The sequence below is a fragment of the Mesorhizobium sp. M7A.F.Ca.MR.245.00.0.0 genome (genome assembly GCF_003997415.1).
In the GTDB taxonomy this organism is placed as follows: domain Bacteria; phylum Pseudomonadota; class Alphaproteobacteria; order Rhizobiales; family Rhizobiaceae; genus Mesorhizobium.
Genome location: NZ_RZTE01000001.1, coordinates 95,504 through 209,826 on the forward strand (window position 1 = coordinate 95,504; position 114,323 = coordinate 209,826).

Below are 114,323 nucleotides of genomic sequence, written 5' to 3' on the forward strand. Positions count from 1 at the left end.
GACCGGATGCGTTTCGTCGCGTGCTGGCCGAGGCGCGGCCGCTGGTCGACCTTTTGTGGATGCGTGAGACGGCGGGCGGCGTCTTCGATACGCCGGAGCGGCGGGCCGAACTCGAGAAGACGCTGCGCGAGCTGACCAGCCGCATCCGCGACGAAAGCCTGCGCTACCACTACCAGCAGGAGATGCGCGAGCGTGTGCTGAGCTTCTTCGGCTCGCAGCGCAGTGGGCGTCAAGGTCGGCAGGACTGGAAACAGGGCCAGGGCAAGACGGCCGCGCCCGGCGGGCAGTTCGCCAAAGGCGGTGGCGGCCGCATTGCGATCACCGAAAGCCTCGGCCAGTCGGCTTTGGTCAAACGCGGCGGCGAGGGGATGTCGGTGCGCGAGGCGACGATCATCGTCGCGTTGATCAACCATCCGGCGCTGATCGACGAGAATTTCGCCCATATCGAGTTCCTCGATCTCGCCAACTCCGACCTGAGGCGGCTGCATGCGGCAATCCTCGATGCAATGGCGCATGACATGGCCAATGACCGGCAGGCGGTGATTGCGATGATCGAACGCGCCGGCTGCGCCGAGATCTGGGAGCGGGCCGTCGGGCTGATCCGGCGGATGCGGCAATGGCCGGCGCTGGAGACCGCCGCCCTTGAAGATGCCCGCGATGCTTTCAGCCAGGCGCTGCACTTGCAGCGCAGCGCGCGCACCTTACATAAGGAACTGAAACAGGCGGAAGCGGCGCTCGCCACCGATCCCACAGACGAAAACTACCGGCATCTGATCGAAATTCAGGCGCAATTCCAGGATGTGCAGGCCACGGAAGCGCTGATCGAAGGGTTTGGCGTCTCCTCGGGCAGGGCTGGGCGAGCTTAGTTGGAAGCGAGTGAATTGAGAAAGCGTCGTTGCGCGTCCAAATGGCGCGTAACGGGCTAAGTCGGGTAATTGATTCGCTTTTTTCATGCGAATCATGCGAGAGGCGCTTGACCTTCTGGCAGATTGGCGGAATCAGGACGATTCGAAACGTTAACCCGAACCCGCGTCGACGGGAAATAAGCGATGTGAGGTACTGGTCACTGGACAGGCAGCCCGCCTGCCACAGATATCAGGGTTAATCTGGACTTAATGCATGTCGCCCAAAAGGGGAAACCCGATTTGGGCAACGACATACACCAAACGAAACGAGTTGATGCAGTTACTGGCCCGGTGAAGCGCGTTTCATAAGCGAGCGCATCCGATTTGACTGGTCCGACAGCTTACGCGGCTTTGAAGTTCGGCCGCTAGGAGAAGATAAAGACTATGGCGACAAAGGAAAAGGAAGAGGTCGAAACCGAACGCGAAGGCGCCACCGATGGCCCTCTGCTCGACCTTTCCGATGATGCTGTCAAGAAGATGATCAAGGCCGCCAAGAAGCGCGGCTATGTCACCATGGACGAGCTGAATTCGGTGCTGCCCTCAGAGGAAGTGACCTCCGAGCAGATCGAGGACACGATGGCGATGCTGTCCGACATGGGCATCAACGTGGTCGAGGACGACGAGCAGGGCGAGGAGCCCGAGGCCGCCGACACCGCGGCCGATGCCGAGGAAGACGCCAACGAGTTGGCTGAGCAGACCGGCACCGCGGTCGCCGCCACCACCACCAAGAAAGAACCGACCGATCGCACCGACGATCCGGTGCGCATGTATCTGCGCGAGATGGGCTCGGTCGAGCTGTTGTCGCGCGAGGGCGAAATTGCCATCGCCAAGCGCATCGAGGCCGGCCGCGAGACGATGATCGCGGGTCTGTGCGAAAGCCCGCTGACCTTCCAGGCCATCATCATCTGGCGCGACGAACTCAACGAATCCAAGATCCTGCTGCGTGAGATCATCGATCTCGAAGCCACCTATGCCGGCCCCGAGGCCAAGCAGGCGCCGGTGGTCGAGCGCGTCGAGGAAGCCAAGGTCGAGGACAAGCCGCGCCGTTCGCGCGACGACGAAGACGACATCACCAATGTCGGCGCCGATACGCGTGGGCTGACGGATGACGACGACGAAGACGAGGACGAAGCGAGCCTGTCGCTGGCCGCGATGGAAGCGGAACTCCGCCCGCAGGTGATGGAGACGCTCGACGTTATCGCCGACACCTACAAAAAGCTGCGCAAGCTGCAGGACCAGCAGGTCGAGAACCGTCTGGCCGCCGCCGGCACGCTGTCGCCCAGCCAGGACCGCCGGCTGAAGGAGCTCAAGGACCAGCTGATCAAGGCGGTGAAGTCGCTGTCGCTCAACACAGCGCGCATCGAGGCGCTGGTCGAGCAGCTCTACGACATCAACAAGCGCCTGGTGCAGAACGAAGGCAAGCTGCTCAGGCTGGCCGAAAGCTACGGCGTGCGCCGCGAAGAGTTCCTGAAGGAATATCAGGGTTCCGAGCTCGACCCGAACTGGACGCGCTCGATCGGCAATCTGACATCGCGCGGCTGGAAGGAATTCACCAAGAACGAGAAGGATGCGATCAAGGACCTGCGCGCCGAGATCCAGAACCTCGCCACCGAAACGGCGATCTCGATCCTGGAATTCCGCAAGATCGTCAACCAGGTGCAGAAGGGCGAGCGCGAAGCGGCGATCGCCAAGAAGGAAATGGTCGAGGCCAATCTGCGCCTCGTCATCTCCATCGCCAAGAAGTACACCAATCGCGGCCTGCAGTTCCTCGACCTGATCCAGGAAGGCAATATCGGCCTGATGAAGGCGGTCGACAAATTCGAATACCGCCGTGGTTACAAGTTCTCGACCTACGCTACGTGGTGGATCCGGCAGGCGATCACGCGTTCGATCGCCGATCAGGCGCGCACCATCCGTATTCCGGTGCACATGATCGAGACGATCAACAAGATCGTGCGCACCTCGCGCCAGATGCTGCACGAGATCGGCCGTGAACCGACGCCGGAAGAACTGGCCGAAAAGCTTGCCATGCCGCTCGAAAAGGTGCGCAAGGTCTTGAAGATCGCCAAGGAGCCGATCTCGCTCGAAACGCCGGTCGGCGACGAGGAGGATTCGCATCTGGGCGATTTCATCGAGGACAAGATGGCGATCCTGCCGATCGACGCGGCGATCCAGGCCAATCTGCGCGAGACCACCACGCGCGTGCTGGCCTCGCTGACGCCGCGCGAGGAGCGCGTGCTCAGAATGCGCTTCGGTATCGGCATGAACACCGACCACACGCTGGAAGAAGTCGGCCAGCAGTTCTCGGTCACCCGCGAGCGTATCCGCCAGATCGAAGCCAAGGCGCTGCGCAAGCTCAAGCACCCGAGCAGGTCGCGCAAGCTGCGCAGCTTCCTGGATAGCTGAGACTTACCGATGCAAAGAGTTCAAGGGCGCCGATGGCGCCCTTTTTTGTTGGGGGACGCACTCTTGCGGGCGAGGCCCTTCGGGAGGATAATTTCGGTGTCGGATGCATTTTCTGGGCGACAACCCGGATGCCCGCCCCGGCGAAGCCGCCGTGCTCCGTGGCCCCGGAGGGAGGTGTGCCATGACAAGCTACATCGTGCTGATGAACTGGACGGAGCAAGGTGCCAGGAACGTACGCGAGTCACCGAAGCGGCTCGACGCCGCCAGGAGGCAACTGGGAGACATGGGCGGATCGTTCAAGGCGTTCTACCTGACCATGGGCGAATACGATATGGTGGCTGTGGTCGAAGCGCCCGACGACGCCGTGCTGGCGCGCTTCTCGCTGATGCTGGCGGCAGCGGGCAATGTCAGGACGCGGACGCTGAAGGCCTTTCCCGAATTAGCCTACCGCGAGATCATCACCTCGCTCGGATAAAGGAATCGGCAGGGTTTCTCGAAGTCGCTGGTTGGTGCCGGCCTGGTGGCGCTTTGCCGCAAGACGGGGCGCTTCGCCGTGATAGAATGCGGCCGGGGAGATCGCGATGAAGAAGGTTTCGATATTGGTCGCGAGCTTTGCCGCTTTGTCGTCGCTGCCGTTTTCCGCCGGCGCCAGTGCGCAAAAACCGGTCGGCATGGCCAATCCGGCATCCGTCCATTGTGGCGATATCGGCGGGCGCCTGGTGATCAGGAAGGACAAGGCCGGTAATGAATATGGATTCTGCGGCTTGCCCAATGGGCGCCTTTGCGAGGAGTGGGCGCTGTTTCGCGACAACAAGTGCGTCGGGCCGAAGGTGGCCATGCGCCGCAAGTGACACACCTGCCATCATAGGGTGAGATCATGTCCGAACCGCATTCCCATTCGCATCTGTGGCCCGGCGTGCCACTCGCGCTTGGCTCGGCCGTCCTGTTCGGGGCGACGCCACCGCTCAGCAAGCTGCTGCTCAATGGCGTCAATCCCTTCATGCTGGCCGGGCTGCTCTATCTCGGTGCCGGTCTTGGGCTGGCTCTGTACCGCCTGCTTCGGGGCAGGCAGGCCGCGGCCGGGGAGGCGCAACTGACCGCTGGGGATATTCCCTGGCTGGCGCTGGCGATCGGCATGGGCGGCGTTATCGCGCCGGTGCTGCTGATGTTCGGCTTGACCCTCAACACGGCTTCCAGTTCGGCGCTGCTGCTCAACCTGGAAGGGCTGGCGACGATGGCGATCGCCTGGCTCGTCTATCGCGAGAATGTCGACCGGCGCCTGCTTTTTGGCGCCTTCGCCATTCTGGCGGGTGCCATTCTTCTGTCGTGGCAAGGTGAGGGCGTCGCCTTCAACCGTGGCGCCCTGATGGTGGCGGGGGCTTGTCTGGCCTGGGGGATCGACAACAATTTCACGCGCAGGATCTCCGCCACCGACCCGGTGGTGATCGCCATGCTCAAAGGGCTGGTGGCGGGTGTCGTCAATGTCGGGCTGGCGCTTGCCGGCGGGGCCTTGTTTCCCCCGACGTCGGTCATTGCAGCGACCGCGGCAGTCGGTTTCTTCGGCATCGGGGTCAGCCTGGTGATGTTCATCGTGGCGCTGCGTCATCTGGGCACCGCCCGGACAGGGGCCTATTACTCGCTCGCTCCCTTCATCGGCGCGTTGCTGGCAATCGCCATCCTGGGTGACGCCGTCACGCTCAAGCTTGCGGCCGCCGGAGTTCTGATGGGCGTTGGCCTATGGCTGCATTTGTCGGAACGCCATGAGCATGAGCACGACCATGAGGAACTGGAACACGAGCACAGCCATGTGCATGACGAGCACCACCAGCACCATCATGACGGGCCGGTGAGCGAGCCGCATTCGCACTGGCACCGGCATGCCCCGATGCGCCACCGGCATCCGCATTATCCCGACCTGCACCACAGGCATGGCCACGGATAGATGCTGACCGTCTGGTACAACACGCGCTGCCCGGTCTGCGATGCCGGTATCAGCAGGCAGAAGCGGCGGCTGATCGAGGCGGTCAAGGCCGGGCGGATCGAGTTCCGAGACATCAATCTTGAACCGGCAGCGCTTGCCGGACATGGCGCGTCGCTTGAGGACATCCGCCGCCGGCTTCACGCCACCGATGCGGCGGGCAGGCTGCTGGTCGGCGCCGACGTTGCCATCGCCGTGTGGAAGGTCACGCCGGGCGAAGGCTGGCTGGCGATGGTGTTCGGCAATCCGGTTGCCTTGCCGGTGACACGCTTTGCCTACGACCGCTTCGCCGATCTTCTCTATGCCTGGAACCGCCGCAAGGGTCGCTGGTAGCGGTTCGTCATTGATGACCGCAGGGCAAAAGGTCCGGAGGACATCTCCGGACCTTTTTCGTGCGCGCTATCGGCTGGCCGGCTTGCACAGCGCGCCGACGATGCGGCGCACTATCGGCAGCACCAGCAGCAGCGTCGGAAACGCCACCAACCACGACAGACCCCAGGCGGTCAGCCAGATGGACGGCAGCTCGGGGTGGAAGCCAAGGCTTTTCAACGTCGAGATGAACGAGACGATGAAGGTCATCAACAGCGACAGCACCAACGGGCTGAGAATAGCGGCATAGCGCGCAGGCAGCTTCGTGCGCCGATATCTTGCAGTCATTTCGGGTGTTTCCCTGAAAGTGTCCGGTCCGTCGCATTGGCATCCATTCGCCGGTGGCCGGCAAAATTGCCCGGAAGACCGGGTTGGATGCGTTGCTTGACGTCAGACGCTTACGGAGCAGCCGAGGCGCTCGCCGGCCTTCTAGCGGCACGTTCCAGTGAAAGCAAGCCTCTGGCGCCGCATTCAGATACATCGTAAGATATATCTTGACTCCATCGATTGACCTGCCTAATTAAGATATATCGTAAGATACAACTCAAGGAGCAATCAATGCACAAACATTTTGGGAACAATCATTTCGGCGAACGCATGTTCATGCACATGGCCGGCAAATTTGGTGGCAGAGGGGGCGGCGGTTTTGGCCCGTTCGGGCAGGGCGGTCGCGGTGGCGGGCGCGGCGGCCCGGGCGACATGTTCCGCGCCGGGCGCATGCTGGCCGACGGCGACCTCAAGCTGATCACGCTGTCGCTGCTGGCCGAGGCGCCGCGCCACGGCTACGACATCATCAAGGCCCTGGAAGAGCGCACCAGCGGCATCTACAGCCCGAGCCCGGGCGTGGTCTACCCGACGCTGACCTTCCTGGAAGAGGCCGGCTATGCCGCCTCCGCCGCCGACGGCAACAAGAAGGTGTTTTCGATCACCGAAGCTGGTCAGGCGCATCTCGCCGACAACCGCGAGATGATCGATGGCGTGCTCGACCATCTCGAGCGCTTCGGCCGCAAAATGGCCAAGGCGCGCGACTGGTTCGGCTGGAACGACGAGAGTGAAGAGGGCGGGCGTCGTGGCGGCCGGGGTAGCCGCGGGGATCGTTCGGAAGCGCGCGACGAATTCCGCGCAGTCCGCCACCGACTGCGCGCGGCTCTGGGTGACTTCGTCGACGCCCCGGCCGACAAGCAGGCCGAGGCGATCGCCATCCTCGAAGGCGCCGCCGAGGCGCTGGAAGCGCTGTCGCACAAGTAAGCTTGTCCAGCCGACCGGACGCAGCCCTTGCCCGCTGGGCCAAGGACCGATAGTGAAATTCATCCCGCGTCACTCTACATGGTGCGGGATGAATGCTGTTGGAGGAAGCCCGATGTCTTTTCTGAAGCGTCTTTTCGGCGGTGGTGGCGGCGGGACCCAGGCGGCTGAGCCGACGAGTGCAGCGCCAGCCAAGCAGGTCGAGCACAAGGGCTTCCTGATCAGCGCCACGCCCTACAAGGCGGATGGCCAGTACCAGACGTGCGGCGTCGTCTCCAAGGAGATCGACGGTGTGGTGAAGGAACACAAATTCATCCGCGCAGACCGTTTCGCCGGGCTCGACGATGCCGTCGACATCTCGATCAAAAAGGGCATCCAACTGGTCGACGAGCAGGGCGACCGGATTTTTGGGTAGATCCCCGCCAGCAGGGCACTGCCTAACCATGCCGGCCTTTGCACCACGATGGGCCTCTCGGTCCGGATTGACCTGACCGCCGGCGAATCAACTCGTCCTGGCGGGATCGATCGTCATCAGGCGGGTCCTGGCCTCGATCAGATGCCTTCTCGCGGCCCTTATCCGGCCGCACAATGCCAGATTAAGAGCGACGCCGCCTTCCTCGTCGAGCAAGTCATTCGCGCGCTTCAGAGAGTGCTCAGCTCTCCTTATGCGCAGTCTGGCGTTGGCCGCTTCGATGCTGTGAATTTCAATCATTGTGCCGCGTCCTTTGCGGTTCCGGTCCCTTCACGGATTAAACCGCCGCTGATCATATTGGTTCCGGTGCTGTGACCATTCTGCGGCCGCCCCTATTTCGTTGTGGTGTTGAATTCACGGTTCGCCGCATAATCGATGACGAAAGTGCCCTCGGGAGCGCGAACGCCCTGCTTCACATTTGATATAGTCACCGTTGTGGTAAGTCCCTTCTCGTCGGTGAGGCTCCATCTGCGCAGATCGAGCGATTTTCTGTCGAACACTATGGAGATGTTCGAGTTGCCGAAAGCCGATCTGTCGGCCAGCTTGACGGTAACTTGGGCGCCGTCGTCTCTGATGCTCTTGAGGCGACTGCCGGAGAGGTCGACCTTGTTGTCGAGCAACAGCTTGAGCGGCGTCTTCGAGAGAGCATAGAGCCGCGATGTCTTCAGTTTCCTGTTGGAAACCACCAGGGATTTACCATCCGCAATCACGCTGATCCCAGATTGGCCTGCATAGTTGAACCGGATCTTGCCCGGGCGTTGGAGAAAAAACCTGCCATGTTTTCTTTCCGCTTTCGGGCCTGACTGAACGAAATCCCCTGACATGGATTTCACCGATGAGAAGTGATCGGCAATGGTCTTCGCATCAACCGGCGCGGCCGAAATCGCAATCGTGGACGCGATATTCACCGCGGCAGCGCCGACAGCGGCAAACAAGAAACCCGGCAGCTTTTTGATCCGATAGGCCATTCGACTACTCCTGGCAGACGCGTGATCGAAGGAGATCACGCGTCTTGAGATCAGTAACCGTCCGGGCACCGTGCAACGTAAACCCGGCCGTACCGATCGCGATATCTGCACTGGCCGGCTTCGCTGGCGTGGCCGATGACGGCCCCTGCTATCGCTCCGACCGCACCGCCAACAACCGCCCCTTCCACAGGGTCTCCGGCCACCGCGGCGCCTACGGCCGCGCCTCCCAAGCCGCCGACGGCGGCGCCTTGTTCGGTACGGGAGCACGCCGAGAGCGGGATGAGCAGGCTCAAAATGAGCAGCGTCTTTTTCATCGTTTCTCTCCTGAGGCTACTATTAGCCAAAGCTTAAATGCTTAAGAGAGCTTTTCGATCCATCGACCGTTGCCTGCCATTCAAGCCTGGCCGTGGCGGAGCCGCGCGCCTTCGGCTCAAAATCGTACCCTCACTGGTGGACGGGTGCGCGAAGTCGTCGCTTGGTGCAAACGTGGCCGTGGACTTCCGCACTCGCACAAGGGGGAACGGATGAAACAGGGGACAGGATCCGCGGCGGACCGAACGGGCCAGGCTGATTGCGCGCCTGGCCAGCAAGGTTTGGAAGTCGACCCGGACTAAGCCGGCTGCAGTTCCCTGCGTGGCAGTGGCGGGAACGCGATGGCGATGCCGACCGCGCCGAGCCCGATAAGAGCAGAGCCGATGAACAGCCAGGAATAGTTGGCGTAGGCATCGAACACCATGCCGCCGGCAAGCGGTCCCAGCGCCATGCCGAGGCTGGACAGCATGGTGGCGGCGCCGAACACGGTGCCGAGGATGCGCTGGCCGAAATATTCGCGCGCCAGCACCGCATAGAGCGGCATGACGCCGCCATAGGTGGCACCGAAGATAACGGCCAGCATGTAGAACTGCTCAAGCTGGCTGATCGACAGATAGGCGGCAATGACGATCGCCTGGATCGCCAGGCCCGCGATCAGCACCGGCTTGACGCCCAGCCGGTCGGCCAGTACGCCGTAGAAGAGCCGGCCGCCAAGGCCTGCCAGGCCTTCGACACTGTAGATCGAGACCGCTGCCATGGGGGCGACGCCGCACAGCATGGCATAGCTGACCATATGGAAGATCGGTCCGGAATGCGCCGCGCAGCAGGCAAAGAAGGTCAGCCCGAGCACGATGAATTGCGGCGAGCGCAGCGCCTGGCCGACTGTCAGGCCGGCACCTTCGGCAACCGGCGCGGAGCCGGTGTCGACCAAGACGGGCTTCGGCGGCTGGCGCACCAGCAGCACCGCCGGCAACAGCAGCACCCAGGCGGCAATGCCGATGTCGAACATGGCGGTGCGCCAGTCATAGGCGGAGATCAACCAGCGGGCGAAGGGCGAGATCGTCATCGGCGCCACGCCCATGCCGGCCGAGACCAGTGAGACGGCAAGGCTGCGGTTGGTGTCGAACCAGCCTGTGGTCAGCGCGATCATCGGCGCAAAAAAGGCGCTTGCCGCGAGACCGACCAGCACGCCATAGGTGATCTGGAAACTCAGCAGCGAACCGGCGCGGCTGGCCAGCACCAGCGCCAACCCGAGCAGCACCGCGCCGATCATCACGACGATGCGGGCGCCAAAACGGTCCGATATCGCGCCCCAGGCGAAGCCACCAAGGCCCATCACCAGGAAGTTGAGCGTCATGGCGCTGGAAATGCCGGCGCGCGACCAGTTGGTGTCGATCGCCATCGGCTCCAGGAATATCGCCAGCGAAAACATCGTCCCGATGGCGACGCAGGACATCAGCGCGCCAGCGGCGACGATGACCCAACGATAGGAAAGGCTCATTCAAATCTCCCATGCCTAAAGGCAGCGCTGCGCGCTGCTTGCACCCGAAGGACGCCGGCACCGGGTTCGATCCTACAATCCGGTTGCATTTTTTATCCAGTTTGACGTGACGCCGTTTTCGGCAGCTCAGATCGGCAGTTCCGACGTGTATTTGATCGTCTGGCTGGGGACGTCGGTTTTGACGTTCTGCACGCCCTTGATGCGGCTCAGATGCTCCGACTGGAAGCGGCGGTAATCGTCGATGCCGGCCGCCACCACGCGCACCATGGCGTCGCAATCGCCGAGCATCAAATAGCACTCCATCACCTGCGGCAGCTTGGCGACTTCGGTGGCGAAATGCTCGATCGTGTCCTCATCCTGCGTTTTCAGCCAGATGCGGGTGAAGAAGGTGAGGCCCTTGCCGATGCTGCCGGGGTTCAGCACTGCGACGTAGCGATCGATGATGCCGGCTTCCTCCAGCAGCTTCACGCGCCGCAGGCAAGGCGAGGGCGACAGGCCGACCTCTTTGGCCAGATCGTTGTTGGCCATGCGGCCGTCGCGCTGCAGCGCCCGCAGGATCCGCTTGTCGATCTCATCCAGCTTCATGGCTCTAGATTCCATCTATTTTGAAATTAATGGCACTCAATGCCGAACCTAGTTGAAGTACAACAATATTCGCAACCATATTGCGGAGAATTGTGGGTATGTTTGCCGCCAGTATCATGAGAGTTCAAACGCAGGGCAGCGGCGGCCGCGAGGCGCGCCAGTGGAGACACATGAGCATTTCACAGGCAGTCGAGGCGGCGGGCAATGGTTCGCGATCCGAATTCCGCCGTGGCGTGGCGTCCTGCGCGCCGGTGCTGTTCGGCACCATACCCTATGCGCTGGTGCTCGGCGCCCGGGCCACGCAAAAAGGGCTGAGCACGGTCGAACTGTCCGCGATGACAGGGCTGAATTTCGCCGGCGGTTCGGAATTCGCGGCGATCCAATTGTGGACGTCGCCGCCGCACATCGTGCTCATCGTCGCCATCACCTTCCTGGTCAACAGCCGTCATTTGCTGATGGGTGCGGCACTGGCGCCGTTCCTGCGCCACCTGCCGCGGCGCAAGGTGTTTCCGGCGCTTTTCTTTATGTGCGACGAGAGCTGGGCGCTGGGCCTGGCCGATGCCAGACAGCGCACTGCTGCCGGCATCATGCCGGCCTTCAGCCCGCGCTACTATATGGGCGCGGCGCTGGCGATGTATCTCACCTGGGTGGTCTTCACCACGCTGGGTGCCTTGCTCGGTCCGATGCTCGGCGACGTCGGGGCCTATGGTTTCGACATGGCGTTCCCGGCTGTCTTCCTGGTGCTGATGCGCGGCATGTGGACGGGGATGGCGGCGGCGCGACCCTGGCTGGTCAGCCTGGTCGTGGCGGCACTGGTCTATCTCTTCGTTCCCGGCGCCTGGTATGTCGCCGCGGGCGCCATGTCGGGTCTGGTCGCGGCCTGGCTGATGGCGAGTGATGCATGATCGATGCAACGACCTTTTTCACCATCGTGCTGATGGCCGGCGTCACTTATCTCACGCGCATCGGCGGCTATGTCGTGCTGCGCAACCGTACGCTCAGCGGGCGTGCCACGGCTGTGATGGAAGCTGCGCCCGGTTGCGTGCTGATTGCGGTCATCGCACCGGCCTTCGTGTCGAAGTCCCCGGCGGATATTCTGGCGCTGGCTGTTACGCTGGTGGCCGCCACGCGGCTTTCCATGCTGCCGACTGTGCTGATCGGAGTCGCTTCGGCGGGGTTGCTCAGGCATTTCATCGGCTAGAAAGGCAGCGGCCAGTTGGCTCAGAGGCTCTTTGGCCACTGTTGGGCGGCATGTATGACGGTAAGTATTTCGACGGCATCTTCGCTTACGCGATAGGGGACGATATATGGGATATCGGCCAAAACGAGTTCTCGCGTCGCCTTGATGCGTCCAACGCGACCCATAGCCGGCTGTTCGGTAAGCAACTCCGCTGCGGACAAGATGCGCCCAATGACACGGGCGGCAGCTTCGGGACTGTCTTTCTCGATATGCGCGCCGATTTCGCCAAGCCGACGCAAAGCCCGCTTGGTCCAACGGATTGTCTTGCGGCTCATGGATCAGCCGGCGGGCTTGACGTATTTCCCGATCACGGCGGCCAACTCTTGTTCGCTGGCGAACTCACCGCGCTCGGCCTCGGCCAATCCGGCCTCTATCTCAGCGAGTTGCCACTCTTGACGAGCTACAAAGTCTTCGATGGCCTTGGCGGCCACATAAGAGCGCGAGCGATCGAGCTTTTCGGCAAGTTGGTCGAGCCTGTTTGTCGTGTCGTCGGGGAGGCGTACGGTGAAAGCCGTCATGGTTTCGATCCACTTGGTTCATTGTGATTGTGAGTGAACCAAGGTGGATCGTCAAGTCACACCCAAAGGACTCTGGTCGCTTCGCGCTGTTTACTGTCAGGAAAACAAGCGGGGAGCGCATCGAAAAGGGCGGGCGCCAAGCGCCTGCCCTCCAATTTAAGTCTTTTCCCTATGCGGCAGCCGCGACACCCTGGCTGGCTGCCACCACGGCATCGACCTTGGCGGTCGCCTTGGCGAGCGCTGCGGTCAACGCGTCAGGACCCATGCCGACGCCTTCGATACGGATGACATCGACATCGGTCATGCCGAGGAAGCCGAGCACGCCGCGCAGGTAGGGAATGGCGTGATCGAACTGCACGGCCGCACCTTCGGAATAGATGCCGCCCGAAGCCAGCACGATATAGACCTTCTTGCCGGTGACGAGACCCTTGGGGCCGTTCTCGCCATAGGAAAAGCTCTTGCCGGAACGAGAGATATGATCGACCCAGGACTTCAGCGTTGAGGAGATGTTGAAGTTGATGAAGCCTGTGGCCAGGATCACGGTGTCGGCGGCAAACAGCTCGTCGAGCACGACATCGGAGACGCCGACGACCTCAGCCTGGCGCGCAGTGCGCGCTTCCGCCGGCACGTAGATGCCGCTCGCGTAGTCGGCGTCGATATGAGGGAGTGGATTGGCGACGAGGTCGCGCACGACGAGCGTGTTCGACGGATCGGCGGCGACGAGCTTTTCAGCGAATTCGGTAGCGATGCGGGTCGAATGGGAGGCGGCGCCGCGCGGGCTCGAAGTGATGAGAAGAATGGACATTTTGGGCTCTCCAGCGGTTGGAATGATTTGTCCCGCCAGATATGGGGCTTTCGACCCATTCAATAAACTGGTATATTTTCTATACGATCCATCTATAAGTTAGATATCACGATGCAGCCCAATCCGACGCTCGATCAACTTCAGATCTTTGTGACAGTCGCCGAAGCCGGCAGCTTCTCGGCCGCCGGCCGCAGGCTCAATCGGGCACAGTCCGTCATCAGCTACGGCATCGCCAATCTCGAGGCGCAGCTGGGGCTGAAACTGTTCGAGCGCGAGGGTACCCGCGAGCCGCAACTGACCGAGATCGGCCGGGCGATGCTGGAGGATGCGCGGCGCATGATCGGTGTGCTGCAGCGCATCCGCTCGCGCGTCGACGGCCATCATCAAGGGCTCGAGGCTGAAGTCGCGCTGTCGGTCGACGCAGCGTTGCCGTCGCCGGTGCTGGTGCGGGTGCTGAAGGCGTTCGAGGCGCAATTTCCGACCGTGATGCTGCGCCTGCATATCGGTACGCTCGGCCTGATCCCCGATCATGTCGTCAGCGGGCAGGCCGACCTTGGCATTGGTGGCCTGCTGGGCGATGTCGATGTGCATCTCGTGCGCATCGGCTTCATGTCGATCGTGCTGGCTGCCGCGCCCAGCCATCCGCTGGCCCTGCTGCCGAAGCCGGTGGCGATCGAGGATGCGCGCGAACACACGCAGCTTGTCGTCACCGACCAGTCGGAGCGCACCAAGGGGCGCGACTTCGGCGTCTTCGCCTACCGCACCTGGCGGCTGACGGATGTGCGCACCAAGCATATGCTGATGCGCGAGGGGCTGGGCTGGGGCGGGCTGCCGCGCTGGCTGATAGCAGACGACCTGGCGAGTGGCCGGCTGGTCGAAATTGACCTCGAATCCTTCAGGGAGGTGAGTTCGCCGCTGTTTGCCATGCACCGCAACGATCGCAGCCCGAAGCCCGCGGCGGCCTGGCTGATCGACCAGTTCAAGCGCCAGCTCGGCTGCTTCAACGAGTTCGAACCGGGCGAGGTGCCTGAGGAAGAGACAGGCCATCGATCAGTGCCATGAGCACGGCGCGGTAGTCCTGAACTGACGCACCGGCCTCAATGGCCAAGGCGGCACGATCGAAGGCGGAGCCGAGCAGTGCGGTCAGCGCGTCGGCCGGCAATCTCGTCATCGTCTGCGCCCGCATCGCCGCGACCAGCCCTTCGCGCAGCGAACGGTTGCCGTGGCGGTTGTCGATCGCGTCCATGGCAGCGCGGCCAAGCACGGCCGGGCCGTCGAGCAGCAGCAGCCGCGTGCGGCCGGGCGCGCGCATGGCGGCGAGGTAGGCGTCGGAACCGGCAATGAGTGCGTCGCGGGCATTGAGCGATGGCGGCGAAGCGCGCTCGATCTCCTCAGCCACCGCCATCGCCTCCTGCTCGACCACGGCGGCAAACAGCGCCTGCTTGTCGGCGAAGTGATGATAGAGCGCGCCGCGCGTGACGCCGGCGGCAGCGACGATCTCCGGCGTGCCGGTCTCGGCATAGGATTTTTCGGTGAACAGCTTTCGTGCCGCGGCAATCAGGTCGGCGCGCGTCGCCTCGGTACGGTCACGGTTGGAACGGCGCGCGGAATGATATTGCATACATGCAGCCTGTATGTTAATTGAAGTTACATGCAGACTGTATGTTAATTGATGGGAGAAGGAAAGATGAAGACGACGAGCTATTACCCGGTGCTGATGACCGGCGACGTCGCCGGCACGGCGGCGTTCTATGTCGAGCATTTTCGCTTCCAGCCGCTATTCGAAAGCGACTGGTATGTGCATCTGCAATCGGTGGAGGACAGAAGAGTCAATCTCGGCATCGTCCAGGGCGATCATGAGACGATCCCGGAAGAGGGGCGGGGCCGCGCGTCGGGCCTGCTGATCAACTTCGAGGTGAGGGACCCGGATGCGGTCTATGAACGGATCGTCGCGGCCGGGCTGCCGATCCTGCGCTCTCTACGCGACGAACCCTTCGGCCAGCGCCATTTCATCACGCGGGATCCCAATGGCGTGCTGGTCGACGTCATCAAGCCGATTCCGCCCAGCGAGGCGTTTCTGGCGCAGTACGCGGAGGGGGCTGTGGGCACCTGAACGATGTTTTCGTGTTGGCTGTTTCCTACGCAATTTATGATCATCCGGTAATGCCAAGCCGAGAAAGGTTTGATTTCTGAGCAGATGTGCGATGCAATCATGCGAGTGCAGGTGGCGAGCGGACCATTGAATGACCGAAGATCTTGTCGATCGAATTTATGAAGCGGCGTTCGTCCCCGATTTATGGCCAGACGTCTTCGACAGGTTGAGCGAACTGTCGAACTCGGCCGGAGGCGGTATGGGTTTATTCGATGATCGGCTGGACCCGATGCTCATCGCGTCGGACCTGGTCCGGCCGATACTGGAGGGCATCTCTGCGGAAGGCGGGTTCAAGAGCAGCAGTGTCTCCCAACTCCTGCTGACGCTGCCCCCACCCTCGGAATTCGTCTACGACGCGGATTACTTCCCCAAGGAGGCGCTCGAGAACAATCGGACGCGGCTCGACCGGACGCTGCCATTGGGAATCGGTGGCGAAGTCGGTACGTTCATATCCCTGCCTACAGGCGAAGTTCTGTTGTTTACGATGGAGCGTTGGCTGACCAATGATCGGCCATCCCGAGACGAATTGGACCAGCTCAACCGCATGAGGCCACATTTGGCGCGCGCCGGCCTGATTGGTGCGCGCCTGCGGCTGGAACGAGCGCGCGCTACGACTACGGCGCTTGCGGCGATCGGCCTGCCGGCCGCGGTGATGACGAGCAGGGGACGCGTTCTGGCGACCAATCAACTGCTTGACGCTCTGCCCCTTGTGTTCGTGCCGACGGCCCGTGATGGGCTCGCCCTTGCCGATGCCAAGGCAAACAAGTTGTTTCAGCAGGCGATTGCAAGCGGGACTGGTGACGCTGCGGCGGGTCGCTCCGTGCCCATAGCGCCAAGCGAGAATAGCGAGGCCATGATCGTTCACCTCATCCCTCTTCGCCGTCTGGCGCACGAACTTCTCTCAGGCGCCGACATACTGATCGCAGCCACGGCTCTCAACCCGACGAATCTGGTGCCTTCGCCGACCATCCTGACGGGCCTTTTCGACCTCTCGCCGGCCGAGGCGCGATTGGCAGCGGCATTGGCATCGGGGGATAGCCTTGGTGTGGCGGCGACAAGCGCCAACATCACCTATCGCACGGCCAGCACGTATCTTGGTCGTATCTTCGACAAGACAGGCACGCATCATCAGGCGCAACTCGTAGCTCTCCTGAAGGGAGCCTATGTCCCCGTTGCTCCCTCGAAGGGGGAGTGAGCAACGGCGGCCTTAAAGTCTTCGTTGTCCCAGAACCGCGGCACACTTCTGGGCGACATGCACTAGCTTCGCGCCACCGGCGTCACCGTCACCTGGCTGACGCCGGTGCGGCGCACCACGGTGCATTGTGTCTCGCGGCCGATGCGCTCGGCGTCGAGCACGCGCACCAGGTCGTCGACGCCGCTGACCGGGCGGCCGTCTATTGCGGCGATGATGTCGCCCTCCTTCAAGCCGGCCTTGGCCGCCGGGCCATCCTTCTCGACGCTGCGCAGCCGCACCGCTGTATTCGTCGACACTTGCGACAGGAGCGCGGCGCGTCGCGGCAGATTGACGGTGTCGGCCGAGACGCCGATGAAGGCGCGGCGCACGCGTCCGAAGCGGATGATCTCCGAAATGACGAAATTGGCGGTGTTGGAGGCGACCGCGAAGGCGATGCCTTGCGCGCCATGGATCATGGCGGTGTTGACGCCGATGACCTCGCCGGCCGACGACACCAGCGGTCCGCCGGAATTGCCGGGATTGAGCGCTGCGTCGGTCTGGATAACGTCGTCGATCAGCCGGCCGGTGGAGGCGCGCATCGAGCGGCCGAGCGCGGAGACGACGCCGGAGGTGACGGTCCATTCGAAACCGAGCGGGTTGCCGATTGCAATGGCGATCTGGCCGCGCCGCAGCCGCTTGGAATCGCCCAGCGGTGCGACGTCGGCAAAGCTGCCGTCGGCGCGCACCAGCGCGATGTCGGTGTCGGGATCGCGGCCAAGAACACGACCCTCTCTCGAGGCGCCGTCCGGCATCGAGACGCGCACTGTCCTGGCATCGCCGACGACATGGAAGTTGGTGACCACCAGCCCGTCCGGCGCAATGACGAAGCCGGAGCCATGGCCGCCCTGACCGCCAACGCGCTCGATGCGGCAGACGGCCGGACCAATGCGGTCGACAGCGTCGGCAACCGTCGTCGAATAGGCGTCGAGCAGCGTATCATCGGTTTGGAATTTGGCGGCGGCGAGGGCCATGGGAGGGCTCCGTGTGTTCAGGCTTGATCGTGACTATATGTGCGGAGCGGCTGGAACCGCAGCGACCTGACCAGATGGCCAGTCAAACCGGCAACTAGCCGTCAGGCGAGTACCCGCGGACGCGCTGTCGAGCGATATCTGGGGCATGGATGAACCCAGGAGACCATTAATGAGCGATTTCAATCTGAGCGCGTTTTCGCAAGCCGTCGCCGATCTCGCCGCCAAGGCCGCGCCGGCAACGGCTGGCTTCGCCACGCATCATCACCGCACGGCAAGCGCCTTCCACTGGCGTGACGGCTATTTCGTCACCGCTGAAGAGGCTGTCGAGGCCGGCGAGGAGATCGATCTGGTGTTGGCCTCGGGGGAAACGGTGAAGGCCGAGCTGGTTGGCCGCGACCCTTCGACCGGTGTTGCCCTGCTGAAGCCGGCGGAGGCCGTCAGCGCCGCGCCGCTGGCCAAGGCCGATGCGGTGCGGCCGGGCAACATCGCCATAGCCATCGGCAGCAGCGACGGTTCGGCTTTGGCTGTTTCGGGCTCGGTGGGCGAAGTCGGCCCGGCCTGGCGCTCGATGCGCGGCGGCACCATCGACCGGCGCATCAATCTTGCCGTCGGCGCCGGCGGCCGTTTCGAGGGCGGCCCGGTTCTCGACGCCAAGGGTGCGCTGATCGGCATGCTGTTGTTTGGACCGCGCCACCGGGCGCTGGTCATGCCTTACGAGACGATCGAGCGGGCGGTCGCGACCTTGCGCGAAAAGGGCCATGTCGCGCGCGGCTATCTCGGCGCCGGCTTGCATCCGGTACGCGACCGCGACGCGCACGGCGCGATGGTGATGAGTCTCGATGACGATGGTCCCGCGAAGGCCGCCGGTCTCTCTCTTGGCGATATCATCGTGGCGTGGAACGGTGAGGCGGTGCACGGCCCGCGGGACCTGATCCGCAGGCTCGGACCCGACAGTGCCGGCGCTTCGGTGACGCTCGGTGTCGTGCGCGGCGGCGAACAGCGCGATGTCGTGCTGACAATCGGCGAAAAGCCGCTGAGCTGAGGGCATCCATGGACACGCTCACCAGCGACAGGATCATGCATGACGGTGCCGTCTCGCGGCGGCTGGTGGTGCTGATTGCGCTTGGCGATGCGTCACGCGCCGAGCGCCTGGCGGCCTCGCTGGCCGCGAGCGATGACCTGCTGCCGGTCGTGGCCGGCGGTGGAAGAGCCGACGTCGCCATCGTTGACGACAGCATTGGTGATGGCGTGCCGGCCCTCATTCCACGGGTGCTGCTGACCGGACGCGCTGGCGGCGAGCGGCCCGCCGGTGAGGTGCTGGCCGTGATGTCCGCTGGCGCGGAGGATTTGTTGATCGCCGCGGCGGCGCGGCTGGCCGCGGCCGGCTATCGCGTCTCGGGCGAGCGCGGAAGCGGACGCCATGAGGATTTCCGTGCCGGCGATGGCGAGCCGTTCGAGGAGGAGGCCTCCGACGAGCATGCCGCCCGCCCAACGCTGTCGCCGCGCGAGGCGGAAGTGTTGGCGCTGCTGGCCGAGGGCGCTCCAAACAAGGTGATTGCGCGGCGGCTGAACATTTCGGTGCACACCGCGAAGTTCCATGTCGCCGCAATCCTGATCAAGCTCGGTGCGGCCAACCGCACCGATGCGATTGCCATTGCGATGCGCCAAGGGTTGGTGCTGGTTTAGTCATAAACCCTACGCTGCGTAACGCGGTGTCCAGCGTGTCGGGTCTTGCGCTGCGGTCGCCCGCCGCGCAAAGGTTTGCGCCTGTTGTGTTGCAAGGGAGGCGCAAGGAAATGTCGCTCAAGGGAAAGACGCTGTTCATCTCCGGCGGGTCGCGCGGCATCGGGCTGGCGATCGCGCTGCGCGCGGCGCGCGACGGCGCCAATGTGACGATCGCGGCCAAGACCGCCGAACCGCATCCGAAGCTGCCGGGCACGATTTATAGCGCTGCCGAAGAGATCGAGCAGGCTGGCGGCAAGGCGCTGCCTGTTTTGTGCGACATCCGCGAGGAGGCGCAGGTGGCCGAGGCGGTCGCCAGGACCGTGGAAAAATTCGGCGGCATCGACATCTGCGTCAACAATGCCAGCGCCATCCAACTCACCGGCACGCTCGAGACCGACATGAAGCGCTACGATCTGATGCATCAGATCAACACGCGCGGTACCTTCCTGGTCTCGAAAATGTGCATTCCTCACCTGAAGTTGGCGCAAAATCCTCACATCCTGAATCTGGCGCCGCCGCTCGACATGAAGGCCAAGTGGTTCAGGAATCACGTCGCCTACACCATGGCCAAGTTCGGCATGTCGATGTGCACGCTGGGCATGAGTGCGGAGTTCGCCAAGGACGGCATCGCCGTCAATTCACTGTGGCCGATCTCGACCATCGACACGGCGGCGGTGCGCAATCTGCTCGGCGGCGCGACGGTGGCGGCGATGAGCCGTTTGCCCGACATCATGGCCGACGCCGCGCATGCCATCTTCATGCGCCCGGCGCGCGAGACAACAGGTAATTTCTACATCGACGAGGAGGTGCTGCGCGCCGAGGGCGTCAGCGACTTTTCAGCCTATGCGCCAGGTGCGACAGGGCCTCTGGCCGGTGACTTTTTTGTCCCTGACGAGGTGTTTGCCCGCACGGACAGCAAGATCAAGAGCATCTACTAGATCCGCGTCATTGTGAGCGTCGAGCTAAGCCGTCCGCCGTGGCTGAGCCACGGCAAAGCCTCGTTCAAACAAAGCGATAGTGCGCCAACCCTGCCGGGGTGATTCAAGGTCCGGCAGGCGCTTGCTTACGCCTCATCCTTCTTGCCTTTGCCGAGGCCCATCAGCCGGTCGATATAGGCGAGCATGAGGGCCGAGACGACGAAGGCGAGATGGATGATGGTCAGCCACATCAGCTGGTCGGTCGTGTAGGTCGACGAGTTCAAAAACACCTGCAAAAGGTGGATGGACGAGATGGCGACGATGGTCGAGGCAACCTTGACCTTCAGCGAGCCGACATCGATGGTGCCCAGCCAGTGCACGCCACCCTCTTGGTCGTCGAAGCGGCTGACGAAGTTCTCGTAGCCCGAGATGATGACCATCACCACCAGCGAGGCAACCAGTGCGGCATCGATCAGGCCGAGCATCTTGAGGATAGTGTCGGTGTCACCGAGCGTGAACGCCAGGGTAATGAACTCATAAAGCTTCTTGCCGAATGACAGCGCATAGACGGCCAATGCCAGGGCCAGGCCGATATAGAAAACGACGAGCAACCAGCGTGAAGCGAGAATGATCGATTCGATGGCGAGTTCGAGACGCTTCATGGGATGATTCCGGCTGGTTATCTCTCAGACAATGGCCGTATTCGGCCAGGCCGCCACCGTTTGCAAGACAAAAAACCCCGCCGAACAAGGTCCGGCGGGGTTCAATGCGTCCCGCTGGAGTCGGGACGGGGCAGGGAACGCCCAGCCCCGAATCTGGGGTGGCTGGGCCCGCGATTCAATGAGCCGTGTCTAATGCCCGTACAATTCTTGTTGAACCCGTCACATCCATCCATCCCCGTCGGTGCCGGGGATGGATGCTTCTCGTGCCGATTCCACAAACCGGGTCATGATTTTGAAATCATGACCTAATTGTTGCTGGCCACAGGTGCCACCAGCGAGGTGATGCGGCGAATGCCGACGCGCCGGTTCTCGCGGTTCGGCGCCGACGTATTGACCTTCAGATACTCCTCGCCATAGCCCTGTGTCGTCAGGTTCTCCGGCGGGATGCCGAAGGCGTTGGTCAGAGCCTCGGCCACCGATTCTGCGCGGCGATCAGAAAGAGCCAGGTTAGCCTCCGGTGTGCCGACGGCGTCGGTGTGACCTTCGATCAGGAAGGTCTCGGCCGGGTTCTTCTTCAACAGCTTCTCCATTGCGGTGGCGACGCCCTCGAGCTTCTGCACCTCGGTGTCGGAGATCGAGGCCGAGCCGAATTCGAAGTTGAGCGTGTCGAGATCGACGCGCCGTGCAATGTCGCGCACGCGTGCCGAACGTTTGACCTCGTCGATCGAGTAGAGGCGCTGGACCTTCTCCACCGGTGGCTGTTCGAGGAAGGTGTAGTAGTCGTCCGGATCTTCGACATCCTCGGAGTCCAGAATGTACTCCTCGCGCGGGATTGTCAGCCGCATCGGCGGCAGATCATCGCCGGGATCGCGCCAGTCGCTGTCGTCCTCATAGTGCCGCTCATCGACATAGCTCAGCACATATTCGCGTCCATCCGGCGCAATGCGCGAACGCTGGATAACGTCGCCATAGCGGTTGCGGATGGTGACGATCTGAACACCGTTGTCACGCTCGACGATTTCCCGGGTGCGGTCGCCCGACAGATCCTCATAGTAGACGTTCCTGGCGCCGCGGGTCATGCGCGGGGCGTCATTGCTCTCGACGAATGTCTGGTTGTTGAACTGCAGGATGACGCGGTCGCCGAGTTCCCTGACGACGTCGACGCCTTTCGGACGCCGGCGGTCACGGACGTTCTCATCGGGCGCACGCTCTACGCGCGTGCCCTTTTCCTCGGTCACCGGCGCGATGTTCTCGGGCTTGATCTCCTGTTGTGCGGCCCTGTCGTCGGTGGGCGGCGGACCTTGGTCGATGGGAGCAGCCACCGGCTTGCGGCCCTGATCGCCACCTTGCTGGGCATTTTGCCCGCCATTCTGCTGCTCGCCATCCTGGGGGACGATCTTGTCGCCCTGCTTGCGGCCACCCCTGCGCTCGGCGTCCTTCTGGCTGTCCAGGATGGGAGCGGCGTTTGGATCGGCCGGTGCTTCGCCTTGCACCGGGTTTTCGCCCTGTGCCGGTGCTGCCGTCTGACCATTGGCCGGTTGTTCGCCGGTGGCTGGCTGTTCGGCTGTGGCCGGCTGCTCGCCAACAGGTTTCCTGACACGCTTCTTCGTCGTGTCCTGGGGCTGCTCGCCCTGGGCCGCGGGCTGTTCGCCGGCAGGGGCCGTCGCCTCTCCAGCGGGAGCCTCTTTCGGTGCCGGGGCGACTTCAGGTTGGGCCTGCTGGTCCTGCCTGTTCTTCTTGCGCGGCTTGGCCTGCTCGCCGGGCTGATTGTCGTTGGCCGGTTCCGCCTGGTTGGCCGGCGCCTGCTCGGTTTGCTGCTGCTGGTCGCGCTTCTTCCTGCGCGGCTGCTGTTCCTCGGCTGGCGCTGCCTGTTCGGCCGGCGCCTGCTCAGCCTGCTGCTGCTGGTCGCGCTTCTTCCGGCGTGGCTGCTGCTCCTCGGCGGGCTGTTCGCTCTGGGCAGGCGCGGCCTGCTGTTCAGGCTCGGCCTTCTTGCGCTCGCGCTTCTGTTCGGGTTCCGCCTGCTGCTGTTGTGCGCAGGCTTCGCCTTCGGCGCATGCTGCTTGCGCCAGGATGAATGGGGCTGCCGTGCGCTGGGCAAGGCCGGACGCGACACTTCCCTGAAGCGGGAACGCGCCCAACGGCGCGGATGCCATAAGCAGGCCGAGTGCCGTGCCTGCCAGAATCCGTGGTTGGCGTTTCATCGAAATTCTCCTTGTGGGGTCCCATCCTTGCCGAAACCGATCTTGTGCCGATTGGTTCCAGTCTGGCACGGATAGAGGCCGTACGGGGCGATTGACCGACCTTTTGAAGGCAACTTCATGTCATTCACCTGGCGATAGCCGCAATTGCGACCATTGCCGCGCTTGACCTTGCCCGCGGCTGGGGCCACATCCCGGAAATGGAAACGCCATTCTGGAAAACCAAGGCGCTGGAGGCGATGAGCCCGGCCGAGTGGGAATCGCTGTGCGACGGCTGCGGTAAATGCTGCCTTTCGAAGCTTGAGGACGAGGGCACCGGCGAGATATACTGGACCAGCGTCGGCTGTCGGCTGTTCGATGCCGAGACCTGCCGCTGTTCGGACTACGTCAACCGGCTGGCGCGCGTTCCCGACTGCGTCGGGCTGACGCCACAGAATGTGCGAACCATCAGTTGGCTGCCCAGCACCTGTGCCTATCGGCTGGTGGCCGAGGGCCGCGACCTCTACTGGTGGCACCGGCTGGTGTCGGGCAGCGCCGAGACCGTGGATGAAGCCGGCATCTCGATGCGCGGCCGGGTCAAGGCGAGCGAAACCGATCTTGCCGAGCCGGAAGACTATTTTGACTATGTGCTGGACGAGGAGCCGTAGGACCAGCGGCGGTGAGCAAGAGCCTCGCGTTTGAAGACATTCGGCCAATCCGCGGGGTCGGAACCGGGGCGCCGGGTCAGGCGTTCTGGCCTTCACTAAGGGCTGGGGACGATGGCGAATGGCCGGAACTTTCCTTTTCCCGCCATATGAACCGGAGATGAACGGCAGGTTCGTAAAGAGTTCAGACAGGCAGGCGCATTCTCCCACCATCGGTTCACGAGGACGGGCGAAGGCCCGCAAAAAGGAGAGAAGACGATGTTCAACACGATCAAGACGGCAGCCCTTTCGGCCCTGGTCGGTCTCGGCACGCTGGCGGCCGTTCCCGCTCACGCCGACAGCCTCTATCTCGGCTTCGGCAACAACAACGACCCGCGTTTCGGCGTCTATACCGGTGACGACGGTTATCGCCATCGCCGTGACGAGCGCCGTGGCAACTGGCGCCGTGGCTGCTCGCCGGACCGCGCCCTCGACAAGGCCGAACGCATGGGCCTCCACCGCGTCCGGATCGTCGACGTCAACCGTCGTACGGTAAAAGTGGCGGGCCGCCAGGATGGCGACCGCGTCGTCGTCGTGTTCGCCAATGAGCGCGGCTGCCCGGTCATCTATCGCTAAGCTTGGTTTGGCCGATCAAGAGGCATGATCCTCTGCAAGGATCAGCCGGCGGCATGATCTTCTACGAAGATCAGCCGGGAGACACAATCTTCTGCGAAGATTGGTCTGGATTAGCCGAGCCCCTTTCCGTTTGAAGGGTGTGGCTCGAAAAAACCCGCGGGAGCAATCCCGCGGGTTTTTCATGCACGCTATTGGTTGATGATTGCCGTGGCCAGGCTCAGCCACAGATCGTCAGAGCCGCTTATTTCAGTTCGAAGGTGACGGTGACCTGCACATTGTAGGCGTTCTCACCGGCCTGTACCGGAGCCGCGCCGGCCGCGGCATCGAAGGCTTTGGCATTGATCGGCATCGGCGCCGGCCTGATGTTCTGGTCTGTGATCTCGAGCACCCGGCCCAGGCTGACGCCGGCGGCTTCGGCCAGCGTCTTGGCCTTGGCCATGGCGTCGGCGACCGCCTTCTTGCGCGCCTCGGTGACCGTGGCTGCCGGGTTGTCATTGGTGAAGGCAATGCCGCCGCCCTGGTTGACGCCTAGCGACACCGCCTTGTCGAGGATCTCGCCTGTCTTGTCGACGTCGCGCACCCGCACCGAAAGCGTATTGGTCACCTGGTAGGCGACGAGTTCGGCTTCCTGACTGCCGTCCGGCTTGTTGGTGTAGTTGTAGCGCGGGTTGATCTGGATGCCAGCGGTCTGCAGATCGCGGTCCTTGATGCCGGCGGACTTCATCGCCGCGATCACGGCGGCCATGGCGTCATTGTTGGCATCGAGCGCGGCGCGCGCGGTTTTGGCCTCGCGCATGACGCTCAGCGTCAGGACCGCCAGATCGGGGGCTACGGTTGCTTCGCCTTCGCCCGACACGATGATGCGGGGCGGCGTCGGCAGATCGGCGGCTCCAGCCATCGCCGGAAAAGCGATTGCAGCGGCGAGCGCGAGAGGCAAAAGATGTCTGGTCATGAAAATCTCCTTGGTCTGCGATCAAGTCGCAAGGGGTCGCGTAGAGCGCGATTATGGGTTGATTTGGGCGATCTGCGGAAGCCCGTCGGGAAAGCCTTGTGCCGCGATGCGAAAAACATTAATCCAGCCCGCGTGGGGCCTGTAGCTCAATGGTTAGAGCCGGCGGCTCATAACCGCTTGGTTGGGGGTTCGAGTCCCTCCGGGCCCACCATCGTCTTATAGACACGTTGCAAATCCTGCAATCTGTTGTTTTCAAATCTCTTTCTGCCCTGTATGGTTCCAACATCGGCTCCAACATTTGGGTGGTTCTAGGTGGCAAAAGTCGCTGGTCTGATACGAAAGAAGAGCGCCTATTTTTACGTGCGCAGGATACCCAAAGAGGTCCGTTCGCTCTTCGACGGCAAGCAACAGATAACCCGGAGCCTCAACACCACGGACTTTCGTGTCGCGTCCGATAGGGCGAGGAGGATGGCAGCCGAAACGGACAAGGTTTTCGCGGATGCGCGTCTGGGCAAAGCGCCAAGCGCGGCGACACGCCGTGGCGTCACGCGCGAACAACTTTTCGAGGCCGCCCGGCTGCACCTTTACAATCTTGAGCGCCGGACCACGGATTGGGGAGACACCAGCGCGGAAGCCGCGAAGGAAATCATCCATGCTGATTTGGCGAACATCGGTTCGCCGCATGAAGAGGTCTGGGCAAGCGCCGTCCAGCCGATAGCGGAGACGGTGACCAAAGAGCTTCGCTTAGAGCTTGGTCGCGGTGACAGTCTTTGGTTCGAGTTCGCGTCACTCATCCGCCGTGCGGAACAGGAACACCTTGAGCGGGAACTAAGCCGCATCAACGGGGTGGTAGGAGCAACGGCGACAGATGCGTTATTCTCCAACACATTCGCACACAACCAGCCGCCGAAATTATCCCTGCCGTCCGGGCAGTCACTCGGCCAAGTCATCACCCGATTTGAGAAGGACCCGACGCGAGGTCATCTTACCGAAAGCGCGGGCAAGAAATACATACTGCCGTTCGCCGTCCTTCGTGAGGTCGTCGGCGACGACAAGCCGATTGGCGAGATTACCCGCGCGGATTGTGCCGCCTGCCATGAACTCCTAGCCGCGCTGCCCCGCAACTACAACAAGCTCACTAAGTTTCGTGGGAAGGGGCTTAAAGAGTTGGCGGAACTGGCGAAATCGAACGGTGCCTCGCTCCTCTCACAAGGCACGATGCAGGTCTACGCCCATCACCTGTCGGCGTTCTTCAACTATGCCGTCCAGAAGGGCATTATCGAACATAATCCGGCCTCTCGCTTGATGGCAGGGCAGCCCAAAGAGGGATCGTCCCGGCTGACCTTCAACGAGGAAGAACTGAAGGGTTTGCTGGCGGAGTTGCCCGGCTGGGCCGGCAATCGACGTGGTGGGAGGTTCTGGGCACCGTTGGTCGGCTTGTTTTCGGGGATGCGACTTGGCGAAGTCCTGTGGCTTCACACAGACGATTTCCAGACCGTTGACGGGGTCGATGCTATCGTCCTGCGCCGGACCAATGACCGAAGCTTGAAAACCCGTGGGGCTGCTCGTGTCGTTCCCATTCATGCCGAGCTAAAGCGGCTCGGGTTCATGAAGCTCGTTGAGGATCGAAAGCGGGCGGGCGGCAGGCTGTTCCTCGATCTGCCGGGCGACAATCAAAAGCATTGCGTTGACATGTTCCAGAAACGGTTCAGCTACATGCTGAAACAAAAAATTGGGGTGCGGGCTGGTGTCTCCTACCACTCTCTTAGGCACAATTTCCGTGACGAACTGAGAAATGAAGGTGTTCCCATGGACGTAGTCCGTGCCCTTGGTGGGTGGGGGCGAGGCGGCGGTATTGAAGAGCGCTACGGGCAAGGCGCGCGGCCTGCGGTTCTCCGTCGATGGATAGACAAGGTGACGTATCCCGGCCTTGATCTCAGCCATTTACACATGCCGAAGGCAGATCAGCCGGAAGCAGCCTGAAACTTTGCAACCGGGTGCAAAATTCTGTGAACCTCGTTGAACCCACTGGTCTTCCAGATTGGAAGTGGCCCCGGATGCCTGCCTACAACGGCTTCATTCACGAGGAGCGAGTTCGCGGCTGGCAGTTAATACAACACTTCACTGACAATGGCTGGCTGGAAAGGCCCGTTCGTTGCTCGATCTCGGGCTCCACACAGAACCTCCAAACCCACTGCGAAAACTACTATTCTCCATGGTTACCGTTTCCGATTAGTAGGCCAATTCACATGGCCTTGCATCGCCGCTTCCGGCAACCCGATCCTTGGAGGCGGATAGTGGATTTATACGCTGTAACCGGTGCGGAGTGGTTTTGCGCCCTAGCGATGCAACCGATTGACTTGGCCGCAACGCTACGCGCTCAGCACGGGGCTCATGTCGTCGATGTGTTCCGGAGAGCCCCTTTCCCTTCGAAGAATATTGCCGCCGTTGAGCGGGGCTAGCACGGCCCGCCGCGACCCTATCGCCACCGTGAGGTCGGTAGGCAAATGGTTTGTACCTGCTGAAAGTCACAAGGGTCGGCGACATTCACCTTTTGCAAGTTGTCTGCTCGCTGGCAGCGTCAATCCGGGCTGCCTTGGAGGTCGCGCACCAGAGCAACAACATCCAAATCGATGATCTTGGCGATATCCATGAGTTCAACAAGATCGACTCGGCGCTCGCCGCTTTCGATGTTTGCAATGAAGGGCTGATGCCTGCCTAGGACTTTGGCGACCTCCGCTTGCGATAGCCCTTTTGCCCGCCGCTGACTTGCCAGCGCCGCTGCAATCATTCTGTGGCGTTCGGAGTGAACCGACTTCGGCATTGAACGGTTGACCAGTGATCAACCCGCCGGTAATCCGATATTCAGATTATCCAAAAACCGGATACCGCTGGGCGGCATCGCTGTCGCCGAGTCTGAGCAAGTTCAGGGAGGAAGAAATGAACCGATCACTCGTCAGCACCCTGTCCGCCATCAATGTAATATTGGTATTTGCGATCATGGCCATCTTCGCTTTTGGCGGGACTGTGCTTTGGGCAATAGCGGAGGGCTGATCGGTCTCCTGCTAGGCTTCATAGTTGCGTCGGTCCTGTGTGGAGGGCTCGCCGCGCTCTGCCTGATTGAAAAGCATCTGCGGGTGATCGCCGACGACGTGCGCAAACGCCAGAAGGGGCCAGTTCCTGCTCGGATTGAGCCATCGGTGAGATAATTCCCGGCAAATCGGCGACGGGGTGCGTCACGGCACAGCGTGAAATTTCTACAGTGGATGATTACGTGCTCTGCTAGCTACCGGAACGATTTTGAAGTAGCTCCTTTTGCCTCACCGGTGTTCATTTCGAAAGCGTCTTCAAATCCCATGTCCGCACAAGCTAAACGGCCCGGCAAGGCCGCGTTCTTCATCCTTGCAATCGTCTTTGGAGCCCTTCTTTATTTTGTCTACCCCGGCCCTCAAATGCGGGCGGAAGCTGAGCAGAAAGCGCAAGCTGTAGCTGCGGCTGCCGAGCGTGCTGCGAGGGAGGAACAAGCCAAGCGGGATAGAGAAATTGCCGATGCTGAAGCGAAGCAAAAGGAGGACTTAAACCACGCAACTCCAAGCCAATTCCGGGACTTGGTATTGGCTTGCCAGACTGCGATCCGGGATAAGCTGAAAGGGCCATTCGATGTGTACTTTGCTCGATATACCGCACATGACCTTGAGCCGCTGGTTGCCTTTGGAGCTTCATCGCGACCTAGTGCAATCTTGGACAAATACGACTTTGATCCCATCGAATTTAATGTCAGGGGTCTCCAAGACCCCGCAAGCCGAGAGTTCTGGGATATCTCGTTCGTTGTAGAAAGTGCGGTTGAGGGCTTTTCCAACCAAAAGTTTGCGGCGGTTTTCGAGTGTCCAGTTGCGGGTCTCAAACCAACTGAGCCACACGAGACTCAACGCCTATTTTTCGATTAAACAGTCCGTAAATATTGAAGTTTGCAACAGGGTGCAAAATCGGGCTGCGTTGACACCGAGTCTAGCACCAAGGACGAGGTGGGATGACCGCAAAGCGCGAGCCTAGTCATGGCCTGCAGTTCAACTGCGAGCATTTGGTTCCTAAGGGACATAGGGCGCTTTCAGCGCCTTCAGGTCTCCGTAACCTGTCTTGAGCTCACCCCTGAGATGGTGGCGTATCGTCATGGGGCCGGGGGGGGGCGGAGTTTTCCTGGACGCGATATATCCATCCGTCCGCACCAATGCGAGGGCTTTGGGCCGTGGCCCAATTTCTTCAACAGCAGTCACTCTTTCCTTTCTCCTCGATGTTTGGCTATCTGACCGCTTCCTTGACTCGTCGGACTAATATTCATGACAATTGATAGTACCGCCCGCCGCCGACCGGCTGGCCGCCATAAGGTAAAACAAGCTGACGGAGTGGTGACAAAGTGCTCGTCTCGCGTCGCCAAAAGCGGAAATCAGGCGCATAGCTTCTATATCGGCAACGACCAGTTCAGCATCTTCACCGACGATCAGCTTTCACCTGTTGCTGTTGGAGATCGAGTGCGCTTCGAGTATGAAATACGACACCTGCGGTCTGGCTACCGAAGGGAGTATTTCTCAGTCATCCCCGAAAGCCTCATCATATATGTGCCGAGCGAACTCGACGTTCCTATCGAGGGGAACGTATATATTCTCAGCAACCCGTCGATGCCGGCGCTTCTCAAGGTCGGTTACACTACTGGCACGGTTGCCAAGCGTGCGTCCGAATTATCGGGTGTTACGAGTGTCCCGACAGGCTTTAGGATCGAGTGGTCGTTGCCTATCCTAGGTGACCCCAAAGCTGTCGAACAAAGGGCCCATGCCCATCTGGCGCCTCACCGCCATGGCAAGGAGTTCTTCAAAGTTTCGCTCGATGAGGCCAAAGGTGCCTGCACGCGGGCATTTGCAGAGCTTTATCCCGACCATGCTTTGACGATGGACGACGCTTTCGCCAAGAGAGCGGAGGCCGAAATACAGCGCCGCAAGGACTTAGAAGAGCGTGCAGTGGAACAGCAGAAGGAGCGGCAAAAATTAGCCCAAGAGAGAGCCTTCGACGCTTCCAGAGAAGGTCAGTGGCGCAAAGAAGGGGCATGTGAAGTCGTTCTGTTCGACTATCAATATAAGCCGAACTTCGACCGTCCTTCATTTTTCGCGAAGCTTTTCGGCGCAAAATTCCAGGACTTCATCGTTTTCAAAATCGAGGTCCGTCAGCACGCCGAAGCCATTCACTGGACCCTCATGGTATCCGGCCGACTGCAGGAAAAGTCTGTCTGGAAACCGCAGACCTTTTCGACACGACAGGAATGCATGGAGCAACTCGCGATGGCGATGGAGGAGTATTCCGTCTCCAATCGGCGAGCAACAATCCATATCCCCAACGCTTTGATCGAAAATCCACCGATATTACCGGACGAGTATCGCAATCCGAGGGTCACTCTGTCGCTGAGCTCTCTTGATGGATTGGCTATCAGGCCGGCCCCGGCGAAACAGAGACACTCCAGATACTCCTGACGAGAAGCATACGTTCCAAGGGTGGAGTGTTGGCCGCTTGAAGTGGCCAGATTTAGCTTTCATCGAAAGCATTTGGGTATGCCTTTAGCGGACCGCACTTACGGTGGTTCGATAATAATGTTTGACGACCCTAATCGTACCAGACAATGTGAGACCACTCATATCGAACCGGGGTCTCATAAATGTTCGTACGCGCATATCTCAGAGCCTCAACGAAAGAGCAGGACGCAAACCGCGCCAAGGGTGATCTCCTCGCATTTGCTAAAGAACGCGGTCTGCAAATCGCAGCTACTTATTTGGAAAATGAAAGTGGGGCCTCGCTCGCGCGACCAGAACTCTTCCGGCTCCTCTCGGATTGCCAACCCGGTGACATTCTGCTCATCGAGCAGGTGGACCGGCTCAGCAGGCTGAATGGGACAGACTGGAACAAACTGAAGGATGAAATCAGGGGGCGCCGCATTAAGGTTGTCGCTCTCGATCTACCGACATCTTGGGGCATGGCATCAGAGAATGCCGACGAGTTTACATCTCGGATGGCTGATGCAATCAACAGCATGATGCTCGACATGATCGCGGCGATTGCACGGAAAGACTATGAGGATAGACGGCGAAGGCAAAGACAGGGTATCGCAAAGGCCAAGGGCGAGGGCAAATACCGAGGTCGTCCGGAGGACAAGACGCGCAACAAAGCGATCCAACTTATGCTAAACGGCGGCCAAAGCTGGAACACCATCATTTCGGCAACGAGATGCTCGCGCTCAACACTCGCCAGATTGGCGAAGCGTCCTCTCGGAAAAGAATGATTTTGTAACCTGGTACAAATCCTCGCAGCCAAACCGCAATTGTTGTCCTGACGTTTTTTCTATGCTCCGAGGCATATGTAAGGTGGGTTCGAGGCCTCCCAGCTTTTGATCTTCTTGTATAAGTCACTCACTCGGAAATCATCTATTCCAAATGCCAAGCGCAGTCTGCTTTCAATACCTTCAGCATCGACATCCTTCGCATTCTTTGTGCCCCAAAGTGACTGAAACGCCAAGCCGAGAACGGCTGACACATCATGCCCGCAGCACATCTGCAAGCGATCATGCTCAATTTTTTTCCAACTCTCTAATTCCTGTAAAAAACCTTCGAAGGGAACACCGAGTTTTTGCGAGTGATTGATTATCTCCTGAAACATGTCTTTCACGGCAAAGGTAAGCTTTTTATCTACATAGCGAAACTTCAGGCCGTCAAACTTCAACGAATGACCCTCCTTGATAGAGTGAAGTCGCGCTACACCGAGAACATATGCCACCGCAACCACGTCTGAACGAATATCGAAACCGGCCTCGCGGCGGGTTTTCGACTTTTCAGCGGAGCCTAGTTCTATCACTAATTTCTCAACGGCGGGTGACTTGAACATGGTAATTTCAATGTCGTGATCATCCGTCACTATCACATTCTGAACGTCCACTTCATTGCCTAAGAATAAATCGAAGTCACGGTCAATAATACACAGAACTCCAGAGACGGGAATAGCATTGAGGATGGTCATTGCTGTTAGTGAATTTTCGCGGCCCCATCCTATTACTATCTCGCAATTTCCGTCGGATATGTACGTCGCAAAAAATTTGAAATCAGACGGCCCCTCCACCAAGAGAGATAACTTGTCGGAGGCCGCCTTGAGCATAACAACCTCGGCGGCGACGGACGCGCCGTCCTGTTCATTTTGAATGGAGTAGATCATTAGCCGGTGGCTGCAACTGCACTGTGAGGTTTAGGTCCCGACCAATCAATTGTGGAGAATGCGTAGAGACAACGGCGTCAACTTGCGTCAATTCGATGATGCGGCGCAGGTCACTGAGAAATCGCTTTTGCCATGCGATATGCAAAGAAATTTCAGGTTCATCAATAAGTATCAATGTGTCTTTCTTGCTTTGGAATATTAGATCGTAGATTAATATTAACTCGTGCTGCTCTCCCGAGGAAAGATTTTCTGGCTTCAGCCCTTTCCCTCGTATGTCTTTAAAAACAAAACCGTCAGATCGGCTGATAGAGATAGATTTAAATTGAAAGCGGCTATTTATAATCTCCAGAAATAATTCAATTTTCTGTAATGTGTCCTCGTATATGGACAGTTTTGCTGTGGTGTCCTCAACGTATGTCGTTAGTATTCGTAGTGTTGCGTCATCAAATCGCGCGTCAGAAACGATGGTGCTGTCTTTCGCGCTGTCAAGTAAGCCCACTTTGGCCAGTCTAAGGCGTTGCTCTTCCAAGTCCGACAGTCTTTCACGTAAATCGTGCTCTGAGGGGAGTGCCCCCGACTTCTGCATACGTTGCAGCAATCGGTTTGGGAAAGTTTGGTCTAGCGCCTGAGAAAGCGTGGCACTTTCAGCAAGAAGTCGCTCAATCGATGACTGCAACTCTGTGGAGTACCTATGCACTGCCGGGGTGATGGCCGGCTCGCTCTGGCCATAGGACGTAGATTTCTTTTCGTAAGTGACCAACCGTTGGGTCTCGATCAAGCGACAACGCAGTGACGCTCTTACACTCTCCAGCCATTCGGGCAGTGGTGCGCGCCGCCGCATGCTCGGTGGCAGGCGGTCAGCATATCTAGCCATCATCTCTGACTGGCCGATTGTGTCTCCTATACGAGTGTCTAGCCATTCTCGGGTTGAAACTCGCCTAACGAAGGGGAGGTAGCGTTCCCAGTTGGCAGGTGAAACTTCCCATCGGCCCTCCGTTTCCCTCTTTTCATCGGGGTCCCAGACCATTGGCTCGCTGCCCCCGATGAGTTCGATCCTGTATCGGCGAAGGTCCCTTCGGGGAGCATCTGCGAAGAGTTCGGGTTGCAGTTCCGTCTGCTCAACGCGGAGCACCGATCCGCTCTCGAATTGATACTCTATCGTCGCAAACTCAATGTCCCGAAAGATGGAAAGACTGCCGCCAAACATTCCACTTATCAACTTGAGGACGACCGTTTTCCCGAAGCCGTTTGGGGCGTGCAGGATTGTTATCCGCTCGGATAGATTGAGTGGAATGACGTGGTCAAACAGGCCAAAAAGCCCGTAGACGCGAACCTCGCTCAAGCGCATGTAGCTCCCCTTTCAAGGAGGAATAAGCTGATAAAAACGGATTTGTCCATCCGTCGGCCTCGTGCCCTCTTCCGAGAAATATCTCCTAGTCTGAGTGAAAGCAGGCGCTCCAGACTATGTTCAATGGCGGTCGAAGTTGCAGCATCATCGTTTCGGCAACCGGATATCCTGGTACATGACCGGAACTGCCAAATCAAAGCGTCAAGTCGAGTCGAAGGTTGGATACTCTCATACGCCGAGGAATGTGCCAACCAAGAGGCCGTTAAACAGCCTTATCGAGACGATGGTTGAATAAATCTGCAATAACGATCGAATAATTTTGCACCCTGTTGCAAAAAAATTGGAGCCTCGCCGATAGTTGCGATCTAGGGCGAGGCTCCTCGGGTGCTTCTGTGGACACGTTGTCATGTCACGGGAACCCGACTATACTACACCCGCGATCTAGAAATTCAATGGGTGCTCCGCAATGCCTGACATAATATTGCCGGCCAACGACAATCCGTGCCTGTCATCAAGCGGTTCTCATCGATTATCTTCGTTCGGCGCAATTCCAAATTCCAGAGCGCTCTCTGAGGTCAGCGGTTGGTCGAACAGAGCGGACTCTCACGCGGCTGCCATCTGCGCTCCTATTAGGGGAACACAGTTTACATCACAGGGATCAAGGACATGTTGGCCACACGATCAACGAGTCCGATATCGATCACGTACAGGAATGAAGCCGTTCGACCCTGCTATGCCGGCTTGGTTCCTGTTTCCCCATCAGGAAAGCCAGTTCGACCGTATGCAGGTGACCGTCAGTTTCTCAGGTCGGAGTCCAGACTTGGATACGTTCCGACAGATGATGGAAGACGTTGGAGACTGGAATGGTTCCACACCGGATCAGGGGCGGCGTCCCGGCGGAAAGCGGTATCGCCTCGGGATCGTCAAGGGATGGCTTTTGGAGATAGCGGGTAGCCGTGAGGCTGGAACGGTCACTTGGCAACCTAATGGTCGGGTTTCCTTCAACCTAACTCTCGTGATCAACCTGACGCGCTTCCTAGCCCGCCACCACGGGAAGTCTTTGGATCAAATCGCCTTGATGACGCAAAACGAAGCGCTTCATCCTGTTGCCCAGCGGGCATCGCTCGTTTCCTTGGACGGCAAAGACAACGTCCTAGCAAGACAGGAAATGGGTGGGACTAGTTTCGAGCGGCGATCCGAGCGGTGGGAAGCCGCATTGAGAATTTACCTCGCGCACGTCCGTGCTCTGTTTGAAAATGAAATCGCCGAACTGTCGCCTGACGTTTTTCAAAATGCCTCGCCAATACGCTTCGAAGCTGTTCAGCAGGCCGAGGTGTATTGGGAGTTGTCGAGCGACGATGCCATCAGTGCGGTCGCCACGCTGCGCTCTGCACTGATGACCACCGCTTCGGAGGTACGAGCCACTTTTCCGCTGTCGTGCGGAATGGTGCGCGACGCGTGCTACGTGACACTGGAAGTGACCAAGGGCATCTTCGTTACGATATACGCTAAGGCTCATGATCGCCTCCGCTTCGAGGTGAAATACACTCGACCCATCCGCCAGATCGCAGATCGCGCCGGAGCTACGAACGGCAATGCAGCCAATGACCTGCTGGCACTTCGCAGCGATGCCGCTGATCGGATGCTCCGGCTGTGGATCGCTATTGCTCCCCTGCTGGGTGACGAAAGCGGCCCCGGCGATCTCTTCGACTTCATCCGCCTGTTTGCTCATGCAAATCCTCGGGAGGAGCACCGCATGTTGATTTCCCTACTCGGCAATAACCGCAGCGTAACCGACAGCGGCATTTCACCAGCAACCATCAAATCGCTTATCCGTGTCGGCGTATTAGGGCCAAGAGCGAGCGTTCGACACGGCGGCGTTAAGCGGTATCCACTAGCGCGGCGGTGGTCGCTGTTGTTTGATCAGAGGCTGGGTCGAAGCGACTGCCCATCGACCCAGCGGGCCGATTGACTAATCGCTGCGCTCGAAGAGGGCAACCGGCGCGTCGGAGAGGAGAATGGACAATGACGCTCGCAATTTGGATTTTCGTTTATGTGGCAGTCGGACTTGGCTTCCTGCTCCACCTCGTTGCACGACACCAGAACGCCGGCTTGATTGAGATGAAAGCCGCAGCAAGGCGCTATGAGGCAGCCGCGCTGTTTTCGATTTTGTTGTTCACGCTAATTTGGCCGGCAGTTTTTGTTCTCGCGAACTTCAATGCACGTCGTCAGTGACGGTCTACGTCCTTATTCCCGGCAAGTTTAGCTGGAATTGAGATCGCCTTGGCCTATGCTGATGGCACGATAAATTACTTCCCCGATGAGACGACGGTGGCCATTCTCATGAGCCAGCTTGATAGGCTTCAATATGATGTCCGCATGCTGGGAACGAATGCCGCACATTTAGAGGGTGCATCGTGCATAGCGGCCAGCCGTTCGTACGCGAACTGACTATCGACAACTTCCGCTGTTTTTCGGCGGAAACCGTCAAACTGGCGGTGCCAGACGGACAGCCGGGAAGCGGTCTGACGCTGTTTGTTGGCAACAATGGGACAGGGAAAACGGCTGTTCTTGAGGCGTTGGACTATCTATTCGGGGGCCGTTACAAAGCCGAAAGTAGGTTGAGCATCAGGGACTTCAACGACTTCGTGAAGCCCATATCGGTCACAGGCACGACCGACAGATTTAGCGTCAAATCGGAATTGGAGTTCTACAAGGGGAAATACTTCAATTGCATAGGACTGAAGTTTTCTGCGGCTCCCCGCGACAAAAAACAGGCAGGCAAATTGTTGTCATCTCCGATCTCGGCGAAGAGCGTTTTTACGCTGGACGAGAACGCTTACTACAACGAGAGTGACGGACAGCCGCATGTCCAAAGTCGGTCAGGCGATACCAAGACCGTAGACCCCCGAGAGTTGACGCTCGACACCGGAAAGGCTGGTACGAACGGGGTCAACGTCTTCTACTTCGACAAGAACCGCGCGCGTCATCTGGTCAGCGGCACGTACCGCACAACCTTTGATGCGATATGCGACGATCTCAACTGGAGATATCAGAAGAAGCTCCGCGAAGATGGTGCCCACGCGGATCATGCTTCCAAGGTTACGAAAGACCTGTTCATATGGGCGCTGGAATTGGCTCAAAAAGGGACGGGAGCGAAGTTAGGCGATCAGTTTAGTGAGTTCTTCGACAACGCCCATTTCAAAAATCTGCGATTTGAGTTGCTGTCGTTGCTAGAGCCGTTTTCGTCCGCGTTCCTTGCAGTTCGTGCCGAAGATCAAATCCAACAAGTGACGACAAAAAGCCTCGGCTCCGGGGTCGAACTGGTCTTAGCCCTTCTTCTGCAGCGGCTCCTTTCCGACACGGCCAAGGGCGAAAAAATACTGTTGATCGATGAGCCGGAAATGCACCTGCATCCCACCGCTCAACGGAAGCTGGCCGACTTGCTTCTTGAAGAAGCTAAGACCAGTCAGGTCATCGTAAGCAGCCATTCCCCGTATCTTTTGCAAAGGTTGGTCAAGTTCGGGACAACGAACGTCTTCAGTTCATCGGCAACCGGCAAGATCGAAATCGAGGCGCAAGATGCTCCCACGGGTTACTTCCCATGGAGCCCGTCTTTTGGTGAGGTCAACTTCAAGGCGTTCGCCATGCCGACAGTGGAGTTTCACAACGAATTGTACGGCTTCATTCAGGAGAAGAACGGCCTAACGAACCTCAATCAGGCCGACAGTTTTATTGCTTCAAAGGGTATTCCGACCGATCACACGTGGACGCACAGCGTGACGGGAGCTTCGCAGTCGGTCACTGAATGTACATATGTCCGTAACTGCATCCATCACCCCGAGAACCCAATCAACCCAACGTACGACGAGGCCAAGCTACACGCTTCGATGTTGAAGCTGATCAGTGCCCTTTAAGCATCTCAGCGGCTAAGAAACTCAAATTTTGCAACCGGTTTCAAAATGTACGCTAGTTGGTTCCAACATTGGCTCCAACATTTAGTCTTTATACCTTTGATTTTATTGCGAAATTTGTCCTATGGTTAGTTTCCCTCCGGGCCCACCATTGGCTTTCGATGCCATTGATTTAATTGGGTTTTTTGTACTTTTTTGTCCCACTTTCTTCCACCCCCTCCAAAAGTGGGACATTTTCGTTCTCGTTTCGATCGAATACCAGAAGCGTCCGGGCCGACTGCGCCACTATCCGGCGGCGTGCCTTGCGGATGTAATGATCGGGCTGCTGATACGTCGTCCAGCCGTAAATCGCCTTCAGCTGTTCATGCGTGGCACCGTTTTCTGCGGCAACGGTGGCGCCTGCCTTGCGGACCCCGTGGGCGCTGCAGCCCGGGAGCGCCGCTTCGTCGCACCATTGGCGCATCTTGTTACCAAGGCCGTTTTCCGAGAAAGGCCGACCGTACTCGGTGACGAGGAACGTCAGGTTGCCGGCCGGGGCGAAGGAAAGCTCATCCTCGAGTTCTGGGAGCAGAGGCAGTTCGACGACAATCGCTTCCTTGCGCACCTTGCTCTTGTCGGTCTTGCCAGGCTTGATCCTGATCCACTTCTCCCAGGTCCCGGTATCTTTGTTGCGAACCTGGGTAATGTGTTGTCTGCCGAAGATTGCTGCATCGGACAGTCGCAAACCTGTGAACATGAAAATCGCCAGCGCCATGCGAGCCATGGTGCCGCGCGCATGCCGTTTCTCATACTGGACGATCTCCGACACTTCCCAGGTGTGGAAACCTTCGCCATTGCCCGAAGTCAGGCGCTTTGCTCCGTTTGCCGGATTGACCTCGACCATCTCGGCATCCTTGGCCCAAGCGAACATTGCCTAATGGCTTTTGTAATATTGTTGGCTGCCCCCGGAGCGTCTGACCGGGTATCACGGAGCTCCTTGACGTGAGACCGCTTCATGGCCCCGAATGGTAATGAACCCTTCGTCGAGAAGTCCGGATTGACTGGCCCGCTCAGTGGGTGAGGCAGTTTGCAAACGCCTTCGAGTATTGTTCGACGTCGAAGCATCGTGTCTTCGCCGACCTCTGCGCCACCGCGCCGGAAATACTCTTGGCAAAGCCACATCAGGCTGCCCCGAGGGGCCACTGGCCTCACTACAGGCCTGACCACATTCTGAGCCGAAGCATAAGGAACGCCATCTCGCGCGCAGCGCACTTCTTCGTGGAACTCGGCTGAACCTGGCTTTTCTCGCAGACGGATCTTTTTTCTACCCGGTGCGCGGAAGTACAGCCGGATATTGCCGTGCCGATCCCTGTCTTCGACAACGCCTTTCAGATTGAATTTCACCATGGTGCTCGCCACGTCCATCATCTGCGATCCCAAGGATTATCGCTGGAGGACACGCCGTCAAGTTTGCTGTTGCGGTGTGGAAGCCGCCGGAATGCCTCTGCCAGTTCCTCCACGTCCCAGACATAGCGCTCTTTGCTGGGCATCCGCGGTTGTGGCATACGGCCATCCGCGACCATCTGGTCGAACGTCGTTGAACTGACGCCGATAGCTACCGCTGCCTGTTCTCGATTAATGCCGAACAGCAGGAGCCCGCCAAGTGAGCGTTTCATTGCTTTTCTCGCTGCACATCGCCTCGCGGGCTGAATTCCGCGACAGCGGAGCATTCACCTAAGAAGCAATCACGCTACCCTTTCCTTGCAATGCCTGGAATGGATCTGTCCGGCCAATGCGGCAAACGGCGGTAGCGGCGTGAAAATAGGATAGCAGACGGCGGCTGCGGGGGTTCGAGTCGGGAGAGCGCTACATCGCAACACCCACTATCAAAGAGGCGTTCTTCTGCTATCGGAGGCACGCGGCTTAGTCCAAAACTTTCCAATTTGGGGACAGAGGTTAGCCGATGCCGTCCGAAGGCAGATGTCACAGGTTCGAATCCTTTCGGATGCGCTCGACGGGTTCGGGACAACGGAAGCCTACAAATAGATTGCGACCGACCGAGTAGGCACCAATGCGCGTCGTTTCCACATGTTTATTCTTTCATGAGGATCTCGCCAAGATCGGCCAGGCTCTCGATCACGTGGTCCGGTCTGAATGGAAACCGCTCCATGTCAGCCCGCGTGCTCACCCCAGTAAGAACAAGGGCTGTCTTCAGACCCGATTCCAATCCAGCGACAACGTCCGTATCCATTCTGTCTCCGACCATGATCGTATCGGCTGCGCTCGGAAAGCGGTGATTTTGAAAGCGATGTTGTACGCCCACGTGTCGATGCTCCGCTGACCAGGAGAGCGTCATTGTGACTGGAGCGGCGAGTTGAGAAAGCCAAGGGCCAGACATTGGGATTGTGACAAATCCTGGGTATGATTTAAATGAGACCCAGGATTTGTCACGGAGCGACAATGTGACATATCCTGGGTATGATCGAAACGAGACCCAGGATATGTCACGTCATGGACCGGACTCAAACAACCCAACGCCAACAACTGGCTGCCCTCCTGGACACCCAGCCAATCATGCGCGCATATGAACTCCGCAAGGCCGGGATTGCGCCCGAGACGATCTCGCGCGCTGTCCACAATGGCCAACTCATCCGCATCTCCCGCGGCCTCTATCAACGCGCCGACAGTGAAGTCGAAACCGAGCAGGCGCTCGCAGAAGCTGCAAAGAGGGTCCCCAAAGGCGTCATTGCCATGGTTTCGGCGCTCGCCTTTCACGGGCTGACCGACCAGATGCCTCGCAAGATATGGGTCGCAATCAGCGCGAGGGACTGGGCACCGGTTCCTTCATATCCGCCGATCCGCATCGTCGAACTTCGTGACAGGTACATGGACCAGGGAATCGAGCATCATCGAATTTCGGGAGTCGACGTTCCGATCTTCTCGGTTCCGAAGACGCTCGCCGATATCTTCCGCAACCGCAAGCTGGTCGACCGCTCGGTTGCAGTGGAGGGGCTGCGAGCTGCCCTCGACCAGCGTAAGGCCACACCTGGTACTATCGCGGAGGCGGCAATCGCAGGCGACTCCTGGAAGATCATGCGCCCTTATCTCGAGGCTCTGACCTCGAATGGCTAGAGGCACTACAAATCAGGCTGCCTCGATCAAGCAGCGATTACTGAACCTCGCGCGCAAGGAAGGCCGGATCTATGAGGTCGTGCTGGTGCGCTACGCGCTAGAACGGATGCTCTACCGCCTGTCTGTCTCGGACCAGCGCGATCGTTTCATTCTGAAGGGAGGGATGCTCGTTACCCTATGGATCGACGGTGGCAATCGCGGGACGCGAGACGCTGACTTTCTTGGGCACGGCGATGCCAACCAGGAAAAGCTCAAAGCTACATTTGCCGAAATCATGGCAATCGCTACCGACGATGGGCTTGTATTCGATACCCAAGGCCTGACTGCAACTACGATCCGCGAAGAGATGGAATATGGCGGGGTGCGCCTACGCACGACGGCCTTTTTGGAGCGGTCCAGGATCCCAGTTACGATCGACATAGGGTTTGGCGACGCTCTAGCTGCAGCGGCGCAACCGCTCGCCTATCCATCGTTGCTTGGCATGGTGGCTGCCGCTGAGCACAAGGGCTGGCTGGTGGATGGCGCGCAGAGTGGCGTGCTCGGGATCAGGAGTGGCGCACCAGGTAATCAGCGCCTTGGCCTGCGGATCGGTCACCGTGCTGCCGTTATTGGTATCACGATCTTCCTTACGCACCTTCGCCCGCTTCAGAAACGCCAGGCCGGCCTGCTGGCTGGGGGACGACTTCGTGAAGAATAGCGGCAGGCGGGGGTCCGGCGCGTCGGTTTGGGAAAACGCGTCCTGCAGAACCGCCAACAGATGCTCCTCACCGCCTTTCGGAGCCGTGCCGACGAGGATGAGCTTGCGGACCAGAGTTGCGTGGTCGGCGGCGATCTGCTGCGCGATGAAGCCGCCGAGGGAAAAGCCCAGCAAGTCGACTTCGGAGAGGCCAAGCAGATTGATAAAGGCGACCGCGTCTCGGGCCATCGCCTCGATATTGTCGGGCGTTTAGCCTGTCGAGCGGCCGACCCCGGCGTTATCGAAAGCGATCACCGGTCGATCGGCGGCAAGGGCATTCACGACGGCGGGGTCCCAGGCGTCGATGTTGCCCGAGAAATGCTGCAGGAGAACCAGCGGCGTTCCGATCGATGGGCCGAGGCGGCGATAGGCAAAGCGGATTCCGCCGCCTTCGATGTAACGGGTGGGCGCCGTTTCTAGCGTGGCGGCGTCCTGAGTCGCGGTGTCGAGTTCAGTCATGTCATCCTCCGGATGCTTGGCATAAATAATCGAGTGGGAGTAGCTGGTGCGGTTTTGGCTAGGTTTGAGCCGCTCGTGGCCCAAGGCATTCCGTAGCCCGCCGACCAGACGTGGTGCTCCCGGCACGAAAGTGCCGGGAGCGGTATCGTCACTTCACGAGTGCGGCCTTTTCTATGACTGCGGCGACTTCCTTCGCATGGACGACGAGGGAGGCATGGCTGCCGGCGACCTCCGTCGTGTGGGCCTTCATCCTGTTGGCGAACATCTTCTGGACCTCAGGGGCGATGACCTTGTCCTTCGTGCTGATCACATAGAACGTCGGCTTATCGTGCCAGGCTGCCGTATCGACCGGAGCCTCGAATGCGGTGTGGTTCAACGGCAGCTGATGGTTTGCCAGGGATTCGGCGATCTCTGGAGGAAGGTCAGCCGCGACTGCCGAAGGAAACACTTTGGGATCGATGTAGAGATCGCCCTTCTCATCGGGATGAATTGCCGCGCCGCCTTCGGTGGCCGGACCGCTCTTGGCCAGGGTGGCCAGGGATTGTCCTACGTCGGGCGCGAATGCGGAGACATAGACGAGCGCCGAGACCTTCGGATCGTCACCCGCTTGCGTGATGACAACGCCGCCCCAGGAGTGGCCAACGAGAACGGTCTTGCCGTTCTGTTTCGCGAGCGCCTGTTTGGTGGCATCGACGTCAGCTTCGAGGGAGGTGAGCGGGTTTTCGACGAGCGTTACGTTGTAGCCCTTCTTCGTGAGGATATCGGCAACCGGCTTCCAGCTCGTCTGGTCGACGAAAGCGCCGTGGACGAGCACGATATTATGAGCCGCCCCCTTAGGCAGTTGAGCTGATTGGGCGGGGGCGGCAATTGCTGTTCCGGCCATGAGGACTGTGGCGACGGAAAGTAGAAGATTTCGCATTGGATTGCTCCGGTTGGATGGCGGACGACGCGCGTCCGGGAATGGGCAGCCGTCTGTGCGAAGCCACGGTCCATCCATCTGCCGGTTAGCGAATGAATGACCTCGCGATGCATCGGGCCGCTGCGACATGAGATCGTCCGCGAAGGTCGCGGACGCTAGGGCACAATCGTCCGAATGTTGTGTCGGATCGTCCGAAGGGCTAACGTCAGTGACATGGACATCCTCGCTGAAGTGCTTGATCGCATTCGCCTTGGCGGAACCTTGCTGTTCCACTTCGAGCTCGGCCACCCCTGGAATCTTGCGTTGCCAAAGCGCCCTTACGCCCTGTTCCACTATCTCAGCCGTGGTTCGGCTACCCTCGCGCTTGAACAGGGACGAGAGCTCCACATGACCGAGGGCGACTTTGTTGTCGTCACGCGGGGCGAGCCCCATGTGATCTACTCGGATAGCCAGGCGGAGCCGGTACCGATTGTCGACATCGATCGATTAGCCGGGCGTCTTGGCCTCGTTCGTCATGGAGGCGGCGAGCAGCCGCACGCGATGATGATCTGTGGTAATTTCACTGTGGCAACCCCCTCGCGCGGTAGCGTTTTGGAATTGCTTCCGCCCGTGCTTCTCCTGAAACCCACGGAAGACGGAGTATGGCTCGCGGCGATTCTGCAACGCATGATGAGCGAGGCGGCGTTCGAGCGTCCCGGACAAGGCGTTGCGCTCTCACGTCTGACTGAAGTGCTCTTCGTCGAGGTGTTGCGAAGCTGGATCAAGTCGCTCGGCCCCGGAGAAGGCGGATGGCTGGGGGCCATGGCAGACCCACACATTGGGCCGGCACTTCAGTTGATCCACGAACGGCCGGATCGGCCCTGGACGCTTGGCGACCTCGGGCAAAGCGTGGGACTTGGTCGTTCTGCGTTTTCGGCCCGCTTCACCAAGCTGGTCGGCGAGTCCATGTACCGTTATCTAATCGCACGCCGGATGTCGGAGGCCGCTTTTCTGCTCGAAACAAGCGACGAGGGAATTGCACGGATTGCGACCCGTGTCGGCTACGAGACTTCGGCCGCGTTTTCGAAGCTGTTCCTTCGACATCATGGCCTCTCGCCTGGCCGTTATCGAGCAGTTCGCCGGTCTGACGGTGGCCTAAGGCAAGGGCGCGCTCTGGAAGCAGAAGTCGCCGATTGACCTCGACCGAGCTGGCTTCAGGGAAGTCTGGCGGTGGGCGGCGGAGCAGCTCCGGGAGGAGTGCCAGGTTTGTTCACAAATGGCGCGCCCTGAGATATCCCAACTGTCGTCTAGTTTTGGCTTGATCACAGCCGCGACCACTGTTTTTTCGCGAGGTTGCCATTTTTTGCTTGCGGCCCGCGACTGCCATTTCTGAACACCGCACTCTGGATTTTCCAGGGAAATGGCCAATGTTCCGAGTCTTGCTCGAAAAGTCGCATCAACACAGGAGAGTTTTCTGGCTGCGGGTAGGGTCTCCGATCCTAAGTCCGAGTTCACCAACGGCCAAATTCTGGATTTGCGCTAAGCGATTGCATTTGCTAGTATAAACCCGCGCTTGTTGGTCAACCCGACCACCGTCGACAATGGATTGCTCAACCTGGGACGGACGGGATTGTAAACCGGTCACCGGAAATTTTGCTCGCTCAGCAGACCTGCAACCCGGTTGTGTTGAGATAGACGGCATAGAGCGAGCTGCTGGCGGCGATGAACAGGCGATTTCGATGAGGTCCGCCAAAGCAGACATTGGCGACAGTCTCAGGAACAAGAATCTTGCCAAGAAGCGTACCGTCCGACGCAAAGCAGTGCACGCCGTCGCCAGCTGACACCCACAAATTGCCGTCCACATCGATCCGAAAGCCATCGGGGATGCCGGGATCGATCTCGGCAAAAATGCGACCATTCGAAAGGCGGCCGTCTTCGCCCACATCAAAGCAACGCATATGGTGCGGTTTATCTTGGCCGTGGGAACGGCCGCTGTCGGCGATATAGAGATGTGCCTCGTCCGGGGAGAAGGCAAGGCCGTTTGGCTTGTCGAAGTCGCCGGCAGCCACCGATAGCGTACCTGACCTTGGATCAAGGCGGAGGACGTTGCAGGCTCCGATCTCACTGGGAGCTTTGTAGCCCTCATAGTTGCTCAGGATGCCGTAGGGCGGATCGGTGAACCAGACAGTATCGTCGGATTTGACCACGACATCGTTGGGAGAATTGAGACGTTTGCCCTCGAGCCGATCGGCCAAGATGGTGATGCTGCCGTCATACTCAGTGCGCGTGACGCGCCGCTGCCCATGTTCGCAGCTGACCAGGCGTCCCTGCCGGTCGCGCGTATTGCCGTTGGAGAAATTCGAAGGATAGCGGAAAACGGAAACATTCTCCGTCACTTCATCCCACTTCAGCATCCTGTTGCTGGGAATGTCGCTGAAGAGCAGAAAGCGGCCATCGGCGAAGTACACGGGCCCTTCAGCCCAGCGCATTCCAGTATGGAGTTTTTCAAGTTTGCACAGAGAGATAATGAAATCTTGGAAGCGATCATCCAGAACCTCGTAGTATGCCATTTTGACATGCCTTGCTTGCTGGGGTTGCCTTGCCAGCCGACCGGCCCGTTTGGGCTTGCACTCGGCCTGATGGAACATTTCAATGTCGCGAGAATGCCTGCGCAACTCGCGCTCGGCGCCATCGGTATCACAGCCTTGACTGCCTCATGGACGTGGACACGGCATCCACGTTGGATCGCTGACCGCCATTGGCTTTCAGATGCCTTCCTTCTTGTTGGTGAGCCCGTGCACCAGCAGCATGACCAGGATGATCGCACCGAAGATTATCTGGCGCGCAGCGGGGGGCATTTGCATAACCGACAGGATCGACGACAGAAGCGTGATGAAGATCGCACCGGCGAACGTGCCGATATAGTTCCCTCGGCCGCCCTGAATCGAGGTCCCCCCAATCACCACGGCCGAGATCACCGGCATGAGATAAGGGTCCCCCATGCCCTGATAGGCCTGATTGGTGTAGCCGAGCAGGAGGATGGCGCCGAAACTGGAAAACACCCCGGCAAGGACGAAAGTTGCCACCATAACCATACGAACCCGCGCCCCAGCGAGAAACACGGCACGTCGCGAATTGCCCAGTGCGTAGAGATAGTTTCCATAAACGGTCCGTTTGAGAACCCAGATGGTGATCGCGGCGACCACCAGCCAAACGAGAAAAGCATTGGGGATGCCGAAGGTCCGGCCGGTCGCCGCCTGCGTGGCCGGCCAGGGAACCTCACCGTTGGGACGGCTGTTGCCGGTGTAGAAGACCGCAGCGCCAAACAGCATGGCGTTGACGGCCAGCGTCCACACCATCGCAGGCACGCGAAAGACGGCAACACCGATGGCGTTCAAGAGGCCGACTGCAATGCCAAGGCATAGGCCCAGGGGAATTGCCAGGCTGGCAACCAGGGGATTGGAGCTGCCAGAGGCCGAGATGACTACGATCGCCGTGCCAGTAATGGTCCACGGTACCGAAAGGTCGATCTCGCCGAGCAGGATCACCAGCATCGCGCCGGTGGCGACGATGCCAAGAAAGGCGGCGATCTGAAGCTGTTGCAGGATGTAGCCGGGCTTCAGGAAGCCGGGATACAACAGGGAACCACCCAACAGCAGAGCCACGCAGCCCAGCGCGATCAGCAGCACCGATACACGGTCTCGGTTGAGCCAGCGGGAGGTAACGGTTCGCTCAGTTGCACCGGTCATCAGCGGTACAACTCAAGCCGGCTGCGCACCCGGAAAACGCCGAGCGCGCCGAGTGCAATTGCAGTTGCGAGGATCAATCCCTCGAAGAACGGTTGCGCCAATGGCGGCAGGCCGGAGAAGAACATCAGCGACGAGATGGTCTTTAGGATCAAAGCGCCGATCACTGCGCCGATGGGGCTGCCAACACCACCGCTTAGCGCAACACCGCCCAACACGACGGCGGCGATCGAGTTCAGCGTGTAGGACGGCGCAATATTCGGATCGCCAGTCAGCGTAACCATACTGACATAGGTGCCGGCAAGAGCTGCGACAAAGCCGCTGCTGCCGTAGGCGACGAGCTTCAGCCGGTTCACGCGAAGGCCGGTCATATAAGCCGACTGTTCGGACGACCCGATAGCATAGAGGCCGAGGCCGATGGCCGTGCGGCGCAGAAGCACCAGCAATACGACGAGAACGATGACAAGAATGACCGCCGAGACCGGGATGCCCGCTACTGCATAGGTGAGCGCGTCCGACATCGTCTCATCGATGCTGCCTCCAGGCGTTGGCCTCAGAAGCAGGGCGATGCCGCCGAATATGCCACCCGTCGCCAGGGTCGTGACGATTGGCTGCACCCCTCCGTAGACGACCGCAATCCCGTTCACCAGTCCGCAGGCCACCCCGACGGTGAGCACCACCACCATGCCAAGGGCGATCGACGTGGGAGATCCGTGGAGGAGGAAGGATCCCATCACGTTGGTCAGCGCAATGATCGACCCTACCGAAAGGTCTATGCCCTTGACCAAAACGACAAAAAACTGGGCGATCGCGGCGAGCCCAAGCAGCGTCCCCTGGTTTGACCAGATGGTAACCACATAGGTCGAAAAGCCGCGCGGATGAATGGCGATATAGCCAGCGAAAAGTATCACCAGCCCGAGCGCGGCGATCGTTTCCCTGGCATTTTGGCGAAGCCAAGTCATCATGCTTGGACCCCAGCGTGAAGGTGCACGTTCATCGAGGCGGCGATGAGGGCATCGGCGGACAGGTGATCCCCCGTCAGTTCCTTGGCCACACTGCCCCGGTAGAAGACGTACACCCGGTCGCACAAGTGAATGAGTTCTTCATAGTCGGTCGATTGCAGGATCACGGCCATTCCTTCGGCCGCCAGATCCGTGAGCAGCCTGTAGATCTGCGCCTTGGTCGGCAGGTCAATGCCGCGGGTAGGGTCCATCAGCAGCAGACATTTGGGCGACAGCACAAGCCATTTGGCCAGTACCACCTTCTGCTGGTTGCCGCCCGACAGCGTCGCGATGGGATCGTCCAGCGAACCGTAGGTCAGGGCCAGACGTTCGATCAGCTCCTGCAGCCGGGCCTCGCTGGTGCCGTCCAGGTCAAGCAGGCCGAAGGGGGCCCGCCCAAGGGCCGCCAAGCGCATGTTTTGCGCAACAGACATGCTGGGGATCAGCCCCTCGGTCTTGCGATCCTCAGGCACGAGCGCCAGACCGATATCGGATTGTTTCACCCTCGGCGGCTGCAGACCATTCAGCCGCTTGCCATTCAACGTGATGCGGCCCGTCACTCCGCGCAGCACACCGAAGACCGCATGCATGATCTGCTGCTGGCCCTGGGCATCCAAACCGCCGAGCCCGACAATTTCGCCGGCGCGAGCGGCGATCGACACGTCGACAAGCTGGTTTTGCCAACTGACGTTGGACACATCCAGAACGATCGGCGCCGCGTCGGGCACGGGCGGGCGGCGCGGCGGAAACAGCTCCTCCAGCGAGCGGCCAATCATCAGGCCCACGATCTCATCGGTCGTGCGCGCGCCAACGTCGAAGGTCTCGATATGTCTGCCATTGCGGAAGACCGATATGCGGTCGGCGATGGCGTCGACCTCGTGCATGCGATGCGAAATGAAGAGGATCGCGACACCTTGCTCCTTCAGCATTCTCAGGACACCGAACACCGTTTCGACGAGCTCGCTGGTCAACGCCGACGTCGCCTCGTCAAGGATAAGAAGCTTGGGCTTGCGGAACACGGCCTTGGCGATTTCCACGAGCTGGCGTTCGGACAGCGATAGGCCAGAGACTCGGGCGCTGAGCGGGATCGACTTGGCCCCGACAAGATCCAGGGCCTCGCGCGCTTCACGATAAACGCTGCGCTCTATCATCCCCATCCGGGTGCGCGGGGCCGCGAGCACGATATTGTCGCCAACCGAAAGATGCGGCATCAGCGACAGCTCTTGGAACATGCAGACAGTGCCCTGTTCGGCCGCCTCCCGCGGGGAGGAGAAGCGCACCGTCTGCCCGCCGATGGAGATCGTTCCCGCGTCCGGCTGGATGACACCGGCCAACAATTTCATCAGAGTCGATTTGCCCGCGCCATTCTCGCCGAGAATGGCGTGCACCCGTCCCGGCTCGCAGCGGAAATCCACTGCGGTCAGCGCTGGAACGCCGCCGTAGGATTTTGACACCGATTTCAGTTCAACATAGCGATCGGCCATGCGTGCTCCGTTGCTGCCGACCTGGCCGGCCTAACGCCGGCCAGGTCGCGTCATAGCTCAATTGGCGTTGTCGGCCGTCTGGCCTTTCAGCTCATCGGGCGTGAACACGGGGAAACACTGCGGAAAGCCGGTGGCCGTGTAGAAGGTCTTTGGCAGATCGGGGAAAAAATCCTTGCCTTTCGCCAGATCCGCATTGTTCTTCTGGGGGATTGGCAGGAACACCTTCTGCGGCAGCGCATTGCCCTCCAGCAACACGACCGAGGCCTCCAGCGCCATAGCGGCCAGGGCCGGCGCCTGTGCCGCCGTGATGCCAGGATACTTGCCCTTGTTGACCAGCATGCGCGTGCCATTGCCGGCATCGAACCCGACCGGGACGACCGGGTGCTTCGCGGCGGCCATCGCCTCGAGTGCGCCAACCGAGCCCTCTTGAACGACAATGCCATCAAAATTGCCGCTGGTGGCAATGGCGTCGGATGTCACTTTCGAGGCGGTGCCCACATCCCAGTCGCCCTCGACCTTGACCACCTTTAGCTCGGGATATTTGGAGAAGACCTCGCTGAATCCCGCTTGGTTGTCACGATCGACGCTGTTGCCCGGGACACCGTCGATTTCGAGAACCTGGCCCGAGACATTGCCCTTCTTGGCCTTGATGCCATCAACCACGGCCTGCGCCTTGATCCGGCCAAGTTCGACCTGGTCTTCGTTGATCTGCACGACCTGGTCGGAGTCGAGCACATTGTCATAGGTGACCAGCACCACACCGGCTTGCTTGGCGCGCCTGACCACTGCATCGAAGGCGGTGGGATTGACGGCATTGATAATCACGGCGTCGTAGCCGGCGGCGATGAAGTTGTCGATCGCCGAGATCTGTGCGGTGGAATCGTTGCCAACCGAAACGATCTTCAGCTCGGACAGCTTGGATTTGATTTCGGGACGGGCGCCCCAGGCTTTGGCGGTCTGAATGGAATTCGCACGCCAATCGTTGCCGACATATCCGTTGACCAGGGCAATTTTGTAGGGTCCGGCCTTCTTCGGATAGGAGATCACCGAGGCACTGTTTGGCGCAGCAGCATAGCAGCCGGGCTTGTAGGTGTCTTGCGCCCAGGCACTGGTGAACATTGCGGTGGATGCAACCAGAGCACCCAACATCAGAAGCGTCATACGTCTGGTCATTTCACTTTCCTCCCTGTTTCTCCAGCGACGCTGGTTTTCAAACTGAAACTGAACTTTCCTGCGCCACGGCTACCGCCGCGGAGGCCAAATTCTGGAATGCGCGCCTGTGGTCCGATCATTGGGTCTGTTCCTCAACGCCGATTCAACGAGACGGCAATGATGATGATGGCACCCTTGATGACCTCCTGAATGCTGGTCGAAAGACCGAGCACGAGAAGACCAAACCCGAGAATACCTATGAAGATCGCGCCGACGACGGAGCCGACGATTGATCCATAGCCGCCAAAGAGACTTGTCCCGCCTATGATCACGGCCGCGATCACATCCAGTTCCAGACCCGCTCCCAGGCTGGGATTGCCAGCCGTGGAGCGGGCTGCGAGCATTAGTCCCGCAAGGGATGCGGTCATGCCGGATAGTACAAAGGCGAAAATCTTGACGCCGTCCGTGCGCACACCGGAAAAGCGCGCGGCAACAGCATTTCCACCGGTTGCATAGACACGTCTGCCGTAGGGCATCTGATGCAGCAGGTAGTAGCCGGCGGCCGTAAGGACGATCGTCCACCAGATCGGTGCCTGTACGCCCAGAAAACTACCGTTCCAGAACAGATCCGAAAAATCATCGTCGACGATCGACACTGGCCGGGTTCCGGTGATGGTCAGCGCCAGTCCGGAGAAGATAGACAACATGCCAAGCGTCACAAGAAACGATGGAATACGCAGTTTCGTAACAAGCACGCCCGACACCGCTCCGATCGCGGCCCCGGCGCCCAACACCAGAAGGGCGGCGAGATAGGTGGGGACACTTTGATCGAGCAGCAACGCTCCGATCATACCTGAAAAGCTGGCAACCGACCCGACCGACAGGTCGATTTCGCCGCAGATGATGACGAACGTCATGCCGATCGCCATCACGGAGACGATGGCTGTGATGCGCAGAACGGCGCTTGCGGTTGAGACCGACGCAAAGTGGGGGGCGAACAAGACGAAATAGAGGGTGATCGCCAGGAAGATCACATAGGTGATGTGATCGCGGAAAAAATTCATCGCACTTGCGCGCATCGGCATCGAGGACGGTTTCATGCTGCAACTCCCTGAGCGCGTACGCTGGTCTGTCTGGCGGCCTCGGCCTGCAGCAACGCGCGAAGCCCGGTCTCGTCGTGCGCGCTGCCCATGCTGCGCGTTATCCGCCCCTGCGCCATCACCAGAATGCGATCGGACAAATCCAAAAGTTCTTCGAGTTCCGAAGAAATGAGCAGCACGGCGACGCCATCGCCTGCCGTGCGGCGCACAAGCTCGCGCATATCGCGCTTGGCGTTGACATCGACGCCGGAAGTTGGCTCATCGAGGATCAACAGCTTCGGTTTCATTGCCAGCCATTTTGCAAAGACGATCTTCTGCTGATTGCCGCCTGAAAGCTCCTGGGCTTTTTGTAAGGGACCGCGGCACAGGATATTAAGGTCGTCGCGGTATTGTCTGAACAGAGCCGCTATTCGCGCCTTCGCCATCGGTCCAAAGGGACCCGCGAGCGAGAAATCGGAAAGACGGGGAAGCGCAAGATTCTCCTCGATTGAGCGCCCGCCAACAAGCCCCTCGAGCCGGCGGTCTTCTGGAACAAGCGCGACCCCAGCAGTGATGGCCCCGCTGACGCTGCCCAGCCGAACGGGTTCGCCTGCGACACTGATGTGGCCGGATACGTCTGGAAGGATGCCGAACAAAGCCTTGCCCAAGGTCGAGCGGCCGCTGCCGACGAGCCCGGCAAGTCCGACGATCTCGCCTGGATCGATCGAGAACGATATGTCGGACAGCTTGCGCGACGTGGCTAGATCGCGGACCTCAAGAGCCGGCGCCCCGACCGACGTTGCCGGGCGGCGTTTTGTGCGCGCCGCTGCGGTCGGCAAAGGCGCGTCGCCCCTCGGCCGCGACATCATCGCAGCGATATCCTCGATGGATGTCTTGCTCGGATCAAGTGGGCCAACCAGTCGGCCATCCTTGATGATCGAGATGCGATCCGAAAGCCGCAGCACATCGGCCATGCGATGGCTGATGTAGACGATACCGATCCCGTTTTGCTTCAGCTGACCTATGGTGCGAAAAAGCGTTTCTTCCTCGTGGATGGTCAGAGATGAAATCGGCTCATCCATGACGAGCAGCTTGGCGCCCCGCGAGATCGCCTTGAGGATCTCGACCATCTGCCGTTGGGCGAAGGCCAGATCGCCCACGCGCGCGGAAGCGTCAAGCGAGAAGGCGTACCGCTCGATCAGAGCCTGGGCATCACGAACCATTTTTCTGCTGTTGATACGCCGGCCAAAGGAGAGGGGCTCGCGAAGGACGAAGAGGTTTTCGGCAACCGATCGGTTAGGCAAGACGCTCAGTTCCTGGAAGATCATTGCAATACCGCGATCGATCCTCTCGCGAAGCGACAAGCTGGTGACGTCCTCTCCGGCGAACAGAATGCGGCCTTCATCCGTTCGATAGGCTCCCATGAGAATCTTCATGAGCGTCGATTTGCCCGCACCGTTCTCGCCGAGCAGCGCGTGCGTTTCACCGGCCATGACCTCGAACGAAATATCAGACAGCACGCGGTTCGCGCCAAACGACTTGCTGATGCGTTGCATCGCTACGATCGCGTTCTGAGACGTTGAAGTTTTCGCTTCGGCCATGACGATTTTCTCGATCGCTGGGGGGCGTCGGCGGACTGCTGGAGCCCGCCGACGAAAAGTGGGCTAGAAGCACTCGCCGTTGCAGATTTTTACCACCGAGGCGGGAGCATCTTCCTTGGTGACCTGCTTGAGGGCACTGAGAAGGTCGAGCTTCTTGACGCGCAACGTCGGCACCGAAATGTATGGCGGGACGTCATGTCCAAGCAACGCAAGCGCGGCCGCCTTGGCCTCGGCGACGCCCTGGTCGTAGGGACGCTGCGCGCCAACGGCCAGAAACTCGCCACGTGCAACGTTCAGTGCGCTGTCAGCGGCAATGTCATTCGTGGTGACGACAATATCGCGGCCGAGTGTCTTTGCCGCAGCCACGACTTGCTGGGCGGGCGTGTCCCAGGCAACGAAAATACCCTTCATGTCGGGATGCGCCGTCAACATTGCGGTGGCAACCTCGTAGGCCTTCTCTGGCGCCGTGAAGGTGCCGACATCCGCGACCTTGATGTCGGGATGTTCACCGAATGCCTTCAAGGCACCGACCTTGCGGGCCGCGACGGAGTAGTAATAGTCATAAACCAGCGTGATGATGCCGACCTCACCCTTGCCACCAATCGCCCCGACAAGTTCCTGCGCGGCGAAATAGGCGTTCTTCTCATTGTCGGAGGCGACAACGGTCACATAGTCCTTGCCCGGCGCCATATCGACCGGGACGTTGTCCATGAAAACCAGCTTGATGCCGGCTGCCGCCGCCTTCTTGTAGGCTTCGGACTCAGATTTCGGATCGATCGGAATCGAGAAGATCACGTCCGGCTTGCGGGCGGTCATCTGCTCCAGATCGCTGATTTGCTGGCCGGGCTGGAACTTGGCGTCGGTGGTTCCGACGACTTCGATACCGAGGTCCTTGAGCGTGTTGCTGATTCCGGCGACCTGCAACTGAGGCCAACCGGCATCCATGGTGTGCATCACCAGTCCAGCGGTAAACTTTCCAGCCTTGAGCTTGGCAAGGTCCTCATCGGAGAATTTCAGCACGTCCGGCGACACCGCCGGCGGACCGTCCGGGAAGCCTGGGACGGGTTGACCCCTCGGCGATAGGGGCAGCGGCTCGAGCAGAGCTTTTGCTTCCGGTGGGATGGTGTCATCGGCGAGAGCCGACGATGCGGCCAGTCCCGATAGCGCCAAGGCCAAGGCGGCCGCCATAAATCCACGATAGTGCATTTCATTCCTCCCGATCATATGAAACGGCCGTAGCGGCCGGGTGGCGACCTGGCTGGTCGTACTGGTTGGGCGCTGTTCAGCGTCCGTAAGGCATCAATGCCGCCGTGGCGGCACCCGAATAATTCACGTAGACTGTCTTCTTGCGCATGTAGCTCTCGAGCCCATGCACGCCGTCGTCACCGCCCAGTCCGCTTTCGCGGAAGCCGACATGGAAACCCTGCAGCATTTCCGGCCCAATCCGGTTCACGTAGATCTCACCGAACGAAACCTCGTTGACGGCGTTCATGACGCGGCCCAGATCATTGGTGAAAAGATAGGCCGACAGGCCATAGTTAGTGGCATTGGTGATGCTGACGGCCTCCTCGAAGGTGTCGAAGGGCATGATCGGCACGACTGGGCCGAAGATTTCGCGCGTCATTATCGGCATGTCAGCCGTCACGTCGGTCAGTACGGTCGGATTGAGCCAGTAGCCGCCATCGATGGGCGCCTTGGTCGGGCGTCCGCCGGCGAGAGCAAGCCTCGCGCCGCCCGCTACGGCTTCCGCAAGGACCGCCTCGACTTTTTCCAACTCTTCACGACTGACTTTCGGGCCGATATCGGTATTTGCCTGCATCGGATCACCGACGACGAGCGACTTGGAGAATTCCACAAAGCGTGTGACGAATTGGTCGTAAATCGAACGGTGAACGAGCGTCCGTTCGTTGCATATGCAGACCTGTCCGCAATTCATGTATCGCGACGTTGCTGCGGAACGAACCGCCAGGTCGAGATCGGCATCAGCCAGGACGATGAATGGCGCCTTGCCGCCAAGCTCCAGCGAAACAGGCGTCAGGTTGCGCGAAGCATTCGCCATGATGCGCTTACCGGTCGGTACGCTTCCAGTCATGGTGATGAGGTCGACGCCGGGTTCTGTGCAGAGCACTTCGCCTATGGTTTCACCTCGTCCCGTTATGATGTTCACGACGCCGGCCGGCACGCCCGCTTCGACAAAGATGCGAGCCATTTCGAGCGCCGAAAGTGGCGTGTCTTCATGCGGTTTGAGGACGATGGTGTCGCCGGCGATCATGGCGGGCGCCACCTTTCGACTGACCAGGGCGCTCGGGTAATTCCACGGAATAATGGCGGCGACCACGCCTACCGGCACACGCTGTATCCAGACCTGCTCTCCCGCGTAGTCGGATGGCAGGATTTCACCTTGAATGCGACGGGCAAACTCGGCGTAGTAATCGAAGAACTCGGCCGCGCCGCCGACTTCACCTATTGCTTCATTGATGGGTTTGCCTTGTTCCCTGACCACCACCTCGGCCAGATGTCGAGCGTTCTGCCGGATCAAGACCGCGATCCGCTTCATGATCGCCGCACGGGCAAGAGGCGCTTTGAGCCCCCAAGCCTTCTGCGCCTTACGCGCGGCCTCTATCGCCTGGCGAGCCTGATCCGGGCTTGCCTCGGGCACGTCGACAAAGGCCTTGCCATTGGCCGGATTGATCACCGAACGCGTGCCGGCTTCGCCGGTGACAAACTTCCCGTCGATCAACATGAGATAGGATTTCTTGTCTTCTACTTCCATGGTTCAATCCGCTTCCGCGTGCGTTGCAGGCGTGCCGACGCCTAAGGGTTGGATTTCGCCGCAGCCATCTGGACCGCGAACTCGATCGCTTCGACCAGACTGTCCTCATTCGCGATGCCCCTGCCGGCGATATCGAAGGCCGTGCCGTGGTCGACGGAGGTGCGGATGATTGGAAGGCCGAGCGTGACATTGACGCCAGAGAGCGCTTTCCACTCACCGGTCACGGGATCGACGTTGAAGCCGAGCAGCTTCACCGGGACATGGCCCTGATCATGATACATCGCGACTACGGCGTCATACTGGCGGGCACGCAGCTTGACGAAAACCGTATCTCCCGGAACAGGCCCGAATACAGTAAAATCGGTGGATTTGTAGGAGGCGACGACCGGGGTCGTGATGTCGATATCCTCACGACCGAAAATGCCGCCTTCACCGGCGTGCGGGTTGAGCGCGGCGATCGCAATGCGGGGATGGGCAATGCCGAGGCCGCGCAACGCCTCGACCGTCAACTGGATAACCCGCCGCAGCCGAGGTTCGGTCAGTTTCGACGGAACCTGGGCCAGCGCCACATGGGTCGAGACATGGCTGACGCGAAAATCGCCATGGGCGAGCATCATCACGGAATCGCGGGCGCCTGTCAGTTCTGCCAGCATGTCGGTGTGACCGGCATAATGATAGCCGGCCAGATTGAGCGCCTCCTTGTTGAGGGGAGCCGTAACGATGCCCGCAATTGAACCGGCCTGCGCCAGGCGAACGGCTTTTTCGATCGCCAGATAGGCGAGGCGCCCGCCTTCCGCCGACAAGACGCCTGTCTCAATAGGTGTGCGTTCGGGGCCGGCTTCGAGAATGGCTAGCGGCGGAAAAACCCCGGTGGCCGAAGCCGACGGCTGTTCCTCCTCGATGCGCCCGGAAATCGACTCCATCGCACGCATCGCGTTGACGCTGCCGATTATGAGGAGGGACAACGATCCGTCGGCAAGGCGCGGTTTCAGCCGTGCGCATGCCTTTGCGATGATCTCGGGGCCGATGCCCGCAGGATCACCCATTGTGATGCCGAGTCTTGGACCAGACATGAACGCCTCTATTCGGTCAATTGTGATCATCTTCTAATCCTTATCACCATCAATGCGCAATAGTTTTCTTTCGCGGTCATTCGTGATCAACGGTGGGGTGAAGATCGGCATGTTTTTCAGCCCCTCCGAGGGGAGGCGAGCCCATATCCCCGGGCTGCTGAACCGTCGTTTGACGTGATTTGACCGGCGGAAATGACCCGGCCCCATGCCTTTGGCCGGCGACGGTCTTGATCAGCGATGGGCTGGAGTCGCGAGCCTGCAGAAGAGGGCGCTGTCGCCGAATGCGCCAGATTTCGAGATTGTGGCCAGCCCCTTGAAAACACCGCCTTCGATCCTGGAAATCGGAAGCCCCGGCTCGATCTCGCTCTCGACCGTGAGTTCGACGACGCCGAGGCTGGAGCACACCGATCGCAATGTTTCACCGCCGGTGACGAGCAGCGTTCCGGGCTTTGGCAAGCCGTCGAGAAGCGAGGCAAACACCTTGCCGATATGATCTGCCACCGCGTGGCGATCTCCCGATGCAACGACGGTGACAACCGACGGCGCACCTCGCATGATCCGTTTCGCCAAATCCCTTTTCGCTTTGTCGATGTCGCGTTCCACGACGATATGCGCATCCGCATTCTCGGCGGCAAAAAAGGCCACCTGTCCCGCTGTGACTTCGTGATTTGTGCCGACAAGGCCCAGGAATGGGGCGGGCAGTGCCGGAACAGGCTTGTGTGGTATGCTTAGGTGTCGTGCCAGCGCTGCAGCGAGGCCGCCCGTACCAACCCAGAGCGTCCGCGGCGCGCTCGCCGTTGCAACGATTTCGTCCAGGTCCTTGTCCGTTTCGGCGTCGTAGAGGGTGATGAAATGAACTGGCCGCGCCCCCGGTATCGAACGTCCAGGCGAAAAGCGCTGACCCAGGCCGGCGACGATGTCGGGACCTACCATTTCGGACCGGTCGAGCCGCCATTGACGCCCAAGACGTGTAACGCGGCCCTGAAAGGGGAACGCGGGTGCCAGAACAACGCGCTGGTACCCACCCTCGACGATGCAGGCTTCTATTTCGGCGATGACGTGACCGCGCAGAAGGCTGTCGATCTTCTTGAAACTCAGTTGTCCGGCGGCAAGCCACGGCGCGTACCTCGAATGTCTCGCGACGGCCGTTGCCTCGGCACCCTCACGTGTGGCGATATCGACAGCCAAACGCCCCGAGAGCGCACGATCCAGTTGCCAGCTCACGCCGACACCGCGGCCTGGCGAGGCGAAGCAAACCGCGCTGTCCAGGGCGCCGGTCAGGTCGTCCGCGATGATCCGGATATCGACAGTCTCAAGAGCGCTCAACTGAAGAACCCGGACGGCTGACGCGCACGACGCGGACGTTCACATCGAGCGTCCGAAGATTGGTGAGGTTGGTCTGATCGATGCCGTCATCGGTAATGATCTGGTGGATGTCGGCCAGGCGGCAGATGGTGCAGAAATTGGGAGTGGTGAATTTGGAATTGTCGGCAAGCACGACCACCCGGCGTGCCGCGGCGATCATCGCCTGCTTCATCGCCGCGACCTCGAGCGAGGTCTCCGTGAGCATGTCCCCGGTGATGGCATGCGTGCCCAGAATTGCCACATCGGCGTGGATGGTGCGCAGGAAATTCTCGCCCGGCTGGCCAACCAGAGTTAGGGAACCCGGCTTGCAGGTGCCTCCAAGCATGACGAGGCGTACTCCCGGCACGGTTGCGAGTATCTGCGCGATCGCCAGACTGTTGGTGACGGCAGTAAGCGCAATGGGTGCAGCCGCGATGGCGCGGGCGACTTCCAGAACAGTCGTGCTTGCGTCGAAAATGACACTCTGGCCGGGGCGAAGTTCCGACATCATGGCCGCACCTATGGCCTCCTTCTCAGCCCTGGCGAAGTGTGCGGCAGTGGCGAGATCCGGCTCGAAGGTGGCGAGTTCCGTGCGTTGAAGCATTGCTCCGCCATGCGTTCGCTCCAATGCTCCCTGCCGTTCCAGTGTCTCGAGGTCGCGCCGGATGGTCGAAGGTGACGCGCCGATGAGATCGATGAGTTCCTGAACGCCAACGGTTCCTTCCCGTTTAAGGCATTCGAGAATGAAAGCATGGCGCTTGGCTGGGATCAGATCGACCCGTCCACGCCCGCCATCGTCTTCCCATGACCCGGCGGACGCTGACGGCGCCATATCTTCCACCGTTGATTTTCGAACATTCCTTGCCACGTTCCTATCTCCGCACAGTGCAGCAACACGCTCGCCGGAATCATGGCGAGCCCAGCATCGCGAATATCACGAATCCATTCGGCGAGCCCACTGGTTTGTCATGGCGATGAGCGAATTCCAATCGCTTTTGGCCTTATTAGAATTATTTTGACTGATTTTGACCATATGTGATAAGCGATGATCGTCAATCGTCGTCAATTGGCGCTGACAAGTGCGCAGTTCTTGTCAAAAAATGGGAATTAAGTCAGCGATTCAGAGCGCTTGGCTCTGTTGCGAACCGGGTTGGAGGAACCATGTCTTTCTTGTCGAAGCTGAAATCGGCGCTTGTCGGCGCCGCTGCCGCGGCCTTCTTGTCAACGGCGGCTGTCGCTGCCAATGAACCCACGGTCGGCGTTGTCGTGCCGACCCTGGATGCGCAATTCTGGAACAGCTATGTCGCCTTCATGAAGAAGGGAGCGGATGAGCTTGGGGTAAAGCTCGTCGTGCTCAATGCCGACAACAAGCCCGACCAGATGGTCAAGTCGCTAGAGGACTTGGTGGCCCAGAAAGTTGACGGCATTGTTTTCACACCCTATTGGGCCACTGCCGCTCGCGGGCTTACCTTGGCGAAGGAAGCCGAGATACCGGTCATCCTCACCGACAGCTACCCGGATTTTTCGCCTCAAACCGAGCGTTTCCCCAATTACATCGCCTTTATCGGGCCGAGCGATGAAGACGCCGGATACCAAATGGCCAAGGCGCTGTTCGCCGCGATCAAGCCGGGGTCGGATGGCAAGAAAGTGATCGGCGTGGTGAACGGCACCGCCGGCACCTCGGTCGCCATTGATCGTCGCAAGGGGCTGGAAGACGCTCTCAAGGAAGCGCCCGATGTGCGCGTCGCCGGCGAAGTGGATGGCAATTTCGTCCGTGATACGTCACAGACCGCGTTTGAATCGCTCTTCCAGGGCAATCCGGACATCACCGGCGTCTGGGCTGCGAACGGCGGCACTGCGACCGGCGTGATGGCTGCTCTCGAGAATCACGGGAAGGCGCCCGGCAAGGACGTTATGGTCGTCGGAATGGATCTCAACCCTGAGAATGTCGATGCGGTAAAGTCCGGCGACCTGCTTTTCGATATTGGCGGCCATTGGCTTCAGGGCGGCTTCGCCCTTGTCGCCCTTTTCGATCAGATCAAGGGTATGCCGGTTCCTGCGGGCGCCGACAATGTCAAGCTGAAGCTGCTGCCGCTGACCAAGGATCGCGTCGCGCAGTTCGAGAAGGACTTTCCTGGCGGCGTGCCGACATATGATTTCAGACAGCACTCCCGCTTCTACAACAAGGACGCCAAGCCAGCCGTTTTCGAGATGCAATATAGCAACTGAACGTACGGTTGGACCTGCCTGCAATCCTCCGGTTGCGGGCAGGACCTGCCTGGCATTTGGGCGTATTCAATTCATGACACTGACTGCGAGCGAGCTGCGCAAGAGCTACGGCCAGACACGCGCCGTAGATGGCGTATCGGTGGTGCTTCGGCCCGGTATGGTTCACGCCATCGTGGGCGAAAACGGAGCCGGCAAATCGACGACCTTGCGTATGCTTGCTGGCGCGGAACGGCCTGACAGTGGCGTCATGACCTTGGATGAAGCAAGCTATGCGCCACCAAGTGTCATCGGTGCGGCGGCCCTTGGCGTCTCGCTTGTATACCAGGAAATCACGATCAACCGTTCGCTGACCGTTGCCGAAAACATCTTCATCGATCGCCTGCGGCAGTTCGCCGGCCCTCTCGGTTTTATCGACCGCAGACGTATGGAAGCCGCGTCGCAAACGATCCTCGAACGGATCGGCGCGCAAATATCGGTCTCTGCCGACACAGGCCGCCTCAATCTCGGCGAGCTGAAATGCATCGAGATCGCCCGAGCGCTGTCTACAAGTCCGAAAATCCTCCTTCTCGACGAATCCACCGCCTATCTCGATCATCGAGAGGTTCAGGCCGTCCTTCGCGTCATCAGCGAACTCAAGGGGCAGGGGATGACTGTAGCCTTCGTTTCTCATCATCTCGACGAGGTGCTCGCCGTCGCCGATGAATTGACGATCCTGAAAGACGGGCAGTATGTCGGAACCTATCGCACGACCGAGATCGAGCCCAATGAAATTCATCGCCGCATGGTGGGGCGCGAGCTCGCGAGAAGCATCTATCCGCCGCGGCCGCCGAGAGATCCAAGCAAGCCTGTTGTCTTCGAAGCCTGCGAGGTCGCCGTTGGACGCGAACTCGGCGGCGTCAGCCTGAATGTGCATGCCGGCGAAATCCTCGGCCTTGCCGGATTGAAGGGCGCTGGCGCCGAGGCGCTGTTCGCAGCCATTTGCGGCGACTTGCCCTTGCGTGGTGGCTCGATGAAGCTTGCGGGTGGTTCTTATGCGCCGTCGAGTCCGACTTTCGCCTGGGGACAGGGCGTCGCCTACCTGCCGGGTGACCGTCACAATGAGGGCCTGATCGCCGACTTCAGTATCCTCGACAATCTGGTGATGGCCCGCCCGCCGCATCATGGGCCGTTCTTTGATCGCGCCGCTGCCACTGCCATCGCGGGTGACCTGATCGCCCAGATCGGCATCAAGACACAAAGCGTCGATTCGTCCTGCCGTTCGCTCTCGGGCGGCAATTTGCAAAAGGTGGTGATCGGCAAATGCCTGGCTGTCCAGCCGCGCTTGCTCCTGCTCAACAATCCTACACGCGGGGTCGATATCGGCGCCCGAACGGAAATCTATCGCCTCGTCAGGCAGAAGGCGGCGCAGGGCCTCGCCGTGATCCTGTCATCAGAAGACATGCCCGAACTGATCGGTATGTCGGACCGCTTGCTGGTGCTCCGGCAAGGACAAATTACGCATCGCATCGAGACGGCAGCCGATGCCACCGAGCATGACATCATTGGACATATGGCCTGACCATGGAAACGAACGTGACCTCGATCGCCACCAAGACACCGAACGCAACCAGGGAACCCGGCGTCAATGCCAAGTTCGAAGTCGTCAAACGCGGCGTTCCGCTTGCCATGCTCGTCCTGCTCATTGTGATCTTCTCGATAGCCTCGCCACGCTTCCTGACCTTCAGCAACCTTCTCATCGTGCTTCAACAGGGCACGGTGCTGCTGGTTGCTGCGCTCGGCATGACCTTCGTCATCATGGCCGGTTCAATCGATCTTTCGGTCGGTTCAATTGTTGCACTCGCGGCATTGGCAGCCGCATTGACAGCTGACAGCCTTGGCGCCGCGGCGATCATTCCCGCCATTGCCGTCGGTGCTGTTGCCGGATTGATCAACGGCGTTCTCCTAGCCAAAGGCAAGGTGCCGTCCTTCATCGCAACCATGGGAGCGATGGTGGTCTATCGCGGCATCGTGCTGCTTTTTACACGTGGCGCTCCTGTCTCGATCGAGGATGAGCAATTCCTTGATGTCTATACCAATCGGACTTTGGGCATTCCGCACTCCGTGATCATTGGCCTGGTGCTGATGGTTGTCGCGTATGGCATCATCAACAGGACGGTGTTCGGGCGCGAGGTTCGCGCCATAGGCGGTGGGGAACGTGTCGCCATTCTAACGGGCATTCAGGTCGCGCGCGTGAAAATCTATATGTATGTGCTTCTCGGTGCCTTGTGCGGCATTGCCGGCTTGCTACAAGCCGCGCGCGCCATGGCCGCCACCGCCCAACTCGGGGAGGGGCTTGAACTGGACGTCATAGCCGCGGTGGTCGTCGGCGGAACACCATTGACTGGAGGCGTAGGCAGTGTTGTCGGTACCATGCTGGGCGTTTTGATCATCACTCTGCTTTCCAACGGCATGAACATGGCCGGTGTCGATCCGTACCTTCAGAATATCGTCAAGGGTACGGTTTTGGTCTGCGCCGTATTCGTGACCATTGATCGCAAGAAGATCGGCATCATCAAGTAAGCGTCGAACTGCGGTTGGGCGAGATCTCGCGCCTTTCTGATCTTCGTGCACTCGACGTTGTATCTCCAGTCTGCTGGCGAACTCGCTGCTGGTCGCCGTCCGTCGCTCTTCCAGCCACGTACGCCATGGTGCGGTTGAAGGGTGGCGGTCGCTTCCTGCCGGCTTTCACGCAGCCGACCTACGTGGCGTAAGCGGTTCGCCCAATTTGACTCAAGAAGCTGATACAGCATTTGCTGATCATATTTATTTTGAAACGAATGGCAGCTTTGCGCCTCCGTCCGCTAGTTCGGGATGCCTTTGCCACTACCCAAAGGCAGACGTCACCCGAAAGCCGTTCCCTCTGGGTAAAAAAGCCGCGTTACCTCTTTGGCCAGCTCATGGGTTCCGACAGCGCCTGCATAACGTGGAGCTCAAAAGCGCCGGGCGCGTGGCTGGCCTCAGCCAACTGCCGGGCATCCCACTCTCGGACAATGCTGCCCTCGGCCAGAAGCACCGCGCGGTTGCAAAGGGCCGGGAACGGCTTCCACGATATGGGTGGAGATGATGACCGCGTGGCTGCCCCTCAGTGCGATGGCACGGATGATGCGCTTGACCTCAAAGGCGGCGAGCGGATCGAGGCCATTCAGGGATTCGTCGAAGATGAGCAGCGGTGGCGCGCCGAGCAATGCGGCGGCAATGGCAATCTTGGCCTGCGTGCCAAGCGAATATTCGGCAATCGGCCGTTCGATCCAGCGCCTCAGCCCCAATCTCTCGACAACATCGACGCCAGGCCAGTCATTCTCCGTACAGCCACGGACCGACGCGACGAACTGGAGATATTGCCGTCCGGTGAGCGCTGCCGGCAGTTCAGGCGGATCGATGGCCAGACCGAAGCCGGCCTTGGCGGGCTCCGGCGCGCTGGCGAGATCGAGGCCGTCGATCGCCACACTTCCCTGGAGCAGCCGGATCTGACCGGTGATCGCCTTCAGCAAGGTGGATTTTCCTGAGCCGTTTGCGCCGAGCAGGCCAAGGATGTCACCCCGATCGAGCGTCATCCCGATGCCGGCGACAACTGGTCGGCCCCCATAGCCGGCGCCGAGCCCGCGAACCGCGAGTATCTCGACAGATCGACACTGCTATCCATGGCGATATCTCCGTTGCGCCCGGTGCCACAGGAACAGGACAAGGGCGGCAAAGCCGATCAGCACCGTGCGCCCATATTCGAGCGACTCGTAGCTGGTGTAGGCGATGCTGCCGAGGAAGCTCAGCGCGGCGACGAATGGCGAGGTCATGAAATAGGCGGCAAACACCGCATAGGCGCCGTTCAGCGCCAGCAGCCAGAAGCCGCTAGCGAGCGGCAACGCCCAGGCCGACGGCTCAGCCGCCAGGGCAGCAACTGCCGGCAGGAGAAAGTAGGCGACCGACAATTGCAGGGGCAGCCGCGCCAGGCGCAGCCAGGCCCTGGTGAAGCCGAGCGGAGCCGTGCGCAGCACTGGCGAGTCGAGCGGATGGAAGCGCGCGCTCAGCATGAAGACGAGAAGGCCGCCGGTCAGGCCGGCCATGGCCGCCGGCACGGCATCGTGACGAACGAAGCTGATGGAGGCAGCAACAACCGTCGCGAAACCAAACAGGATGGCTGCTCCCACCAGCCGCCATGAAAGTACTATGCGGCCGGCGGGTAGATCCCAGGCCCAGCTGGAGAGCCAGGCCGGCGTCGAACGATCGACGGCACCTAGCAAGGGGCGGCGCCCGTCCGGATCCCTTGCGAGATCGGCAGTGTCGGCGTCGACCAGGTCGCGCGCGCTCCGCAGGCACAGGACGGCTGTCGCACAGAAGCCGGCGCCAAACAGGATCGCGGCGCCGAGACCCCAGGTCGCCGCCAGTGGTTTTGCAATGACGAGACAGCCAAGGCCTACTGCTGCTGCGACGATGAAAACAATGGGGACGCCCAGCGCACACGCCGCCACCGCCGCCATGCGCCGGCGCTCCCGAAGCGACAGCGGCAAAGCCTTCAGGAAAGGCGCGAAGGCGCGCGACAGGCAAAGCCTGGCGAGCGCGTTGCCAGCGAAGCCGCCAAGAATGAGAAGCGCGCTCGGCAAACCAAGCAGCCACAGCGCCTGCTCCTGCCGCAGCGTGGCCGCCCGGCCTGCAACGCGACAACGACGTCGGCCATGGCGTAGGCAAAAAGGGCCCAGCCACCAAGCCCGATCCAGGCAAGGTCGCGGCGGCGCATCGAGCGCAAGCCAGCCGAGAGTTCGCGCCGGAGCAAGGTCAGGACAAGCCCGTCGTGCCGCATTGTTCCATCTTCGTGATCGGGCCTCAAAGCCGGTTGGATATCGACATAGGTCGGTGACGATTGTGCCGCCAGTAGGGCCGTAGCGGCTCAGCCTCCCACAGGGGTTTGGCGGTTACATTCTTCAGCGCCATCAGGAGATAGCCCTGCATCGTCGCCTGAAGGCTGGTCGTGGCGGTGCGCACCCCGCCGTCGCGTCCTTCACCGCCGCTTGGTCAAAGGGTTTGGCTGTTTGTGCCGCCGCCACAATGGTGCGCGCGGCACGCAGTTCGCGCAGTGCCTGGAAGGTGCGAGCGCCGTTGTCGCGCAGCACGCCACGGAACTCCTTCCTTACCTCGGGCGGATAAGTGCTGGCAATCTCCGACAACAGCACGCGCGCCGCCGCGCCCTTGCGCAGGCCGTGCAAGGCATAGCCGAGCAGGAAGAAGTTGACCCCGAGCGAAAGGGCGAGCACCACCAGCGTCGCCGTCCATATCCGGGAACGCTTCAAAGCGAGCCCTCCTCTGCCGGATCATCCGGGACACGCCATAAGCCAGCGACGATCCCGACGCCAGCGCCAGAAGCTCCATATCGGACGGATCGTCCTGCAGCCGCGCCGCCTGGTAGCCTGCCAGCGTCGCCGCTATGAGCGCGGCAGCAGCGCAGGCGGCAAACCCGGCCCGACTCAAGAGCAGGCGCGGCAGGAAGGACGGCCGGCTCGAACCGGCTTCGATGCGGGCTAGCACCTTGCGCGCCAGCGCCTGATCGTCTGCCTCGGCCAGCGCCGCCTCGAGCACGAGACGGTCGAGCGCGGCATCCGGATCGTCATTCCGCTCCGCCGCCATCAAGGCCAGCGCCTGCTGGCGGAAAGGCGCCGGCCATGTTTCGACGGTATCGAGGTCGACTTGCCGCAGCCGGACGGTCCGACGAGGATGACGAACTCACCGGACGCGATGTCGAAAGATACGTCGAGGATAACCTTCGCCTTGCCAAGGGCTCTCTCGACGCCCGATATGGTGACCGCACTCATTAGTGTTGTCCTCAGAAAGAGACCTTGTCGCCACCCTTGAGCTGCAAAATCTGCCGCGCCTCGTCAGGGGTGGCCACCGAGGCACCGAGCCCCTCAATGATCTGGCGGACCTTCTTCACCTGCTCGGCGTTGGATTTCGCCAGCTGGCCCTTGCCGATCCACAGCGAGTCCTCCAGCCCGACGCGCACATTGCCTCCAAGCGCAATCGCCTGGGTGGCGATCGGCAGTTGGCTTCGGCCTGCGCCCAGCACCGACCAGTGGTAGTCCTGCCCAAACAGGCGGTCGGCGGTGCGCTTCATATGCGCGACATCCTCCGGATGGGTGCCGATGCCGCCAAGGATACCGAACACGCTCTGGACAAAGAACGGCGCCTTGACCAGGCCGCGCTCGACGAAATGGGCGAGCGTGTAGAGATGGCCGATGTCGTAACACTCGATTTCGAAACGGGTGCCGTTCTCCGCACAGGTGCGCAATATGTGCTCGATATCGCCAAAGGTGTTGCGGAAGATGCGGTCGCGCGAGCCTTCGAGATATGGACGCTCCCAATCATGTTCGAAGGTCTTGAAGCGCTCCAGCATCGGATAGAGGCCGAAATTCATCGAGCCCATGTTGAGCGAGGCGACTTCCGGCGCAAAGGTCGCCCCTGGCTTGACCCGCTCCTCGACGCTCATCGTCGCGGCGCCGCCGGTGGTGATGTTGATCACGCAGTCCGAGCGCTGCTTGATCACCCTGAGGAAGGGCGCGAAGGCCTCGGTCGACTGGTCGGGACGGCCATCGACGGGGTTGCGCGCATGCAGATGGACGATGGCAGCGCCGGCCTCCGCCGCGCCGATCGCGGCCTCGGCGATGTCTTGTGCGCTCACCGGCAGATGCGGCGACATTGACGGCGTGTGGATCGAGCCGGTGACCGCGCAGGTGATGATGATCTTGTTCTGGTTCGCCACTTGAAACAATCCTCGTTACTGACAGTGCCTTATTTCACCGCACCCTGAGTGATGCCGGAGATGAACTGCTTCGACAGAACGATGTAGAGCAGCGTGATCGGCAACGCCGCCAGCGTCAGCCCGGTGAATAGCACGCCCCAGTCGGTGGTGAATTCGCCGACGAAGACGGTGAGGCCCTGCGGCAGCGTCTTGAGATTGTCGGAGGTGATCAGCACCAGCGGGAAGAAGAAGTCGTTCCAGATGGGCACGGCGTTCTGGATTGCGACGATGACGAGCGCCGGGCGCGCCAGCGGCAGCATGATCGATCGCATGATGCGAAATTCGCTGGCGCCGTCCATGCGCGCCGACTCTTCCAGTTCGCGCGGCAAGGTCCGGAGGAAGCCGGTCATGATGAACACGGCTGAGGGAATGCCCATGGCGACATAGACCAGCACCAGGCCGGCATAGCTGTCGACCAGGCCCAGTGAATCCAGCTGGATGAACAGCGGAATGATCGCCAGTTTCAGCGGCACGGTCATGCCGCTGAGGAAAAACATCAGCACCAGAGCGCTCAGCCTGAACTGGTAGCGGGCAATCGCATAGGCGGCCATGGTGCTGAACACAAGGATCAGCGCGACCGCGGCCATGGTGATGCCGACAGAATTGGCGAGGTAGCGGATGAAGTTGGTTTCGTTCCACACACGCTCGGCATTGGCCAGCGAAAAGTGAGCCGGCAGGGCGAAGGGCGAGCTGAATATCTCGGCATTGGTCTTGAAGGACGACATCACCATGACGAACAGCGGATAGATCATGATGACGGCATTGACCGCCAGCATCAGCTGGATGGCGCCGTTCTTCAACAGCTCGCCGGGTTCCCTGGTGCCGTTTGTTTCGCTCACAGTTCGATCTCACGACGGCGCAGGTAGCGAAGCGCGATTGCAGTGACGCCTGCAACGATGATGAACATCATCACGGCCAGCGCGCTACCCTGGCCGAAATCCTGGATGCCGGTCGTCGTGGAGCCGAAGGCGGTGCGGTAGAAATAGAGGCCGAGCACGTCGGTGGCGCCGCCGGGCGAACCGGTAAGGCCGGCCATCACATAAGGGATTTCGAACCAGTTGAAGCTGCCGATGAAGGTCAGGATAGTGACGATGGTGACGCTGGGCGCTATCAGCGGCCACACGATCTTGGTCATCAGTACATAGTCGCCCGCTCCGTCGAGACGGGCGGCCTCGATCACGTCCTTGCTGATGCGCTGCATGCCGGCCAAAAGCACCAGAGTCGGGAAGCCGAGCCAGTGCCAGACATTGGCGAACAGGACGCTGCCTAGTGCGGTGTGTTCGTTGCCGAGCCACGGGATGGCGCTGATGCCGACCAGCGCCAATGTCTGGTTCACCAATCCGAACAGCGGATGCAGGAACAGTTTCCACAGGAAGCCGACGATGACCGCCGACAGCACGACCGGAAGAAAGACGATGACCTGGTGGATACGGTGGCCGGGCAGCGCCTTCAGCAAGGCATAGGCGAGCAGGAAGGCGGTGCCGTTCTCGAACACCATCAGCGCCACGAAGGCGATGATGTTGTGCTTCAGCGCATTGTAGGTCCAGTCGCTGTAAGGCTGTTCAAACAACACCTTGCGGAAGTTTTCAAAGCCGATGAATCCGGTCGGCTGCAAGCCGTTGAACTCATAGAAGGCAAGGCGGAAGGCCGACAGCAGCGGCCAGAGCACGAACAACACCATGACCATCAGGGCCGGTGTCAGCAGGGACGCGATCCAGAGTGACCGGCGCCACGGAAAGGCTTTTGTGGTGTGGCGTCGGCCGATGTTCATGTCACTTGCCCTGGAAAGGCTTGTACCATTTGGCGAGGCCGCTGGTCAGGTCGGCGGCCAGCTGGTCCGGGGTGATCGAACCCGACATCATCTTGGTGATGTCGCCCTGCAGCAGCTCCGATCCCGTCGGCTTCTCGAAACGGAAGTAGACGACATTGATATGCGGCATGGCGGTTTCGTTCAACTTGGCGACGTGGGCGAGAAGCTCGTCCTTGATGACGACGCCCTTGATCGGCGAGATGTTGCCGAGCAGCGCGGAGAACTTGTCGCCGAACTCCTTTGTGCCCATCCAGTTGACGAGCTTGAGCGCCGCCTCCTTGTTGGCCGACTTGGCGTTGACGGCATAGCCGCCGTCGAAGAACTTGGTCACCTGCGGGGTGTCGCCGGCCTTGGCCATGGGCGGGGCGACGAAGTCCATGTTGATGGCCGGGTTCTGGGTGCGGTAGCTGGCGATGTCGAAGCTGCCGCCGGCCAGCATCGCCGCCTTGCCGCTGATGAACAGCTGGCCGGCGGTGTCATAGTCGATGCCTTCGAAGCCGGGCGGCATGTAGTCGCGCAGTTCGAGTAGCTTGCCGAGCGCCGCGACATAACGCGGGTCCTTGAAGGTGGTCTTGCCCGACGTCAGGTCGCTGACAAAGTCCTGACCGAGGAACGGGTTGGTGAAGATGGCGACGAACATCTCGTTGAACCAACTGGTGCCCATGCCGTTGGCTAGGGGGTAAATACCCTTGTCCTTGAGCGCCTTGCTGACAGTTATGAACTCATCCCATGTGGTCGGCGGGGTCAGCCCGGCCTTGGCGAAGACGTCCTTGTTGATGAACAGGCCGAGCGTCTGCGAAGCGAAGGGTAGGGAATAGACCTTCTTGTCGGCGCGGTAGGTGCCGGCCACCAGCGCATCGGCCGGCTGGTTGGCGAGCGAAGGCACCGTGGTCAGATCCTGCGGTTCGAAATAGCCGGCCTTTACGAACTGCTCCAGCCAACCGTAAGCATGGGTGTGGATGACGTCGCCGCCCTTGCCGGCGGCCAGCGCCGTCGAGACGATGGTCGGATAGTTCTCGTCCGGGAAGGACTCGAACTTCACATGGATGTCCGGGTTGGCCTTGGTGAAATCGGCGAAAAGTTCATTGTAGGCAGCCTTGTCTTCCTGGCGCCAGGTCCAGAACGAGATGTCGGTGGCATGCGCCACGCTGGCCGCCATTCCCCATGCGAAAGACGCGGCCGCGAGGGCCAGCCCAATCCTTCTCCTGCTCATGTTGCAATCTCCCAATGCGCTTGATGCGCTTTTTACGACCACTATCAAATCATAGTCCTTGCCGTCTGGAAAGATAGTTTGTAAAGTTTCCTAACTAACGAGGATTTGGACGCGGCAACCCGCTTCGTCCGGCGTGCGCGGTGGATGTCGGTGACCCAGAAAATCATTGCAGGCGTGGATATAGGCGGAACCAAGACGCGTATCATGGCGTGCCAGGGCGAGCGCATGATCGCCGACGAGGTGCTGGTGACGGAGGCCTGGCGCATCCGCCAGATGGAGACCGATGCCGAGACGCTGGCCGGGATCGTGGGCAGATTGTGCGGCGGCGTCGCGCCCGCTGCCCTGGCTGTCGGCGCGCATGGCTGCGATACGGATGAACAGTGTCTTCGTTTCCAGGCTTTGCTGGCCAACAGGACTGGCGCTGCGGTGCAGGTCGTCAACGATGCCGAACTGATGGTGCCAGCCGCCGGGCATGTCGATGGCATCGGCGTCGTCTCCGGCACAGGCTCCATCGCGGTGGCACGCACGGTCGATGGCAAGATGCTGGCGGCGGGCGGCTGGGGCTGGATCCTTGGCGACGAGGGCAGCGCACCGGCATTGGTGCGCGAAGCCGCGAAGGCGATCCGCCACAGCCTCGATCGGGGCCAGGATGGCGACCCGCTGATCGCCGCGCTGATGCGAGAACTCGATACCGACGACCAGACCAAGCTTGGCATTCTGCTCAATGAAACGCGTGGTGCTGCGGTCTGGGGCCGTTATGCCAATGCCGTGTTCGATGCGGCGGTCGTCGGCTCAGTTCTCGCCATCCGCGTTATCAGGGAAGGTGGGGCAGGGTTGGCCGCATTGGTCGAGCTCTTGATCGAGCGCGGCGCCAATCCCGCCCTTGTCGTGGCTGGCGGCGGTGTCATTTCGGAGCAGCCGATGCTGATGACGGCATTCGTCGAGGCTATGGCAAAGGTGTCGCCGTCGAGCCAGGTGTTGCTGCTGCGGGAGCCGCCGGTGCTTGGCGGTGTCGCCTTGGCTAGGCGACTGCTCGTGGGCCAGGATCTGTCCCCATCGATGGAGCCATTTGAATGATGAAGCGTATCGGCTACCGCCCGGCGGTGGCGCGCCAGACGGAGAGTCTCGAAATTGGCAGGCGTTCGGTGGCCTTGTCGCTGGACAAGCTGGATCTCAGCACCTTTGCCGGCAAGACGATCGGGCTTGCCGGCATCGGCGCCAGCTACCAGGCGGCGCTAGCCGGTGCGTTCTACCTCCGCGCCTCCGGCATCAGGGCTTTTGCCTATACGCCAACCGATCTTTACGGCCGCACGGATGCGGCTGCAGATGCCTTCATCGCACTGTCCGCCTCCGGGCAGAGCCGCGAGATCGCCGACGTCATGCACGAGGCATCGGGCTCGCCGCGCCTGGCGGTCTGCCGTGGCAGCGACAATCCGCTGGCTGATCTCACCGGCGCGGTGCTGGCAACGGATTCGGGTGCCGACAATGGGGCCAGTTCGACCGGCTATACCGGGACCTTGCTGGCGCTCGGCATGTTGATCGACAAGCTCGCCGGCAACAGCTTCGACTGGGCGCGTTTGCCCAGCGCGGTGGCGACTGTTCTCTCTGGTGCTCAAAGCGCTGCCGGGCAGGCGGCACACCTGTTGCAGGGCAGAACATCCATCGACATCGTCGGTGCCGGCGTCGGCTTCGCCAATGCCGGCGAGGCGGCGATGCTGATCCGCGAGGCGGTTCGGGTGCCGGCCTCGGGCTGGGACACGCTGAACTACCTGCACGGGCCGATGGAATCGCAGGATGCACCAACAGGACTGATCGCCATCGGCGATGGCCGCGAGGTGAAGATCGCGCAAGATGTCGCCGGCTTCGGCTGCCCCTCTTTGCTGGTGACGCGGCGCAGCGATGTCGCTGCAGCCGACAGGCTGGTGCTGATCTCGATTCCGGCGCTCGGCAACGCCATGGCCGATGCCATACTGGAAATCGTCGCCATCCAGCTGGTTGTCGGCGACATGCAGGACGCGGCTGGCCTTACCGATATCGTGTTTCGCTACCGCCAGACCGATACCAAGCTGAAGCCGTGGTCGCCGACAGAAGTCTAGGGAGTCCGTGCATCTTCGATCGCGTTTGACCTTCGCTTTCAGATGATGCTCCTGGAAATTGCCAAACCGCAGAGCAATAGGGCATTCAGGGGTACATACGCGCACTTTTGAGTCGTGCCGGTGATTTCGTGCGCGACCATTGGCAACAGGATTTCAGGCAAAGGTCGAACGGCTGAGATGGCTGCGGAAATCCCCAATCTGACCGACAGCGCCCGCGCTGTGCTGCGCATGCTCGCCGCGCAGGGGCCGGTGACGCGGCCGAAGCTCGGCGCCATGCTCGACCTGTCGAAGCCGACCATGTCGGCGGCGGTATCGGAGTTGAGTGCGCTCGGCCTCGTTGCCTCGCGTGGGATTGAGCGCGGCGCCATTGGCCGCACGGCGACGATCTACGGCATCGGCCCGGGTGCGGGCTACGCAATCGGCATCGATGTCGGCGCCGCCCAGGTGCGCGCCGTCGCCTATTCGATAGATGCGCAGAAGCTGGCATCGATCGAAGAACCCATCCCGGAAGCGATAGCCGGCGATGCCGACGCGGTCGGCGCCGTCGTAGAGTCGGTGGCGCGTGCCACCATGGCCAGGGTCGCCAAGAGTTTTCGCGCGCTGCGCGCCATTGCGGTGGCGGTGCCGCGCATCGTCTCCAACAATCGTTTTGACCGGCCCGGCGGGCCGTCCGCCGTGCTTGGCCTGCTGCGGCGCAGTATCAAAGTGCCGATCATCCTGGAAAACAACGTCAATTGCGCGGCCATCGGCGAGATGCATTTTGGCGCCGCGCAAGGCCACCAGACCTTCGCCTTCCTGCAGGTTGGCGTGCGGGTCGGCCTCGGCTTCATCACCGAGGGACGTTTGTTTCGCGGCGCCGGCGGTGCTGCCGGCGAAATCGGCCGCATGCCGTTTCCATGGTCGGCCAGCGAGTCGCCCCATCGTGAAGGGCTCGAACATTATCTCGGCTCGCGGGCGTTGATCGAGCGCTGCCGTGTCGACTGGCCCGCAGGAGAAGGCGTGCCGCCCGACTCGGCCAAGGATCTTTTTGCACGCGCGCTCGAGGGCTCGCCGCCGGCGGTAGCGGCCGTCGCGCGCCATGGCGCCGATATCGGCAGGCTGGCGGCCGGCTGCATCGGCATGCTCGACCCCGGCCTGATCGTGCTTGGCGGCGGTGTCGGCAGAAACCCGCTGATGACGGAAAACGTCGAACGCGTCGCAGCAGAGCTTGCATGGTCAACACCCATCGCTGTCAGTTCCCTGGGGGATGACGGGACCGCGCTCGGTGCCGTGAAGCTGGCGGTTGATTACACTCTCGGGCTGATGCTGCGCGAAGGGCGTCACCCGGCTGTGGTGCTGCCGCCATTGTCAGAGCTGGAGCGCTAGTAGTGGTCTGATTTGGAAGATACCGCGTGACCAGATCGCTTCTGGAGAACTGTTTGCGACTGCGACTACTACCGTTGCAGAGCGCGTGTCTCGACTCTGGGGGCGAAAAAGTGCCCACGTAATGTTTTGACCTGTTCGTCGGCCAACGTCCCTTGCTGCAGCCCTTGCCCGCGGTCTCCGGGCAGTCGGCCTTAGGTCTTACTAGGTCAGCCCGCCATCCAGCCGCCGTCCACCATCAGGTTGATGCCTGTAACGTAGCTTGCCATGTCGCTGGCGAGAAACAAGGCGGCTCCGGCCACGTCGTTCGGATGACCAAGCCGCGGCCATGGCGTGCGCCTTCGCGAATAATCGAGCGCGTCGGGATCGTTGGCGACACCCGGCTTTCCGGTGACGATTTTGCCTGGCGCAATCGCGTTGCAGACGATCAAATCGCCGGCGTGGTCGACCGCAATCTGCCGTGTCATCTGCACGATGCCGCCCTTGCTCACCGAGTAGGGGAAGTCGCCGGGGCAGGCGACCATGCCGTGCTGCGAGGAAATGTTGATGACACGGCCGCGCACGTCGTTGACCGGTGCCTGGCCGAGCATCTGCATCACCGCCCGTTTCGAGCAGTAGAAGAAGCCGGTCAGGTTGACGCCGATGACGCGCTGCCATTGTTCTGGCGTGGTGTCGATCAGATTGGTGCTGGTGTAAATCGCGGCGTTGTTGACCATCACGTCGAGCCGTCCGAACTGCGTGACCGTCGCATTGACCAGCGCATCGACGGCGCTCCAGTCAGAGATGTCGGTCCGGATGTAAACTGCACCTCCGCCGGCCGAGCGGATCAACTTCACGGTGCTCTTACCGCCTTCGATCGGCTGCTCGACCGTGTCGGCGATGACGACGCTCGCGCCCTCGGCCGCGAATTTCAGCGCGATGGCGCGGCCGATGCCGGAACTGCCTCCGGTGACGACGGCGATCTTGTTGGCGAGCAGGGGCATGGTCCTCAGCTTTCCCGGATGACGATGGTTCCAATTTTCGGGCCGATCAGTTTTCCCTCGCGCGCGATTTCGCGACCGCGCAGGAAGACGCTTGTCAGCCGCGCCTGGACGGTCCAGCCATCGAATGGCGTATAGCCCGCTCGCGACACCTGATCGGCATTGGCGATCGTGCTGGACTGGCGCGGATCGAGGATGAGGATATCGGCATCGTAGCCGGTGGCGATCCGTCCCTTGCGCCGGCCAAGCCCGAAGCGCTCGGCCGGATTGCGGGCGCACAGGCGCACCAGATCGGACAATGCGATCAAGCCTTCATCGACCAGTTTCAGCATCGCCTGCAACAATGTCTGCAGTCCTGGCATGCCACCCGGTATGTCGGCGAAAACCTCGTAGGACGCGGCCTTCTCGGCCGGTGTGTGCGGCGCGTGGTCGGTGGCGACGATGTCGATCAGTCCTGCGCTTAGCGCGGCGCGCAGTGCATCCACATCATGCGGCGAGCGCAACGGTGGCGAGGCCTTCAGTTTGGGGCCTTGTGTCTCGTAATCCGCGGCAGTGAAGAAGAGGTTCTGCGGGGTGGTTTCGACGCTGGCATCGGCCATGCCGCGCAGCCGGCTCCACGTCTCGACGCCGAGTTCGGAATTGATCTGGCGGACATGAATTCTGGTCTCGGCCGAGGCGGCGGCGATGAGCGCCCGGGCGATGCCGTTGGCTTCGGCCAGCGGCGGCCGGCTGGCCTGAAAGGCGGCGACGGTACCGGAGGGGTCGAGCGCTGTGCTGCCGGTCAGGATCGATTGATCGCCAGGCGAGATGCCGATCAAAGTGTCGCTGCCGGCGAAAGCCTTCAACGCCTCGGCCACGGCGTCGGGCGTTGCAAAGAGGAAGTCATCGGGCACATCGGCGGTGAACAGCTCGAACGAGACCGGCGCGAGATCGAGCAGGCCAGGGATCAGCGACAGGTTGCGGCTAACCACGGCCTGCAAGCCGACATCGACATGGATGCGGGCCTCAGTCATCGCCATCTTGTCGGCAAGCTGTTCGGCCGTGGCCGTCCACGGCTCGTCGGTCGGCATGTCGAGCACCGTCGTCACGCCGCCAAGGGCCGCGGCATGCGTGCCGGAGGAAAAGTCCTCCTTGTGCGTCAGTCCAGGCTCGCGCAGATGCGCGTGCGCGTCGACCAGGCCGGGCAGCAGATAGGCACCGGAAGCATCGAAAACGGAACTGGCCGAAGCCGTCTCGCCAGGCTGGACCAGCGCCGCGATACGGCCATCGGTAATACCCACATCGCGCCGCTCGAACCCTTCGGCGTTGACGATGGTGGCTCCCCGGATCAGGGTTTCGAACATGCCGTCTTGCTTCCGTTAGCCGCGCCGCTCGAAGCCGGCATGATTGTCCAGCCAGAACCGGGCAATGTCTTGGCGGCGCATGAAGGCAGCGGCTGGCTTTTTCTTCACGTGCTCGATCACCTCGCGCAGCCCGGATGCTCGGTTGGGTTGGCCCATCCAGCGCGCATGGATGCCGATCGTCAGCATGCGGCCGCCGGTCTCATCGGCCTCGTCGAGCATGTAGTCGATCGCCGAGCGGCAGTCCTCGGCGAAATCGCGCGGATTGCTGTAGCCCGGCGCCACCAGATAGCGGCTGTCGTTGAGCGTCTTGGAATAGGGCACGACCAGGATCTCAGTGCCTTGATGGTCGAGGAAATAAGGCAGGTCATCGTTGCAGGGATCGGAGTGGTAGAGGAAGCCCCCTTCCTCGACGAGCAGATCGCGCGTGTTGACGCTAGGCAGCGAGCGGCAGTTCCAGCCGAGGGGCCGCCTCCCCAGCAGTTTCTCGTAGAGCGCGATCGCTTCATGCAGCTGGCGCCTTTCCTCGCTGCGCTCCATGGTCGTATAATCGATCCAACGCAGGCCGTGGCCGAGCAGATCGTGCCGTCGCGTCTTCATCCATTCGACGAAGGGCGGGTTGCGCTCCAGCGCCACCGCGCAAGCGGAGATGGTGATCGGGATGTCGTAGCGATCGAAGAGTCGTGCCAGGCGCCAGACACCGGCGCGGCTGCCATATTCGAAATGCGTCTCGGTGCCGAGGTCGCGCACCGGCGGGCTCGAGGTGAGATTGTATTCGCCCCAATTGTCGTTGCGGCCGTCTTCGGGCCAGGAATATTCCGAGCCCTCCTCGTAGTTGAGCACGAGGTTGATGGCGAGCTTGACGCCGCCGGGCCAGGTCATGAAGGGTGGGCGCGGACCATAGCCGACGAAGTCGCGCGGCTGGGCCGGTTGCGAGGCAGCGCTCGGCGTCATGGCAAATTCCTCTCAGCTCGTTTCGTTGGCGGCGATCCAGTCCATGTAGGCATGGAACGCTTCCTTGCCGGGACGCGGCCGCCATGCGGTGTCGCGCAGGATGCGGGCGATGTCATAGGCGCCCCACATGCCGCCTTTCAGTCTCACGTCCTGGACGATGTTGGCGTCATCTCCCGATGTCACCTCGACTTTCAGTCCGGGCACGCGTTCCCTTGCCCAGCCGATGATCTCGCCGATGGTCTGGCTGGAGCCGGAGCCGATGTTGTAGTGGCGGTAATTGAGGCGCGGTGCATCGATCAGCGCGAGGATCGCGGCGGCAACGTCGGACGAGGCGGTGTAGTCGCCGACCGGCTCAAGACTGTTCGGCCTGATCGTCTCGCCAGCCAGGGCCATATGCGCGACGCGGTTGGGAACATGACGAAAGTTGCGGCTCTCGGTGGCGCGGTCCATCGGGCCGTAGACCGAAGCAAGCCGCACCGAGACCGCCGACAGGCCGAACAGGTCGGCATAGCGGTTGGTGACTATCTCGGAGGCGAATTTCGAGATGCCGTAGAGCGTCAGCGGCGCGACATAGCCGTCTTCAGGCAACGGCTCGCTGCTCCAGTCGGGGCCATTGTGGCGGTAGACGGATCCGGAGCTGACATAGACGAAGCGCTTGAGACCCGGTCGCGCGCGCGCCCAGTCAAGCATCCGTACGGTGCCCATGAGATTGACGTCGACGATGCGGGCCGGGTCTTCAGCCTCCGGCTGGCGTTTTGCCTCCGAAACGCTGCCGCGCGAAATCGGCGTGATCGTCGCGCCATGCACGATTGCCGTGATGCCTTGCCTGTCGAGAGTAACCGACCAAGCCTTCGGGTCGAGGACATCGGCGGCGATCACCGTGAGCCGGTCGCGCACCGGGGCAAAATGCTTTTCGGCCGCCGCGTCGAGGCCGGACCGGTCGAGGATCACGGCACGGGCTTGCGGATCACGATCCAGCCATGCGCGTGCGACCACGCTCATGACAAAGCCGGTGCCTCCGGTGACGAGCAGTGTCATGCGAACTCCTTTGAAGTTGAGCGAACAGGGTCAGCGCGTTGCATAGCCGCCGTCCACGAGCATGTCGGATCCGGTGACGAAGGATGCGTCCGATGACAAAAGGAAAGCGGCCGCCGCGGCGATCTCATCCGGCTCTGCGATGCGGCCGAGCAGATGGGCGGGGCCAAGGCCCGCATTGGCGGCCTCGAAGTCCGGAAATCTGCGCAGCAGGCGCGCTGTCGCCACCGCGCCCGGCGACAGGCTGTTGACGCGCACCTTGTCCGGCGCGTGGTCGACCGCCATCGCCTTGGCGAGATGGATCAGCCCCGCCTTGGCGGCGCAATAGGCGACGGCATTGGCGGTGGCGACGCGTCCAAACTGCGAGCCGATGAACACCACCGAGCCGCCGCCACCCGCCGCGATCAACGGCACCGCGAACTTGCTCATCAGGAACGCACCGGTCAGGCTGACGTCGAGTTCGCGGCGCCAGGACCGTTCGTCGAGCTCGACGACGGTGGCATTGGTCGATGGCGCGGCGGCGTTGTGCACCAGTCCGTCCAGCCGGCCGAAGCGCTGCCTTGCGATGTCGACGGCGCTGCGTGCCTGCTCCGCATCGGTCACATCGCAGCCGCAGGCGGAAGCGGCGGCGCCGAGCTCATCGGCAAGGGCTTGCGCCGCCTCCAGCTCATAATCGGCGCAGATCACGCCGGCGCCTTCCGCGACGCAGCGCCGGGCAATGGCCGCGCCAATGCCGCTTGCGGCGCCTGCTATGAGGACAGCGCTGCCTTCGAGACGGTTCATCGCGGCCTCCTCAAACCCGTTCCTCGATACGTTGCATGACCGGCGCCGTGACCGGCCGGCGCAGAAGATTGTAGCAGGCGGCCAACGTGACCAGGGCAGCGCCACCGCCGAGCAGCAGGAACATGGCGGGAGGTCCAAGATGCGCCATCAACCCCGCGGCGACGCCCGGCGTTGCCACATTGCCGATCGAGTAGAGCAGGAGCAGCGTGCCGGAGGCGGCGACCATGTGCCGGCTATGAAGCTGCGATGCGCCGAAGGCCATCGCCACCGGATAGATCGTCAGCGCCGTGGCGCCATAGATGAAGAACAGCACGAAGAGCAGAGGCACCGACAAAGTGCCGAGCCAGGCGATCAAGGCGCAGGCCGTCACCGACACCAGCCCTTGCACCAGCAGTATCAGGCGGCGGTCGAAACGGTCAGAAAGCCAGCCGACCGGGGCCTGCGCCACCATTCCGGCAATGCTTATCGTGGTCACCAGCCAGACCGTGGCCGCCGCCGACAGGCCGATCTGCGTTCCGTAAAGAGGCGTCAGCACGAAGACGTTCATGTTGGTAATGCCGCCCTGGAAAATCGCCACGACCGTCACCGGCGCCAGCCTGAAGAGCGCCAGCGGCCCCAGCCGCCTGTCTGCCTTGGCTCCAGGCGCGGGCGCCGGATCGCTTGGCACCGAAGGCAGCGCCGGCCAGCGCAGCCCGGCGAAGTTGGGCGCAAAGGCCACAAGCACCGTCGCCATCGCGACCAGAAACAGATGCGGCGATTGCGGACCGACCATCGCCACCAGGACCTGGCCAAGCAGCACGGCAATCGCCGTCGTCAGCATGTAGAGCGCGAACAGCGAGCCGCGATTGTGCTGTTCGGCATAGAGATTTATCCAGCTCTCGCAGACGACGAACATCGAGGCCATCGACATGCCGCCGAGCAGCCGCAAGCAGAACCATGCCGGCATGAAGTCGGTCACGACGAAGCCCAGGGCCGACAGCAGCGCGGTTGCCAGGACCAGCAGGAATGTCCGCTCATGGCCGTAGCGGGTGACCAATGGACGCGTCATCAGGCATCCAATCAGGAAACCGGCCGGATAGGCGGTCAGCACGATCTGCACGGTTCCGGGATCAACGCCGGCTTTGCCGAGGCGGAACGACACCGCTGTCGTCAGCATGGCGCTGCCGATACAGGCGAGACAGACGCTTGCCATCATCGGCAGCGTTGCGCGGGAGCGCTCGGCGTTCTGCCAAAAGCGCATCGCGGATTGACCGATCGATCCCATGAATGCCGCGCCTGGCCGGCTAGGACGGACGCCGGAGATCGCAAGCAGGATCGACAAGCGGCGCCGGATTCTTGTGCATTGCGACGGCTCCCCTTGGCAGTCACGCTGGCCGGCGTCTGCTCTCCCAGACAGAAGCTACACCCAGTCATGCCTGCTGCAAGCGAAGATTGACACGGCTATGGCGTCATTTTTTTTGGCCATCCCGGCGGCGGAAAACGGCGTTGCGCCCTGCGAAAGGCTTTACAGTCCTTTTGTGCGCTCCCTACGATAGGTCGCCTGCCAAAGATCGAGAGGGGACCCGCAGATGACGATCGAACGTCTTGAGAACGGACAACGCTTTTGCCGGGTGCTGCGCCATAACGGCACCGTTTATGTCTCCGGCCTGACGGCGGACGACCTTTCAAGCGACACCGCCGCGCAGACCAAGCAGATATTCGCCAAGATCGATGCGCTTCTGGCCAAGGCCGGCAGCGACAAGTCGAAACTCCTGAGCGCCCAGATCTGGCTGCGCGACATCGCCGACTTCGACATGATGAATACGGCTTGGGATGCCTGGATCGACCGCAGCGCCATGCCGGTGCGCGCGACGGTGGAGGCGCGGCTTGCCGGCGACCAGTATCGCGTCGAGATCATGGTGACGGCGGCGGTCGGCTGACGCCGATTGGGGTGGGCAAACCGAATGCATGAGCTGGTGATCAAAGGCGGACGCGTGGCCCTCGACGACGGTTGGGCCGAATGCGATATCGCCATCGACGACGGCCGCATCGCCGCCATCGGGACGGGCCTGGCCGGCAAATCCTTGATCGGCGCCGGCGGTCGTTGGGTCATGCCGGGCGGCATCGATGCCCATTGCCATCTCGACCAGCCGGTCTGGGGCGGGGCCGGCAATGCGGATGATTTCGAATCCGGCACCATCTCGGCTGCCTTCGGTGGCACGACATGCATCGTCCCGTTCGGCATGCCGGGTCCAGAGATGAGCACCGTCGCCGCCATCGATCGAGCGCTCGACCGTGCCACAGGGCGCGCGGTGATCGATTACGGGCTGCACGCGGTGGTGACCATGGGCACCGGCCCGGATGTCGAGCAACAGCTCTCGCTGCTCGCCGGCCGCGGTATCGCGTCGGTCAAGCTGTTCATGACCTATCAGGGCTTTGCCGTCGACGACGATCTGTTCTTCAGGGTGCTCGATGCTGCCCATAGGCTTGGCTGGATCGTCATGGTCCATGCCGAGAACGACGCCGCCATAAGGCGCACGCGGCAGCGCCTGATCGATCTCGGCCGCACCGATATCCGCTACCATGTCGTTGCCCATAGCGAGACGATGGAGCGGGAGGCAACGCATCGTGCGTTGGCCTTCGCCGAAATGACCGGCGCGCGCATGACCATCGTCCACGTCTCCTCCTGGCAGTCGGCCGAGGAGGTGGCGCGGGCGCGAGCTCGTGGTGTGGATGCGATCGCCGAGACCTGCCCGCAATATCTGTTCATCGGCGCCGCCGACCTCGACCGGCCGGCCCTTGATGCGGCGCGCTTCGTCTTTTCGCCGCCGCCGCGTTCGCCGCGCAGCCATCGGCATCTGTGGCAGGCGCTGATCGATGGCGGCATCGACCTGTGGTCGTCGGACCATTCGCCCTATTTCTTCGCCGACAAGATCGCTCGGTCGCAGACACCCGACTTCACCACCACGCTGAGCGGCATTCCCGGCATCGAGACTCGTCTGCCGCTGCTCTTCTCGGAGGGACTGCTGAGCGGCCGCCTGACGCTCGAGCGCTATCTCGATCTCACCTCGCGCAACGCGGCCGCGATCTATGGCCTGGCCCATGCCAAGGGGCGCATAGCGGTCGGCCTCGATGCCGATCTGGCGCTGTGGGATCCGACAGTGACCTGGACGCTCGGGCACCGGGCGCTGCATTCGCGTGTCGACTTCACGCCCTATGAGGGCAGGAGCGTGACGGGCAAGCCGACCACTGTGCTGGTGCGCGGCGTGCCGGTTGTCGCCGACGGCGAACTCCAGGTGCAGCCGGGGTTCGGACAGTTCGTGGAGCGCAGCGCCGCCGATCCGGCCCGCTCGGGAAAACCAGTCGAGGAGACGATGCCGTGGCTCGATGCCTGACTATCGCGGTCGCCCAGACCGGGCCAATCCAGCGCAGTGCGACGCGGAGCGAGACGGTCGATCGCCTCATCCACTTGCTGGAACAGTCCGCTGCCGCCGGGGCGGAGATTGCCGTGTTCCCCGAGATGGCGCTGACCACTTTCTTCCCGCGCTGGCGCATCGACGATCAGGCGGAGATCGACGCCTTTTTCGAAAGCGCAATGCCGGGGCCCGAAACGCGACGCCTCTATGATGCCGCCGCCCGCCTCAAGATCGGCTTCGCGGTCGGCTATTGCGAGATCGCAAGGGAAGACGGCCGCACGCGCCATTTCAACACCATGGACCTTGTCGGCCCGGACGGGCGGTTCATCGGCCGCTACCGCAAGATGCATGTGCCGGGGTCGAGCGAGCCGGAGGAAGGCATCACCACGCATCTCGAACGTCGCTATTTCGAACCGGGCAATCTCGGCTTTCCGGTCTTCGACTATCGCGGCGTGCGTGTCGGCATGGCGATCTGCAACGATCGCCGCTGGCCGGAAACCTACCGCATGCTTTGCCTCAATGGCGCCGAGGTGGCCCTGCTCGGCTACAACACGCCGCTGCTGCTCGACGAGGCGCCGGCGCTGGCGCATCTCAGAATGTTCCACAACCATCTGCCGATGCAGGCCGGTGCCTACCAGAACACGCTGTGGGTGGCGGCGGCCGCCAAGGCGGGGCTCGAAGACGGCCAGGCACTGATCGGCGGGTCCTGCATCATCGCGCCGACCGGCGAGATCGCCGCGCAGGCGATGTCGCTCGACGACGAGGCCATCGTCCACCGCGCCGATCTCGACCTGATCGAGACCTGCCGGAAGGTGAATTTCAACTTCGCGCTCTATCGCCGCCCCGACCAGTACCGGCGCATTTCGGAACCGGCCTGAGATCGAAACGTGATGGCCCCCAGCGAAACCAGCCAGGACACGGCGCCGCCCGCGACCGAGCCGCTGTCGCTCGGCGAGATCGTCGAAAACGGTCTCTGCATCGGTTGCGGGCTCTGCCGTTCGATCGCCGGTCCCGGCAAGGTCGAGATGGTGATGACGCCGGAAGGGCGCGAGCGGCCGGTGGCGATGCAGGCGCTGGACAGACCGACGCTGCAGCGGATCAACGCCGTCTGCCCGGGAACGCGCATCGCCGGTCCGCCGCTGGCGCATATGAGGGAAGCCACTTTGACGGATACCGTTTGGGGGCCTGCCGAACAGCTCGTGCTTGGCCGCGCGAAAAACCCGACCGTGCGGTTTATCGGTTCCGGCGGCGGGGTGCTGACGGCGCTCGGCCAGTTCCTGCTGAGCTCCGGGCGCGTCAAATTCGTGCTGCATGTCGCGGCATCGCAGTCCCAGCCGATGCGCAGCGAAAGGCGACTGAGCTTCGATGCCGCTTCGATGCTTGAGGGCGCCGGCTCTCGCTATGGGCCGGCTGCGACCTTGGTGGATTTCGGCGAAATCCTCGATCGCGGCGAACCCTTCGCGCTGATCGCCAAGCCTTGCGACATCAGCGCCGTGCGCAATTTGGCGCGGATCGATCCCCGCGTCGACCGGTACATGCGCTATGCTTTGGCCTTCGTCTGCGGCGGCGCATCGGACCTGACGAAGTCCGAACAGGTGCTGCAGCGTTTTGGCCTCAGCGAGGACGAGCTCGCGCTGTTTCGCTATCGCGGCCATGGCAATCCCGGCCTCAACCGGATTGAAACCAGGGACGGCCGCACCTTCGAACTCACCTATCGGCAGCTGTGGGAGGACGAGGACAAATGGATGATCCAGCCGCGCTGCAAGATCTGTCCGGACGCGATCGGCCAGGTGGCGGACATTGCCGTGTCTGATGCCTGGCTGAATGGCGGACCGGCCGTCGAGGACGAACCACTCAACGGGGTCGTCGTGCGCACCAGGCGCGGCCTCGAGCTGTTCGACGCGGCGGTCGAAGCCGGTGCGCTGGAGATCAAGCGCGAGACCGGCTTTGCCGAGATCAGTGAGTTGCAGTCGCATCACGTGCGCAAGCGGCGCGCCGTCTGGGCGCGGCTGAAAGGCATGGCGATCGCCGGCAGGCCGGTGCCCTTTGTCACCGATCTCGCGCTTGCAGATTGCGCCGCGCAAAATTCGCTGGCGGAGAATCTGGCCGAGGGGCGCGGCGCTCGCGACCGCGCGCGGCGCGGACGCCTGGGTGAGCCGCCTGCCGTGCCGCGCGAAGGCCGGGCAATCATGTTGATGGATGGGTCGAGATGAATGCCGCCGAGGAAACGGACGTCATCATTATCGGCGGCGGCATGGCCGGTGCCGGTGCGGCCTTCGAGATATCCCGCTCCGCAAAGGTGGTGCTGCTCGAGCGGGAAAGCCATTGCGGCTACCACACGACCGGGCGCTCGGCCGCGAGCTTTACCGAAAACTACGGCAACGGCATCATCCGCCGGATCGTGCTTGCCAGCCGGTCTTTCCTGACCGAGCCGCCGGCTGGCTTCACCGATTACCCGCTGCTTGGCAAGCGCGGCATGATCACCGTGGCCCGCGCCGATCAGATCGATCTCCTGCGGGAGGATCTGGCGGTCGCGCAGGCGCTTGTGCCCTCCATCGTCGCCATGACGTCGGCCGAAGCGATCGCCCGCGTACCGGTGCTGCGCGCGGACTATCTCGCCGGCGCCTATATCGAACCGCATTCGATGGACATCGACGTCAACGGCCTGCACCAAGGTTATCTGCGCGGCGCCCGCGCGCGCGGCGCGCGCATCGTCACCAATGCCGGCGTGACGGCGATCGACCGGCAGGGCGGCCAGTGGCGGGTCGAGACGCCGGCGGGGACCTTTCGCGCGCCAATGCTCGTCAATGCCGCCGGCGCCTGGGGCGACGAGGTCGCCATCATGGCAGGGGTGCGCCCGGTCGGCCTGCAGCCGAAGCGCCGCACCGCCTTCAACATTCCGGCGCCCGCCGGTATCGACATATCAGATTGGCCGCTGGTCAACGATGTCGGTGCCGAGTTCTACTTCAAACCCGATGCAGGGCAGCTGTTCGTCTCGCCGGCCGATGCGACGCCCTCAGCGCCGATGGACGCCTATGCCGAAGACATCGACGTCGCCATCGGCGCCGAGCGTCTCGAAAGGGCGACCACGATCGAGGTGCAGCGTGTATCGCGCTCATGGGCGGGCTTGCGGACCTTCGTCGCCGACGGATCGCCGGTGGTCGGGCCGGATGACGAGGTGCCGGGTTTCGTCTGGCTCGTCGGGCAGGGCGGTTACGGCATCAAGACCTCACCGGCGCTGTCGCGGGTCTGTGCCAGCCTGATCGCCGGCAAGGGTTTTCCGGACGATGTCGCTAGGCAGGGCGTTTCGATGGACGATCTCACGCCGCACCGGCTGCGCGGCGTCGAGTCCCAAGCCAGGCAGGTAGCTTCATGAGCAATGCCACACTCACGGCCGGCGGCAGCCTGGCCGGGCATCTGCTGGAGAGGCTTGCGCAAGCCACGGCCGACCCACCGGGCGTAACCCGCGCGGCTTATGGGCCCGGCGAGCGTTTTGCCCACGCCCTCATTCGCGACGAAGCCGAGCAGCTCGGCGCCACGACGCGCGTCGATGCCGCCGGCAATCTCTATTTGACGCTGAAAGGCCGCGACCCAGACCTGCCGGCGATCGTCATCGGCTCGCATCTCGACAGCGTGCCGCATGGCGGCAATTTCGACGGCGCTGCGGGTGTGGTGGCAGGGCTGGCCGTGATGGCCGAACTGGTCGGGCAAGGCATCCAAGTGCCGCGCGACCTGATCGTGCTGGCGACCCGCGCCGAGGAAGCGGTCTGGTTTCCGCTGTCCTACCCCGGCAGCCAGGCAGCACTTGGCCTGCTGGAACCGATAGCGCTGGAGGCGAAGCGGTCGGACAGTGGACGCACGCTTGCGGATCACATACGTGACGAAGGTTTCGACCCTGATGCCGTGCGGCGCGGCGTGCCGGGCATCGACGCCGGACGGATCGCGGCTTTCGTCGAAGTGCATATCGAGCAGGGACCACGCCTTGTGGCATCCGGCGCGCCGGTCGGTATCGTCACCGGGATCGCCGGCGGGTTTCGCTATGTCGACGCGACCTGCCTCGGCGCCTACGCGCATTCCGGCGCCGAGCCGCGCTTCGCCCGGCATGACAGCGTGCTCGGCTTTGCCGATCTGGTCGCCGGCGTTGAAGCGGAATGGGACGCGCTCGAGCGCGACGGCCATGAAGCCACCATCACCTTCGGCCGCGTGCAGTCGGATCCTGCGCAACACGGCGGCAGCCGCGTCCTGGGCGAGCTTCGCTTCACACTCGATGCGCGTAGCGCGGAGGCCGCCGTGCTGGACCGGATCGAGGCAAGGCTGCACGCGCTTTTCACAGAAGTAGGCAAGAAGCGCGGCGTCAGCTTCGAGGCCGGACCGCGCTTCACCTGGGAGCCGGCGACGATGTCGCCGGCGTTGATCGCGAGGCTGGACCGCGCCGCCGCCGAGCTGCAAATGCCGGCGCCGCATGTGCCGAGCGGAGCGGGGCATGACGCGGCCAGCTTTGCCGGCGCCGGTATTGCGACCGCCATGATCTTCGTGCGCAACGAGAACGGCAGCCACAACCCGCATGAAGCGATGGAAATCGCCGATCTCGATCAGGCGATCCGTCTGCTTTTGCATTTCGTCACCGACTTCGACAACCCCCCGGGACAGCCATGAACCTTGCCGCGACCGCCTTGCTCGTCATCGACCTGCAGAACGAATACCGCCCTGGTGCCGCCTGGCCGGTCATCGGCTATGACGCGGTGCTCGCCAATGCTGCCGCGCTGATCGAAGCCGCCCGCGCAGCCGGCGTGCCCGTCATCCATGCGCAAGCCTGGGTGAAGCCGGAGGAACGCGACGGCTATGCAAGGCAGGAAGAGATCCTGACCGAGGAATTCCGCTCCGCCGTGGCCGGCAGCGATGGCGCCGCGATCTGCGCCGAGGTGGCGGCGCTGCCCGGCGACATCGTCGTCCACAAGCACTGGCCGAGCGCCTTTCGCCGCACCGACCTTTCAAGACGGCTTGCCGAGCTCCAGGTCGAGAACCTGATCGTGACCGGCGTGCTGACCGACAGCTGCGTGACCGAGAGCGTGTTCGATGCGGTCTATCAGGGGTTCAGGGTCTGGCTGGTCAAGGAGGCCTGCGGTAGCATGAGCGAGGCCATGCACCGCACCGGCATGCTCGACATGGCCAACCGGCTCTATGGCGGCGGCATCCTGCGCCTTCCCGAGGCGCTGAAGGCGCTCGCGGGCCAGCCCTTCGGCGGCTGGGGCTGCACACGGCCGGTGGAGTTCGTCTACACGCTTGAGACGGTCGACCGGATTTACGAGGCTCTGTGATCGGCGCCGCAGCCGCACGCGCCTCTGACAACCGTTTTCGAAGCCGAGGGTTTCAGAACCATGCCAGGCAGTGCTCCGGTCGCCCTGCCGCCGCGCCACACAGATACGCCATTGACCAAGACCTGCTCGATGCCGGCGGCTGGCCGGCGCGGCTGCTCGAAGGTGGCGGTGTCGATGATCGTCTCGGGATCGAAGATGACGAGGTCTGCGAAATTGCCTTCCGCCAGCAGGCCACGTTGCTGGATGCCGAATTCCCGCGCGGGCAGGCCGGTCATGCGGAACACAGCCTCCTCCAGACTGAAAAGGCCGACATCCCTGGCATAGTGCCCGAGCACACGCGGAAACGTCCCCCACAGCCGCGGATGCGGATGGATGTCGTGCGGCAGGCCATCCGAGCCGATCATGGTGCGCGGATGCGCGATGATGTTGCGGACGTCCGTTTCGTCGAGCTGGAAATAGACGGCACCTGCCGGCAGCAGGCGCTGGCCCGCCTCGCGTTCCGAACAATTCCATTCGCGCGCGATGTCGGCGATCTCACGCCGGGCCAACTCCGGATGCGGATCGGACCAGGTGACGAGGATCTTGAGGCCTGTATCGCACCGCTCCAGCCGCAGCACCGTGGAGCTCGCGGCATAGGGATAGACATCCATGCCGATGTCCATCGTTTCGCGCGCTTGGTCGATCCTTTCCAGGGACGGACGGCTCTTGCCGAAATTGGCGTGGCCCGTGCATTGGTGGTGTGAGATGAACAGCTTGCCGCCGGCATGGTCGGCGATGTCGATGGCTTCCTCGATCGCCTCTTCCATCGTCTCGAAATAGTTGCGCGTATGCGTGACATACGGGCCGCCGAGGCTTGCCGCCGTCGCGGCGAGCGCCTTGACCTCTTCGGTCGAGGAGTTGACCGCCGGTGGATAGTCGAGGCCGGTGCTGAGCCCGAAAGCACCCTCGGCCATCGCCCGCTCCACGGCTTCCTGCATCGCCGCCGTCTCCGCCTCGTTGGCCGGACGGTCGGTCACCGGCATGCAGCGTTGGCGCAAAGTGGTGTGGCCGACCAACAAGGCCGCGTTGGTCGCGATGCCGCGCTTTTTCAACTCAGCGACATAGTCGGCAAAACGAGCGAAACGGAAACTCTCCCGGCCGCCCACCAGCGTGAAGGGCGGTGGCGGTGTCCTGTCGAGAAGCAGGGGCGCCAGGCTGACGCCGCAATTGCCGGCGATCACCGTCGTCACGCCCTGGCTGATCTTCGGGTCCATGCCGCGTGGCGCCAAAAGCGCGCCGTCGTCATGGGTGTGGACGTCGATGAAGCCCGGCGCCACCACCTTGCCCCTGGCATCGATTTCCTCGCTGCCAGTCGCGTCGTCCAGCCGACCGATGGCGGTGATCCTGTCGCCGGTGACGGCGATGTCGGCCTCGAAGGGTTTCGCGCCGTCGCCGGCGATCAGCGTCGCGTGGCGGATGACGAGATCATAGGGCATCGGAGTCCTAACCTTCCGGGTTGGCGGCGATCTCCTCGCGGCGGCGCGCGACATAGGCGTCGAGCTCTTCGCGGATCGCGGGGTCCATCACCGGTTCTTCGTAGTCGTGCAGGGCCTGCTGCCAGAGTTCGGTGGCCCGTTCGAGGGCATCCTTGCCGCCGGCTTCCTCCCAGGCGCCGTGGTTTTGCCAGTTGGAGAGCATCGGCTGGTAGAAGGCGGTCGTGTAGCGCGACATGGTGTGCTCAGCGCCGAAGAAATGGCCGCCTGCCGGTACCGACTTGATGGCCTCGAAGCCCAGATCGTCCTCCTGGAACGGCAGCGGGCGCAGGAACTCCATCATGTTCTGCAGGATCTCGACGTCGAGGACGAGTTTTTCATAGGAAGCCGTCAGGCCGCCCTCCAGCCAGCCGGCCGCATGGTAGATCAAATTGGCGCCGCCGAGCACCGCGCCCCACGTCGCCATTTCCGTCTCGTAGGCGGCCTGCAGATCGACCACGTTGGAGGCATTCGCATTTGAGGTGCGGTAGGGGAGATTATAGCGCCGCGCCAATTGCCCGGCGATGATGTTGGCCTTGGCGTTCTCAGGTGTGCCGAAGGCCGGCGCGCCCGACTTCATGTCGACGTTCGAGGTGAAGGCGCCGTACATCACCGGCGTGCCGGGATTGACGAGTTGGGTCAGCACCACGCCGAACAGCGCCTCGGCATTCTGCTGGCAGAGCGCTGCGGCCAGCGTCACCGGCGTCATCGCGCCCATCAGCGTGAAAGGCGTGACGGTCACCGGCTGGCCATGTTCGGCCATCGCGATCAGGCCCTCGGCCATGGCGTCGTCGAACAGGCGTGGTGAGTTGATCGAGATGATCGTGGTCACGCCAGGCGAGGCGCGCATCGCCTCGACGCTGATGCCGCGTGCGATCGCCATCATGTTGATCCCGTCCATGGCCCGGACGCGGCCGATCGCCGTGCAGTGGAAGGAGAGATCGCTCAGCGTCAGGTTTGCGTAGTAGGTGTCGAGATGGCGGGAATTGGCCGGCAGCTCCATCGGCGCCACCACCTGGTTGCCGATGATGTGGATGGCATTGAAGTGGTGCGCCAGCCGGATGAAATTCTGGTAGTCGGGCAGGTTGCCCTGGCGGCGGCCGTTGATGCGGTCATGCACATTGGGCGGCCCGGCGACCAGTCCGAAGACCAGCGAATTGCCGCCCAGATGCACCTGTTTTTCCGGATTGCGGCTGGTCAGCGTGAAGGATGACGGGACCGCCCGCAGCGCCTCGCGCACCAGGCTTTCGTCGATGCGGATGATCTTCTCCTCGCGATCGACGATGGCACCGGCGGAAGCGAACAGGTCCATCACCCGCTCGCTCATGACGCGGATGCCGAGTTCCGACAGGATGCGCATCGACGTGTCATGCAGCCGCTCCATCCGCTCTTCGTCGAGCAGCTGCATCGGTGGGTAGGGGTTCTCCACATGTTGCCAGGGCAGTTGCGCGATACCGCCGCCGCCGCGTTCCAGCCTCGACCTGCGGCCACCGCCGCGCCTGTCCTGCGTCATCAAACTCTTCCCTCTCGGCTCAATAGCCGCGCTCTGGGTTCACAACGTTCTGCAGCGGCACGCCGCTGCGGTAGCGCTTCAGATTGTCGGCGAACATGCCCACCGACTTGACGTCCCAGCCTTCGTAGACCGCCGCGCAATGCGGCGTGATGGCGACATTGTCGTAGCCCCACAGCGGATGCTCCGCCGGCAGCGGCTCGGTCGCAAAGACATCCAGCGCGGCGCCCTTGATCGTCTTGCCGTGGAGAGCTTGGAGCAGCGCGGTCTCATCGACCACACCGCCGCGCGAAATGTCGATGAGGACGGCGGACGTCTTCATCGCTGCGAAGGCTGCCTCACCAAGCAGGCCGCGCGTGGTCGGCAGCAAAGGCACGCAGCAGACGATGAAATCGGCGCGGCCGATGAGTGGCAGAAGCGCGTCCGGACCATGCACCTCGTCGAGACGAGGCATCGGCTTGGGGCGTGCGCGGATACCCAGCGTGCGCATACCCACCGCCTGCGCCCTTTTGGCGACGGCCTCGCCGGTCTTGCCAAGGCCGATAATCAACACAGTCTTGCCTTCGATCGGCTCGACGCGGCCGCCGCCCCATTGCCGCACCTGCTGGCGGCGCGCAAAGCCGCGCAGGTCGAGCGAGAAGGACAGCATGGCGCCGAGTGCGTACTCAGCCAGCATGCCGGCAGCAACGCCTGCGGAATTGGTCACCGTGACGCGCGTCGGATCCCAACGTCCCAGATGATCCGTGCCGGAGCCGCCGATGGACACCCATTTCACGGTCGGGCTTTCGACGAGGGCCTGGCGTGGGTAGCGCGGCGTACCATCAAAGCGGATGGAATAGACCACTTCCGCCGCCACGCGCTCGATGAGCTCGGGAAGCGCAGCGTAGCTGTCGCAGGGGTGGACCGGGAGGTCCGGGTGCGTCTCCATCAGCACGGCCAACGCGCCGGCCGGCTTGTCGGTGTGCAGAATGACGGTTGGGCGTGCCGACATGGCGCGGCCTCAGCCGTGACCGATGTGATCGGCGGCACTGCCCAGCGCGGCAAGCAGCGCTTGTCCGCTTTCCAGCGCTGCATTCTCGTGTGGCGCGCGCAGGTTCAGCCAGCGCTGGTCGCCGGAGCGCACCGCCAGAACGGCCTTCATCGCCGGGATGAGGCCGGCATCCTGGATGATCTTGCGGAACGCCTTAATTGCGGCATCCGCTTCGGCAACGTCCTGTCCTGCGATCGTTGCGTCGTAAAGGGCCCGGATGGCGGCGGCGTTGAGGTTGACGGTCGCCGAGATGCAGCCTGCCGCTCCGCTGGCAAGGCCCTTGGTCAGTTGCGCTTCCGAACTCGGGAAGACCGCGACCTTCGGCGCCGCGGCAATCACCGCCGCCGTGTTGTTCCAGTCGCCGGCACTGTCCTTGTAGGCGACGACGGTTTCGGGAAACGCCTCGCTCAGCCGTGCGGTCAAAGCGGGGCTCACCGGCACACCGGAATTCTGCGGGATGTGGTAGAGGATCATCCGCATCGCAGGGTTTGCCACGCGCTCGATCAGTTCGCTGTAGTAGCGCGCCTGGCCGTTGTCGCCGACGGCGGTGTAGAAGAACGACGGCAACACCATCACGCCGGCACAGCCGAGCTCGACCGCATGCTTCGACAGTTCGACGGTTTCGGGCAGCGCGGTGACGCCGGTGCCGGGCATCAACCGGCTCGGCGAGATGCCGGCCTCGATCAGCCATTCCAACGCCTGCATGCGCTCGCGCAAGGACAGCGACAGCGCCTCGCCGGTGGTGCCGAACGGCGACAGGAAATGCGCGCCCTGGCCCAGCACCCATTTGGCATGCGATATCCAGAGATCGCGCGCGATGCGGCCGTCGTTTTCGAACGGCGTCAGGATCGGTGCGATGGTTCCTTGCGGGCGGGTCATGTGTGTCCTTCCGTATCGGTCAGAAAATCCGTGCAGTGTCTGGCCACCGCCGCTGCCGTCCTGGCGAAGTAGGCCGACGCGGTGACGTCGAACAGTACATCGAAACCTGCTTGCGAGCGGAATGTGACGGCCTCGATGTGACCGACGCGTGTTTGCGTTATGTCTTCGACACCGAATTGGTCGGCCCGGAGATCAAGCGCGCATAGCCGTTCCATCGCTTGCGGCGCGTGCGGGCCAGAGAGGCGCATCCACGCCCAGCCTTCCTCGCGCCAGGATGAATAGGCTTTCGCCCCGGCATCGTTCGCCCAGGCGGCTTTGAGTTCGGCCAGCGCCTCGGCCGCACCTTCGGCCAGCAGCAGGATGTCCTCGTTGCCGAGGCGCAGGATCCGCATGCCGTGATGCGCGCCGATGCGATTGACTGCAGGCAGCGCGATGCCGTGCGCCGTGAGCCAGGCGGCGCCGCCGCCGCCTTTCAGGCCAAAGCGCGGAGTGGCCGTCAGGTCGCTCAGCGTTACCGCGCCGATGGGCAGCTTGGTGCCGTGCGCCGCGCCGCCGGCCATGAAGGGAAAAACCGCGCTTGGCGCCATCTACATCTCCTGCCGTGCATTGGCGGGATCGAAGAAGGCGTGAGCAACCACGGGCGCGTCGACCACATTGCCGTTCCGGCACTTCACCGTCACCAGGCTGCCTTCCGTGGAGTCGTCAACATGGACAAAGGCCAGCGCGATGCTACAGCCGAGTGTCGGCGAGAACCCGATTGAGGTGATCTGACCGACAGGATCATTTCCGCGCAGCACGAGGCAGCTGTCGCCGGGTATATCTTTGGCATCGGCCGGAAATCGCAGGCCCACGAGCTTGCGTGACTGTCCCAGCCTTGCGCGCATCTCAATCGACCGTTTGCCGATAAAGAAAGGCTTCTTATTCGAGACCGCCCAGCCAAAGCCGAGTTCGTCAGGCGTCGTGATCGCGTCGGTGTCCTGGCCGATCAGAATGTGCCCCTTCTCCAGGCGAAGGACGCGCGAGGCTTCGAGACCGTAAGGCTTCAAGCCGTAAGGTTCGCCGGCAGTCATCACCGCGTCCCAAAGGGCGGGCGCGAGGCTGGATGGACAATGCAGTTCGTAGCTCAGCTCGCCGGTGAAACCAATCCGCATGACGCGCACCGGCACGCCGGCGACAACGCCTTCGCGACCGCTGAGATAGGGGAAAGCCTCGCGGTCGAAATCGATGTCGCTGTCCAGCGCCTGAAGCACGGCCCTCGCTTTCGGTCCGGTGACGTTCAGGCCGCAGAACGCGCCGGTGAGGTTGAGGACATCGACTCGCAAGCGCCATTGCGCGTTCCAGAACAGCATGTCGGCATAGACGCGCGCCACCGCACCCGTGGTGGCGGTCACATAGAACCGGTCGTCCGCCATCCGGTAAGCGACGCCATCGTCGACCACCGAGCCCATCTCGTTGAGCATCAGGCAATAGCGCACACGCCCGACAGGCTGGTTGGCATGCGCCATTGTGTAGAGGCGGTCGAGGAACTCGCCAGCATCCGGCCCGCGCAGCTCCAGCTTGCCGAGCGTCGAGACGTCGAGCAGGCCGACCCCTTGCCGCACCGCCATGATCTCGTCGCGGATCGTCTTTTCGGCCGCGCCGCCATCGCCATAGAAATACGGCCGCCACCATGCGCCCACCGGCTTCATCACGGCGTTGAGCGCCAGGTGCCTGGCATGCAGTGCGGTGCGCCGCTCAAAGGGTTCGTGGTCGCCGGCAAGCACGCCAAGCGTCTCCGGTCCGACCGGCGGGCGGGCAGTGGTGATGCCGACTTCGGCGACCGCGCGGTTGGTCGCCTCGGCAACGATCCTGGCTGTTGCGAGCGCGGAATGGCGACCCTGGCTCGGGCCCATGCCGACGGTGCTGAAGCGTTTGACCAGCTCGATCTCGCGATAACCCTCCTTGACCGCGTTTTGCAGATCCTTGACCTGCAGATCTTCGTCGAAATCGACGAAGTCGCGGCCCTTCCGATCGGCGACGATCGGCAGCACATGGACCGGGCTGGTGGCCATCGGCCTGGTGAATATTTTGTCCTCTGCAACAGCGTGGCCGAGCCCCAAACGTGCGGCCACGGCCGCGCGATGCCCGCCGGCAATCGCGTCCTGCAGATCGCTGTCTCCAGCGACAGAGCCGGCAAGGTGGACCGCTGCTTTCGGCAGGCTGAGCGTCATTGATCCGGTGGTGGCGTCGTAGCCGACCTTTGCGCCGGCCTGGCAAGGCAGCTGCCAGGCAGGCACCTTGCCAGCCGAGACAGCCAGCAGGTCGCACTCGATCCAGTGCCCGCCGATGCGAACCCGCGCAAGGTGACGATTTCCCGCGGTCCCCTCGGCGGCTTCGATCGCCGCGGCCTTCCGGATGGCCACGCCCTTGCCGTGCAATTCGGCTTCGAAGGCGCCCGTCTCGCCGCTGGATCTCGGATCAACGACTTGCATCACCGAGACGCCGGCCTCGACCAGATCGAGCGCGACACAATAGCCTTCGTCGCCGGTGGCCAGCACCACGGCCTTTTGTCCGGGGCGCACGCCGTAATGGCGGATCAGCCGCTGCACAGCGCCGCCGAACATGATTCCCGGCAGGTCGTTGTTGCGGAAGATGGCGGGCTGTTCGATCGAGCCGGTGGCCAGGATCACGGCGCGGGCGCGGGTGCGATAGAGCCGGTCGCCCTGGATCAGCGGCAGCCAGTTGTCCTCGTACCATCCGTTGCAGAGGGTCCCGGTCAGCAGGCGCAGATTGGGCAATGCCCGCAGCCTGGAGGACAGGTCGGCAAGCATGGCCGGATCATGCCGGCCATAGGTCAGCGACCCGCCGATCTCCGGGTTCTCGTCGCAGAGCACGACATCCGCGCCCGCCTCGGCGGCAGCGATGGCGGCGTTCAGTCCTGCCGGACCAGCGCCGACCACGAGAATGTCGCAGTGCAGGTGCGTCTTGTCGAAATGCCGGCGCGGAGCGGTGGTGTCGACCACGCCCAGTCCGGCCTTGCGGCGGATCATCGGCTCCCAGAATTTCTGCCAGCTGTCGCGGCGCGGCCCCATGAAGGTGCGGTAGTAGAAGCCGACCGGCATAAACCGTCCCAGCCTGTCGATGATCGCGTCGCGGTCGCGCTCGAGCGTGCCGTTGACGTTCTGCGCGCTGATCCGCAACCCCTCGCTGATCGGCGTGCGGTCTGCGGCGACGTTCGGCTCGAACGGCAGTTGCACCAGCGTGTTGGCATCCGCCCCGGTCATCGAAAGGATGCCGCGCGGCCGATGATATTTGAAGGACCGCGACAGCACCCATTGTCCGGAGGCAGCGAGCGCGCTGGCGATGCTGTCACCGGCATAGCCCTCGAAGTTCTTGCCTTCGAATGTGAAGCGGATGGGGCGGCTTCGGTCGATCCTGCTGCCCCAGGGCTCAGCCAGCCGGTTCATGGTTGAGCTCGGGGTTCGGAAGCATCGAAGGTGCGGATGATCTCGTTGGTGACGAGGTCGCGCTCGGCCAGGAAGAAGTAATTGCTGGGCACGTGCCGCCACCACTCGACCACGACGCCCTTGCGATTTTCGGCGCGGAACAGGTGTCGCGACCAGTCGGCATCGGCGGCCCGGTCCGGATCCAGCTCGGCGCGGACGGGCCCGAACGACTGGAACTCGTCTATATTGCGCTGGCCGTTCATCGGGCAGGTCAGGATCTTCATGGTCAGCGGCGTTTCATGGTCAGTGACTGGCCGCCGTAGCGCCCATTTCGTTGAGCAGCCGGAACGTCTCGAAACGTTCCAGCGCGAACGGCTTCAATATGTCGGGCACGCGGCCCTTGGCGATCGTCTCCGCCATGCGTTTGCCGGCGACCGGTGTTGCCTTGAACCCCCACGTCCCCCAACCGCAATCGAGCCAAAGATTTTCGAGTGGACTGGCACCCATGATCGGGCTGTAGTCGGGCGTCATGTCGGTAATCCCGGCCCATTGCCTCAGCAGCCGCACGCCCTGCAGGAACGGGAAGAGATGCACGGCGCCCTCGGCGAGGTGTTCCTTCATGTCGAGCGTCGAGCGCGTCGAGTAGAGCTGGTAGGGATCGGAGCCGCCGCCGATGACGACCTCGCCGCGCGAGGACTGCACCAGGTAGGTGTGCAGCGAGACGGAGGAAACCAGCGTATCCAGCCAGGGCTTCAGCGGCTGCGTCACCATCGCCTGCAGCGGATAGCAGCGGATGGGAAGTTCGACGCCGGCCATCAGCGCCACGTCGTAATTCATCCCGCCGGTCGCGATCAGCACCTGGCCGCAGGCAATGCGGCCGCGGTTGGTCTTGACGGCCTGGACCCGGTCGCCGACGACCTCGAAACCTTCCACTTCGGTCCGCTGGTGTATCTCGACGCCGCGCCGCGACGCCTGCGCGGCATAGCCCCAGGCAACCGCATCATGCCGCGCGGTTCCGCCATCGGCATGCCAGAGCCCGCCAAGGATCTCAAGCGTGCCGCCATAGTCCATGTTGAGGGACGGTGCGAGCTCTTCGACCGCTTTCTGGTCGACGACTTCGGTGCGCGTGCCCAGATGCTTGCCCATCTCGGCGCGCGCATGAAAGCTGCGCAGGGTCGCTTCCGTGTGCGCCAGCGTCAGCTGGCCGCGCTGCGAGAACATGACGTTGAAGTCGAGTTCCTGCGACAGGCCCTCGAACAGCTCGACCGCTTCCTTGTAGAAGGCGATGCCTTCCGGTGTGATGTAGTTCGAGCGGATCGTGGTCGTGTTGCGCGCCGTGTTGCCGCCCGCAAGGTAACCCTTCTCGATGACCGCGACACTGCTTATGCCATGGTATTTCGCAAGGTGATGCGCGCATGACAGTCCGTGGCCGCCGCCGCCGACGATGACCACGTCGTAGGAGGGCTTGAGATCCGGCGTCGCGGGAATGTCGCCGCTGACCGGGTAGTCCCTGCTGAGACCGTATTTCAGAAGCCTGAGCGGCATCTCAGCCTACCATGCTGGCCGTTGGAGGATCATGCTGACGAGGGGGGGATCGTAGAGCAATACCGAAAGATCGGAGAACCGGCTGTCAGGATCGGCAAGCGAAAGGACAGCGTCGCGGATCGCCATGGCGCGGCCCTGTCCCAGAACCGGTGTTGCGAACTCCATATATTTTGCCTCGATCTCAGCCGGTATCAGCGGCGCCTCCGGTCCGCCGCGCGCATGGACGTCGCCGGAAGCCAGCACGCGCCCATCTGTGGTCGAGATCGTCACGTCGGCCCAGCGGCCTGCAGGGAAGCGAACGCTGTGGCGCTCCGATTCCACGACCCTGACGCGGCTCAGCATGTCGGCGACTGCGGCATCCTCGAGCCCGCTGCCGGAAATGTGCTCCAGGCCGATGCGGCCATGCATGATGAAGGTCGCAACGGCGAAGCGCAGGCTGTATTGCGCCTTCGACGTCGTGTCCGGCATGCCGTCGAACAGCGTGGCGGCGTAGTGGAAACTGTTGACCTCGACGAGGCTGATCTCTGACGGCGCCAAGTGATGCGCCAGGACGAGCCCACGCGTTGCATCAATCGCGGCATGCGCCCAGCGGCAGATCGGATACGGCTTCACATATTGGTGCAGCACCTGCCAGAACGCGCCGAGATCTTGCCAATGATCAGCGACTTCGGGCTCCTCTACCGTGATCGCCGGCGCGCCGGTGAAGCCGCGCTCAGCCAGCACGGCGGCGGACAGGCCAATCAGCGCGCCAATGCCCGAGCCGTCGTGCAGCATCGTCGGCGTAGCGATCTCGCGCATCATCTGGCTGCGCGGGCCATGATATTCGGCAATGCCAAGCGCCTCTCGGAATTGCTCATCGCTAAGCCGCCGCAGCCTTGCCGCAAGCGCGGCCACGCCCAGAGCATTCCAGGCGCCTGACGTGTGGTAATCCGACACCGTCGCATGCAGTGCGATGCCGGCCCGGCCGGCGACTTCGTAGCCGACGACCAGGGAGGCCAGCGCTTCCGCACCACTGAGGTCGGGGAGCGCCTCGGCAAGCGCGGCCAGTGCCGGCACGACGGCAACGCCGATATGGCCCTTGGTCGGGCTGTAACCGTCGTGGCCATCGAGATTGTCGATCTGCGTTGCGGTGGCATAAGCGGCTCCGGCCATGCTAGCGCGGCGGCCGTCGAAAAGCATACGCGCCGAATGCAGCGGATCGGCGGAGCCGTAGAGAAGGGTGGCGGTGTCGCGGGCGATCCGGCCAGCTTCCATAGGGCCCGCCGCAATGGCGATTCCGAGCGTGTCGAGCAGAAGATATCGCGCCTGTTCCAGGACAGGGACAGGGAATACAGCCGCCGGCCGCCGCAACACGAAATCGGCCAAGCGAACGGCAACGCTGGTACTCGCGTCAGGCCCTTCACGCCGATGCGACGGCACAGCCAATGGCATTACTCCCTCTGCGTCACGCCATCATTAATTTGGGTTCATCGCCCTTTCACGCAATTAGTTCGGCGGCTTTGACCAAAAATATCTATGTCTTGTCGCTTGCCTGCAATTGAACGCCGCCGCTTCCATGGTCTACCTATCCTTGCACAGCGCAGGAGCCGGAGATGAAGCCACCACCCCCTTTGAACTACATCAGGTCGTTCGAGAGTTCGGCCCGGCACCTCTCCTTCACCATGGCCGCCAAGGAGCTTGGATACACGCAGGCGGCCGTCAGTACGCATGTCCGCGCGCTTGAACATTACATCGGCCGGCAATTGTTCATCCGCTATCCCCGCAGCCTCAAGCTCACCGAAATGGGTGAGGCATTCCTGCCGACCTTGCGCCAGGCGCTCGACCAGATCGATCAGGCGACGGAGGCGATCGTGACCTCGTCGCGCAACCGCACGGTCGTAGTCTCCTGCCCGATGAGCCTGGCGGAGAACTGGCTGGCGGGCTGCATGGCCGCCTTTCGCAAGAAACATCCCGAAATCGAGATCGTGCTGCATGGCACGATCTGGGAGGACCTCAGCGAGCAGATCGCCGACATCACCATTTCGACGCGTCGTTTCGACGACCGTCCGCCCGCGGGCATTCCATTGTGGAACGACGAGTTGGTTCTGCTGTGCGCGCCGACGCTGCTGGATGGCGAGAGCGCCCTGAAGCTGCCTCAGGATATACTCGGGGTCGATTGGATCTTCGTGCATGGCCGTCAGGAATATTGGCAGGTCGTCACGTCGGCACTGGGCGTCGACATGGACGATCACGACAAGGGCCTGACGACCAACGCTTCCAACATCGCGCTTGAGCTGGCCGCCATGGGGGCAGGGCTCGTCGCGACCCAGCGCTCGCTTGCCCACGCGTATCTGCGGCGGGGACTGCTTGTCGAACCGTTCCCGGTCCGGCCGGCCAGTCCGTGGAACTACTACCTCACCGAAAACCAGCTTTCGAAGGGGACCATCGCGCGCACGGTGCGGGAATGGATTCTGCTGCGGGCGCAGGAGGATGGCGCCTAGCGCTGTTCGTCCTAGCCCATGGGAATTCTCCAACTCAAAAATTGACACGCCAATGGCTTCGTTTTTTTAGGTCTTATTGGCTGGTTTTCGGCCGTTTGCCGGGGCTCAAGCCCTTCCGGGATTTTTGCATCGCCTCTAACATCTTCCACGCAAGGGGAATGTAACGGGCGGAAAGCCCAAACCGGAGAATCACAATGACGATTTTCAAGAGCAACGGTGACCGCGTCCCGGCCGTCATCGAAAGCTACGCAGACGAAGTCAGGAAGGGCGGCATGGATCGCCGCGAGTTTCTTGCCATGGCGAGCGCGATGGGCGCTTCCACGGCGTTCGCCTATTCAATGATCGGCTCGTCGCCTGCGCAGGCCGCAGCACTGGAGCCGGGCAAGAAGGGCGGCATCCTGAAGATGCAGATGATCATCAAGGAAATGAAGGATCCGCGCTCCTGGGACTGGTCCGAGATCGCCAATGTCATGCGCCAGTGCAACGACTACATGATCCGCTACACCACCGACTTCACCTTCGAGGGCCACCTGGTCGAAAGCTGGGAGGTGAGCGACGACGCTGTCGAATATACGCTGCATCTGCGCAAGGGCGTGAAGTGGTCGAATGGCGACGACTTCAACGCCGACGACATCGTCCACAATATCGAGCGCTGGTGCGACAAAGCGGCCGAAGGCAATTCGATGGCCGGGCGCATGAACTCCCTCATCGATCCCGCGACCAAGAAAGCGGCGACCGGCGCCATCACCAAGGTCGACGACCACACAGTGAAGCTGAAATGCCAACAGTCCGACGTCACGATCATTCCGGGCTTTGCCGATTATCCGGCGATCATCGTTCATCGCGACTTCGAGAAGAACGGCGGCGACATGCTCAAGACGCCCGGCACCGGTCCCTATGAGCTGATCTCCTACAAAGTAGGCGAATCGGCCACGGTGCGGCGGCGCAAGGACTTCATCTGGTTCGGCGGCGACCCCTATCTCGATGGCGTCGACTGGACCGACTACGGATCCGACGCCTCCAACCCCGCCATCGCCAGCGCCTTCGAGGCCGGTGAGATCGATTGCAACTACCAGACGGTCGGCGGCACGGTCGACCTCTATGACAGTATGGGACTGGTCAAGGAGCCGGTCGTCACGGCCGGAACCATCGTGCTGCGCACCAATGTGACCAACAAGCCTTATGACGACAAGCGGGTGCGCAACGCCATCCAGCTCGCGGTCGACAATGAGACCGTGCTGAAGCTCGGCTACAGCGGCCTTGGACAGGTCGCCGAAAACCACCATGTCTGCCCGATCCATCCGGAATATTACGCTTTGCCGAAAGTCCCACGCGATCTCGCCAAGGCCAAGGCGCTAATGGCCGAGGCCGGCCAGGCGGATCACGAGTTCGAGCTGATCTCTTACGATGCGGACTATGTGAAGGACCCCGCCGACGTCGTCGCCGCGCAGATGCGCGAGGCCGGCTTCAAGGTCAAGCGGACCATCATTCCGGGCTCGTCGTTCTGGAACGACTGGACGAAATATCCGTGGTCGACCACCGATTGGGGCATGCGGCCACTCGGTGTCCAGGTGCTGGCGATCGCCTATCGCAGCGGCGAGGCTTGGAACGAGTCGGGCTACGCCAACCCGGAATTCGACAAGAAGCTCAACGCGGCATTGGCTATGCCGGATGTCGACAAGCGCAAGGAACTGATGAAGGACGTGGAATTCATCCTGCAGGAGTCCGGCATCCTGGTCCAGGCGTTCTGGCGTTCGCTTTACCGGCACCATGCGACCTATGTGAAGAACCTCGGCATGCATCAGACATTCGAACTGCAGCTGGACAAGGTCTGGCTCGACAAGGCGTAGGCCGGACGGTCACGGCAAATATCTCAGGGGCGCATGTTGCGCCCCTGAACTCGCCGGGCGACTGCGATTGACCCATCAGCCAAATCAAACGCCAAGATAAAGTCGCCGAACAAAGGGAAGAAACATGCGTACTCATGCACAAGCCGTCGTCATCGGCGGTGGCCTGATCGGCTGCTCGATCCTCTATCATCTTGCCAAGTTCGGCTGGACGGATGTCGTCCTTCTGGAGCGCAGCGAACTGACCTCCGGCTCCACCTGGCACGCGGCGGCCAACATCCACGGCCTGCATGATTCCACCAATATCAGCCGCCTCCAGCACTACACGATGGCGCTCTACAAGGAACTGGAAGCCGAGACCGGCCAAGGCTGCGGCATCTTCCAGCCGGGCTCGCTGTACCTCGCCCAGACGGAGGCGCGCGAGCATCAGCTGAGGCTCCAGGAGGCCAAGGCGCGGCGCTACAAGATGAATTTCTACGAAGTCGCGCGCGACGAGGCGGAGCGGCTGCATCCGCTGGTCGACTTCGACGGCATACGCTGCATCATGTACGAGCCGGAAGGCGGCAATGTCGACCCGTCCGGCGTCACCGCCGCCTACGCCGCGGGCGCGCGTCAGCGCGGTGCCGAGATCCATCGCTTCACGCCGGTCACCGCCACCGAGGCGCAGCCCGACGGCAGCTGGATCGTACGCACGCCAAAGGGCGACATCCACACGCAATGGGTTGTCAACGCCGCCGGCCTGTGGGGCAGGGAGGTCGCCGCGATGGCTGGACTGCAACTGCCTTTGATCCCGACCGAGCACCAGTATTTCGTCACCGAGACCATCCCGGAAATCGCCGCGATGGGCCGCCGCCTGCCCTCGGTCGCCGATCGCGACGGCGAGTATTATCTGCGCCAGGAAGGGCTCGGCCTGCTCATCGGCGCCTATGAGCGCAATATGAAATTCTGGGCTGAGGAGGGAACACCGCTGGATTTCGGCCATGAACTGTTTCCCGACGATCTCGACCGTATCGAAGAGAACATGCTGCGCGCGATCGCGCGCGTCCCGGCCGTCGGCACCGCCGGCGTCAAAAAGGTGATCAACGGACCGATGATCTGGTCGCCGGACAGTGCCGTGCTGTTCGGACCGGTGCCCGAACTGAGCAACTATTTCTGTTGCAACGGCATCATTCCCGGCTTCTCGCAGTCGGGCGGCATGGGGAAGCTGGCGGCCGAGTGGATGATCGAGGGTGAACCTTCGCTCGACATGTTCGCCTGGGACATGGCGCGCTTCGGCCACTGGGCCGGCAAGGCCTTCACCAAGGCCCGCGTCCAGGATCAGTACAGCCATCGCTTCAAGATCCACTTCCCCAACGAGGAACGCGCCGCCGGGCGGCCGGTGCGGACCCGGCCTGCCTACGACATGCAAAAGGGAATGAACGCTGTTTTCGGTCTCAATTTCGGTTGGGAGCACCCGCTGTGGTACGCCGCCGAGGGCGAGCCGCGCGAGGAGACGATCGGCTTCACGCGCCAGAACTGGTGGGGACCGGTGGGCCGCGAGGCGCGCATGCTGCGCGAACGCGCCGGCATCATCGACATCTCCAATTTCGCCAAATACGAGGTCAAGGGCGCTGGTGCCGAGGCCTGGCTCAATGCGCTGTTCGCCAACCGCATGCCGACAAAGATCGGCCGCTCCTGCCTCACGCCGCTAATCGGCAAACGCGGCGGCATCGCCGGCGACTTCACCGTGACCAGGCTCGCGGACGACGAATTCATGGTCATCGGCTCCGGCATGGCCGAGCGCTTCCATCTACGGTTCTTCAAGGCCGTCCCCTTGCCCGAGGGCACGACGTTCCGCTCGCGCACCGAGGACCTCTGCGGCTTCAACGTAGCGGGACCGAGTTCGCGCGACCTGCTGCAGCGCCTGACCAATGAGGATCTGTCGAACGAGGCATTCCCCTTCATGCAGTCGCGCCGGACCACCGTCGCCGGCATCGATGTGGTGGCGCTCAGAGTGTCCTTCACCGGCGACCTTGGCTGGGAACTGCATTGTGAAGCCACTGACCAGGTCGAGCTTTACTGCGCGCTACTCAAGGCCGGCAAGGAAGTCGGCGCCGGACCGGTCGGCTCGCGCGCGCTGATGTCGCTGCGCGTCGAGAAGGGCTATGGCAGCTGGAGCCGCGAATATTCGCCCGAATATTGGCCGCAGGAGGTCAAGTTCGATCGCCTTGTCAAACTGGACAAGGGCGCGTTCCTCAACCGCGATGCCTACGCTGCCATCGCCGGCAAGCCGGTACGCGATGAGCTCATCATGCTGTCGATCGACGCCAGGGATGCCGACGCGACCGGCGGCGAGCCGATCTTCCTCACCGACGGCACGCCGATCGGCCAGGTATCTTCAGGCGCCTACGGCTATTTCGTCGAGCAGTCGCTGGCGCTTGGCTATGTCAAAGCGGGCTCCGCCAAGGCCGGCGACAAGGTCTCGGTCGCCATACTGGGAAGGCCGCATGAGGCAATCCTGCTGCCGCATCCGCCATTCGACCCCGAGGGCAAGCGGCTGCGCTCGTAGAAGCTCGGCCACCCGTTCGCCCAGTGAGCCAACTGACGAAAACCGAAGCCGGCCGGAGACGCCGGCGGAGCTGAACGAGGAAGATTTTCGACCACCTGAAAACAAAGGGGGATCGCATGATCAAACGGCATCTGCTGGGCACCATGTTTGCCCTCATTCTCACGTCCTTCACGCACGCGGCGAACGTCAAAGCGATCAATGACGATGCGTGGCTTGCCGAAGGTCTGATCTGGTATCAGGACAAGCTCTTCTACGTTGAACACGGCCGCGGCTCCGTGGACGTGTGGGACGGCAAGAAGAACGCGATCTTCTGGAAGATGGACGGCTGCGGCCCTTCGGCTGTACTGCCGACAACGACCGGCGAGTTCCTCGTTACTTGTTATGACAACAACACGATCGGCCGCATCTTCGCCGACGGCAAGTCGCTGCCGGCCTATGACAAGGACACGGACGGCAATCCGTTCAGCGGACCGAATGATTTCGCGCCCGACAAGGATGGTGGCATCTATTTCACCGGCTCCGGCAAGGGCGGGCCGTTGATCGATGCCGCGACCTGCACAACGCCAATGGTCTCGTCATCTCGAACGACGGCAAGATGCTCTATCTGGTCGAGACCGAGGACAACCGGATCATCATCGAGTTCGATGTCCAGCCCGATCACGCCCCTGAACAACCGCCGCGTCTTCCTGCGCCTCGATGATCTGTTCCCGAACCAGCCGCACATCTGGCCTGACGGCATCAAGATGGACAAGGCCGGCGAGATGTATATCGGCCAGAGCCCACGCTCGCTCGGTGCGCCAGGCAAGATCCTCGTCGTCGATGAGGGCGGCAAGCTGCGGCGCACGCTTTCAGTGCCGTCGCCATCCGTGCCGAACTTTGCCTTCTAACCCGACGAGAATGTGCTCTACGTCATGGCGCTCGATCAAATCGATGCCGTGCCCTGGTACGGCAAGGTCTACGAGATTCCAAACAAATAGCGCGTTCACTGACGGACGGGTGAAGGCTTCGCCCGACCGGTCCGGTTGATGGCGTCAGCCGCCGAACCGATCCAGCCAATGTTGGGCAAGGTCCGAGCGGCGGCAAATCCAGATGTCTGGATTGGCCTTGATCTTGTCGAGGAAGCGGGCGAGCCCGATCATGCGGCCCGGCCGTGCTGCCAGCCGGCAGTGCAGCGACACTGTCATCATGCGTGGCGTCCGTTCCGCTTCGGCCAGCAGCCAGTCCACACCATCGCTGACATATTCGAAGAACTGGCTGCCTGTCTCCAGGCCGGAGCCGCGCGAGAACCGGCTGTCATTGTTGTCGAAACTATGCGGCACCACCAGATGCCGCTTGGCATCGACGTCGACGAAATAGGGCAGGTCGTCATTGTAGTCGTCGCAATCGTAGAGGAAGCCGCCATGTTCGGCCACCAGCCGCCTTGTGTTGAGGCTGGGCCGGCCGGTGTACCAGCCGAGCGGGCGAATGCCGGTCAGGCTCTCGACGGTATCCACGGTCATCGCGATGTGATTGCGCTCCTCGGCCTCGCTCAACGGCGCGTAATCGATCCAGCGCCAGCCATGGCAGACGATGTCACTGCCAAGTGCTGCGATCGCCTTGCCGGCCGCCGGATTGAGCTCGAGCGCGCGCCCCACCACGTAGAATGTCGGGATGACGTCCTTGTCCTGAAACAGCGAGGCGAGCCGCCAGATGCCGACGCGTGAGCCATATTCGTAGAGCGATTCCATATTGCGGTTGCGCAGACCCGGCACCGCCGGAGACACGGCAAGATCCGACAGGATTGCCTCGGAGACGCCGTCGCCCTCGTCGATGCTGTATTCGGCGCCTTCCTCATAGTTGACGACGATGTTGAGCGCCAGCTTGGCGCCGCCGGGCCACTGCGCGGCAGGCGGCTTGTCGCCATAGCCGACAAAGTCACGGGCAGGCAAATACGGCATCTCTCAAGTCTCCCGAGGCTTCTGTCGCAAAACATGCGGTAGCCAACACTATCCGCCGTGCATGTCGATCAGTATGCGCAGTGCCCGATCCATTATCTCTTGCGGGCCGACCGTCGCGCGCAAACAGTCCGTGAGGCCGTAGCCGCCCAGGCCGCGCACAATGATATCGGCGCCCCATAAGGCCTTCTCTGCGGCCTCCGCGGCGGCTTCGTCGGAGAAGCGGATCAGCACGAAGTTCGTCCGGCTCTCCGGGACGTCATATCCTTTAGCCCTCAGATCATGCGCGAACTGGTCGCGAATCCTCGCTGTGCGGGCCACGGTTTCTCGCATATAGGCTTGGTCCTCCACGGCCGCGACGGCCATTGCTAGGCTTGTCATTGTGACCTGGTTGGAGTTCTGCATCTTGCGCACTCCGGCCGCGACCGAAGGCGGAAACACCCCCCAGCCAACGCGCGCGCCGGCCAGGCCATAGGCTTTGGAAAGCGTGCGCAGCACGACCGTATCGCCACGCGCGACCAGCGCAAAGATCGGTTCGGGGTCTTGGTCGTCGAACTCGCCATAGGCCTGGTCGATCACCAGAAGCACATCCTGCGGCAAGGCGGCGCGCAAGCGCAGCAGCTCGGCGTTGCGGATGCGGGTGCCGGTCGGATTGCCGGGATTGCAGACGAACGCGACCCGCGTTGCCGGCGTGATGGCAGCCAGGATGCTGCCGGTCGAAACGGTGAAATCGTGCTCTGCCGCCTTGATGTAGGCCGCACCAACACGCGCGGCGGCGGAGGCTGCGAAATTATAGGCATAGGCCGTGCCCAGCACCTCGTCGCCTCGTCCCGCAAAGGCCGCGATGGTGCAGCTGATCAGGTCCATCGAACCGGCGCCGCACAAGATCAGATTGGGATCGATCCCATAGGCCTGCGCGATCGCCTTGCGCAGTGCAGTCCAGTCCGGATCAGGATAGAGATGGCTGCGGGCAATCGCGTCCTGGCCGGCGGTGATCGCCCTGGGGCTGGGTGGGAAAGCGCTCTCGTTCTGGGCAAGGGTTGTCCGGTCGCAGCCGCCGAAACTTGCCAAGGCAAAGGCGGACATGGCCTCGACATGAGCGGCAGCTTTCAGAGGCATGGGTGGTCCATGGGAATGTTCCTGTCGGCCATCTTGTGAACCACCGTTGCCGGACCGGCTCGTGGGACAAGTTACAAATCGCCTGCGCGTTCACAAGCAAAAACTAATCGTGCATAGGGCCCGAAATTCTGGCCCACTTTAGGACGCAAAACGCCCGGTCAGCACGAGAGCGGAAGAAAAGATGACGGTATGCTTGCACCTCGAAAAGGCGTTGCCGAAAGCCGTCAGACAACTGACCGAAATCTGGTCGCAAGAAGATCGGCATCATCAAGTGACGGGAAGCGTCGACATGCGGTTGGGGGAGATTTCGCGCTTTTTTTCGGATCTTCGCGCACTCGACGTCGTATCTCCAGTCTGCGGCAGTTCGTTTCACGGCCTCTCAATGGACGCTGACCGGGCCTGAGAATAGACTGCTACTGCGATCAGCGTCAGCAAGCCGATGAACCAATATTGCCAGGCTTGCGACAGGCCCAGGAAAACCATCGACGAATTGACTTCCTGGATCAGGACGGCGCCAAGCAGCACGCCGATGAAGCTGCCGCGTCCGCCAAAGAGACTGGCTCCGCCGAGGACCACTGCGGCAATGCTGCCCAGCGTGTATTCGATGCCCTGATTGGGATCGCCGATGCCGAGTTGCGCCACCACCATCATGCCCCCAAGCGCTGTGAGCAAGCTGCAGGCGATGAACGCGCCGACGACGGTCCAGCCTGTGCGCACACCAATATGCGCCGCCGCCTTCTCGTTAGAGCCAACGGCGCGCAAGCTCATCCCCCAACGGCTGTAGCGCAAACCGACTTCGAGGATGATTGCCAGGACCAACGCGACGATGAACACGACCGGAATGCTGCCGATAGTGGCTTTGATGGTATCCATGACGGTGGCGCTGATGGCTCCATCGGGATAGGGCCGCAGCAACACCGAGATGCCCTGAATGATGATGTAGACCCCTAGCGTCGCGGCAACGGAGGTGAAGTTCCCGAACCGAACCAAGGTCCCGTTGGTCAGGCCGACGAGGGCTGCGGCGCCAAAAACGGCCAACACGCCAACGATTATCGTTCCCATGCCGGCACCTTCATTCAGGAAGAATGACGCGATGACGAGGCTCAAGCCGATCAACGGACCGACCGACAGATCGATCCTGCCGGTGAACACCGCGCACATCTGGCCAAAGGAGACGAACGCCAGTGCTGCGGAAAGGAACAGGATCTTCTCGATGTTGAAGCCTGAGACGAAACGAATGTTGTGGCCAGACGCTACCAGGCCCAGCAACACGATTAGCCCGGCAAGCACGAAGCTTGGAACATAGTCGCCGGCGGCAACCATTCGCAGCCAGGAGCGCGTAGTGCCGGATCTGTGTCGTCCTTGCTGGTCGGTCTTGCGATGGGTGGTGGCCGTTATCATGGTCCGGCCGATATTGGCCTCATTGACGTCTTGGCCTGAGAGTTCGCCCACGACGTGCCCGCGGGAGAAGACCAGCACGCGGTCGCATACGCCCTCAAGCTCAACAATATCGGATGAGACGATCACCACCAATGTCCCGCGCGAAGCGACGTCACGCAGGATGCGATAGATTTCGGCGCGGGCACCCACGTCAACCCCGGCTGTCGGCTCCTCTGCCAGCACGAGTGAAGCCTCTGCCAGGAGAGCTCGTGACAGGATCGTCTTTTGCTGGTTCCCGCCAGACAGCGTGGCGACATTCTGCTCGATCGATGCCGCGCGAATGTTCAAGTCCACTCGCTGGGCTTCCATTTGCCGCCGTTCGAGCGGACGGTCCACGACGCCAAAGTTCGCGAAACGTGACAGGGCCGAGATGGTACCGTTTTCGCGCACGGAAAGACTGGGAAAAAGGCCTTCATGCTGGCGGTCGGGAGACAGATAGATAATGCCGGCACTACGAGCGGCACCCGGGTTGCCGAGCGGCACGGTCTTCCCGTCCAGAGTGACGGCTCCACGGGCATTTCCAAGACCTGCCAGCGAACGCAGGAAGTCGCTCTGGCCGTTTCCGGTAATGCCGGCGATACCAACGATCTCGCCGCCACGCGCCGACATATTGATGTCTACGAAATCAGCGCCCGAAAGCCCTTTGACCTCAAGAATACTTGCGCCATTCAAGACACCGGCTGATTTGAGCGGAAATTGCTTGGTGACGGTGCGTCCGACAATGAGGTTGAGGATTTGGTCATCACTGACATCGCGCACCGGTGCCGATCCCTTCACTTCACCGTCACGCATGACGGTGACCGTGTCTGCGATCTGCCTGATTTCCTGCAGCCGATGCGAAATGTAGATGACCGCCGCGCCGCGAGCCGCGGCTTGGCGCACGTTGCGAAACAGGATATCGACAAGGTCGGCTGTCAAAGCCGCGGTGGGTTCGTCAAGAATGAGGATCTTCGGGTCGATCGCAAGCGCCTTGGCAAGTTCTATCAGTTGACTCTGTGCTATGTCGACATCACACAGCCGGGTCTTGGGATGAACGGCAGAGCCAACACGATGGAGTTGGGCGACTACCCAGTCATTGGCATTCGCATAATCCGTTCGAAGCGCTGCTGGAACTGCAAGCAGCAGGTTTTCAGCCACCGTCAGATCAGGAAGCACTGCCGGGTGCTGATGCACGATGGCGAGCCCGAGCCGTTGCGCCTGTGCCGCGCTCAAGCGATCTACAGTTTGTCCGCATATTTCGATCGAACCCTGATCGAAGCTCAAATTCCCGGAGGCAATGCCCATCAATGTCGACTTGCCTGCGCCATTTTCTCCCAGAAGCGCATGAACCTCGCCGCATCGGGCCACAAACGAAATGTCCTTCACGGCGACGACATGGCCGAAACGCTTCCACACGCCTTGCATGCGCAATCCCAACGGGCTGTCCAACGCAGTACTGGTCGGCGTTGCTATGTCAGACTGAAGCTGCTCGACGGTGGCCATGGGTCGATCCTCCTAAGTGACTTCCATCATCCTCCTTGAGGAGATGAAGGGGCGGACAGAAGCCCGCCCCGTTTGGCTCGAGATCAGAGACCGCCCTTGAGGGCTGCCAGGACCTGTTCGTCAGTCAGGCTGGTGCCGTTTGAAGCGGATTCCGGAAGCTTCGGATTGCAGAAAACAGTTCCGGCAAGCGAATCCTCAAGCTGGAAGTTCGTCACTTCCTTCACACCGGCCTCAGCCACCGTATGTTTGGTGCCGTTGGGGTCGGTTATGACGAGCGGCTGATCCATCTTGCCGCCGGCTGCCTCAGCGATCGCCCAGCGTACGGCCAGACGCACGTTCCACTGCTCGGCGCTGTTTGTCGTGTACTGGAAGGCGGACTTGGCGTCGGCATCGTGCAGCTTCTTCCAGGTGCAGCCGAACACGTTGGCGTCTTCACCGGCGATCAGCGGAAGTGGCCGACCAGCCCGTTCGAAAACGCCCGAGGCGACAACGCCCATGCTGAGGTCCGCGATCACACCGTCGATCTGCGGATACTGGGCAATTAGCGCGCCCAGCGATTTGGCGACCATGCTGGAATCCCAATTCGTCACTTCGAACGGCTTCTGTCCGATCTGGACGATGCCCGGATAGTCCTTGAAGGCTTCGAGGATGCCATCAGCGCGCTCACGGCTCTGACTGGTTCCGGCAGGCCCGCCGAGGTAGGCGACATTTCCCTTGCCGTTGAGGGCCTTGGCCATCCATTTGCCCCAGTCGACGCCGTCCTGGTGGAAGTTCGTGCCGACGAAAACGCTGTAATCCTTGCCTTCCTCGCCGCCGACACGGGCCCGGTAGGGGACGACGGTGCTGCCTTGCTTGAAGGCATCGCGGATCGCCGGCAACATGGCTGGTCCGGCATCGGGGAACACGACAATGGCATTGACGCCGCGTGCCGCGAGACCGCTGAGGTCGGAGATTGCCTTCTGGGTGTTACCCTGTCCGTCGGTATGATCCCAGCCGGTGACATTCGGGCACTGGCTGGCCTCGTTGATCGCAGCGGCCGTCGTCATCTGCCGCCAGGGGTTCTGGGCGAAGCCATCCGCCAGCGCGACGGAGATTTCCTTCGTTCCGCAGAAGCTCGGCGGCGTCGCCGCTGGTTCGGCGCAGAAGACACCACCGGCGATGCCCTTGCACCAATCCGCGGCGCCGGCTTGTGTGACCGACAGCGGTGAGACAGTTGCAAAGGCCGACAGGGCGAGCGCGGCGCCCGATATCGCGTTTAATCCAAGATAAGACTTCATCATTTCCTCCCAACGAAGTTTGGTTGCTGTTCTCCAACCTGCCCGTGATGGACAGCGTTGAAACTGTTTATTCCCTTGGCCGCCGACATCATGCGGTCGACCTGTTCCTCAAGCTGATTGCCCGCCTGAGATTGCGAAAATTCAGACCATAGATGCCGACCCCAACCAGGATCGCGGCACCTTGGAAAAGGTATTGAACGCCGATGCTGGCGCCCGTCGTCAGCACCAATTGTTGCAGCTGTGTGAGAAAGAGGGCGGCGATCACGGTTGCCGCCAAATTGCCCTTGCCGCCAAACAGCGAGGTTCCACCCAGAACCGTCGCGGCGATCGACGGCATCAGGTAGTTGTCGCCCTGCTGCGGACTTGGCAGCTGCATAAGGCCGCCGAGCAGAATGCCGCCTGCCGCATAAAACAGGCTCGCACCCACATACGCGGCGATCTGGTAGCGGTCAGCGACGATACCTGCCGCGCGTGCGGCCCTGATGTTTGCGCCGACAGCCTCGAAATTGCGCCCGAAGGTCGTCGCCTTGACGACGAAAATGACGACGATAGCCATCGCTACTGCCAAATAGGCGAGCTGCGTGATGCCAAAGATCTTACCGTTGGCGAACGCTGCTATCGACCCGGGCACAGACACCGGTGTGCCGCCTGAAATCTTGACGTTCAGGCCGTAGAGCAGCGCGTTCATGCCGATCGTGGCAACGATGGGCGCAACACGAACCTTGCTGACGAGCAGGCCGCTGATCAGCCCCGCTACCGCCGCAGCGGCGAAAGCGTAGAAGAGGGCCAGGGCAACACTGCCCTCGGCATCGGGTTGGCTCTCCGCGAAGTAGCAGACGATGACAGCGCTGAGCGAAACCATCCCCGGCACGGACAGATCGATGCCGCCCTGCTGGATGACCATCGTTTGGCCCAGGCTGATGAGGGCCAGGATGGCGGCAAAGGGCAGCATTCCGCTCATCGCGCCGGTGCCAAGACTTTGCGGGGCGATCAGGCCGCCGAAGACGAACAGGACCAGCGTTGCCGCCGCGATACCCGCGGTCGGCCCGCCAGCTGAGGCAAACCAACTGCTCGGTCCGGATGCACCTTCTCCTAAGGCCGTGACCGGCTTCGGCTTGTCTGAAAGCTTTTCCACGTGTCTTGTCCTTCTGCGGATTCGCGGCATCGAACTTGTCCGTTAAAGCAGTGCGGATCTTGCTCCGCTGGCCAGACAGATTTCGCTGATCCGCAGCTTCTGGCTGGAGAGCCGGGACGGGAATGTCTGTTCGAGCCGCGACTCGTGAACGGGTATGACCCGTCGAGACTCATGGCCGACCTGTTTCATCATGGCTTCGGTGGCCATGATCAGATTGATCTGGCTGCCGGTGGCCAGGCCGACCGGGAGATACATGTCGTCGATCTTGAGCTGTTCGGAGGCGCCGTTCAGGTTCTCGAACTGGTAAACAAGATCACCGGCAAGCACCCAGGTGTCCTGGGAATCCGTCTTGCCATCATTGCGCACCGTCACCCACATGCATGCGAAGGTATGGCTGTCATAGGCGACGTGAAGATCGATGCCGGGGAAGACGTTTTCCATGGCACCATCGACCGCGATCAGGCGTTTGTCGCGCGCCAGCTGCACACCACGCAGGATATCCGCCGTATCGATGCCGGACAGGATCCAGCGCATGCGGTCCGGCAGCGACATCGCCCAGATCCATTCCTGCAGCTCCTTCTTCTGGACGTAGAAGGTGGCATTGGGAAATGCATCAACATTGCCGAAATGATCGAAATGCGCGTGCGTGATAAAGACCGCGTTGATGTCTTCCGGCGTCAATCCGATTTCGGCAAGAACCTCGCGCGGTCCGCGCCAGTTCTGGACATTGAACAGCGTGCCAAGATAGTTCCCATAGTCGCGGTCGTTGTAACCGACGTCGACCATCGCGGCCCAACCGTCTCCCTTGATGACGGCGTAGCAGTAGGGCAGCTTCACATAGCCTTCATTGTGGGCGCCGTAGATGACGCCACTCTTGTGATATTCGGGCACGTAGCCGTACTCGAGGACGTAGATCGAATAGAGTGACACCGGTTTCCTCCCTTGATCCAGCCGGTTAATTTTTCGCGGGTCGGCAGTTGCAGCAGGCCGCCCTGAAATCCACGGGCGTCAGTCCGGCGGAAGGTTCCGAAACCATCCGCAGCGACCGCTGCGCGAAAAAAAGCGCGTCAACGACGGCATCGAGATCGGGACTTGCCGGATCAATGAGATCGGCAAGACGATCAAGCCGCGAGAGTATCCGGCCGAGAAGCACAAGCAGATCGGCTAGCGCGGCTTGGTGGCGGGCCGCTGTCGGCGGCGCCTTCACCGCACCCAGCCGGTCGGTTGCCTCGCGCAACTGCCTTGTCACCGACGCCAGCAAGAGATCGTTGCGGTTGCGGTCGAGGCTGTCGGTCTGGAGCAGAAGCAGGATTCCCGAAAGCTGGCCAACGCAACGCTTGGCGGCGTCATAGAGCGGGCGGGTGTCTGACAGGTAGGAGGCAACCGCTTCATCCTTGATCCCTGACTTCAACAAGGCATCTGGCTGGAACTCGCGGGGGGTGTCCCATATCGAACAGGCGGGACGATGCACGCCTTCGATCGCTG

At 61.7% G+C, this 114,323-nt stretch carries 106 protein-coding genes, 1 tRNA gene and 3 pseudogenes; 47 read left to right on the forward strand and 63 right to left on the reverse strand.

Going from position 1 to position 114,323, the window contains the following annotated elements:
- From EOB80_RS34960 to EOB80_RS00475, 6 genes and pseudogenes are all read left to right on the forward strand, one after another.
- Positions 1–866, forward strand: a pseudogene (locus EOB80_RS34960) (DNA primase); the annotation flags it as partial.
- Between the two features lie 423 nt (positions 867–1,289).
- Positions 1,290–3,311, forward strand: a complete 2,022-nt coding sequence (gene rpoD, locus EOB80_RS00455) for an RNA polymerase sigma factor RpoD (RefSeq protein WP_013530149.1) — start codon at positions 1,290–1,292, stop codon at positions 3,309–3,311.
- Between the two features lie 181 nt (positions 3,312–3,492).
- The gene (locus EOB80_RS00460; RefSeq protein WP_027039270.1) at positions 3,493–3,786 is read left to right on the forward strand and encodes a GYD domain-containing protein; all 294 of its coding nucleotides are present in this window, start codon (positions 3,493–3,495) and stop codon (positions 3,784–3,786) included.
- Between the two features lie 106 nt (positions 3,787–3,892).
- Positions 3,893–4,162: a DUF333 domain-containing protein gene (locus tag EOB80_RS00465; protein ID WP_127326289.1), complete on the forward strand. Its 270-nt coding sequence runs from the start codon at positions 3,893–3,895 to the stop codon at positions 4,160–4,162.
- A 26-nt stretch (positions 4,163–4,188) separates the two neighbouring features.
- Positions 4,189–5,253: a DMT family transporter gene (locus EOB80_RS00470; protein WP_127326290.1), complete on the forward strand. Its 1,065-nt coding sequence runs from the start codon at positions 4,189–4,191 to the stop codon at positions 5,251–5,253.
- A complete protein-coding gene (locus EOB80_RS00475) occupies positions 5,254–5,622 on the forward strand; it encodes a DCC1-like thiol-disulfide oxidoreductase family protein (protein WP_127326291.1) in 369 nt (122 codons plus the stop codon).
- Positions 5,623–5,688: 66 nt separating this feature from the next.
- Here the strand turns inward: EOB80_RS00475 and EOB80_RS00480 are convergent, their stop codons facing one another.
- Positions 5,689–5,946 carry a DUF2798 domain-containing protein gene (locus EOB80_RS00480; RefSeq protein ID WP_127326292.1) on the reverse strand — a complete coding sequence of 86 codons (258 nt, stop codon included), beginning with the start codon at positions 5,944–5,946 and terminating at the stop codon, positions 5,689–5,691.
- A 270-nt stretch (positions 5,947–6,216) separates the two neighbouring features.
- On the opposite strand from EOB80_RS00480, the gene EOB80_RS00485 reads away from it, so the two are divergent.
- The 3 genes from EOB80_RS00485 to EOB80_RS34410 all read left to right on the forward strand — a co-directional run bounded on the left by EOB80_RS00485 (position 6,217) and on the right by EOB80_RS34410 (position 7,690).
- Positions 6,217–6,906 (forward strand): PadR family transcriptional regulator, encoded by a 690-nt coding sequence (locus EOB80_RS00485; RefSeq protein ID WP_127326293.1) that lies wholly within the window; start codon positions 6,217–6,219, stop codon positions 6,904–6,906.
- A 112-nt stretch (positions 6,907–7,018) separates the two neighbouring features.
- Positions 7,019–7,318, forward strand: coding sequence for an HlyU family transcriptional regulator (locus EOB80_RS00490; RefSeq protein WP_127326294.1), 300 nt, complete (start codon positions 7,019–7,021; stop codon positions 7,316–7,318).
- Between the two features lie 48 nt (positions 7,319–7,366).
- The gene (locus EOB80_RS34410; protein ID WP_164762472.1) at positions 7,367–7,690 is read left to right on the forward strand and encodes a hypothetical protein; all 324 of its coding nucleotides are present in this window, start codon (positions 7,367–7,369) and stop codon (positions 7,688–7,690) included.
- A 17-nt stretch (positions 7,691–7,707) separates the two neighbouring features.
- On the opposite strand, the gene EOB80_RS00500 is transcribed toward EOB80_RS34410, so the two are convergent.
- From EOB80_RS00500 to EOB80_RS00515, 4 genes are all read right to left on the reverse strand, one after another.
- Positions 7,708–8,343, reverse strand: a complete 636-nt coding sequence (locus EOB80_RS00500) for an outer membrane lipoprotein carrier protein LolA (RefSeq protein WP_127326296.1) — start codon at positions 8,341–8,343, stop codon at positions 7,708–7,710.
- Positions 8,344–8,393: 50 nt separating this feature from the next.
- Complete coding sequence (locus EOB80_RS00505) at positions 8,394–8,657, reverse strand: YMGG-like glycine zipper-containing protein (protein ID WP_127268100.1); 264 nt, start codon at positions 8,655–8,657, stop codon at positions 8,394–8,396.
- 296 nt (positions 8,658–8,953) lie between these two features.
- Positions 8,954–10,156, reverse strand: a complete 1,203-nt coding sequence (locus tag EOB80_RS00510; protein ID WP_127326297.1) for an MFS transporter — start codon at positions 10,154–10,156, stop codon at positions 8,954–8,956.
- Positions 10,157–10,282: 126 nt separating this feature from the next.
- Positions 10,283–10,741: an Lrp/AsnC family transcriptional regulator gene (locus tag EOB80_RS00515; protein ID WP_127268102.1), complete on the reverse strand. Its 459-nt coding sequence runs from the start codon at positions 10,739–10,741 to the stop codon at positions 10,283–10,285.
- Positions 10,742–10,911: 170 nt separating this feature from the next.
- Between EOB80_RS00515 and EOB80_RS00520 the strand changes: the two genes are divergently transcribed.
- Positions 10,912–11,646, forward strand: a complete 735-nt coding sequence (locus EOB80_RS00520) for an AzlC family ABC transporter permease (RefSeq protein ID WP_127326298.1) — start codon at positions 10,912–10,914, stop codon at positions 11,644–11,646.
- Positions 11,643–11,942: an AzlD family protein gene (locus EOB80_RS00525; protein WP_127326299.1), complete on the forward strand. Its 300-nt coding sequence runs from the start codon at positions 11,643–11,645 to the stop codon at positions 11,940–11,942. Before EOB80_RS00520 ends, EOB80_RS00525 begins: the two co-directional genes overlap by 4 nt.
- A gap of 20 nt (positions 11,943–11,962) precedes the next feature.
- Here EOB80_RS00525 and EOB80_RS00530 read toward each other — a convergent pair whose 3' ends face one another.
- From EOB80_RS00530 to EOB80_RS00540, 3 genes are all read right to left on the reverse strand, one after another.
- Positions 11,963–12,256 (reverse strand): type II toxin-antitoxin system RelE/ParE family toxin, encoded by a 294-nt coding sequence (locus EOB80_RS00530; protein WP_127268105.1) that lies wholly within the window; start codon positions 12,254–12,256, stop codon positions 11,963–11,965.
- Positions 12,257–12,259: 3 nt separating this feature from the next.
- Positions 12,260–12,499 (reverse strand): CopG family ribbon-helix-helix protein, encoded by a 240-nt coding sequence (locus tag EOB80_RS00535; protein WP_127256140.1) that lies wholly within the window; start codon positions 12,497–12,499, stop codon positions 12,260–12,262.
- 169 nt (positions 12,500–12,668) lie between these two features.
- Complete coding sequence (locus EOB80_RS00540) at positions 12,669–13,304, reverse strand: FMN-dependent NADH-azoreductase (RefSeq protein ID WP_127326300.1); 636 nt, start codon at positions 13,302–13,304, stop codon at positions 12,669–12,671.
- A 111-nt stretch (positions 13,305–13,415) separates the two neighbouring features.
- Between EOB80_RS00540 and EOB80_RS00545 the strand changes: the two genes are divergently transcribed.
- Positions 13,416–14,366: a LysR family transcriptional regulator gene (locus EOB80_RS00545; RefSeq protein WP_127326301.1), complete on the forward strand. Its 951-nt coding sequence runs from the start codon at positions 13,416–13,418 to the stop codon at positions 14,364–14,366.
- On the opposite strand, the gene EOB80_RS00550 is transcribed toward EOB80_RS00545, so the two are convergent.
- Positions 14,305–14,925 (reverse strand): TetR/AcrR family transcriptional regulator, encoded by a 621-nt coding sequence (locus EOB80_RS00550; protein ID WP_127326302.1) that lies wholly within the window; start codon positions 14,923–14,925, stop codon positions 14,305–14,307. The two genes, EOB80_RS00545 and EOB80_RS00550, sit on opposite strands and share 62 nt — an antisense overlap.
- 66 nt (positions 14,926–14,991) lie before the next feature.
- Here EOB80_RS00550 and EOB80_RS00555 point away from each other — a divergent pair, with 66 nt between their 5' ends.
- Both EOB80_RS00555 and EOB80_RS00560 read left to right on the forward strand, forming a co-directional pair.
- Positions 14,992–15,417, forward strand: a complete 426-nt coding sequence (locus EOB80_RS00555; RefSeq protein ID WP_127326303.1) for a VOC family protein — start codon at positions 14,992–14,994, stop codon at positions 15,415–15,417.
- Positions 15,418–15,547: 130 nt separating this feature from the next.
- Positions 15,548–16,651, forward strand: coding sequence for a helix-turn-helix transcriptional regulator (locus EOB80_RS00560; RefSeq protein WP_127326304.1), 1,104 nt, complete (start codon positions 15,548–15,550; stop codon positions 16,649–16,651).
- 62 nt (positions 16,652–16,713) lie between these two features.
- Here EOB80_RS00560 and EOB80_RS00565 read toward each other — a convergent pair whose 3' ends face one another.
- Positions 16,714–17,661: a trypsin-like peptidase domain-containing protein gene (locus EOB80_RS00565; RefSeq protein ID WP_127326305.1), complete on the reverse strand. Its 948-nt coding sequence runs from the start codon at positions 17,659–17,661 to the stop codon at positions 16,714–16,716.
- 169 nt (positions 17,662–17,830) lie between these two features.
- Between EOB80_RS00565 and EOB80_RS00570 the strand changes: the two genes are divergently transcribed.
- The 3 genes from EOB80_RS00570 (at position 17,831) to EOB80_RS00580 (ending at position 20,324) form a co-directional block, all read left to right on the forward strand.
- Positions 17,831–18,703, forward strand: a complete 873-nt coding sequence (locus EOB80_RS00570; RefSeq protein ID WP_127326306.1) for a S1C family serine protease — start codon at positions 17,831–17,833, stop codon at positions 18,701–18,703.
- An 8-nt stretch (positions 18,704–18,711) separates the two neighbouring features.
- Positions 18,712–19,347, forward strand: coding sequence for a helix-turn-helix transcriptional regulator (locus EOB80_RS00575; RefSeq protein WP_127326307.1), 636 nt, complete (start codon positions 18,712–18,714; stop codon positions 19,345–19,347).
- Positions 19,348–19,457: 110 nt separating this feature from the next.
- Entirely contained in the window at positions 19,458–20,324 is an 867-nt protein-coding gene (locus EOB80_RS00580; RefSeq protein WP_127326308.1) for an NAD(P)-dependent oxidoreductase, read from the forward strand.
- A 125-nt stretch (positions 20,325–20,449) separates the two neighbouring features.
- Here the strand turns inward: EOB80_RS00580 and EOB80_RS00585 are convergent, their stop codons facing one another.
- Both EOB80_RS00585 and EOB80_RS00590 read right to left on the reverse strand, forming a co-directional pair.
- Positions 20,450–20,965 (reverse strand): TIGR00645 family protein, encoded by a 516-nt coding sequence (locus tag EOB80_RS00585; RefSeq protein ID WP_127269030.1) that lies wholly within the window; start codon positions 20,963–20,965, stop codon positions 20,450–20,452.
- A 305-nt stretch (positions 20,966–21,270) separates the two neighbouring features.
- Positions 21,271–23,166, reverse strand: coding sequence for an OmpA family protein (locus tag EOB80_RS00590; RefSeq protein ID WP_127326309.1), 1,896 nt, complete (start codon positions 23,164–23,166; stop codon positions 21,271–21,273).
- Between the two features lie 197 nt (positions 23,167–23,363).
- On the opposite strand from EOB80_RS00590, the gene EOB80_RS00595 reads away from it, so the two are divergent.
- Together EOB80_RS00595 and EOB80_RS00600 are read left to right on the forward strand one after the other, a co-directional pair.
- Complete coding sequence (locus EOB80_RS00595) at positions 23,364–23,810, forward strand: YcgN family cysteine cluster protein (RefSeq protein ID WP_127326310.1); 447 nt, start codon at positions 23,364–23,366, stop codon at positions 23,808–23,810.
- A gap of 255 nt (positions 23,811–24,065) precedes the next feature.
- The gene (locus EOB80_RS00600) at positions 24,066–24,422 is read left to right on the forward strand and encodes a hypothetical protein (RefSeq protein WP_127326311.1); all 357 of its coding nucleotides are present in this window, start codon (positions 24,066–24,068) and stop codon (positions 24,420–24,422) included.
- A 241-nt stretch (positions 24,423–24,663) separates the two neighbouring features.
- Here the strand turns inward: EOB80_RS00600 and EOB80_RS00605 are convergent, their stop codons facing one another.
- Entirely contained in the window at positions 24,664–25,374 is a 711-nt protein-coding gene (locus EOB80_RS00605) for an SIMPL domain-containing protein (protein WP_127326312.1), read from the reverse strand.
- A 135-nt stretch (positions 25,375–25,509) separates the two neighbouring features.
- Here EOB80_RS00605 and EOB80_RS00610 point away from each other — a divergent pair.
- Positions 25,510–25,585: transfer RNA gene (locus EOB80_RS00610), tRNA-Ile, on the forward strand.
- 101 nt (positions 25,586–25,686) lie between these two features.
- Positions 25,687–27,357 carry a DUF6538 domain-containing protein gene (locus tag EOB80_RS00615; protein ID WP_127326313.1) on the forward strand — a complete coding sequence of 557 codons (1,671 nt, stop codon included), beginning with the start codon at positions 25,687–25,689 and terminating at the stop codon, positions 27,355–27,357.
- 598 nt (positions 27,358–27,955) lie between these two features.
- On the opposite strand, the gene EOB80_RS00620 is transcribed toward EOB80_RS00615, so the two are convergent.
- Positions 27,956–28,198: a helix-turn-helix transcriptional regulator gene (locus EOB80_RS00620; protein WP_127326314.1), complete on the reverse strand. Its 243-nt coding sequence runs from the start codon at positions 28,196–28,198 to the stop codon at positions 27,956–27,958.
- A 424-nt stretch (positions 28,199–28,622) separates the two neighbouring features.
- Here EOB80_RS00620 and EOB80_RS00625 point away from each other — a divergent pair, with 424 nt between their 5' ends.
- From EOB80_RS00625 to EOB80_RS00635, 3 genes are all read left to right on the forward strand, one after another.
- The gene (locus EOB80_RS00625) at positions 28,623–29,321 is read left to right on the forward strand and encodes a hypothetical protein (RefSeq protein ID WP_127326315.1); all 699 of its coding nucleotides are present in this window, start codon (positions 28,623–28,625) and stop codon (positions 29,319–29,321) included.
- A 390-nt stretch (positions 29,322–29,711) separates the two neighbouring features.
- Positions 29,712–30,893 (forward strand): GIY-YIG nuclease family protein, encoded by a 1,182-nt coding sequence (locus EOB80_RS00630; protein WP_127326316.1) that lies wholly within the window; start codon positions 29,712–29,714, stop codon positions 30,891–30,893.
- A gap of 182 nt (positions 30,894–31,075) precedes the next feature.
- A complete protein-coding gene (locus tag EOB80_RS00635) occupies positions 31,076–31,696 on the forward strand; it encodes a recombinase family protein (RefSeq protein WP_127326317.1) in 621 nt (206 codons plus the stop codon).
- 59 nt (positions 31,697–31,755) lie between these two features.
- Here the strand turns inward: EOB80_RS00635 and EOB80_RS00640 are convergent, their stop codons facing one another.
- Both EOB80_RS00640 and EOB80_RS00645 read right to left on the reverse strand, forming a co-directional pair.
- Positions 31,756–32,619: a DUF4435 domain-containing protein gene (locus EOB80_RS00640; RefSeq protein ID WP_127326318.1), complete on the reverse strand. Its 864-nt coding sequence runs from the start codon at positions 32,617–32,619 to the stop codon at positions 31,756–31,758.
- Entirely contained in the window at positions 32,597–33,967 is a 1,371-nt protein-coding gene (locus tag EOB80_RS00645) for an AAA family ATPase (RefSeq protein WP_127326319.1), read from the reverse strand. Before EOB80_RS00645 ends, EOB80_RS00640 begins: the two co-directional genes overlap by 23 nt.
- Positions 33,968–34,679: 712 nt before the next feature.
- Between EOB80_RS00645 and EOB80_RS00650 the strand changes: the two genes are divergently transcribed.
- From EOB80_RS00650 to EOB80_RS00660, 3 genes are all read left to right on the forward strand, one after another.
- The gene (locus EOB80_RS00650; protein ID WP_127326320.1) at positions 34,680–35,939 is read left to right on the forward strand and encodes a hypothetical protein; all 1,260 of its coding nucleotides are present in this window, start codon (positions 34,680–34,682) and stop codon (positions 35,937–35,939) included.
- A gap of 53 nt (positions 35,940–35,992) precedes the next feature.
- The gene (locus EOB80_RS00655; protein WP_127326321.1) at positions 35,993–36,202 is read left to right on the forward strand and encodes a hypothetical protein; all 210 of its coding nucleotides are present in this window, start codon (positions 35,993–35,995) and stop codon (positions 36,200–36,202) included.
- 182 nt (positions 36,203–36,384) lie between these two features.
- Positions 36,385–37,884 (forward strand): AAA family ATPase, encoded by a 1,500-nt coding sequence (locus EOB80_RS00660; RefSeq protein ID WP_127326322.1) that lies wholly within the window; start codon positions 36,385–36,387, stop codon positions 37,882–37,884.
- A gap of 169 nt (positions 37,885–38,053) precedes the next feature.
- Here EOB80_RS00660 and EOB80_RS00665 read toward each other — a convergent pair whose 3' ends face one another.
- The 3 genes from EOB80_RS00665 to EOB80_RS35810 form a co-directional block, all read right to left on the reverse strand.
- Positions 38,054–38,764 (reverse strand): site-specific integrase, encoded by a 711-nt coding sequence (locus tag EOB80_RS00665; protein ID WP_245466198.1) that lies wholly within the window; start codon positions 38,762–38,764, stop codon positions 38,054–38,056.
- 520 nt (positions 38,765–39,284) lie between these two features.
- On the reverse strand, positions 39,285–39,536 hold the full coding sequence (locus EOB80_RS00670) for a hypothetical protein (RefSeq protein WP_127326323.1): 252 nt from the start codon (positions 39,534–39,536) through the stop codon (positions 39,285–39,287).
- Positions 39,537–39,952: 416 nt separating this feature from the next.
- On the reverse strand, positions 39,953–40,258 hold the full coding sequence (locus tag EOB80_RS35810) for an HAD hydrolase-like protein (RefSeq protein ID WP_348629480.1): 306 nt from the start codon (positions 40,256–40,258) through the stop codon (positions 39,953–39,955).
- A 113-nt stretch (positions 40,259–40,371) separates the two neighbouring features.
- On the opposite strand from EOB80_RS35810, the gene EOB80_RS00680 reads away from it, so the two are divergent.
- Together EOB80_RS00680 and EOB80_RS34965 are read left to right on the forward strand one after the other, a co-directional pair.
- Positions 40,372–40,992 carry an AbiEi antitoxin N-terminal domain-containing protein gene (locus tag EOB80_RS00680; protein WP_023828052.1) on the forward strand — a complete coding sequence of 207 codons (621 nt, stop codon included), beginning with the start codon at positions 40,372–40,374 and terminating at the stop codon, positions 40,990–40,992.
- A 163-nt stretch (positions 40,993–41,155) separates the two neighbouring features.
- Positions 41,156–41,416 (forward strand): annotated as a pseudogene (locus EOB80_RS34965) (nucleotidyl transferase AbiEii/AbiGii toxin family protein); the annotation flags it as partial.
- A 60-nt stretch (positions 41,417–41,476) separates the two neighbouring features.
- Here EOB80_RS34965 and EOB80_RS00690 read toward each other — a convergent pair.
- Positions 41,477–42,187 (reverse strand): annotated as a pseudogene (locus EOB80_RS00690) (alpha/beta hydrolase); the annotation flags it as partial.
- A gap of 148 nt (positions 42,188–42,335) precedes the next feature.
- Entirely contained in the window at positions 42,336–43,106 is a 771-nt protein-coding gene (locus tag EOB80_RS00695; protein ID WP_127326324.1) for an alpha/beta hydrolase, read from the reverse strand.
- Between the two features lie 213 nt (positions 43,107–43,319).
- Here EOB80_RS00695 and EOB80_RS00700 point away from each other — a divergent pair, with 213 nt between their 5' ends.
- On the forward strand, positions 43,320–44,282 hold the full coding sequence (locus EOB80_RS00700) for an AraC family transcriptional regulator (protein ID WP_164762473.1): 963 nt from the start codon (positions 43,320–43,322) through the stop codon (positions 44,280–44,282).
- Positions 44,283–44,746: 464 nt separating this feature from the next.
- Here the strand turns inward: EOB80_RS00700 and EOB80_RS00705 are convergent, their stop codons facing one another.
- From EOB80_RS00705 to EOB80_RS00760, 12 genes are all read right to left on the reverse strand, one after another.
- Positions 44,747–45,655, reverse strand: coding sequence for an SMP-30/gluconolactonase/LRE family protein (locus EOB80_RS00705; protein WP_127326326.1), 909 nt, complete (start codon positions 45,653–45,655; stop codon positions 44,747–44,749).
- Between the two features lie 195 nt (positions 45,656–45,850).
- On the reverse strand, positions 45,851–46,774 hold the full coding sequence (locus EOB80_RS00710; protein ID WP_245466200.1) for an ABC transporter permease: 924 nt from the start codon (positions 46,772–46,774) through the stop codon (positions 45,851–45,853).
- A 59-nt stretch (positions 46,775–46,833) separates the two neighbouring features.
- Positions 46,834–47,796, reverse strand: a complete 963-nt coding sequence (locus EOB80_RS00715) for an ABC transporter permease (protein WP_127326328.1) — start codon at positions 47,794–47,796, stop codon at positions 46,834–46,836.
- Positions 47,793–49,316: a sugar ABC transporter ATP-binding protein gene (locus EOB80_RS00720; protein ID WP_127326329.1), complete on the reverse strand. Its 1,524-nt coding sequence runs from the start codon at positions 49,314–49,316 to the stop codon at positions 47,793–47,795. Before EOB80_RS00720 ends, EOB80_RS00715 begins: the two co-directional genes overlap by 4 nt.
- 57 nt (positions 49,317–49,373) lie before the next feature.
- Positions 49,374–50,489 (reverse strand): sugar ABC transporter substrate-binding protein, encoded by a 1,116-nt coding sequence (locus EOB80_RS00725; RefSeq protein WP_127326330.1) that lies wholly within the window; start codon positions 50,487–50,489, stop codon positions 49,374–49,376.
- A 131-nt stretch (positions 50,490–50,620) separates the two neighbouring features.
- Positions 50,621–51,568 (reverse strand): ABC transporter permease, encoded by a 948-nt coding sequence (locus tag EOB80_RS00730; RefSeq protein ID WP_127326331.1) that lies wholly within the window; start codon positions 51,566–51,568, stop codon positions 50,621–50,623.
- Positions 51,565–53,148, reverse strand: a complete 1,584-nt coding sequence (locus EOB80_RS00735; RefSeq protein ID WP_127326332.1) for a sugar ABC transporter ATP-binding protein — start codon at positions 53,146–53,148, stop codon at positions 51,565–51,567. The genes EOB80_RS00730 and EOB80_RS00735 overlap by 4 nt, the downstream gene beginning before the upstream one ends.
- 63 nt (positions 53,149–53,211) lie before the next feature.
- Entirely contained in the window at positions 53,212–54,354 is a 1,143-nt protein-coding gene (locus tag EOB80_RS00740; RefSeq protein WP_164762474.1) for a substrate-binding domain-containing protein, read from the reverse strand.
- Positions 54,355–54,430: 76 nt separating this feature from the next.
- Complete coding sequence (aldA, locus tag EOB80_RS00745) at positions 54,431–55,921, reverse strand: aldehyde dehydrogenase (RefSeq protein WP_127326334.1); 1,491 nt, start codon at positions 55,919–55,921, stop codon at positions 54,431–54,433.
- Positions 55,922–55,962: 41 nt separating this feature from the next.
- A complete protein-coding gene (gene pdxA, locus EOB80_RS00750) occupies positions 55,963–56,994 on the reverse strand; it encodes a 4-hydroxythreonine-4-phosphate dehydrogenase PdxA (protein WP_206516781.1) in 1,032 nt (343 codons plus the stop codon).
- Between the two features lie 231 nt (positions 56,995–57,225).
- The gene (locus EOB80_RS00755; RefSeq protein ID WP_127326335.1) at positions 57,226–58,320 is read right to left on the reverse strand and encodes a four-carbon acid sugar kinase family protein; all 1,095 of its coding nucleotides are present in this window, start codon (positions 58,318–58,320) and stop codon (positions 57,226–57,228) included.
- Positions 58,307–59,170, reverse strand: a complete 864-nt coding sequence (locus EOB80_RS00760) for a DeoR/GlpR family DNA-binding transcription regulator (RefSeq protein ID WP_164762475.1) — start codon at positions 59,168–59,170, stop codon at positions 58,307–58,309. The genes EOB80_RS00755 and EOB80_RS00760 overlap by 14 nt, the downstream gene beginning before the upstream one ends.
- Before the next feature lie 203 nt (positions 59,171–59,373).
- On the opposite strand from EOB80_RS00760, the gene EOB80_RS00765 reads away from it, so the two are divergent.
- From EOB80_RS00765 to EOB80_RS00775, 3 genes are all read left to right on the forward strand, one after another.
- A complete protein-coding gene (locus EOB80_RS00765; RefSeq protein ID WP_127326336.1) occupies positions 59,374–60,567 on the forward strand; it encodes an ABC transporter substrate-binding protein in 1,194 nt (397 codons plus the stop codon).
- A gap of 73 nt (positions 60,568–60,640) precedes the next feature.
- On the forward strand, positions 60,641–62,125 hold the full coding sequence (locus EOB80_RS00770; protein WP_164762476.1) for a sugar ABC transporter ATP-binding protein: 1,485 nt from the start codon (positions 60,641–60,643) through the stop codon (positions 62,123–62,125).
- 2 nt (positions 62,126–62,127) lie between these two features.
- Complete coding sequence (locus tag EOB80_RS00775) at positions 62,128–63,126, forward strand: ABC transporter permease (protein ID WP_127326338.1); 999 nt, start codon at positions 62,128–62,130, stop codon at positions 63,124–63,126.
- Between the two features lie 437 nt (positions 63,127–63,563).
- On the opposite strand, the gene EOB80_RS00780 is transcribed toward EOB80_RS00775, so the two are convergent.
- The 8 genes from EOB80_RS00780 to EOB80_RS00820 all read right to left on the reverse strand — a co-directional run bounded on the left by EOB80_RS00780 (position 63,564) and on the right by EOB80_RS00820 (position 70,413).
- On the reverse strand, positions 63,564–64,160 hold the full coding sequence (locus tag EOB80_RS00780; protein WP_245466201.1) for an ABC transporter ATP-binding protein: 597 nt from the start codon (positions 64,158–64,160) through the stop codon (positions 63,564–63,566).
- A gap of 81 nt (positions 64,161–64,241) precedes the next feature.
- Positions 64,242–65,204: a hypothetical protein gene (locus tag EOB80_RS00785; protein WP_245466202.1), complete on the reverse strand. Its 963-nt coding sequence runs from the start codon at positions 65,202–65,204 to the stop codon at positions 64,242–64,244.
- Between the two features lie 327 nt (positions 65,205–65,531).
- Complete coding sequence (locus EOB80_RS00790) at positions 65,532–65,888, reverse strand: periplasmic heavy metal sensor (RefSeq protein ID WP_245466203.1); 357 nt, start codon at positions 65,886–65,888, stop codon at positions 65,532–65,534.
- Positions 65,889–66,221: 333 nt separating this feature from the next.
- Entirely contained in the window at positions 66,222–66,407 is a 186-nt protein-coding gene (locus EOB80_RS00800; RefSeq protein WP_348629481.1) for an ATP-binding cassette domain-containing protein, read from the reverse strand.
- A gap of 11 nt (positions 66,408–66,418) precedes the next feature.
- Positions 66,419–67,351: a 3-keto-5-aminohexanoate cleavage protein gene (locus EOB80_RS00805; RefSeq protein ID WP_127326339.1), complete on the reverse strand. Its 933-nt coding sequence runs from the start codon at positions 67,349–67,351 to the stop codon at positions 66,419–66,421.
- Positions 67,352–67,380: 29 nt separating this feature from the next.
- A complete protein-coding gene (locus EOB80_RS00810) occupies positions 67,381–68,229 on the reverse strand; it encodes a carbohydrate ABC transporter permease (protein WP_127326340.1) in 849 nt (282 codons plus the stop codon).
- The gene (locus EOB80_RS00815; protein ID WP_127326341.1) at positions 68,226–69,161 is read right to left on the reverse strand and encodes a sugar ABC transporter permease; all 936 of its coding nucleotides are present in this window, start codon (positions 69,159–69,161) and stop codon (positions 68,226–68,228) included. The genes EOB80_RS00810 and EOB80_RS00815 overlap by 4 nt, the downstream gene beginning before the upstream one ends.
- Before the next feature lies 1 nt (position 69,162).
- Positions 69,163–70,413, reverse strand: coding sequence for an extracellular solute-binding protein (locus tag EOB80_RS00820; protein ID WP_127326342.1), 1,251 nt, complete (start codon positions 70,411–70,413; stop codon positions 69,163–69,165).
- Positions 70,414–70,563: 150 nt separating this feature from the next.
- Between EOB80_RS00820 and EOB80_RS00825 the strand changes: the two genes are divergently transcribed.
- From EOB80_RS00825 to EOB80_RS00835, 3 genes are all read left to right on the forward strand, one after another.
- Positions 70,564–71,490: a BadF/BadG/BcrA/BcrD ATPase family protein gene (locus EOB80_RS00825; protein WP_245466204.1), complete on the forward strand. Its 927-nt coding sequence runs from the start codon at positions 70,564–70,566 to the stop codon at positions 71,488–71,490.
- Positions 71,487–72,509, forward strand: a complete 1,023-nt coding sequence (locus EOB80_RS00830; RefSeq protein ID WP_127326343.1) for an SIS domain-containing protein — start codon at positions 71,487–71,489, stop codon at positions 72,507–72,509. The genes EOB80_RS00825 and EOB80_RS00830 overlap by 4 nt, the downstream gene beginning before the upstream one ends.
- A gap of 177 nt (positions 72,510–72,686) precedes the next feature.
- Positions 72,687–73,874: an ROK family transcriptional regulator gene (locus EOB80_RS00835; protein WP_127326344.1), complete on the forward strand. Its 1,188-nt coding sequence runs from the start codon at positions 72,687–72,689 to the stop codon at positions 73,872–73,874.
- Between the two features lie 206 nt (positions 73,875–74,080).
- Here EOB80_RS00835 and EOB80_RS00840 read toward each other — a convergent pair whose 3' ends face one another.
- Genes EOB80_RS00840 through EOB80_RS00865 form a run of 6 tightly spaced genes read right to left on the reverse strand, consistent with a single transcriptional unit; the run spans position 74,081 to position 80,203 of the window.
- Positions 74,081–74,854: an SDR family NAD(P)-dependent oxidoreductase gene (locus EOB80_RS00840; RefSeq protein ID WP_127326345.1), complete on the reverse strand. Its 774-nt coding sequence runs from the start codon at positions 74,852–74,854 to the stop codon at positions 74,081–74,083.
- Between the two features lie 5 nt (positions 74,855–74,859).
- Complete coding sequence (locus tag EOB80_RS00845) at positions 74,860–76,194, reverse strand: dihydroorotase family protein (protein WP_127326346.1); 1,335 nt, start codon at positions 76,192–76,194, stop codon at positions 74,860–74,862.
- Between the two features lie 15 nt (positions 76,195–76,209).
- A complete protein-coding gene (locus EOB80_RS00850) occupies positions 76,210–77,145 on the reverse strand; it encodes a polysaccharide deacetylase family protein (RefSeq protein WP_127326347.1) in 936 nt (311 codons plus the stop codon).
- A gap of 12 nt (positions 77,146–77,157) precedes the next feature.
- The gene (locus EOB80_RS00855) at positions 77,158–78,183 is read right to left on the reverse strand and encodes an NAD(P)-dependent oxidoreductase (RefSeq protein ID WP_127326348.1); all 1,026 of its coding nucleotides are present in this window, start codon (positions 78,181–78,183) and stop codon (positions 77,158–77,160) included.
- 30 nt (positions 78,184–78,213) lie between these two features.
- Positions 78,214–78,963: an SDR family oxidoreductase gene (locus EOB80_RS00860; protein ID WP_127326349.1), complete on the reverse strand. Its 750-nt coding sequence runs from the start codon at positions 78,961–78,963 to the stop codon at positions 78,214–78,216.
- 10 nt (positions 78,964–78,973) lie between these two features.
- Positions 78,974–80,203 carry an MFS transporter gene (locus EOB80_RS00865; RefSeq protein ID WP_245466205.1) on the reverse strand — a complete coding sequence of 410 codons (1,230 nt, stop codon included), beginning with the start codon at positions 80,201–80,203 and terminating at the stop codon, positions 78,974–78,976.
- Positions 80,204–80,531: 328 nt separating this feature from the next.
- Here EOB80_RS00865 and EOB80_RS00870 point away from each other — a divergent pair, with 328 nt between their 5' ends.
- From EOB80_RS00870 to EOB80_RS00900, 7 genes are read left to right on the forward strand one after another with little or no spacing between them, the layout of a single operon-like run.
- Positions 80,532–80,882 (forward strand): RidA family protein, encoded by a 351-nt coding sequence (locus EOB80_RS00870; RefSeq protein ID WP_127326351.1) that lies wholly within the window; start codon positions 80,532–80,534, stop codon positions 80,880–80,882.
- A gap of 24 nt (positions 80,883–80,906) precedes the next feature.
- Complete coding sequence (gene hydA / locus EOB80_RS00875; RefSeq protein WP_127326352.1) at positions 80,907–82,337, forward strand: dihydropyrimidinase; 1,431 nt, start codon at positions 80,907–80,909, stop codon at positions 82,335–82,337.
- A complete protein-coding gene (locus EOB80_RS00880; RefSeq protein WP_127326353.1) occupies positions 82,322–83,236 on the forward strand; it encodes a nitrilase-related carbon-nitrogen hydrolase in 915 nt (304 codons plus the stop codon). The genes hydA and EOB80_RS00880 overlap by 16 nt, the downstream gene beginning before the upstream one ends.
- A 12-nt stretch (positions 83,237–83,248) precedes the next feature.
- On the forward strand, positions 83,249–84,571 hold the full coding sequence (locus EOB80_RS00885) for a Coenzyme F420 hydrogenase/dehydrogenase, beta subunit C-terminal domain (RefSeq protein WP_127326354.1): 1,323 nt from the start codon (positions 83,249–83,251) through the stop codon (positions 84,569–84,571).
- Complete coding sequence (locus tag EOB80_RS00890; RefSeq protein WP_127326355.1) at positions 84,568–85,734, forward strand: FAD-binding oxidoreductase; 1,167 nt, start codon at positions 84,568–84,570, stop codon at positions 85,732–85,734. The genes EOB80_RS00885 and EOB80_RS00890 overlap by 4 nt, the downstream gene beginning before the upstream one ends.
- Complete coding sequence (locus tag EOB80_RS00895) at positions 85,731–87,014, forward strand: Zn-dependent hydrolase (protein ID WP_127326356.1); 1,284 nt, start codon at positions 85,731–85,733, stop codon at positions 87,012–87,014. The genes EOB80_RS00890 and EOB80_RS00895 overlap by 4 nt, the downstream gene beginning before the upstream one ends.
- Positions 87,011–87,676 (forward strand): isochorismatase family cysteine hydrolase, encoded by a 666-nt coding sequence (locus EOB80_RS00900; RefSeq protein WP_127326357.1) that lies wholly within the window; start codon positions 87,011–87,013, stop codon positions 87,674–87,676. The genes EOB80_RS00895 and EOB80_RS00900 overlap by 4 nt, the downstream gene beginning before the upstream one ends.
- Here EOB80_RS00900 and EOB80_RS00905 read toward each other — a convergent pair.
- From EOB80_RS00905 to EOB80_RS00945, 9 genes are read right to left on the reverse strand one after another with little or no spacing between them, the layout of a single operon-like run.
- Complete coding sequence (locus EOB80_RS00905) at positions 87,661–89,151, reverse strand: D-aminoacylase (RefSeq protein ID WP_127326358.1); 1,491 nt, start codon at positions 89,149–89,151, stop codon at positions 87,661–87,663. The two genes, EOB80_RS00900 and EOB80_RS00905, sit on opposite strands and share 16 nt — an antisense overlap.
- A gap of 7 nt (positions 89,152–89,158) precedes the next feature.
- Positions 89,159–90,700, reverse strand: coding sequence for a trimethylamine methyltransferase family protein (locus tag EOB80_RS00910; RefSeq protein ID WP_127326359.1), 1,542 nt, complete (start codon positions 90,698–90,700; stop codon positions 89,159–89,161).
- A 19-nt stretch (positions 90,701–90,719) separates the two neighbouring features.
- Positions 90,720–91,688, reverse strand: coding sequence for a D-2-hydroxyacid dehydrogenase (locus tag EOB80_RS00915; protein ID WP_127326360.1), 969 nt, complete (start codon positions 91,686–91,688; stop codon positions 90,720–90,722).
- A 9-nt stretch (positions 91,689–91,697) separates the two neighbouring features.
- Entirely contained in the window at positions 91,698–92,606 is a 909-nt protein-coding gene (locus EOB80_RS00920) for a dihydrodipicolinate synthase family protein (protein ID WP_127326361.1), read from the reverse strand.
- On the reverse strand, positions 92,603–93,193 hold the full coding sequence (locus EOB80_RS00925) for a hypothetical protein (protein ID WP_127326362.1): 591 nt from the start codon (positions 93,191–93,193) through the stop codon (positions 92,603–92,605). Before EOB80_RS00925 ends, EOB80_RS00920 begins: the two co-directional genes overlap by 4 nt.
- Positions 93,194–96,052, reverse strand: a complete 2,859-nt coding sequence (locus tag EOB80_RS00930) for a 2Fe-2S iron-sulfur cluster-binding protein (protein WP_127326363.1) — start codon at positions 96,050–96,052, stop codon at positions 93,194–93,196.
- Positions 96,049–96,315 carry a sarcosine oxidase subunit delta gene (locus EOB80_RS00935; protein ID WP_127326364.1) on the reverse strand — a complete coding sequence of 89 codons (267 nt, stop codon included), beginning with the start codon at positions 96,313–96,315 and terminating at the stop codon, positions 96,049–96,051. Before EOB80_RS00935 ends, EOB80_RS00930 begins: the two co-directional genes overlap by 4 nt.
- A 19-nt stretch (positions 96,316–96,334) precedes the next feature.
- Positions 96,335–97,576, reverse strand: coding sequence for an FAD-dependent oxidoreductase (locus tag EOB80_RS00940; protein WP_127326365.1), 1,242 nt, complete (start codon positions 97,574–97,576; stop codon positions 96,335–96,337).
- Between the two features lie 6 nt (positions 97,577–97,582).
- Positions 97,583–99,007, reverse strand: coding sequence for an MmgE/PrpD family protein (locus tag EOB80_RS00945; RefSeq protein WP_245466206.1), 1,425 nt, complete (start codon positions 99,005–99,007; stop codon positions 97,583–97,585).
- Positions 99,008–99,168: 161 nt separating this feature from the next.
- Between EOB80_RS00945 and EOB80_RS00950 the strand changes: the two genes are divergently transcribed.
- The 4 genes from EOB80_RS00950 (at position 99,169) to EOB80_RS00965 (ending at position 105,338) form a co-directional block, all read left to right on the forward strand.
- Entirely contained in the window at positions 99,169–100,056 is an 888-nt protein-coding gene (locus tag EOB80_RS00950) for a LysR substrate-binding domain-containing protein (RefSeq protein ID WP_127326366.1), read from the forward strand.
- 194 nt (positions 100,057–100,250) lie between these two features.
- Positions 100,251–101,906: an ABC transporter substrate-binding protein gene (locus EOB80_RS00955; protein ID WP_127326367.1), complete on the forward strand. Its 1,656-nt coding sequence runs from the start codon at positions 100,251–100,253 to the stop codon at positions 101,904–101,906.
- A 124-nt stretch (positions 101,907–102,030) separates the two neighbouring features.
- Positions 102,031–104,451, forward strand: a complete 2,421-nt coding sequence (locus tag EOB80_RS00960) for an FAD-dependent oxidoreductase (RefSeq protein ID WP_127326368.1) — start codon at positions 102,031–102,033, stop codon at positions 104,449–104,451.
- Positions 104,452–104,567: 116 nt separating this feature from the next.
- The gene (locus EOB80_RS00965; RefSeq protein WP_127326369.1) at positions 104,568–105,338 is read left to right on the forward strand and encodes an SMP-30/gluconolactonase/LRE family protein; all 771 of its coding nucleotides are present in this window, start codon (positions 104,568–104,570) and stop codon (positions 105,336–105,338) included.
- Positions 105,339–105,482: 144 nt separating this feature from the next.
- Here EOB80_RS00965 and EOB80_RS00970 read toward each other — a convergent pair whose 3' ends face one another.
- From EOB80_RS00970 to EOB80_RS01000, 7 genes are all read right to left on the reverse strand, one after another.
- Positions 105,483–106,388, reverse strand: coding sequence for an allantoinase PuuE (locus EOB80_RS00970; protein ID WP_127326370.1), 906 nt, complete (start codon positions 106,386–106,388; stop codon positions 105,483–105,485).
- A 48-nt stretch (positions 106,389–106,436) separates the two neighbouring features.
- Complete coding sequence (locus tag EOB80_RS00975; RefSeq protein ID WP_245466207.1) at positions 106,437–107,504, reverse strand: histidinol-phosphate transaminase; 1,068 nt, start codon at positions 107,502–107,504, stop codon at positions 106,437–106,439.
- 369 nt (positions 107,505–107,873) lie between these two features.
- Positions 107,874–110,426 carry an ATP-binding cassette domain-containing protein gene (locus tag EOB80_RS00980; RefSeq protein ID WP_206516782.1) on the reverse strand — a complete coding sequence of 851 codons (2,553 nt, stop codon included), beginning with the start codon at positions 110,424–110,426 and terminating at the stop codon, positions 107,874–107,876.
- Between the two features lie 83 nt (positions 110,427–110,509).
- Complete coding sequence (locus tag EOB80_RS00985) at positions 110,510–111,703, reverse strand: substrate-binding domain-containing protein (RefSeq protein WP_164762478.1); 1,194 nt, start codon at positions 111,701–111,703, stop codon at positions 110,510–110,512.
- 88 nt (positions 111,704–111,791) lie between these two features.
- On the reverse strand, positions 111,792–112,868 hold the full coding sequence (locus EOB80_RS00990; RefSeq protein WP_127269014.1) for an ABC transporter permease: 1,077 nt from the start codon (positions 112,866–112,868) through the stop codon (positions 111,792–111,794).
- A gap of 12 nt (positions 112,869–112,880) precedes the next feature.
- Positions 112,881–113,768 (reverse strand): N-acyl homoserine lactonase family protein, encoded by an 888-nt coding sequence (locus tag EOB80_RS00995; protein ID WP_024505467.1) that lies wholly within the window; start codon positions 113,766–113,768, stop codon positions 112,881–112,883.
- Between the two features lie 25 nt (positions 113,769–113,793).
- Positions 113,794–114,249, reverse strand: coding sequence for a hypothetical protein (locus EOB80_RS01000; RefSeq protein ID WP_127326372.1), 456 nt, complete (start codon positions 114,247–114,249; stop codon positions 113,794–113,796).
- Positions 114,250–114,323 lie beyond the last annotated feature (74 nt).

Coding starts and splice junctions, on each gene's coding strand:
- EOB80_RS00620 (WP_127326314.1), bottom strand. CDS start 28,198: ATGCCGAAGTCGGTTCACTCCGAACGCCACAGAATGATTGCAGCGGCG.
- EOB80_RS00835 (WP_127326344.1), top strand. CDS start 72,687: ATGGCTGCGGAAATCCCCAATCTGACCGACAGCGCCCGCGCTGTGCTG.
- EOB80_RS00965 (WP_127326369.1), top strand. CDS start 104,568: ATGATCAAACGGCATCTGCTGGGCACCATGTTTGCCCTCATTCTCACG.
- EOB80_RS35810 (WP_348629480.1), bottom strand. CDS start 40,258: ATGTCTGGCCCTTGGCTTTCTCAACTCGCCGCTCCAGTCACAATGACG.
- EOB80_RS00550 (WP_127326302.1), bottom strand. CDS start 14,925: ATGCAATATCATTCCGCGCGCCGTTCCAACCGTGACCGTACCGAGGCG.
- hydA (WP_127326352.1), top strand. CDS start 80,907: ATGCATGAGCTGGTGATCAAAGGCGGACGCGTGGCCCTCGACGACGGT.
- EOB80_RS00485 (WP_127326293.1), top strand. CDS start 6,217: ATGCACAAACATTTTGGGAACAATCATTTCGGCGAACGCATGTTCATG.
- EOB80_RS00960 (WP_127326368.1), top strand. CDS start 102,031: ATGCGTACTCATGCACAAGCCGTCGTCATCGGCGGTGGCCTGATCGGC.
- EOB80_RS00465 (WP_127326289.1), top strand. CDS start 3,893: ATGAAGAAGGTTTCGATATTGGTCGCGAGCTTTGCCGCTTTGTCGTCG.
- EOB80_RS00655 (WP_127326321.1), top strand. CDS start 35,993: ATGACGCTCGCAATTTGGATTTTCGTTTATGTGGCAGTCGGACTTGGC.
- EOB80_RS00780 (WP_245466201.1), bottom strand. CDS start 64,160: ATGACGCTCGATCGGGGTGACATCCTTGGCCTGCTCGGCGCAAACGGC.
- EOB80_RS00510 (WP_127326297.1), bottom strand. CDS start 10,156: ATGAGCCTTTCCTATCGTTGGGTCATCGTCGCCGCTGGCGCGCTGATG.
- EOB80_RS00740 (WP_164762474.1), bottom strand. CDS start 54,354: ATGCACTATCGTGGATTTATGGCGGCCGCCTTGGCCTTGGCGCTATCG.
- EOB80_RS00665 (WP_245466198.1), bottom strand. CDS start 38,764: ATGGTCGAGGTCAATCCGGCAAACGGAGCAAAGCGCCTGACTTCGGGC.
- EOB80_RS00575 (WP_127326307.1), top strand. CDS start 18,712: ATGGACACGCTCACCAGCGACAGGATCATGCATGACGGTGCCGTCTCG.
- EOB80_RS00890 (WP_127326355.1), top strand. CDS start 84,568: ATGAATGCCGCCGAGGAAACGGACGTCATCATTATCGGCGGCGGCATG.
- EOB80_RS00855 (WP_127326348.1), bottom strand. CDS start 78,183: ATGACACTGCTCGTCACCGGAGGCACCGGCTTTGTCATGAGCGTGGTC.
- EOB80_RS00475 (WP_127326291.1), top strand. CDS start 5,254: ATGCTGACCGTCTGGTACAACACGCGCTGCCCGGTCTGCGATGCCGGT.
- EOB80_RS00940 (WP_127326365.1), bottom strand. CDS start 97,576: ATGCCGCTCAGGCTTCTGAAATACGGTCTCAGCAGGGACTACCCGGTC.
- EOB80_RS00490 (WP_127326294.1), top strand. CDS start 7,019: ATGTCTTTTCTGAAGCGTCTTTTCGGCGGTGGTGGCGGCGGGACCCAG.
- EOB80_RS00515 (WP_127268102.1), bottom strand. CDS start 10,741: ATGAAGCTGGATGAGATCGACAAGCGGATCCTGCGGGCGCTGCAGCGC.
- EOB80_RS34410 (WP_164762472.1), top strand. CDS start 7,367: ATGGGCCTCTCGGTCCGGATTGACCTGACCGCCGGCGAATCAACTCGT.
- EOB80_RS00990 (WP_127269014.1), bottom strand. CDS start 112,868: ATGCCGCGAATCCGCAGAAGGACAAGACACGTGGAAAAGCTTTCAGAC.
- EOB80_RS00630 (WP_127326316.1), top strand. CDS start 29,712: ATGACAATTGATAGTACCGCCCGCCGCCGACCGGCTGGCCGCCATAAG.
- EOB80_RS00885 (WP_127326354.1), top strand. CDS start 83,249: ATGGCCCCCAGCGAAACCAGCCAGGACACGGCGCCGCCCGCGACCGAG.
- EOB80_RS00905 (WP_127326358.1), bottom strand. CDS start 89,151: ATGCCCTATGATCTCGTCATCCGCCACGCGACGCTGATCGCCGGCGAC.
- EOB80_RS00555 (WP_127326303.1), top strand. CDS start 14,992: ATGAAGACGACGAGCTATTACCCGGTGCTGATGACCGGCGACGTCGCC.
- EOB80_RS00460 (WP_027039270.1), top strand. CDS start 3,493: ATGACAAGCTACATCGTGCTGATGAACTGGACGGAGCAAGGTGCCAGG.
- EOB80_RS00860 (WP_127326349.1), bottom strand. CDS start 78,963: ATGAACCGTCTCGAAGGCAGCGCTGTCCTCATAGCAGGCGCCGCAAGC.
- EOB80_RS00560 (WP_127326304.1), top strand. CDS start 15,548: ATGACCGAAGATCTTGTCGATCGAATTTATGAAGCGGCGTTCGTCCCC.
- EOB80_RS00915 (WP_127326360.1), bottom strand. CDS start 91,688: ATGTCGGCACGCCCAACCGTCATTCTGCACACCGACAAGCCGGCCGGC.
- EOB80_RS00800 (WP_348629481.1), bottom strand. CDS start 66,407: ATGAGTGCGGTCACCATATCGGGCGTCGAGAGAGCCCTTGGCAAGGCG.
- EOB80_RS00925 (WP_127326362.1), bottom strand. CDS start 93,193: ATGGCGCCAAGCGCGGTTTTTCCCTTCATGGCCGGCGGCGCGGCGCAC.
- EOB80_RS00595 (WP_127326310.1), top strand. CDS start 23,364: ATGGAAACGCCATTCTGGAAAACCAAGGCGCTGGAGGCGATGAGCCCG.
- EOB80_RS00725 (WP_127326330.1), bottom strand. CDS start 50,489: ATGACCAGACGTATGACGCTTCTGATGTTGGGTGCTCTGGTTGCATCC.
- EOB80_RS00980 (WP_206516782.1), bottom strand. CDS start 110,426: ATGGCCACCGTCGAGCAGCTTCAGTCTGACATAGCAACGCCGACCAGT.
- EOB80_RS00770 (WP_164762476.1), top strand. CDS start 60,641: ATGACACTGACTGCGAGCGAGCTGCGCAAGAGCTACGGCCAGACACGC.
- EOB80_RS00670 (WP_127326323.1), bottom strand. CDS start 39,536: ATGAAACGCTCACTTGGCGGGCTCCTGCTGTTCGGCATTAATCGAGAA.
- EOB80_RS00545 (WP_127326301.1), top strand. CDS start 13,416: ATGCAGCCCAATCCGACGCTCGATCAACTTCAGATCTTTGTGACAGTC.
- EOB80_RS00920 (WP_127326361.1), bottom strand. CDS start 92,606: ATGACCCGCCCGCAAGGAACCATCGCACCGATCCTGACGCCGTTCGAA.
- EOB80_RS00820 (WP_127326342.1), bottom strand. CDS start 70,413: ATGAGCAGGAGAAGGATTGGGCTGGCCCTCGCGGCCGCGTCTTTCGCA.
- EOB80_RS00760 (WP_164762475.1), bottom strand. CDS start 59,170: ATGGCGCCGTCAGCGTCCGCCGGGTCATGGGAAGACGATGGCGGGCGT.
- EOB80_RS00605 (WP_127326312.1), bottom strand. CDS start 25,374: ATGACCAGACATCTTTTGCCTCTCGCGCTCGCCGCTGCAATCGCTTTT.
- EOB80_RS00470 (WP_127326290.1), top strand. CDS start 4,189: ATGTCCGAACCGCATTCCCATTCGCATCTGTGGCCCGGCGTGCCACTC.
- EOB80_RS00695 (WP_127326324.1), bottom strand. CDS start 43,106: ATGCGAAATCTTCTACTTTCCGTCGCCACAGTCCTCATGGCCGGAACA.
- EOB80_RS00565 (WP_127326305.1), bottom strand. CDS start 17,661: ATGGCCCTCGCCGCCGCCAAATTCCAAACCGATGATACGCTGCTCGAC.
- EOB80_RS00590 (WP_127326309.1), bottom strand. CDS start 23,166: ATGAAACGCCAACCACGGATTCTGGCAGGCACGGCACTCGGCCTGCTT.
- EOB80_RS00570 (WP_127326306.1), top strand. CDS start 17,831: ATGAGCGATTTCAATCTGAGCGCGTTTTCGCAAGCCGTCGCCGATCTC.
- EOB80_RS00865 (WP_245466205.1), bottom strand. CDS start 80,203: ATGCGCTTTTGGCAGAACGCCGAGCGCTCCCGCGCAACGCTGCCGATG.
- EOB80_RS00635 (WP_127326317.1), top strand. CDS start 31,076: ATGTTCGTACGCGCATATCTCAGAGCCTCAACGAAAGAGCAGGACGCA.
- EOB80_RS00680 (WP_023828052.1), top strand. CDS start 40,372: ATGGACCGGACTCAAACAACCCAACGCCAACAACTGGCTGCCCTCCTG.
- EOB80_RS00845 (WP_127326346.1), bottom strand. CDS start 76,194: ATGTTCGAAACCCTGATCCGGGGAGCCACCATCGTCAACGCCGAAGGG.
- EOB80_RS00700 (WP_164762473.1), top strand. CDS start 43,320: ATGGACATCCTCGCTGAAGTGCTTGATCGCATTCGCCTTGGCGGAACC.
- EOB80_RS00985 (WP_164762478.1), bottom strand. CDS start 111,703: ATGAAGTCTTATCTTGGATTAAACGCGATATCGGGCGCCGCGCTCGCC.
- EOB80_RS00645 (WP_127326319.1), bottom strand. CDS start 33,967: ATGCGCTTGAGCGAGGTTCGCGTCTACGGGCTTTTTGGCCTGTTTGAC.
- EOB80_RS00600 (WP_127326311.1), top strand. CDS start 24,066: ATGTTCAACACGATCAAGACGGCAGCCCTTTCGGCCCTGGTCGGTCTC.
- EOB80_RS00870 (WP_127326351.1), top strand. CDS start 80,532: ATGACGATCGAACGTCTTGAGAACGGACAACGCTTTTGCCGGGTGCTG.
- EOB80_RS00535 (WP_127256140.1), bottom strand. CDS start 12,499: ATGACGGCTTTCACCGTACGCCTCCCCGACGACACGACAAACAGGCTC.
- EOB80_RS00715 (WP_127326328.1), bottom strand. CDS start 47,796: ATGATGACTTGGCTTCGCCAAAATGCCAGGGAAACGATCGCCGCGCTC.
- EOB80_RS00930 (WP_127326363.1), bottom strand. CDS start 96,052: ATGAACCGGCTGGCTGAGCCCTGGGGCAGCAGGATCGACCGAAGCCGC.
- EOB80_RS00950 (WP_127326366.1), top strand. CDS start 99,169: ATGAAGCCACCACCCCCTTTGAACTACATCAGGTCGTTCGAGAGTTCG.
- EOB80_RS00580 (WP_127326308.1), top strand. CDS start 19,458: ATGTCGCTCAAGGGAAAGACGCTGTTCATCTCCGGCGGGTCGCGCGGC.
- EOB80_RS00505 (WP_127268100.1), bottom strand. CDS start 8,657: ATGAAAAAGACGCTGCTCATTTTGAGCCTGCTCATCCCGCTCTCGGCG.
- EOB80_RS00520 (WP_127326298.1), top strand. CDS start 10,912: ATGAGCATTTCACAGGCAGTCGAGGCGGCGGGCAATGGTTCGCGATCC.
- EOB80_RS00540 (WP_127326300.1), bottom strand. CDS start 13,304: ATGTCCATTCTTCTCATCACTTCGAGCCCGCGCGGCGCCGCCTCCCAT.
- EOB80_RS00895 (WP_127326356.1), top strand. CDS start 85,731: ATGAGCAATGCCACACTCACGGCCGGCGGCAGCCTGGCCGGGCATCTG.
- aldA (WP_127326334.1), bottom strand. CDS start 55,921: ATGGAAGTAGAAGACAAGAAATCCTATCTCATGTTGATCGACGGGAAG.
- EOB80_RS00775 (WP_127326338.1), top strand. CDS start 62,128: ATGGAAACGAACGTGACCTCGATCGCCACCAAGACACCGAACGCAACC.
- EOB80_RS00525 (WP_127326299.1), top strand. CDS start 11,643: ATGATCGATGCAACGACCTTTTTCACCATCGTGCTGATGGCCGGCGTC.
- EOB80_RS00735 (WP_127326332.1), bottom strand. CDS start 53,148: ATGGCCGAAGCGAAAACTTCAACGTCTCAGAACGCGATCGTAGCGATG.
- EOB80_RS00640 (WP_127326318.1), bottom strand. CDS start 32,619: ATGATCTACTCCATTCAAAATGAACAGGACGGCGCGTCCGTCGCCGCC.
- pdxA (WP_206516781.1), bottom strand. CDS start 56,994: ATGTCTGGTCCAAGACTCGGCATCACAATGGGTGATCCTGCGGGCATC.
- EOB80_RS00650 (WP_127326320.1), top strand. CDS start 34,680: ATGAAGCCGTTCGACCCTGCTATGCCGGCTTGGTTCCTGTTTCCCCAT.
- EOB80_RS00480 (WP_127326292.1), bottom strand. CDS start 5,946: ATGACTGCAAGATATCGGCGCACGAAGCTGCCTGCGCGCTATGCCGCT.
- EOB80_RS00720 (WP_127326329.1), bottom strand. CDS start 49,316: ATGGCCGATCGCTATGTTGAACTGAAATCGGTGTCAAAATCCTACGGC.
- EOB80_RS00815 (WP_127326341.1), bottom strand. CDS start 69,161: ATGAACATCGGCCGACGCCACACCACAAAAGCCTTTCCGTGGCGCCGG.
- EOB80_RS00830 (WP_127326343.1), top strand. CDS start 71,487: ATGATGAAGCGTATCGGCTACCGCCCGGCGGTGGCGCGCCAGACGGAG.
- EOB80_RS00900 (WP_127326357.1), top strand. CDS start 87,011: ATGAACCTTGCCGCGACCGCCTTGCTCGTCATCGACCTGCAGAACGAA.
- EOB80_RS00705 (WP_127326326.1), bottom strand. CDS start 45,655: ATGGCATACTACGAGGTTCTGGATGATCGCTTCCAAGATTTCATTATC.
- EOB80_RS00975 (WP_245466207.1), bottom strand. CDS start 107,504: ATGCCTCTGAAAGCTGCCGCTCATGTCGAGGCCATGTCCGCCTTTGCC.
- EOB80_RS00945 (WP_245466206.1), bottom strand. CDS start 99,007: ATGCCATTGGCTGTGCCGTCGCATCGGCGTGAAGGGCCTGACGCGAGT.
- EOB80_RS00530 (WP_127268105.1), bottom strand. CDS start 12,256: ATGAGCCGCAAGACAATCCGTTGGACCAAGCGGGCTTTGCGTCGGCTT.
- EOB80_RS00850 (WP_127326347.1), bottom strand. CDS start 77,145: ATGACGCCGAGCGCTGCCTCGCAACCGGCCCAGCCGCGCGACTTCGTC.
- EOB80_RS00970 (WP_127326370.1), bottom strand. CDS start 106,388: ATGCCGTATTTGCCTGCCCGTGACTTTGTCGGCTATGGCGACAAGCCG.
- EOB80_RS00840 (WP_127326345.1), bottom strand. CDS start 74,854: ATGCCCCTGCTCGCCAACAAGATCGCCGTCGTCACCGGAGGCAGTTCC.
- EOB80_RS00910 (WP_127326359.1), bottom strand. CDS start 90,700: ATGACGCAGGACAGGCGCGGCGGTGGCCGCAGGTCGAGGCTGGAACGC.
- EOB80_RS00500 (WP_127326296.1), bottom strand. CDS start 8,343: ATGGCCTATCGGATCAAAAAGCTGCCGGGTTTCTTGTTTGCCGCTGTC.
- EOB80_RS00585 (WP_127269030.1), bottom strand. CDS start 20,965: ATGAAGCGTCTCGAACTCGCCATCGAATCGATCATTCTCGCTTCACGC.
- EOB80_RS00955 (WP_127326367.1), top strand. CDS start 100,251: ATGACGATTTTCAAGAGCAACGGTGACCGCGTCCCGGCCGTCATCGAA.
- rpoD (WP_013530149.1), top strand. CDS start 1,290: ATGGCGACAAAGGAAAAGGAAGAGGTCGAAACCGAACGCGAAGGCGCC.
- EOB80_RS00935 (WP_127326364.1), bottom strand. CDS start 96,315: ATGAAGATCCTGACCTGCCCGATGAACGGCCAGCGCAATATAGACGAG.
- EOB80_RS00730 (WP_127326331.1), bottom strand. CDS start 51,568: ATGAAACCGTCCTCGATGCCGATGCGCGCAAGTGCGATGAATTTTTTC.